Raw genomic sequence first — 115343 nt, 5'->3', positions numbered from 1 at the left:
ACATTTCCTTCCATGTCAAATAAAGGTCCACCTGAATTTCCTGAATTTATTGATGCATCTGTTTGAATAAAATCTTCATATCTTGATAACCCAATAGATCTGTTCCTTGCTGAAATAATTCCAGCAGTTACTGTCCCACCAAGACCAAATGGATTTCCAATTGCTAAAACCCAATCACCAATTCTTGCTTTATCAGAGTCTCCAAAGCCAACTGGTTTAAATTTATCTTCTGTATCTAATTGTAACACTGCTATATCCATCAAAGGATCGGCACCAAGCACCTTTGCTTTATATTCTTGGTCTCCGTTTACTCTAACAATAATATCATCAGCATCCTGAATTACGTGATTATTTGTAACCACTACTCCCTTTTCATCAATAATAAATCCAGAGCCTAATGCTGCTGATTTTCTCTCTTTAGGAGTTCCAAATTCTTTAAACATGTCTTCAAATGGAGATCCTGGAGGGAATTGAAATGGAAAAGAGTTATTATTTGTAACCACAGTAGTTGATGTAGAAATATTTACCACAGAAGGCATTAATTTTTCTGCAAGATCTGCAAATGATGCTGGGACAGGCCTAGAGTTTGATTGTAGTGAAAAACTTAGAGAAAATATAATTGTTAAAACAATAAATTTTAATTTTTTCATATTAACTTTTAATAAAATAAATAATCACAAAACCTATAACTGCAAAAATAAGTCCTCCTGATCTTAGTTGACTATCTTTAACAAGTTCAATTTTCTTTAGCATACTTTTCATTTTTGCTGGAAATAAGGCATATAAAATTCCCTCTATAAATAAAAAAAGACCAAAAGCTATGACTAGCTCATTCATCTAAAAATTATTGTTTAATATCGGGAGTTGTATTTCCAAAAAATTTAAAAAATTCACTATCTGGAGACAAGATCATTGAGGTTTCACCTGCAGTAAAAGCCTTGCTATAAGATTGCATTGATCTGTAAAAAGAAAAGAATTCAGGGTCTTGTCCAAAAGCATCTGCAAAGATTTTATTTCTTTCGCCATCACCTTCTCCTTTCATAATTTCAGATTGTTTTTGAGCATCTGCTAATATCACGGTTACTTCTTTGTCAGCAGTCGAAGTAATTGTTACTGCCATCTCAGCACCTTTTGCTCTAAATTCCTTTGCTTCTCTTTCCCTCTCAGTCTGCATTCTTCTATAAATTGCATCACTATTTGCCGTAGGAAGATCAGCTCTTTTTATTCTTACATCTACAATATTTATTCCAAAATTTTGCGCTTCGTTATTAACTCCATCTTTAATCAAAGACATTTGTTTTGATCTATCTTGTGATAGCAAAGTTTGTAATTCTTCTTGACCCAAAACATTTCTAATTCTTGAGTTTATAATCGTAGATAATCTTGATCTTGCAACCCTTTCGTCTCCAACAGAAATATAAAATTTCAAAGGATCAACTATTTGAAATCTCGCAAAAGCATCAACAATCAATCTTTTTTGGTCAGATGCAATTACTTCCTCTGGTGGAGTATCTAAATTTAAAATCCTTTTATCTAAATAAACAACGTTTTGAATAAATGGTATCTTAAAGTTCAAGCCTGGTTTCATTATAATTCTTTTTGGATCACCAAATTGAAGAATTATCGCTTGATTTACTTCTTTAACTATAATTACTGATAGGAATGCTACAACACCAATTAAAACTAATATTCCAGCTACTATTTTTCCAGCTTTCATTTAATTTGTCTCTTTCTTTTTAAGCTCTGGTAATGGTAGATATGGCACAACACCTGAACCAGATTCTTTATCTATAATGATTTTGTTTATATCTGCTAAAACCGTTTCCATTGTCTCTAAAAACATTCTTTCTTGTGTAACTTGTTTTGCTTTAGCATACTCATTGTAAATTGCTAAAAATCTACTAGCTTCACCTTCAGCTTTGGCAACAACTTCTTTTTTATAAGCTTCTGCAGCTTGTAAAATTTTCTGCGCTTCCCCCCTTGCTCTTGGGATCACATCGTTTGCATAAGCTTCAGCTTCGTTTTTAGATCTTTCCATATCTGCTCTTGCAGCCTGAACATCTCTAAATGCATCAATTACTTGATCAGGTGGATCAGCTTTTTGCGTTTGTACCTGAGTAATTTGTACTCCACTTTCATAATCATCTAAAATACTTTGAATAATTTCTTGAGTTTCAATCTCAATACTTGATCTACCTTCTGTTAATATTGGTTGAATATCACTTTTAGCAATTACTTCTCTCATTGCAGTTTCTGCAGCTGCTTTAACCGTTCCTACAGGATCCTGAATTTTAAATAAAAAATTTCCAGCATCTTTAATAACCCAAAATACTGAAAAATCGATGTTTACAATGTTTTCATCACCAGTAAGCATTAAACTTTCTTGAGGAACATCTGCAACTCCTCCACCTGTAGAAAAACCACTATCTCTCTCAGACCTAAATCCAATATCGATTCTATTTACTTTAGTTACTTTTGGAGTTTGAACAGTCTCAACTGGAAAAGGAATATGATAGTTCAATCCAGGTTGAGTAGTTTTAACAAATTTTCCAAATCTAAGAACAACCCCTTGTTCATCAGGTAATACTCTATAAAGCCCACTTGCAAGCCATACAAAGGCTAAGACTAATAAAATTAATCCAATAGACTTTCCACCTGAAGATTTTCCGCCAGGTAAAAACTTTCTTATTTTATCTTGAAACTCTCTTATGATTTCATCTACGTTTGGTGGTGTTGGTCCTCTTCCTGAACCATTGCCTCCGCTACCACCTCCTGGAGGTGTTCCCCATGGGCTTCCGCCTCTGCCTCTAAAATCGTCTGACATATGTCAAAGTATATAGTGTCTTTATGGCAAAAAACAAGTAAGGATAGTTTTATGTCAGATAAAAAGACAGAACTAAGTGACGCAATGAAAAAGAAGGTGGAGCCTAGAGTTTTTACAAAAAATCCAATTCTAGGAACTAAGTTTACTATTGCAATCTCGAGTGCAAAAGGTGGTGTAGGTAAATCTACATTTGCAACGAATCTAGCCTTGGCTTTAAAAAAAGTTGGATGCAAAGTTGGATTGTTAGATGCTGATATTTATGGCCCTTCAATTCCAAAAATGTTTAATATTAATGAAAAGCCAAAAAGTGATGGTCAAAAATTAGACCCCATAACAAAATATGACATTCAATGTATGTCAATTGGATTTTTGGCAGATCAGCAAACTCCGATGATTTGGCGTGGTCCAATGGTGACGAGTGCAATTAAAACTTTTACTCAGAAGGTTAATTGGAAAGATTTAGATTTTATAATTGTTGACATGCCTCCTGGAACTGGTGACACTCAATTAACTTTTTCACAAGAAATTAAAATGGATGGTGCAATTATAGTATCAACTCCACAAGAAGTTGCTCTTTTAGATGTAAAAAGAGGAATTAAAATGTTTGATAAACTTGGAGTTAAAATTTTAGGTTTAGTTGATAACATGAGTTTTTTTGTTGGAGATGATGGAAAGAAGTACAAAATTTTTGGAGAAGGCGGAGTAAAAAAAACAGCAGAAGAATTTCAAAAAGATTTTTTAGGAGAAATACCAATAAATCCCGAAGTTGGAAATTCTGGTGATCAAGGAAAACCAATAGTGGAGTCAAACCCAGACCATGAGATTTCAAAAATATATCTAGATTTTGCTGAGAAGATTAAATCAACTTATCTTTAAGATCAAAAGCAACCATTAATTCATTCCATTCTCTTTTAGATAGACCAGAGCTTTCAACATCTACATTTTCACCTTTAATAAGTTTTTGAATTATAACTTTTCCCTTAGCAGAAACCTCTGTTCCTCCTACTCTGTAATCCATAAATGCATCATAAGTTATCGGTACCCATTTTTTAACTGTATCCAACATTATGTCTGCATAAACTCTAATTTCATACTGAGCGTGACTATCAGCTCTTAACCTTAAAAAGTTCATTAAATTTAATAAATCAGTTTTCCAATACCACTGGGTATAAGTATTTAATGTTAGGTTCATTCTTGCAAGTTCTCTTGCTAATCCTTTTTTATTATCGTCAATTGTTGAACCATCATATCTTTCATTAAGCATTGTTTCATAATTGTCATAAGTTCTCTCTGCATCACTTTTCAAAAGTTCTAAAACTTCTTCTGCTTGTTTTCCTTCAAGGACATCTCCTCTTCCTTGTCGGTTGCTAGTAGATTGCGCTGCTAAATTTTCTTTAGTAGGTAAATAAAATTCTTTATCTAAAATTGAATATCTTGCGGAGTATTCATTTACATTGGCAGTTCTATGTCTGATCCACTGCCTTGCAATAAATATTGGAAGTTTAATATGATATTTTATTTCACACATTTCAAATGGCGTGCTGTGCCAATGTCTCATCAAGTATTTTATTAAACCTTTATCTGTTGAAACTTGCTTTGTCCCTTTTCCATAAGATACTCTTGCTGACTGAACTATAGACGTGTCATCACCCATATAATCAACTACTCTTACAAATCCATGATCTAATGCTGGCAGCGCTTCATAGAGTATTTTTTCAAGCTCTGGAGCGGTAACTCTTTTAGTTTGATTGCTTTGGGATTGCTGGTTTTTTATTTCTTCTGATTGTTCTTTTGTTAATTTCATGATTGTTATTGAATCTATTGTAATTACTTTTATATTATTAATGTTGGATTTCCAACTACGACGATAAACGAATTTCGTAATAACCATTGCGGACGTGGGGGCAGTACCCACCACCTCCACCATTACAACTTACGGGGGTGAACTAGAATCGACGGGTGACTAAAGGCTATTCTTTCGTTCGGGATTGTTCCACCGTAACGGGCTAATTTATAATTGCTAACGAAAGTTACGCACTTGCTGCATAATTAACTTAGTTAATTAAGCACGGGGTCCGGGGCACCTGGCAACAGAACGCCCCCTACTTTAAATTGATGATAAATTAATTTTTTTTGAGTATTTTTTTTTAGGTGAATTTTTTATTACTGCTTGTCCACAACGCATAACACCTCTCTTTTTATCAAATGTCATTTTTGGCTCTCCATATAAAGTCCAACCATTTGACAATGCCTCAGTAACACGGTGACAAAATTTTGATGTATCATCATCTGTAATAAATCTGTATCCCTTCATAAAACTCTCTCTATTTTTCTTTTAATTCGGCTTGTGCAGCAGCCAATCTTGCTACAGGAACTCTGTATGGAGAACAAGAAACGTAATTTAATCCAGCTTTTGAGCAAAATAAAATACTGTTAGGATCACCACCGTGTTCTCCACAAATTCCAAGTTTAATATTTTTATTTTGACTTTTTCCCTTTTCAACGGCTATTTTGATTAAATCTCCAACTCCATCATCTATCGAAATAAACGGATCAATTGAAAAAATTTTATTATCTAAATAATCATTTAAAAATTTTCCACTATCATCTCTGCTTATTCCAAATGTAGTTTGAGTTAAATCATTAGTACCAAAGCTAAAAAATTCAGCATGTTTTGCAATATCTTTGGCTTTTATAGCCGCTCTAGGAAGCTCAATCATCGTACCTACCATAAACTCAATTTTTAATTTATGCTCTTTTTGAACTTCACTTGCAATTCTAATTACTAAATCTTTCATAATTTTTATTTCTGCTTCAGTAGATACTAATGGGACCATAATTTCTGGAAAAGCAGATCTAATTTTTTCTTTTTTGAGCTCTGCTAGAGCTTCAAATATTGCTCTACATTGCATTTCATATATTTCAGGAAAAGATATTCCAAGTCTACATCCCCTATGACCCAACATGGGATTTTGTTCATGCAATTCATCAATTCTAGATTCTACTTCTTTTACTGGAAGTTTAACAATATTTGCAACTTCATTAATTTCTTTATCTGTTCGAGGCAAAAACTCGTGAAGAGGTGGATCTAACAATCTTACTGTAACTGGCAATCCACTCATAATTTTAAATATTTCTATAAAATCTTTTTTTTGATGAGGTAAAAGTTTTTTTAATGCAATTGATCTATCTTCTTTAGTCTTTGATAAAATCATTTCCCTTACTGATAAAATTCTTTCTTCATCAAAAAACATGTGTTCTGTTCTGCAAAGACCAATTCCTTCAGCTCCAAAATCTTTTGCTGTTTTGGTATCCTTAGGTGTTTCAGAATTTGTTCTAATATTTAATTTTCTAAAACTATCTGCCCAAGTCATTATCTTGGAAAAATCTCCAGATATCTCTGGCTTAACTGTTGCCACACTTCCTGATATAATTCTACCGGTTGATCCATCTATGGTAATGACGTCCCCTTCTTTAATTTCCATTGAAGATGTTTTAAATGTCTTCATCTCATAATTTATATCAATTTCACTTGAACCAGATACGCATGGTCTTCCCATGCCTCTTGCAACTACTGCAGCATGACTCGTCATTCCTCCTCTGGCCGTCAAAATTCCTTTTGCAGCATGCATTCCCTGTATATCTTCAGGTGATGTTTCTACTCTTACTAAGATAGTGTCTTGCATCATCGAATTTAATCTTTCGGCTTCTTCTGAGGTAAAAACCACTTTCCCACTTGCTGCTCCTGGAGATGCAGGCAAACCATTTGCTATTACATTGATTGTACTCTTTTCATCAAGCGTAGGGTGCAAAAGTGTGTCTAAAGAATTTGGATCAATTCTTAATACTGCTTCTTTTTTTGATATTAATTTTTCCCTAACCATATCTACTGCAATCTTTACCGCAGATTTAGCAGTTCTTTTTCCCGATCTAGTTTGAAGCATCCACAGTTTATTGTTCTCAACCGTAAATTCTACATCTTGCATATCTTTGTAATGTTTTTCCAATTTTTTTAAAATTTTTTTTAATTCATTGAAAACTTTTGGCAAAGACTCTTCCATTGATGGTTCTTCAACTTTAGCATTTTTTCTTGCCTTCTTAGTTATATATTGAGGTGTTCTTGTACCAGCAACAACGTCCTCACCTTGTGCATTAATTAAGTACTCACCATATATTTCATTTGATCCATCTGATGGATTTCTTGTAAATACAACACCAGTAGCACAATCATCACCCATATTACCAAAAACCATTGATTGAACGTTGACTGCTGTCCCCCATTCTGCTGGTATTTGATTTAATTTTCTATAGACTTTTGCTCTATTACTTTCCCATGATAAAAATACAGCACTAATTGCTCCAAATAATTGTTGAAATACATCTTGAGGAAATTCTTTTTTCGTTTTTTCTTTTACTGTTCTTTTAAAATCTTCAATTAAACCATCCCAATCATTTTCATCTAAGTCCGTGTCTAACAAAACACCTTTTGTTAATTTATAATTTTCAATTAATTCTTCAAAATGATAGCTCTCTACACCCATCACAACGTTTCCATACATTTGAATAAATCTTCTGTAACTGTCTTTGGCAAATCGCCCATTGGAAGTTTTCAAAGCTAACGCCTTTACTGTTTTATCGTTTAAACCTAAATTGAGAATTGTATCCATCATTCCTGGCATAGATACTCTAGCACCCGATCTAACCGATAATAACAAAGGATTTTTTAGGTCTCCAAATTTTTTAGAAACATCTTTTTCAATAATTTTTAATTCTTTTTTAATTTGAGAAATTAAATTGTTATTTAATTTTTTTTTATCTTTATAAAAAATCTCACAGACTTTAGTAGATATTGTAAAACCAGGAGGAACTGGCAACCCCATCCTCCCCATTTCAGAAAGGTTAGCACCTTTCCCGCCTAAAAAATTTTTTGGATTTTTAATACTTTTAGATTGTTTCGAATTAAAGTTTAATATGAGTTTCTTCATTAGCTCGACTCGATTAAAGAAAAATTAACATAATTGTCGAATGTTTTACACATCATTTGAATTAGTTCTAGCCTATTTTTCCTAATTACCAGATCATCCTCATTTACAATTACATTATCAAAAAAATCAAATACCTCTCTTTTTATACTTGCTAAATTGTCCAATGTTTGAACAAAATTTTCATCATTATTAAGACTTGAAAAATATTTCCTCAATTCATTAATTTTTTTAAATAGATTTTTTTCAAGTTCAGTTTTAAAAATACCAGGGTCAGTTGTATTAGATAATTCAATTTTATCTTTTTTTAATTCACTTTCTAGAATATTTGATGCTCTTTTATAGCTTGAAATAATATCTATTCCGTTTTGTTTATTTATTATTTTATTTAAATTTTTTGCTTTATTAAAAATAATTACAGATTGATCTAAGTTAGCAGAACTTATTGAAGCTTGTATTATATCGTTTCGAATATTTTCCCCCTTCATATAATATTTTAATCTCTCTAATATAAAATCTTGTAATTCTTTTTGTAAAGATTTATTCTCAAATTCAAATCCTTGATCCTGATACAAACTTGAAGAATAATTTATTAAATCTCTAATTTTAAAATTTTTTTTATTTTCAATAATAATTCTAATAATCCCTGATGCTAATCTTCTTAAGGCAAAAGGATCCTTGGAACTTGTTGGTTTTTGGTTTACACCAAAAAATCCAACTAAAGTATCAATCTTGTCAGCTAAGGATAAAGCAATGCTATAAGGTTTTTTTGGAATTTTTGTTCCAGATCCAACGGGTAAATATTGCTCACTAACAGCAAGTGATATTTCTTTATCAAAACCTTGCTCATTTGCAAAATAACCTCCCATAATTCCTTGAAGTTCTGGAAATTCACCAACCAATTCAGATAACAAGTCTACTTTGCTTATAGATGCTGATAATTCTACTTTTTCTTTGCTAATTAATAACTCGTCAGAAATGTTAGCACCAAGCTTTCTCATTCTTTGAGCTTTATCAAAATAATTTCCGAGACCTTTGAAATAATTCATTAATTTTAAATCAGAAATTTTTTTGACCATGTTTTGAGCTTTATCTTTCTGCCAGAAAAATTCTGCATCACTTAATCTTGCTTCAACTACTCTTTCATTTCCTAGTTTAATTAATCCTTTTTTATCTTTATTGTTTGCTACTACCAAAAATTGATTTGTAATGTTTCCTTTTTTATCAAAAGTAGGAAAATACTTTTGGTGATATTGCATGGTTAGTATTAAAATCTCTTTGGGTATATTTAAAAATTTTTTATCAAATTCACAAACAATTACGTTAGGTTGGTCAGTTAAATCGACTACTTCCTGAAGAAGCTTGGGATTGCTGTCAATATTTATATTTCTTTTTTTTAAAATAATATCGAATTTTTTTTCTATTAAATCTTTTCTCTCAGCGTGATCGATAAGTATATCCATTTTTTTAAAAAAATCTTTATATGTTTTAAAGTCTGAAAATAGTTTTTTCTTTTCTTCAAATTCTTTATCTATAAATGTCGAGTTAGATGAAATGAAATGATGAAATTTAAAATTTAGTTTTTTTTTATCAAAGATGGATAAGATAGATTTTAACGGCCTACCCCATAATAGTTCATAATTTGACCATTTCATTGATTTTTTCCATTGAATTTTATTCAGTATTTGAGGTATGGCTCCTTCTAATAAAGTATGAGTATCTAATTTTTTTGATATAGTTTTGTAAAAATAGAACTCACCTTTATCTGTTTTTTTTATAAACAATTCTTTTTTTGAAACAGCATTTGATCTCGCAAATCCCTCCAGCGCAGCATCCGGAGACTTTGTACTCGGACCTTTTATTTCCTCAGATTTTAAAACTATCTTCTTTTCAACCCCCTCAAACAAAATTAACAACCTATTGGGTGTTGAGTAAGACGAACTTTTTTTAAATTTAATAGATTTTTCTAAAAAAAATTCATTAAAACTTTTTAGTAAATTTTCTCTTAAATTTTTTTGTAAATTTGAAGGTATTTCCTCGCTAAACAATTCTAAGAAAAATTCAGACATTATTTTTGACTATCTAACCAAATACTAGCAGCTGCTTTTGTAATATCTCTTATTCTTGCAATATATCCTGCTCTTTGAGCAACGCTAATTGCTCCACGTGCATCTAATATATTAAACACATGACTTGCTTTTAAACATTGATCGTAAGCTGGTAGTGAAATTTTTTTTTCAACTAATGACTTTGCTTCCAACTCGTGCATATCAAACATTTTAAAAAGTGACTCTACATTTGCATGTTCAAAATTATATGCCGAAAATTCTCTCTCAGCTTGATGAAATACTTCTTTATATTTTACACCATCATCATTCCATAACAGATCGTAGACATTTTTTTGCTGCTGAATAAACATGCATATTCTTTCTAATCCATATGTAATTTCTACAGAAACAGGTTTGCACTCAAATCCTGCCATCTGTTGAAAATAAGTAAATTGAGTAATTTCCATACCATCACACCATACTTCCCAACCAAGACCAGCAGCACCCAATGTTGGACTTTCCCAGTCGTCTTCTACAAATCTAATATCATGATCTGAATGATCAATTCCTATAGATGATAAACTATTGAGGTAAAGTTTTTTAATATTTTCAGGCGAAGGTTTTATAAGAACTTGAAATTGATAATAATGCTGAAGTCTATTTGGATTATCTCCATACCTTCCATCTGTGGGTCTTCTTGATGGCTGCACATATGCTGTCTTCCAAGGTTTAGCCCCTAATGACCTCAATGTCGTTGCTGGATGAAATGTGCCTGCTCCTACTTCCATGTCATAAGGTTGGAGAACTACACATCCTTTTTTACTCCAAAACTTTTGAAGATTTAAAATTGTATCTTGAAATGTAAGAATTTTCTCTTTTGATTTAGAAACCATATCTTTGCCAGATTGATCTTTCATCTAAAATATTTGCAAATTGGTCAATATGATTTGAAGATGAAAGTTTTTGACTTAACCACCCTTTTGTTTTTTCAAATTTTTTAATTACAACATCTTCACCATACTTTTCTTTTAAGATTTCATGTGCATCTCCTATGCCATCTATTAATCCTAATTTCATAGCTCTTGAACCTGACCAAAATTCACCAGAAAATAATTCTACTTCTGTTTTATTTAATTTTGCTCCACGACTTTTTTCAACAACATTTATGAAATCTTGGTGTAAATCTAATTGAATATTTTTAAGTCTTTGAATATCTTCTTCCTTTTCTTCCATAAATGGATCTAGTGTGCTCTTGTTCTTTCCAGCTGTATGAACCCTTCTCTCAACACCTATTTTCTTAATTAGTTCAGTAAAACCAAATGATGAATATATAACCCCTATAGACCCAATAATTGAACTTGAATTTGCATAAATTTCATCTCCAGCACATGAGATAAGATATCCCCCAGATGCAGCAACATCTTCTGCAAAAAAAATAACTTTCTTATTACTTTTTTTAGCTTGCTGACGAATAAAACTATAAATTAAATGTGACTGTACAGGTGAACCTCCTGGAGAATTGATTGATATTGCTACTGCAGCAGCTTTTTTTAGTGAAAAAGCTTTTTTAATAATTTCTTCCTGTCCTGCAAAATCAATACCTTGCTTAAATTTACCAGCATTACCAATGACACCATTTAATTTAATATGTGAAACAATTTTTTTCTTTTTTAAAAAGGAGAACATATTTATCTCTTACAGAATATTTAGTTGATTATAAAGACTACTTATAATTGAAGAAATAGGTGCGTCAAATGATAAGTAATAAATATAGCTTATTTATATTAATTTAAAATTAATATGGGAACTGTAGTACAGCTTAAAAACCAGATAAATAATTCATATTTCCAATTGAAGGATTCTGTTGAAGAAAAACTAGCTTTGACTGAAGAAAGAATAAAATCCAAATTGACTAGTGATGTTCAATTAGTTCAAAAAATGACTAATTATCATATAGAGACTGGTGGCAAAAGACTAAGGGCTTTATTAACATTAGGAAGTGCTAAGTTATGTGGTTACTCAAAAGGTTCAAGAGATGTAAATTTAGCAGCTTGTGTAGAACTTATTCACAGTGCAACTTTGATGCATGATGATGTTATCGATGAAGGTGAGATTAGAAGAGGTAAAGAAACTTTAAATAAAATTTGGAGCAATCATTCCTCGGTTTTAATTGGAGATTATCTCTTAAGTAGATGTTTTGAGATGATGGTTGAAGATGGAAACTTAGAGGTATTAAAATTATTATCATCAACTTCATCTAAAATTGCCCAGGGAGAAGTATTACAACTACAACATAATAATGAAGTTGATATGCTTGAAGAAACATATCTAAAAATTATTTCTGCCAAAACTGCAGAACTATTTGCTGCTTCAACAAAAGTAGGTGCAATTTTAGCTGAAGTAGAAAATAAAGAAAAGGATGCGCTAGAATTTTATGGAAGGAATTTAGGGTTAACTTTTCAAATTGCAGATGACACATTAGATTATAATTCTGAATTAAAGTTATTTGGAAAAAAAATAGGAAAAGATTTTTTTGAAGGAAAAGTGACTTTACCGATAATCTTGCTTTACCAAAAATTAGAAAACAATGAAAAAAATAAGCTAAAAGAAGTATTTAATAAAAAAGAGAGAACAAAAGAAGATTTTAATAATATTATATCTTTGATTAATAAATATAAGATTATAAATGAGTGCTACCAAAAAGCTCAGCACTATATTAATTTAGCATCAAATTCTTTAAGTGTGTTCAGGGATACTAAAGAAAAAGAAATTCTTAAAAAACTTACATCTTTCAGTTTAGCGAGAAATTTTTAAGGACTTAATAAAGCTTTATTCCATAATCCATTCTGGCTTTTTGTATAGAGTAATCTTTCATGAATTCTATTTTCTCCATCTAGCCAAAACTCTATATTTTGTGGATTTAAATTCCACCCAGACCAGTGTTTTGGTCTAGGAACTTTTGTTTCATCAGAATATTTATTTTTATATACCTTAATTGAATTTATCAATTCATCTCTATTTTTTAATTCTTGGCTCTGATTTGATGCCCATGCACCAATTCTACTTTCATATGCTCTGGAAGAATAATATTCATCTGCAACATCATCAGAAACTAATGATACAGTCCCAGTAATTCTGACTTGTCTTAAAAGACTTTTCCAATGAAAACACATTGAAGCGTTAGGATTTTCCTTTAGTTCATTACCTTTTCGACTATTTAAATTAGTGTAGAAAACAAATCCATCTTTATTAAAATCCTTAAGGAGCACCATTCTGACTGATGGAACATTATTTTTACTTGAAGTTGCTAGCGCAACTGCATTTGGATCATTTGGTTCAGTCTGTTTGGCTTTTTCCATCCATATTTCAAATAACTTAATTGGGTCATCTAAATTTAAAAAGCAGCTGTTTATACCAAGTTGGTTTTTTTCATTCATAATTTAAACAAAATAATCTATATAATATAAATAATGTCATTTAACACTTTTGGAAAGCTATTTCGTTTCACAACTTGGGGTGAATCTCACGGTCCTGCTATTGGTTGTATAATTGACGGTTGTCCTCCAAACATAAATCTAGATGAAAAAGATATTCAATTAGAATTAGATAAAAGAAAACCTGGACAATCAAAATTTACCACACAAAGAAAAGAAGACGATAAAGTCCAAATACTTTCAGGTGTATTTGAAGGAAAAACTACTGGCACACCAATTTCTTTAATTATTTATAATAAAGACATGAGATCTAAAGATTATGGAAATATAAAAGATAAATTCAGACCAGGGCATGCGGACTTTACCTATTTCAAAAAATACGGAATTAGAGATTACAGAGGTGGAGGAAGATCTTCAGCTAGAGAGACAGCTTCAAGAGTTGCGGCTGGTGCTATAGCTAAACTAGTACTTCAAAAAAAATTAGGAAAAAAATTTAAAGTTATAGGTGCTGTAACTCAATTAGGAATCTTAGGATGTGATACGTCACAGTGGAATGATAAAATTATTTCAAAAAATCCATTCTTTTGTCCAGATAAGTCTATGATTAAGTTATGGGAAAAATATTTACTTGGTGTAAGAAAATCAGGGTCATCATGTGGTGCTGTAATAGAGGTTAGAGCAAGAGGTATTCCTGCAGGTCTTGGTGCGCCTATTTATTCAAAATTAGATTCTGACATTGCATCAGCGTTTATGAGCATTAACGCAGTTAAAGGAGTAAATGTTGGTGCTGGAATGAATTCTGCACAACTAAGTGGCGAGCAAAACTCTGACGAAATATCATTAAAAAATAAAAAATTAAAATTTAACTCTAATAATGCAGGCGGGATCTTAGGCGGAATTTCTTCAGGGCAAGAAATAATAGCATCATTTGCAGTTAAACCTACATCTTCAATTTTAACTACAAGAAAAACTATTAATAAATTCGGAAAAAATACCACAATATCAGTTAAAGGGAGACATGACCCTTGCGTAGGAATAAGAGCTGTTCCAGTTGGAGAAGCTATGATGAATTGTGTTTTATTAGACCACTACCTAATGAATCAGGCTCAGTGCAGATAAATAATTAGTTTTTTACTACTCTAATTGAATCCTTATTAAATAAAACTTCTAAAACTTTTTTTGTAATTTGTGGACTATTAAGTCCAGCAATATCATACATATTTTTTGGATTATCTTGCTCTATGAATTCATCTGGAAGAGTCATGGATCTAAATTTTAACCCTTTATCAAATATCCCTTTTTCAGCTAATAAATTTTTAACATGGGAACCAAATCCTCCTATAGAACCTTCCTCAATTGTAATCATTAATTCATGTTCTCTTGCAGATTTTAAAATTAAGTCTTCATCTAAAGGTTTTGCAAATCTGGCATCTATAATTGTTGTTGAAATACCCTTTGCTTTCAATTCTTCTGCAGCTACTTTACATTCTTCAAGTCTAGTTCCTAAGCTCAACAAACAAACTTGAGTTCCTTGCTGAATAATTTTTCCTTTACCTATCTCTATTTTTTCCTCTATTGAAGGAAGTTCAACTCCAATACCTGTTCCTCTTGGATATCTTATTGCACAGGGTTTATCATTAATATCAACCGAAGTATTAATCATTTTTATTAACTCAGCTTCATCACTAGCTGCCATCACGATAAAATTTGGTAAAGTTGACAAATAAGTAATATCAAAAGACCCTGCATGCGTTGATCCATCTGCGCCAACTAATCCAGCTCTATCAATTGCAAATCTTACAGGTAGACTCTGTATTGCTACATCATGCACTACTTGATCGTAAGCTCTCTGAAGAAAGGTAGAATAGATAGCGGCATAGGGTTTATACCCTTCTGTTGCAAGACCCGCAGCAAAAGTAACTGCATGCTGTTCAGCTATACCAACGTCAAACATTCTTTTTGGAAATTCCTTGCCAAAGATATCCATACCGGTTCCACCTGGCATTGCTGCAGTTATTCCAACAATCTTACTGTCTTTTTTTGCATGCTTAACAAGTGTATTTGCAAAAACTTTTGTATATGAAGGTAAATTAGAACCACTTTTTTGTTGCTCTCCAGTTTCAACATTAAATTTTGATACTCCATGATAGTGATCGCTAGCTTTTTCAGCATAAGAATATCCTTTTCCTTTTTGAGTTTTAATATGTATCATAATTGGACCCTCATGCTTTGAGTCTCTAGCATTTCTTAAAATAGGGACAAGTGTGGAAAGATCATGTCCATCTATTGGTCCTGCATAATAAAAACCAAGTGAGCTAAATAGTGTTCCACCGGTGACAGCAGAACGAAAAAAATCTTCTGCCTTACCAGCTTTAGCACTGAATCTTTTTGAAAAAGCTGAGGTGATTAATTTTAAAGTTTCTCTTAAGCTAAAATAGATTTTTCCAGTAAATAACTTTGCTAAATATGTTCTCATTGCTCCTACTGGTTTTGCTATAGACATGTCATTATCATTTAATATAACGATCATTTTAGTTTTTGATGCGCCAGCATTATTCATAGCTTCATATGCCATACCAGCACTAATTGCGCCATCTCCAATAACTGCTATTACATTCGAAGATTTATTTTCTAATTTATTTGCTTCAGCCATGCCAAGTGCAGATGATATAGATGTGGAACTATGAGCTGCACCAAATGGGTCATACTCACTCTCAGATCTTTTAGTAAAACCTGATAAACCGTTGCCTTGTCTTAAGGTTGTAATTTTTTGTTTTCTTCCTGTTAAAATTTTATGTGGGTATGCTTGGTGTCCTACATCCCAAATTAATCTATCATTAGGTGTGTCAAAAACATAGTGCAGAGCTACAGTCAGCTCAACAACCCCTAGACCTGCACCTAAATGTCCACCAGTTTTAGATACTGCACTGATCATCTCTTCTCTAACTTCATCAGCCACTTGTTGTAAATCATTTTCAGAAACTTTTCTTAAATCGGATGGAAAGTTAATATTATCTAAAAACTTGTAATTATTTTTCATTTATTTCTATTCAATATAAATTCTAATGTATCGTTTAAATTTTCTGATTTTGAACCATAAATTTTTAAATTTCTATTAATATCTGAAATAATCTTACCACAATATTTGATTGAAGCATCATAACCTAGTAAACTTATAAGCGTAGCTTTGCCTTTTTTTTGATCTTTTTTTGTTCTCTTCCCAGCAATTTTAGAATTACCTTTAAAATCTATTAAATCATCTGCTATTTGAAAAAGAAGACCAATATCAGAACCAAGACTCTCAAAAAATTTTATTTCCTTTAGACTTTTCTCCTTAATGATTGCTGGTACTGCACAACAAAAACTAAAAAGTTTTCCTGTTTTTTTAATTTCCATTTCTATAATTTGTTTTTCTGAAACTTTCTTTTTTTCAAAATCTAAATCTAAATATTGACCACCCGCTATACCCAAATGTCCTGAACACATAGAAAGTTTATCTACTAATTTAACTTTAATTTTGTCCCTCAACTTTATCTTGGAACTAGTTAAAATTTCAAAAGCCATTGTTAATAATGAATTTCCAGCGAGGACAGCTGTCGACTCACCAAATTTAATATGAGTTGATGGTTTACCTCTTCTCATATTATCATTATCCATGCATGGTAAATCATCATGAATAAGAGAATAAGCATGAATACATTCTACAGCAGCGCCTATAGCAATTAATGTGTGATAGTTAATTGAGAATAACGATCCAATATCAATTAATATTTTAGATCTAATTTTTTTTCCTCCAGGAAATAATCCATACTTCATTGCATAAATTAATTTGGAATTTTCTTGTTCCTGAATATATTTTTTCAAGAATAAATTGGTATCTTTTGCAATTTTATTAAGTTGATTTTTCACTTTCTCTTAATGATATCCTTAATTTTTTTATTTGTATTTTCACTAATAGATCTTAAATTTTTTTGAAATTTTTTTTCAATTAAATTATTTAATTTTAGTAACTCTTGATAGCTTTCTACAGAATTGTCTAGGTCATCTTTTTCTTCTAAAGACTTTATCATTTGATTTGCTTCATCTGTTAACTCTTCAAGCGTTCTATTATCATAATCGAGTGGTAAATTTTTATCTTTCATATATTAATCATTACTATTACATGAAAAATATTCAATCAAACATCAAAAAAGCGAAAAATTACTTAGATAAAAGTCATTGTGTAGCTGTTCCAACAGAAACTGTTTACGGACTCGCAGGCAACGCATACTCAGACACAGCTGTTAAAAAAATTTTTAAACTAAAAAGAAGACCTACTAACAATCCACTAATTGTTCACTACTATAATTTAAAAAAAATTTCAGAAGACTGTGAGATAAATGATAGTTTTATTAAACTTTATAAAAAATTTTCTCCAGGACCAATAACATATATATTGAAGCTCAAAAAAAATTCTAAAATATCAAAGTTTGTAACCAATAATAAAAAAACAGTTGCTATAAGATTTCCAAAACATCCTCTATTTAGAAAATTACTCAAAAATTTAAAATATCCAATTGCAGCACCAAGTGCTAATATTTCTTCAAGATTAAGTGCAGTAAAAGCAGCAGACGTCAAAGATGAATTTGGCAACAAAATAAAATTTATTTTGAATGGTGGTGTTTGTAAAATTGGTGTCGAGTCTACAATATTAAATATAACAAATAAACCTAGATTACTAAGATATGGAGGATTGAGTGTTTCAAAGATTAAAAAAACTTTGAATCAAAAAATAATAATTAATATAAATTCAAAAGATAAAATTTCTCCTGGTCTATTTCCTTTACACTATTCTCCAGGATTACCTTTAAGAATGAACGCAAAAAAAAACAAAAAAAATGAAGCTTTTGTACTCTTAAAAAAAAGAGAAAATATATCTAAAGATATTTATTATTTAAGCAAAACAAATAACTTAAATGAAGCTGCCAGAAACCTGTATAGTGTTTTGAGAAAAATAAAAAAAGATAAATATAAATCAATAGCTGTAGAAAAAATACCAAATGAAGGAATTGGAAAAACAATAAATGACAGACTCAAGAGAGCATCAAACTTCAAATGAAAAACTCAATAGAAGTCATAAATCTATCAAAATCATATAAGATTAAAAAAGCAGTTAATAATATAAATTTTAAAATTAATGAAAATGAAATAGTAGGACTGTTAGGTCCAAATGGTTGTGGAAAAACAACAACAATTGGAATGATACTAGGATTATTAAAACCCACAAGTGGCCAAGTCTTAATTAACGGTAAAAATATTGAAAATAATAAAATTTCAATTCTACACAAAATGAATTTTATTTCTCCCTACATTGAATTGCCTAAAAAATTAACAGTAAACCAAAATTTAATTGTGTATGGAAAACTATATAATATTCAAAATTTGAATGAGAGAATTAATTTTCTCTCAGAAAAATTAAGATTGGGAGATCTTTTAGATAAAATTACAGGAGAGCTATCATCAGGACAAAAAAATAGGGTAAGTCTTGCGAAAGCATTAATTAATGATCCTACTGTGCTCTTGTTAGATGAGCCAACAGCTGCTCTAGACCCCGAAACAGCAGATTTTATTAGAACCTTTTTGGAAAAGTATAAAGAAGAAAAAAAAATATCTGTTTTGCTGGCTTCTCATAACATGGATGAAGTAAAAAGATTATGTAATTCTGTTATGATGATGAAGGATGGTACTATCGTCGACAGTGGTACCCCAGAAGATTTAATAAAAAAATATGGACAAAAAAACTTGGAAGAAGTTTTTTTAGAAATTGTTAGGAAAGATAAATGAATATTACAAGAATATATGGATTATTTTTAAGGCATTTTTATTTAATTACTAGGTCGTTCCCGAGAATACTTGATTTAATATATTGGCCCTCTATCCAGATAACTCTTTGGGGTTTCATTTCCAATTTTTTTGCAGCACACAGTTCATACTATAGTGGAGCTGTTGGAGTTATATTGTCTTGTGCAATTCTTTATGATTTTCTTTTTAGAACAAGCATTGGTTTTAATATGTTATTTTTAGAAGAAATTTGGAGTAGGAATTTTACTAATTTATTTATTGCCCCAATGAAAATTAGTGAAATAATTACTGCACTTGTAATCACCGCTTTAATAAGAGCTTTAATCGGATTAATTCCAGCGATACTTTTAACCTCACCATTATTTGGCATATCTATATTAAACTTGGGATTACCATTAGCTTTTCTTTTTTTAAGTTTGTATATTTTTGGAATTACTTTGGGGCTTTTTGTTTCAGCTGGGTTGCTAAGATTTGGGCCATCTTTTGAGAATATTGCATGGTCGACAATGTTTTTATTGGCACCTTTTGGCTGTATCTATTATCCAGTTGAAATTTTACCTGAAATATTTCAATCAATAGCATACGCATTGCCGTTGGTTTATATATTTGAAGAAACCAGAAATATCTTAGTCAATGGAATTGTTAGCTATGAAAACATTCGTATCGCACTTTCACTAAATGCATTTTATTTCACAGTTGCTATAGCAACTTTTTATTTTTCGTTTGATAAAGCTAGGGAAAAAGGGACATTAATTAATATTGGAGAATAAATGGTGCGCCTGCAAGGAGTCGAACCCTGAACCTCCAGAGCCGAAATCTGGCGCTCTATCCAGTTGAGCTACAAGCGCATTTAGTATTAATATTATACTTTATGGAAAAAAGCATTAATTTTATAGTTGAAGAAGAAGAAAAGAATTTAAGAGTAGATGTATTAATTAACAAAAGAGACGAAATTATTAGTAGAACCAGAGTTAAAAATTTAATTTTAAAAGAAAAATTAAAACTAAATAATGAAATAATTAAAAGTCCATCTAAAAAAGTTTCGATTGGTGATGTTGTAAATCTTACGATTCCAGAACCAGAGATTGCATCTCTAAAGCCTTATGATTTTAAATTGAATATCGTTTATGAAGATTCTGATTTATTAGTAATCGATAAACCTTCAGGAATTATAATGCATCCTGGAGCAGGCAATTATGACAAAACAATTGTAAATGCATTGATGCATTATAATAAAGAATCTTTATCAACTATTGGGGATGAATTAAGACCTGGAATTGTCCATAGAATTGATAAAAATACTTCAGGTTTAGTTGTTGTGGCAAAAAATAATGAGACCCATGAAAATTTATCAAAACAATTCAGTAAGCACACAATTATTAGAGAATACCAACTTTTAATATGGGGAAAGCTAAGACCATCTTTTGGTAGGATAGAAACATTTATTACTCGTAGTTCAAAAAATAGACAACTTATGGAAGTGAGCAGTTCAAAGGGTAAGAAAGCTGTAACGAACTATAAAACAATTGAAATATTCGAAAATAAAAAAATACCAACGTTAAGTTTAGTCGAATGCAAATTAGAAACTGGTAGAACTCATCAAATCAGAGTGCACATGAATTATAAAGGAAATAGTTTAGTTGGTGATGATAAATACAAAAAAAAATATAAAAAATTAAAAAATGTTGATTTTGACATTCAAAATTCAATTACAAATTTAAACAGACAATTTCTACACGCAAAGACTTTAGGCTTTGTTCATCCTAGAACTCAGAAAGAACTGATTTTTACCTCAATTTTGCCTCAAGAACTAAATAATATTTTAAAAATGCTTAGAAACACTGAAGAATAAATTATTGAAAATTAAGTATAATTAACTAAATAAACTCTGCTATGAGCACAACTATGAGCAACAATCTTCCTACACTTTCCAATGAGGGTGGTCTTTCTGCTTATTTAGAACAGATTAAAAAATTCCCAATGTTGGCTGCAGAAGAAGAATATATGTTAGCCAAAAATTGGAAAACAACTGGAAATATTAAAGCTGCTGAAAAATTAGTAACTAGTCACTTAAGATTAGTTGCAAAAATTGCTATGGGATACAAAGGCTATGGTCTGCCAATTAATGAAATGATTTCAGAAGGAAATGTTGGTTTGATGCAGGCTGTTAAAAAATTTGAACCTGAAAAAGGTTTTAGATTAGCAACTTATGCTATGTGGTGGATTAAAGCATCCATCCAAGAATATATTTTAAGATCTTGGAGTCTTGTAAAAATTGGAACAACAACTGCTCAAAAAAAATTATTTTTCAACTTAAAAAAAATTAAAAACCAAATATCTCCTGAAACTGAAGGTGATTTAAGGGATGAACACGTAAACCATATTGCCAACAAACTTGATGTGAGTAAAGAAGAAGTTGTTTCAATGAACAGAAGACTTTCTGGAAAAGAGTTTTCATTGAATGCTCAAGTTGGAGAGGATGGTGATGAATGGCAAGACTGGTTAGTAGATAAAGAGCTTGATCATGATTTAAAATTTGCTCAACATGAGGAAATGGAGCAAAGAAAAGACTTATTAAAAGATTCTATTACAGTGCTTAATGATAGAGAAAGAGAGATATTGTATTCAAGAAGACTTAATGATGATCCAACTACCCTGGAAGATTTAAGTAAAAAATATAAAATTAGTAGAGAAAGAGTTAGACAAATAGAAAATAAAGCATTTGAAAAACTTCAAAAACAAATGCTACTTCTTGCTAAATCTAAAAATTTATTACCTGCAAATTAAGCTTCAAAAGGATTTTCAATTAAAATAGTATCATCTCTTTCAGGACTAGTAGAGACGCTTGATATTTTTGCACCTATAAAATCTTCTACTGCAAAAATATATTTTTTTGCATTATCAGGTAATGAGTCCATATTTTTAATTCCACTAGTAGATACTTTCCAGCCTGGAAAAGATTTGTAAATTGGTTTTATTTTAATTTGATCCTCTACAGCAGCAGGCAAATAATCTAATTTTTCTCCATCTAGTTCATAAGCAATGCATATTTTAATTTCATCTAATTCATCAAGAACGTCCAATTTTGTTAAAGCTATACCATCTATACCTGAAACTTTAATTGTTTGTCTTACTAGAACACCATCAAACCACCCACATCTCCTTTTTCTACTTGTAACAGTTCCAAATTCTTTTCCACGTGTGCCCAAAAGTTCACCTACTTCATCAGTTAGTTCTGTTGGAAAAGGCCCTTCCCCTACTCTTGTTGTATAAGCTTTTGTAATTCCTAAAACATAGTTTATTGAATTAGGACCACAGCCTGTTCCAGTAGCTGCGCTCGAAGCAACTGTATTAGATGAAGTTACAAAAGGATAAGTTCCATGATCTACATCAAGTAAAATACCTTGGGCACCTTCAAATAAAATTTTCTTTTTTTGCTTTTTAAATTGATCAATTTTAAGCCATACAGGCTGTGAAAATTTTAATATTTTAGGAGCAATTTTGAGTAAATCAAATTTAAGTTGATCTTTTTCAAAAATTTTTTTTCCAAGTCCTTTTCTGATTGCATTATGATGTATCAATACAGAATCTAATCTTTGATCTAAATTTTTTTCTGATCTTAAATCCATAACCCTTATTGATCTTCTTCCTACTTTATCCTCATAAGCAGGACCAATTCCTCTTCTGGTAGTTCCTATTTTACTTTTTCCTGCCGTATCTTCTCTAATTTCATCCATTTCTCTATGGAATGGCAAAATCAGATTTGCAGATTCTGATATTATGAAGTTATCTACATCTACTTCTACACCTTTAGATTTAATCTCTTCAATTTCTTCCAATAAGGCCCAAGGATCTACAACAACACCATTACCAATTATTGATATTTTACCTTTTCTAACAATGCCAGATGGAAGTAATCTTAGCTTATAAGTAACGCCATCAATAACAAGAGTGTGGCCCGCATTATGACCACCTTGAAATCTAATAACTACATCTGCCTGTTCAGATAACCAATCAACAATCTTACCTTTTCCTTCATCACCCCATTGAGATCCAACAACAACTATGTTTTTCATTAATTAAATTTTTTATTTACTTTTATAGAAGTGAGATGGTTAATTGGACCATGACCTCTTCCATAATTTGGGTTTGTTTTAATAGCTGAATTTACATACTTAATTCCAAGCTCACAAGATTTCTTTGCTGGTTTTCCACACGATACAAATGTAGTGACTGCACTTGATAAAGTACAACCTGTACCATGAGTATTATTTGTTTTATAACGCTTACTATTAAAAATCTTAATATCTTTTTTATTAACAAAAACATCCTTAACTATTTTATTTTTTGAATGTCCACCTTTAATAAGAACATTTTTAGCTCCAAATTCCATAAGCTTATTTGCAGCGTAAATCATATCTTCAACAGATATGATTTTTGTTTCAGTCAAAATTTCAGCTTCAGGAATATTAGGGGTAACTAGTGAAACTTTTTTTATTAATTCCGATTTTAATAACTTAATTGCTTTATTATCTATTAATTTGGCACCACCTTTTGCAACCATGACAGGGTCTAAAATAATACTTTTAACTTTAATTAAATTTAATGCTTTAATTACCATCTTGATAACATTAGATGAGTGTAACATTCCTATTTTGATTGCATCAGGCTTAATATCTTTTGAAGTAAAAACTATTTGATTGAAAATTTCTTTTGGATTGATGCCTACTATTGATTTCACACCTGTAGTATTTTGAATTGTAACTGCAGTTATAGCTGTCATCGCATAAGAACCTAGAGCTGTAACAGTTTTAATATCAGCTTGTATACCAGCCCCACCAGATGAATCTGAACCCGCAATAATTAAAATTTTCGAATTTGGTTTCAATTTATTTTATTTTTTTGGATATCATGTTTACACATCTGGATAAAAGTATTTTATTATCACTTTCTGCCATCACTCTAATTTTAGCTTCTGTTCCCGATTTTCTAACTAAAACTCTTCCCTTACCATGAATTAATTTTTCTGCGAGTTTTATAACTTTTTTTATTTCAGGTTTATTAATAATATTTTTATCTTTAACAGTTATATTTTCTAATAATTGAGGAGTTTTCTTAAAACTCTGAAAAAATTCACTCGTTTTTTTACCTTTTCTCAGAGCAAAAAGAACTTCTAAAGCTACAAGCAACCCGTCTCCAGTTGTTGCAAATTTACCTAAAATAATATGTCCTGATTGTTCACCACCTAAATTAAATTTATATTTTTGCATTTTTTCTTTAACATATCTATCGCCTACATTAGCTCTTAAAAATTTTATTCTTTTAGATTTTAAATATTTTTCCAATCCATAATTCGACATTAGAGTTCCAACAACACCACCTTTTAACATTTTTTTATTTTTCCATCTTGCAGCTAAAGCAGCTATTATTTGATCACCATCTACAATGTTACCTTTTTCATCGCACATTATAATTCTATCAGCATCTCCATCTAAAGAAATGCCAATATGAGCTTTATATTTTTTTACAGCTGTTCTAATTTTTCTTGGAAAAGTTGAGCCACAATCTTTATTAATGTTTAAACCATTTGGGTTTACACCTATTGCTATAACTTTAGCGCCTAATGATTTTAATAACTCAGGCCCTGCTTTATAACCAGCACCATTGGCACAATCTATAACAATTCTTAATCCTCTTAAATTGAACTCTTTTGTGAAATTTTTTTTTAATATTTTAATATATTGTTTAGTACCTGTTTCTAATCTTTTAACTCTTCCTAACTTTTCAGGACTGGAAAGGTTATTTGATATTTTTTTATCTATAAGAGCTTCTATTTTTTTTTCTATTTTATCTGATAATTTCATTCCATCAGGACCAAATAATTTTAATCCATTGTCATAATGAGGATTATGAGAAGCTGTAATCATAATACCCATATTAGCCTTCATTTCTTTTGTAAGCATAGCTAATCCATTGGTTGGTAAAGGACCCAATGTGTAAACATGCATGCCTGCAGAAGCCAAACCAGAAACAAGCGCAGGTTCAAGTGTATATCCTGACAATCTTGTATCTTTTGCTATTATTGCTGTTTGTTTTTTTTTCTTTTGGGATTTAAAATATGTACCACTAGCTAGTCCAAACTTGAAAAACATATCTCCATTAATATTTTTACTATTAATAGCTCCTCTTATTCCATCTGTTCCAAAATATTTTTTTGCCATTATTTATTTGTTATCTCTTTAAAAACTTTAATTGCTTGCATAACTTCATTAACATCATGAATTCTTAAAATCTGAACTCCTTGTGTCATCAAATATAATGATGACGATATTGTTCCTCCAATTCTAGTAAAGCTATCATTTTTTTTGGAAATATCTCTAATAAATCTTTTTCTAGAATTTCCTACAAGTATAGGAAATCCTAATGAATGAAAAATAGAAACACTTCTGATTAAATTCATATTATGTTTCAGTTTTTTTCCAAACCCGATTCCAGGGTCTAAAATTATATTGTTATGTTTAATACCTTTAGACCTTAGAAGTTTTATTTTCTCCTCAAAAAAATCATAAATATCTAGTAATTCATTATTATATTTTGGATTTTTTTGCATATTTTCTGGTGTTCCAAGCGTGTGCTGAATGACAAAAGGAACTTTATTTTTTTTTAATACGTTTATTGTTTCTGTATCAAAACTTAAGCCTGAAACATCATTAATTAGTTTTACACCTAATTTAATTCCATTTTTCATTATATCAGATTTTCTAGTATCCAAAGAAATCGGAATTTTTTTTACAATAGATTTTAAGATTTCATTAATTCTTTTCCATTCATCTTCTTTATTTACTATCTTTGAACCTGGTCTTGTTGACTCTCCTCCAACATCGATTAAATCAGCGCCATCGTTATATAGTTTAAAAGCATGACTTATTCCTCTTTGTTTTGTATTAAATTTTCCTCCATCAGAAAAACTATCTGGGGTAAGATTTAAGACACCTAGTATATTTGGAACTTTTTTAAATTCTAAGTTAGAAAAATTTTTTTTTTTAGTTTTAATTTTTTTTAAATCTAAATTAACTTTTTTCTTTAAATCATTTGGTAAATATTTTATTTGATTAATTGAAATTTTTTTCTTTGATTTTCTAGTTATTATTTCAATATGATCAAACGATATTTCCTTAATTTGATGTAATGGTATGGCTTTTTTTTTACTTACTAAAATTTTTGATTGATTACCATAATAGAAATTACACGCTCTTGTGTAATATCTTTGCATTATAAATTAATGAACAATTTTTGGTTTTAGACCCATGGCTCCTAAAGCCGAGTCATGATCATCTTTTGAGTCTTGATTTTCTAAAATTTTATCTTTTGGATATAAGTTTTTGTTAATTATGTTCTCAATCTCTTCACCTGTTAAGGTTTCGTAAGTAATTAATGCTTTAGCAATTTTATGTAGATCGTCAATTTTCTCAGTCAAAATTTTCTTTGCTTGATTATATCCTTCGTCGACTAGTTTCCTAATTTCCTTATCAATTTTTTGAGCAACTTCTTCAGAAACTGATTGTGTTTGAGTAACAGATCTACCTAAGAAAACTTCCTCTTGATTTTCTCCATACTCAACTGGACCCATTTCCTCACTCATACCATATTTAGTTACCATCGCTCTTGCAAGTTGAGTAGCTTGATTAATATCTGAACCACTTCCTCCACCTGCTCCTGTAGAAATGTTATCTTTTCCAAAAATTAATTCTTCTGCAACTCTTCCTCCAAAACAAACTGCTAGTCTAGCTTTTAAATATTTGATTGAATATCCATGTTTATCTCTTTCTGGTAAATTCATAACCATTCCCAAAGCTCTTCCTCTTGGAATGATAGTGGCTTTGTGAATTGGATCATAACTAGGCATATTAAACGAGACTAAAGCATGGCCACCTTCGTGATATGCGGTAAGTTTTTTTTCATCCTCAGTCATTACCATTGATCTTCTTTCAGCACCCATTAATACTTTATCTTTTGCCTCTTCAAATTCTAATAAAGTTACAATTCTTTTATTTTTTCTAGCTGCTAATAAAGCAGCTTCATTGACTAAGTTAGCTAAATCTGCTCCTGAAAAACCGGGGGTCCCTCTTGCAATAGTTCTTAAATTTACATCGGGTGCCATCTTAATTTTTTTCACATGGACTTTTAAAATTTTTTCTCTTCCAATAATATCTGGGTTTGAAACAACTACTTGTCTGTCAAATCTTCCAGGTCTTAATAGTGCTGGATCAAGAACATCAGGTCTATTTGTTGCTGCAATTATTATAACTCCCTCATTAGTATCAAACCCATCCATCTCTACTAATAATTGGTTTAAAGTTTGCTCTCTTTCATCATTTCCACCACCTAAACCTGCACCTCTACTTCTTCCAACTGCATCTATTTCATCAATGAATATTATGCACGGAGAATTTTTTTTACCTTGTTCAAACATATCTCTTACTCTTGATGCTCCAACACCAACAAACATTTCAACAAAATCTGAACCAGAGATAGTAAAGAAAGGAACTCCTGCTTCACCTGCAATAGCTCTTGCTAACAAAGTTTTTCCCGTTCCTGGAGGTCCAACCAATAAAGCACCTCTAGGTATCTTTCCACCAAGTCTACTAAATTTTTTAGGGTCTTTTAAAAATTCTACAATTTCTTCTACTTCTTCTTTTGCCTCTTCTACTCCAGCAACATCATTAAATGTTACTTTGCCTTTAAGTTCATTCATCATTTTAGCTTTTGACTTGCCAAATCCCATTGCTCCACCTTTTCCACCTTGCATCTGTCGCATAAAAAATATCCAAACAGCAATTAATAAAAGCATTGGGAACCAAGAAAGTAGTACGCCAAATAAAGATGGCATTTTTTCTTCTAACGGAGCTGCTGAAATACTTACTCCTTTGTCTGATAATTTTTCAATTAAATTTGGATCGTTTGGAGCATAAGTTGAAAATGAATTTCCATTTGAGTAAACACCCTTGATGTTGTTTCCCTGTATCTCAACTTTTAAAACTTCTCCATTTTCAACTGAAGTTAAAAAATCTGAAAAAATTATTTGATTTCCTCCTCTAATATTTGATTGAGGATTTTTAAACATGTTATAAAGACCAATAGTTAAAAAAACTATTATTCCCCACATAGCCAGATTTTTAAAATTCATGGTGTAAAGATAAGAATTATTGCAAATTAAACAAGTGACAAAATAACTATAAATTTAGTGATATTAACGCTCTTTATATACAATTACAGTTTTCTTGATTTTTTTTATTACACAATTCCCAAGTGTAGACTTAAAAGTAATTTTACTCTGTAGATTTTCTAAAATATTAGTAATTTTTTTACCTCTGGGCGGAAAATACTTTTTCCCAACTAACTGTAAGATCTTTGAAAATGACCTGAACAAAACTTCTTGAGGAAAGTTAAAAAATTCTTCTTTTAATACAACTTTATTTTGAGAAATAATCGAATTTTCTTTTAAATTTTTTTCACAAAAAAACTGGATTGATTGGTCGACACTTTTTAAATTACTAATTGATAATTTAAATTTACTTTTATCCAAACCTTCACTTTCAAGATTTTTAATTAAATTTCTTACTCTCACTCTTGTAAAAATTTCATCTTCATTTGAAGGGTCTTCTACATATTTATTAAACACCTTTTTTGAGATGTAGATTAAATCTTTTTTTTCAACGTTTATTAAAGGTCTTAAGATATTTGCGTTATTAATTAAAGTCGTTTTGTCTAAAGATACGATACCCTTTAAACCACTACCTCTTAAAAGCCTAATTAAAAAATTTTCATAAACATCATCTTCATGGTGACCAAATAAAATATGATTAATTTTAAATTTTTTTGATTGGTTAATTAAGAGATTATATCTTTTTTTTCTTGCAAGAGATTGGATATTATTTTTGGGTTTTTTCCCATTCCATTTTAAAATATCTAAATCTATAGAAAAATCCTTCAAAAGATTTTTTACAAATAAAGCTTCTACCGATGAATTATTTCTCAATTTATGGTCAACTAGAAAATATTTGATTTTTAAAGATTTTTTAATTGAATAAATTTTTGAAAAAAAAGCTAAAGCAAGGCTATCGGGGCCACCTGATACAGCAACTGTAAAATCGTTATTTAACTTTAAATTATTTTCAAATTTATTATAGATTTTATAAATTCTTTTATCTCTTAGCTTATTAAGAAGTTGTTTATGAATCTTGCTTGACGCATTCAAATTTTTTAGACTCATATTTTGCTTTTTGTATTACAGACTGATTTGCGTTTGGATACTGCAACTCTACACCATTAATCATCTTACAGCCTTGATCTTTTTCACCAATTTGAACCATTGAAACTCCAAGTTTTAATAAATTTATTGGAGCTTTCTTTCCTTTAGGATATTTTTGATATCCTTCGAGATAAGCTGAAGCAGCATCAGTATAAAGTTGTCTTATTCTGAAAGTTTCTGCATACCAATATTGAGCACTACCTGCTAATTCATCTTCAGGATTTGATAACACAAATTCTCTAAAAGCTCTTTCTGCTGTACTGTAATCTCCAACTTTTAAGAAACTTGTTGCAAATTCATATTGTTCTTTTGGAGTTAAATCTATTGGTAAAATTTTATCTTCAGCTTGAAAAGTTTCTTCTACAATAGAAGCTGTAGTATCAACCGATTGAATCTGTTGATTCTCCTCTGAAGTTTCCATATCTTTATAAGAAATTGTACCTAAGTCCTGAGGCTGCGAGCTTCCAGGAAGAATTTGCTTCTCAATTTTAGGCGCAGAACTGAGTTGTTGACTGCTATCAATTACATTAACAGAACTTAAATCATTTTCTATATCTTGAAACCTTATCTGATTATCAGACTGTAGCTTGGATACTCTGTTTGAAAGTTTATCAAGCTTAAAATTAATTTCCTCAAATTTATTAGTAAGTTCTCTAAACTGCTCCTCTACCTCTGATAACTTTAACAAATGTCTAGTTAAGACATCCTCAGAATTATTATCAAGACTTGATACTGATTGATTATTTGTTGTACTTTCTATTTCTATTGATCCTGAGTAAACGGCTCTTTCAAGAGTTTTTAAATCTTTTTTAATTAAATCTAAAATTTCATAAATATTATGGTTATCTGAGTAAGCAATTCCCGAAAAAAAGAAATTTAATATTATTATTAAATTAAATAATGTTGATCTAAAAAGTGATCTCATTAAATTTTTATATGATTATAAAAAGGCAAAAAAAAGACCCTAAAAGTTTTTAATTTTAGGGTCTTTTTTAAAAATTCTTTAGTTTGCTTTAACAGTAACTGATCTTCTGTTTTTAGACCATGCTAAAGGATTTGATCCTGAGTCAACAGGTCTTTCTTTACCATAACTGATTACAGTAATTCTGTCTGATGAAACACCATAAGTCATTAGATAATCTTTTGCAGCGTTAGCTCTTCTTTCTCCAAGTGCTAAGTTATATTCTCTTGTTCCTCTTTCATCTGCATGACCTTCTAAAACTACAGTGATGTTAGAATTTTCTCTTAACCAAGCAGCTTGAGCTCTTAAAGTTTCTCTTGAAGCTGTAGTTAATATAGATTCGTTGGTTGCAAAGAACACTCTATCAGCAACACCATCTGCTAAATATTTTACGCTATCTGTTCCAACGTAAACGTCTCCTTGCATTTGACCTGCAATTTTTTCAATTTTAGTTACTTCTTCTTTAGTTTCTTCTTTTGGCGCCTCTACAGCTACCTCTTTTTTTGTTGCACACGCTGTTAAGATTATTCCAGCTGAAATAACTAATAACGTGTTTTTGAAAATTTTGTTTAATCTCATTAATTTGCTCCTTGCTGCTTTTTCAAATACTATTTTTTTCACAACTAATTAGATGTTTCAACCCTAAAAATCAAGAAATTTCATCGTATTTAAAGATAAAATGATATTAATTACTTAATAAAGCCGACCAAGATGGGTCGGATGCGTCCGTCTCAGTTGTTATCAATCTTTCATTATACCCAGTTAAATCAATAGACCATAATTTAGCGGAAAAACCTTCGCCTTTAGAATTAGTTTTAGTCTCTCTATAAAATATCAAAACTCTTCCATTGGGTGACCAAGATGGGGCCTCTTGATAATAGTTTTCTGTTAACAATCTTTCACCAGTTCCATCTGTTCGCATCACTCCAATATAAAACTTTCCTTTATGTAATTTTGTAAATGCTATTAAATCACCCCTAGGAGACCAAACTGGTGTTCCATACAAACCATTACCAAAAGAAATTCTTTTCACATCACTTCCGTCATTTTTCATTACATAAATTTGTTGGTAACCACTTCTGTCAGAGTTGAAAGTTATATATTTTCCGTCTGGAGAATAAGAAGGTGATGTATCAATTGAAGGATGATTGGTTATTCTCTCTACCAATCGAGTTTCTAAATTCATCGTATAAATATCTGATTTTCCATCTTTTGCGAAACTCATGATTATTTTTTTACCATCAGGTGAAAATCTAGGAGCAAATGTCATTCCAGGAAAATCTCCAACAACTTCTTGTGTTCCTGTTTCAATATCTAAAAGATAAACCCGTGGCATATTTTTAAAATAAGATAAATAAGTAACCATTTGACTTGCAGGGTTAAATCGTGGAGTAAGCACAAGCTCATTTCCTAAAGTTAAAAATTTATTATTAGCACCATCTTGATCCATTATGGCTAATTTTTTTATTCTTTGCGTTTTTGGCCCTTCTTCAGCTACATAAATTATTCTTGTATCAAAATACCCTTTTTCTCCGGTTAATCTTTCATACACTTTATCTGATATTATATGCCCAACTCTTCTCCAATTTGTTGGTACAGTTGTAAATGCTAAAGCCATCATCTCTTTTGCAGCAAGCACATCCCAAAGTCTAAACTCAACTCTTAATTTATCATTAATAAAATTTACTTTACCCGTAATAAGAGCTTGAGCTTTAATTAAATTCCAATCCTCAAATCTTGGCTTTAAATTTGCTATATCTGGGGCTTGTAAAAATGCTTTTTTATCTAAAGGATTAAATAAACCTGAAGTTCTTAAATTATTTTCAACAATTAATGATATTTCAGATCCAATGTTCTCTTTATCTAAAATTTGCTCAAAATTCTTTCTAGATGTTTCATCTATTGACAATGGTGAGACTGCTAGTGGAAGAGGGTTTAAGTTTCCCCTTGTAATATCAACTTCAATTAACGCTAAAGCTTTTATTGGAAAAAAAACAAAAATGAGAATTATAAATTTTTTAATCATAAATTCTTTATACTAACCTCCTATCATCTCTCTTGCATCAAAATTTAATTGTAATTCTTTCCATCTCTCATAACCAGAAGCTGGAACTCTCAAAGGTTGACATAATCTTACTGCTCTTAAGGCACTTTCTGCTAAGACTTTATAAAAACCTTGTCCAGGTTTATTCATTCTAGCATGATCTAATATCTCAGTTTTTGTTACTGAACCATCTGGTTTAAGTTTTAATTTTATTCTGACTAGTAAATTTTCGTCATATGGCAAACCTAAAGGTATGCTCCAACAACCAAATATTTGGGCCTTTAATGCATCTTCCTCACTTAAAGTTAGTTGAGAGTTTTCAATGTTTCTTACTTGATCTTGAGTAACATCATTATTGGTTTTCACTTTTTCCGCTGTTTCTTCTTTTGATTTATCTATTAATGCTGCAATGTTGTTTGGATCAAATAAATCTTTTTTTTCAAACTCAGATACTTGCTTTACTTCATTATCTACCTTTTCAGGATTTTGTTTTTTTTCCTCTTTAGTCTTTAACTTTTTAACCTCTTTATCTGGCAAAGGGACAGCTTCCGGATTTTGTTTTTCTATCGTTTTGTTTTTTTTCTCTGAGACAACAGTCTTTGTTTTGGTTTTTTTTACTTTTTTAGGTGGAGCTTGTTCTGAAACAAGTTTTTTTTCTTTTTCTTTTACTTTTTCAATAATTTTTTTTGCTTTAGGCGCGAAAGGAATATTTGTTTCTTCTGTTATTTGAATTAATTCAACAGAAACCATGGGTGGAAGGTCTATTGGTTTTTTTGATAGAAAAGGCAAACTTAAGGCTGTAAGGACAACTAAAGATATGTGTAAAGCTGAGGATATAGCTATACTACTACTCTTCACCGTAACTACCTTTGTTTAAGAGGCTCAGAGATTAAAGCAACTTTTGTAAAACCAGATCCAGATAATAAACCCATTATCTCTAAAACTCTTCCATAGTTTATTGTTTTATCACCTCGTACATAAATTCTTGTGTCAGTTCTATTTTTTGAAACAGCTAAAACTTTAGCGATTATATTGTCATACTCTACTTTTGATTCTTGGATAAAAATTTCACCTTTAGCATTAATAGATAATGTTAAAGGTTCTGTTTCCTCAGGCAAAGAGTCTGCCGAACTTTCAGGTAGATCAACTTGAACACCAACTGTTAAAAGTGGTGCAGTGACCATGAATATAATTAATAGAACCAACATCACATCAACAAAAGGAGTAACGTTAATCTCACTCATTGGTTCTTTTGATGAGCGATTTAGTTTAAAGGCCATTTAAATTATTGTTAAAAATCTTTTAGAAAAATTCTCTAATTTTTCTGAGTATTTTTTTGCGTCTGTATTAAATTTATTGTAAGCAACTACTGCAGGTATAGCTGCTAAGAGTCCTAATGCAGTTGCAAATAATGCTTCGGCTATACCAGGTGCAACTATTGCAAGACTAGTATTTCTTGAAATAGCAATTGACTGAAAAGAATTCATAATGCCCCAAACTGTTCCGAACAATCCAATAAATGGTGCAGTTGAACCAACAGTTGCTAAAAAAGTAAATCCTTTTTCAATCTTTGACATTTCTTTTTCTATTCCACCTTCAAGGAAGGCTGTCATTCTTTCACCCAAATTTGTTTTGGATTTTTTCTTTAGCAAGTTTTCCATGGCATTTTGAAACACCAAAGACATTGGGTCATCTAAATTATTTGGTAAACTATTATAAAAATTTTCAGCAGATTTAGAGTTCCAAAATTTTTCTTCAAATTCCTCAGAAGATTTATTTATTTTTTTAAAAAGTCTGTATTTTTCTATAATCACGGCCCATGAGTATACAGAGCAAAGTATAAGGCTAATCATTACTGCTTTAACAATTATATCTGCTTTTAAAAATAAGCTAAAAAGTGAAAAATCAGTATTTGTTCCTAAGTCTAATGCATTTGTGGCTATATCTGCTTCCATAATCACTCATCACACTTAATTGTGTCATGAATTTGGCTATATAAATTTAAAGATTATTCATTTTTGTATGTTTCATGAAAATAACTGGCTATCAGAATTGCATCAGCTTTATTAGAGTCTTTTTTTTTAGATAAATTTGACGAAAAATAAGGAAATATTTCAATAGCTCTTGTCCTGCTAGCATCCTTTTCTGAATTAATTAAGTTAAAATATTTTTTCCATTTTGCTGGTCTTACAAAATAAATTGGCAACTGCATTGCACTGCAAATACCTTTTAAAATTCCAAAAGATTGACCAAAATTAAACATACTAGTTACACCTTGACCTGGCATAGCTGAAACTTGTTCTATAACAACTTTAATATTTTTTTTTTCATATGTTTTTATTCTAAAAGAAATTTCATTATATATTTGAGATCCATTAACCTGCTTTTTATTTTTTTTCCCTTCAGTCATTGTTGGCATCTCAAGCACATCTTTAATTATTCCATCCTCTAAAAAACATATAGATCCTGATATTCCTGGATCAATTCCTATTATTAACATTAAATATTTCCCAAATTTACGTTTGAAAAAACGTTCTGAACATCATCATCATCTTCTAGATTTTCTAAAAACTCAATCACACTCTCTTTTTCATCATTTTGAATATCAACACTATTGATTGGCACCCACTCAATCTCTGTGGAAATAAAATTTGCAATTGTATTTTCTAAATTTTTTTTAACATTATAAATTTCATTTGAAACACATTGAACTTCATGAAATTCCTTGTGAGAAATACATTCCTCTGCACCAGCTTCTATAGCCAATTCAAAAATTTTGTCTTCTGATATTTCATTTTTATCAATCTTTATTATCCCAAGTTGTTTAAAGTTATGAGATGCTGATCCTTGCGTACCTAAACTTCCACCAGATTTTTGAAAAATGGTTCTCACATTGGAAGCTGTTCTATTTTTATTATCAGTTAAAGTTTCAACAATTACAGCAATTTTGTTTGGTCCAAATCCTTCATATCTCAAATTTTCAAAATTTGCACCAGATGCAGCAGAAGATTTATCTATTGCTCTTTCTATATTATCTTTTGGCATATTTGCTGATCTAGCAGCCTGTACTGCTGATCTTAATCTTGGGTTCATTGCAGGATCTTTGTCTCCGAGCTTTGCAGCAACAGTAATTTCTTTAGACAACTTTGAAAAAATTTTTGAACGTTGCTTATCAGCTTTTCCTTTTTTATGTTTAATACCCGCCCAATGAGAATGACCTGCCATATCTAAATTAAAAATTTTTTAATTTTTCTCCAAATATATAACTATTAATATCTTTAGCTAAACCAGTATTTATATCACAATCAACAATAACACCAGACAAAGTCCCTTCTCCAACTGCAGGAAAATGTTTGACTGAATCTTTTTTAAGAAATCTATTTAATGAATTTTCTTTATCCATTCCAATTACAGAATCGTAATCTCCACACATCCCAGCATCTGTTTGGTATCCAGTGCCATTGTTTAGTATTCTGGCATCATTCGTTGGTACATGTGTGTGAGTTCCAACAACTAAAGTTGCATGACCATCAAAAAAATGGCCTATAGCATTTTTCTCACTGGTAATTTCACCATGAAAATCAACCACTAATAAATCGTAGTCATCTTTAAATTTATATTCACTTAAAAATTTTTTCGAAGTTTCAAAAACATCATCACACTTTTTCATAAAAACATTACCCATGAGGTTAAGTACCCCAACTCTTATATTTTTATCTGTTTTGAAAATTTGAAAACCTCGACCAGGGGCAGGCTCAAAAAGATTTTTAGGACGTAACAATCTCTCTTCTTTTTCTATATACTTCATGATTTCTTTTTGATCCCAAACATGATTGCCAGTTGTGATTACGTTAACACCGCAGTTATAAAAATCTCTGCAAATTTCTTCTGTCAAACCAACTCCTTGGGCTGCAGCATTTTCACCATTAGCTATAACAAAATCAATTTTTTTTGATTTAATTTCACTAAGTAAGCTACTAGTAAGTTTAGAACATCCTGAAATACCTACAACATCACCTAAAAATAAAATTCTCAAAATATTAAACCTCTTTCAGTGATTATTAAATCAAGCTTCTTATCATAATTGTTAACTGGTACCTCTTTTAATTCTTGGAAAGAAAAAGAAAATCCTATTTTAAAGACCTTTTTTTTATTTTCAATTTTTTCAATATAACGATCATAAAAACCACCGCCATAACCCAATCGATTAAATTGCTTATCAAAAGCTAATAGTGGAACTAGTAATATATCTGGATAAACTTTCTTTTGAGATAATGGTTCAATTATCCCGTATTTATTTATCTTTAATGGATTATCTTTGGACCATTCATAAAAGTCCATTTGGTTATTTTTCTTGATGATTGGTAATGAGGTAATTTTTTTATTTTTACTAAATAAATTTAAAACTTCTAAATCATCTATTTCATGATTGCATGGATAATATCCTCCAACAATTTTTGTTTTAAGCTCATTATCCCTTAGAAATTTTATTAATTTTAAAGAATTGATTTTCAAATTTTCATTAAAATTTTTTTTTCTAAGTGATGTTATCTTTCTTCTTAATTTAGATTTATTCACAAATTTATTGAGATAAATTTTCTTGTTTTGCTTTTTCAACAAAACTTGAAATTTTCTCTGCAGCAGTATCAATTAAATCTTCATATTTTTTTTGATTAGTTTCAATCTCGATTTTTAATTTGTCATGATTTAAATTTAACTCTTTTATTTCTTCTTCTTTTTTATCCTTATATTCATAAATTAGAGTTTTTAATTCTTTAAATTTATTTGATAAATCTTTTAATTCTTTTTTCTTTTGTTCAACTTTCTTTTTTGTTTCGTAGTATTCATCCATTATTTTAACTGCTGTAATTAATAAGAGTTTATTCTCTCCTAAGTTACCAAGATCGTTTTTTAAATGATTAAATTTTTGGTTTATTTGTATTAACAATTCTTCTAGATGTTCCTCTTGTCCGTCATCACAAGATAATAAAAACTCTTTATTATTAAATTTAATACTTACATTTGCCATTTATCAATCTCTTCTAACAAAGTATCGGTTTCTTGATTTAATTCATCGATTTTCTCAGAAAACTCTATTTGTTTTCTTTCTTCAACCTTTTCTTTACTTCTAAGCTCATCTAATCTTTTTGACAAAATTTCGTTTTGATCTGATAGTTCTTTATATTTTTTTTCTAGCTCATTTTTTTCAATCTCTAATTGATTTTTTTGCATGTTAAGATTTTCAATATTATCTTTCAAATCTGGATTAGTTAGATCTAAATTTTTTAATTCTTCTAAAGCTAGATGAAGTTTTTTTTCTTTTTCGTTTATAGAATTCATATATATATAATTATAATATTAAATAGAATCTTCTTAGTCTAGTCAGGATAATTTTGAGTAAAATACATAACGATTTAGCGAATTGTATCAGATTTTTATCTATTGATGCAGTCCAAAAAGCTAATTCTGGTCACCCTGGGATGCCAATGGGTATGGCAGATGTTGCGACTGTACTTTTTAGGTATTTTTTAAAATTCAATCCTCAAAATCCAAATTGGACAAATAGAGATAGATTTGTTTTATCAGCCGGGCATGGCTCAATGCTTCTTTATTCTTTATTATACCTAACTGGTTATAAAAGTATTTCTTTAAATTCGATAAAAAAGTTTAGACAACTAAACTCTATTTGTGCGGGCCATCCAGAGTATCATCCAAAAACTGGAATTGAAACAACTACTGGTCCTCTTGGACAAGGAATAGCAAATGCAGTTGGATTTGCAATAGCTGAGGAAGTGCTCAAAAAAAAATTAGGTAAAAATCTAATTAATCACAAAACTTATGTTCTAGCTGGTGATGGTTGCTTAATGGAAGGTATTAGTCACGAAGCAATGAGTTTAGCTGGTCACTTAAAATTAAAAAATTTAGTAATGCTTTTCGATAATAATAATATTTCAATAGATGGTCCAACAAGTCTTGCTGTATCAGACAATTTTAAAAAAAGATTTGAAAGCTATGGATGGGATTACATACTAGTTGATGGTCACAATGAAAATCAAATTTATAGAGCTTTAAAAAGAGTTCAAAATGCAAAAAAACCAACAGTAATTTCTTGTAAAACAAAAATTGGATATGGTTCTCCAAATAAATCTGGTAAGTCGTCTTCACATGGTAGTCCTTTAGGATTAGATGAAATTAAACTAGTAAGAAAAGTACTTAAATGGAAATATAAACCTTTTGAAATTCCAAATAAGTTATTGAACCAATGGAGAGCCATAGGAAGAAAGGGTCAGTTAATTGAAAAAAAATGGAACAAATTAACTAAAAAACAAAGTCAGCAATTCAGTCTGATCAAAAAAGATAGCTTTAAAAATGTTTTAAATTCAGAAAAGAAACTTGCAATCAAAGAACCTAAAAGCTTAGCAACAAGAAAATGTTCTGAGCTAACTTTAAGTGCATTAACCGATTCAAATAACAATCTTATTGGTGGTTCTGCAGATTTAGCTGGATCAAATAATACAAAAACAAAAAAACATAAAATTATTACACCAGGAAATTTTGATGGAAATTATATTCACTATGGTGTCAGGGAACATGCGATGAGTGGGATAATGAATGGAATCGCACTCCATAGTAATTTTATTCCTTATGGTGGAACTTTTTTAATATTTTCTGATTACTGTAAACCATCAATAAGATTATCAGCTCTAATGCAACAAAGAGTTATTTATGTAATGACACATGATTCAATTGGCTTAGGTGAAGATGGGCCAACACATCAACCCATTGAGCAATTATCTGGTTTAAGATCAATTCCGAACCTAAATGTATTCAGACCTGCTGACAGAATTGAAACAATTGAATGCTGGGAGCATGCATTAAAAACTGCAAAAACTCCAAGTGTCTTGTCTTTAACAAGACAAAATTTAAATCCAATCAGAAAAAAGTATTCCTCAAATAATAAATGTTCACTTGGCGCTTATGAAGTGCTTAGAACAAATAAGAAAATTAAATTAACAATTTTAGCAAGTGGTTCAGAGGTAAATCTTGCAATCGAAACGAGTCATAAACTTGCTAAAGATAAAATTTATTCTAAGGTTATTTCGGTACCTTGTATGGAGCTTTTTGACAAGCAAAGTAAAACTTATAGAAATAAAATACTAAATGAAACCAAAAATAAAATCTCTATAGAAGCTGGCTCTAGTGATTGCTGGAAAAAGTATGTTGGAGAAAATGGAAAAAATTTTGGAATTAATGAATTTGGTAAAAGTGCACCGTTTAAAGAAATATATGAATATTTTGGGCTAACAAAAGAAAATATAACTAACAAATCAAAAAATTTAATTAAAAATTAATTATGACAATTAAAGTTGGAATTAATGGAATGGGTAGAATTGGTCGAATGGTAGTTAGATCAATTATAGAAAGCCAAGATAAAAAAATAAAATTACAACATATAAACAATCGATCAAATTCTGAGACTACTTGTACATTAACAAAATACGACTCAATTCATGGTAAATTTGATGCTGATTTAGATTTTGATGAAAATCACTTAATAATAAATAATGAAAAAATTACATTTTCACAGGAGTCTATTATTGAAAACATAGACTGGAAAAAATTTGATGTTGATTATGTTTTTGAGTGTACAGGAAAATTTAATTCTAAAGAAAAACTTTTAGCTCATATTAAAAATGGAGCAAAAAAAGTAATAGTATCTGCGCCATGTAAAAACGCAGATAAAACTATTGTATTTGGTGTAAATGAAAAAGATATAACCAGTAAGGACCAAATAATCTCAGCCGCATCATGCACCACAAACTGTTTGGCTCCAGTTGCACATACACTAAATGAAAATTTTGAAATTGAAAAAGGGTTCATGACCACTATCCATGCATTTACAAGTGATCAAAGAATTCTAGATAATTCTCATAAAGACCCAAGAAGAGCGAGATCGGCAAGTCAATCAATTGTCCCAACATCTACTGGTGCATCAAAAGCAATTGGCGAAATAATTCCTAGCTTGAAAGGTAAATTAGAGGGAGTTGCAATGAGAGTACCTACCCCAAATGTTTCACTTGTAGAATTAGTTTTCTGTACAAAAAAAAATATCAACAAAGAAAATATAAATAAATCATTTGAATTAGCATCAAAAAATAATCTTAAAAATGTATTAGAAATCACTCATGAAAAGTTAGTATCAATAGATTTTAATCATAACCCTGCATCTGCGATTGTTGATGGATCTCTTACCAATGTTGTTGGAGACAATATGGGCAAAATTTCAGCCTGGTATGATAATGAATGGGGTTTTTCAAATCGTATGTGTGATATTGCAGAATTTATTCATCAAAATTTTTAATGCAAAGTGTTTCCAAACTAACCAACCTACAAGGTAAAAAAGTTATTTTAAGATTGGATTTAAATGTCCCTCTTAATAATGGTGAGATAACTGATACAACGAGAATTGACAAAGTTCTTTCAACAATCGAATTTTTATTAGAGCAAAATTCAAAAATAATTATCTTATCTCACGTTGGTCGACCCAAAGGAAAAATAATTAAAGATCTTTCGTTAAAACCAATTCAAAAAGATATAGAAAAAAAATTAAATGAAAAAATAAAACTTGTTGAAAAAAATATTTATGAGATAAAAAAAGATATGCTTGATAATTTTAATGAAAAAATTTTATTAATTGAAAATATTAGATTTTATCCAGATGAGGAAAAAAATAATACTAATTTTGCAAAACATTTAGCAAGCTTAGGTGATATTTATGTAAATGATGCTTTTTCATGTTCACATAGAGCGCACGCATCTGTCTGTGAAATTTCAAAATTTTTACCATCTTTTTCAGGGTTGCAATTAGATTTAGAGATTAATGCACTAAAAAAAATTACATCTAGCATAACTAAACCTGTTACTTGCATAATAGGAGGATCTAAAATTTCTACTAAAATTAATATTATAAAAAACTTAATTTCAAAATTTGACAATATAATAATTGTAGGCGCAATGGCGAATAACTTAATTGAACACGATGGATACAATATTGGAAAATCTCTTAAAGAAGAAAATGTTAATTCTATAGTTAATGACATACTCTCATATTCAAAAGAAAAAAAATGTAATATAATTTTTCCAGAAGATGTAATAGTGGCAAATGATTTAAATGGTCAGCCTAAAATTAAAGAATTGAATCAAATTAAATTAGATGAAATGATTTTAGATATAGGTCCAAAAACTGTTGAAAGTATATGTAATATTATTGATAATACTAACACAATATTATGGAACGGTCCTGCTGGATATTTTGAAAATCCTAATTTTGCTAATGGAAGTGCTGCAATTGCAAAAAAAATAGTTGAAAAAAATAAAAAAGATAAAATTTACTCTGTTGTAGGTGGTGGAGATACCGTTTCATTAATTAATTCATTAAATGCTGTTAAAGACTTTAATTTCGTTTCAACTGCAGGTGGAGCATTTTTGGAATATCTTGAAGGAAAAGAACTTCCTGGTATAAGCGCTTTGAATTGATATGTCAGAACTAAATAAAATAGCTCTTAAAATACTTTCAAATGGCAAAGGAATACTTGCGGCAGATGAAAGCAACGGAACTATGACGAAAAGACTTGAGGCTGTTAATGTTGAATCTTCGCCAATAAACAGACTCGCTTTTAGAGAAACTCTTTTTACTTCAGAAAGTATGAAAGATTGTATCGGTGGTGTCATACTATACGATGAGACAATAAACCAAACTTCAAATTTAGGTAAATCGATTCCTGAATTAATCTCTGCTAGTGGAGCAGTACCTGGAATTAAAGTAGATACAGGTGCAAAAAATTTAGCAAACTCTCCAGAGGAAAAAATTACAGAAGGGCTAGACGGGCTAAGAGAAAGATTAAAAAAATACTATGAGCTTGGTGCAAGATTTACAAAATGGAGAGGTGTTTATTCGATAAGCAATAACTATCCTAGCAAACTTGCAATTCATTCTAATGCTCATGCACTTGCAAGATACGCTGCATTAGTTCAAGAAAGTGGGATGGTTCCTATAGTAGAACCAGAGGTTTTGATGGATGGTGATCATTCAGCAGATGAGTGTTTGGAAAAAACTTCAGAAGTTATAAAAAAGTGCTTTGAAGAATTAATTTTGCATAAAATTGATTTATCAGGGATTATATTAAAACCAAATATGATTTTGGCCGGCAGTAATTCAAAAGACAAAATCTCTAATGAAGAAGTTTCAAATAAAACACTTAAATGTCTTAAAAATTCAGTGCCAACGGAAGTCCCTGGAATAGCTTTCTTGTCAGGAGGTCAATCTGAAATAGAAGCAACAGAAAATCTAAATTCAATTAGCAAAAATAATAGTACAAATTTTATAATGACCTATTCATATGGTAGAGCTTTACAACAAAGTGCTCTTAAATTTTGGTCTAAAGATATAACTAAAATCACCGAAACGCAGAATGTATTTAACCATAGAGCAAGAATGTGTACCTTAGCTGCTCAAGGCAAATGGGCAAGCGATCTTGAGAATAAATAAAAAAAAATTTATTTATCTTATCTCTCCAAATAAAATTAAGAAGGATTTTTATCAAAATCTAAACAAAGTATTAAAATCAGATAAAATTAGTTTTTTTCAAATGAGATTTAAAAAATACTCTTTTGAGAAAAAAATTTTGATAGGAAAAAAAATTAGACAACTATGTAAAAATAATAGAGTAAAATTTATTGTAAATGATGACCCAATTCTTGCAAAAAAATTAAACGCTGATGGATGTCATTTGGGGCAAAAAGATATGATTATTAAAGAGGCCAAAAAAATAATTGGAAATAAAATTATTGGAATAACATGTCACAACTCAATTAAACTTGCAAAAGAGGCAATTAAAAATGAAGTTAATTACATTGCGTTAGGTGCTTTTTTTCCAACAAAAACAAAAAAAACTAAATACAATGCTAATATAGAAACTTTGAATAAAGTAAAGAAATTAACAAATATTCCCATCGTAGCTATTGGTGGAATAACAAATGAGAACTATAAAAATCTTTTATTGAACAATGCAAATTTTTTGGCTATCTCAGGTTACATTTGGAATAATAAAAAATACAAACCTACAGAAGCTATAGAAAGTTTAATATGAAAATAAATGCAAGTGAAATTAGAGTTGGAATGCTCTTAGAATACAAAAATGATCTTTGGCAAGTTCTAAAAACACAACACGTAAAACCTGGAAAAGGTGGTGCATTTGCACAAGTAGAAATGAAAAGTGTTGGCAAAAATACGAAACTAAATGAAAGATTTAGATCTAGCGAAACTGTAGAGAAAGCATCACTCGATGAAAATAAATATAATTATCTATATGAAGATGATGCAAATTATTTTTTTATGGAACCAAAAACTTTTGAACAAATTGAAATTAAAAAAGAAATTATTGGGGAGCAGGGTAAATTATTAACTGAAAATCTTGAAGTATCTGTAAGTTTTTATAACGAGAATCCAATTTCAGTTGATTTACCAAATCAAGTACAATGTAAAATAGCAATTACTGATGCAGCATTAAAGGGTCAAACAGTATCTTCCTCTTACAAACCAGCAACTCTAGATAATGGACTAAATATTCAAGTTCCACCGTTTATAGAAGCAGGTGATGATGTCATTGTTGATACTCGAAATTTAGAGTACGTAAAAAAAATTTGAAATGATATCCATATCTTCAAATCTTAACTTGATGATTAAGGCTGCTGAAAAAGCATCTAAATCTGTGATAAGAGATTTTGGTGAAGTGGAAAAATTACAAGTTTCTAAAAAGGGCCCTTATGATTTTGTTACAAAAACAGATAAAAATGTAGAAAAAATTTTAATTGAAGAATTGTCTAAATTAAAAAAAAACTATTCATTTATTACAGAAGAAACTGGCAAAATAAATAATAAAGACAAAGAAAATTTTTGGATTATAGATCCAATAGATGGGACTACTAATTTTCTTCATGGAATTCCTCATTTTGCTATTTGTATTGCACATATGTCAAATAACGAAATTATAAGTGGATTAATTTTTGACCCAATAAAAGATGAGATGTTTTTTTCTGAAAAAAATAAGGGAGCTTACTTAAACAATCAAAGGCTAAGAGTATCAAAAAAAAATTCTACCGAAGATTGCTTGTTCTCAAGTAACCATGAAGGAGTAAAATTTAGTGATCTTAATATGAGATATAGTGGGTGTGCAGCGCTGGATCTTGCTTATGTAGCCTCAGGAAGACTTGATGGTTTTTTTCATAATAAAATTAATATTTGGGATGTGGCAGCGGGTGCTTTAATGGTTGAAGAAGCTGGTGGAATAGTTAATGAAATTAACAATTTTGATATAAAAAATATTGATATTAGAGCTTCAAGTAGTGCAATTAATGATAAAATGCTTGAAAAATTAGTTAACTTTTAATTGTTTTAAAAAATTCTTTTGCTATAAGTCTCCGCATGAAAAAAAATATTCATCCAAACTATCATACAATTAAAGTAGAGATGACTGATGGTACACAATTTGAAACAAAATCAACTTGGGGAGCGGAAGGGGATCTACTTAAACTTGAAATTGACCCAAAATCACATGCAGCGTGGACAGGTGGAAAACAAAAATTAATGGATAAAGGTCGAATAAGTAAATTTAATAAAAAATTTCAGAATTTTAAATCAGAAAAGAAAAATTAAATGTCAAATGCACCTCTAATGCCTATGGCTACAGCTGTATGGTTAGTAGAAAATACAACTCTAACATTTAAACAAATTGCAGATTTTTGCAAACTACACGAAGTAGAAATACAAGGTATAGCAGATGGAGAGGTTGCGAAAGGAATTAAAGCTTATAACCCAATTATTTCAGGACAACTTTCAAGAGAGGAAATAGAATTATCATCTAAAGATGAGAGTAGACCATTACAAATCAAAAGTAGTGATATTGAGATTTCAAATGATGAAAAGAAAGTAAAAAAATATATTCCTCTTTCAAAAAGACAAGACAAGCCAGATTCTGCTTTGTGGCTTATCAGACAACATAATCTTTTAAAGGATTCACAAATAGCTAAATTGGTTGGGATTACAAAAAATTCTGTAACTTCTATAAGAAATAAAAGTTACTGGAATTACAATAATCTTAACCCAAAAGATCCTGTAGCGTTAAATTTATTTTCTCAAAAAGATCTGATAGACGCAATAGAAAAAGCTGAAAGAAGAATTAAAAGAGAGAAAAAAGTAAAAGAGAAACAAATTAAAGTTAATCAAACAAGCATATAATGAACAAAACTAATAGACATAAATTAATAAAAGTGATAACAAACCACTTTTTTGGAGGTAGTTATTAAAATAGAAGTTAAAGATAATAATGTTGAACAAGCATTAAGAGTATTAAAAAGAAAACTGCAAAGAGACGGTTTCTTTAAAGTAATTAAATTAAAAAATACATACGAAAAACCATCTGAAAAGAAAAAAAGAATTCTTCAAGAAAACATTAAAAGAGTTAAAAAGTTAAATAAACTCAAAAATAGAATTTAAATATATCGCGGGGTGGAGCAGTCTGGTAGCTCGTCAGGCTCATAACCTGAAGGTCGGCGGTTCAAATCCGTCCCCCGCAACCAATTAAATTTTAACACCTTAAAATAACTTTTAAAAAATTAGGATTATAAATTCTTTGTAATATCTTCAGTCATTTTTTTTGCATCTGCAAATAACATCAATGTATTTTCTTTATAAAATAAATCATTATCAATTCCTGCATATCCAGGGGATAAACTTCTTTTAACAAATAATACTGATTTACATTTTTCTACATCTAAAACTGGCATTCCATAAATTGGACTTTGTGGATCTGTTTTTGCTACAGGATTAGTAACGTCATTTGCACCAATTACAAATGCAACATCTGCATTTGCAAAATCGTTATTAATCTCCTCTAATTCAAATACTTCATCATATGGCACATTTGCTTCTGCCAACAATACATTCATATGTCCAGGCATTCGTCCTGCAACTGGATGAATAGCGTATGAAACCTTAATATCATTTTTCTTTAACGTATCTACCATTTCTCTTAAAGCGTGCTGTGCTTGTGCTACTGCCATACCATATCCTGGAACAATTATAACTGAAGAAGCATTTTTCATTAAAAAAGCTGCATCATCTGCATTACCACTTTTTACTGGTCTTTGTTCTTTACTTTGACCTCCAGTTGCTTGATCGGCAGCACCAAAGCCACCCAATATAACATTAAAAAATGATCTGTTCATTCCCTTACACATTATGTACGAAAGGATAGCCCCTGATGATCCTACTAAAGCACCAGTAATAATGAGTGCTGTGTTTTCCAAAGTAAATCCAATTCCTGCTGCAGCCCAACCAGAGTAAGAATTCAACATCGAGATTACAACCGGCATATCTGCGCCACCTATAGGAATAATTATTAAAAACCCTATTAAAAAAGAAACTGCAATTAATATCCAAAATAAATTAGATGATTGCGTTGAACAAAGATAAATTGTTAATATTACGATCAATATTAACAATAACGCATTAAACAAGTGCTGACCTTTAAAAGTTATAGGTGCACCTGACATTATTCCTTGTAATTTTAAAAAAGCTATAACAGAACCAGAAAAAGTGATCGCACCAACAGCTGCTCCTATTGCCATTTCGATTAAACTTGCAAGCTTAATATTTCCTGGGGTACCTAAATTGAATGCAGCCGGATTTATAAATGCAGAGATTGCAACAAATACTGCAGCTAAACCAACTAAACTATGAAAGCCAGCTACTAATTCTGGCATTGCAGTCATCGGTATACGGTATGCTATAAATGCTCCAATACTTCCACCGATAGCTAAAAATATTAGAACATATATAAATCCAGAGCTAAAATTACCAACTGATAGAAACGTAACTGTTACAGCGATAACCATTCCGATTATTCCAAATAAATTTCCTTGTCTTGAAGTTTCAGGAGAGGACAGCCCTCTTAAAGCTAATATAAACAATACACCAGATATCAAATACAAAATTGCAGATAAATTTGAAGACATTTATTATTTATCCTTTTTCTTTTTTTTATACATAGCAAGCATTCTTTGGGTGACTAAAAACCCACCAAAAATATTAACAGCTGCTAAAATAATCGCTAAAAATCCATAAATACTAGACGATGAAAACACCACTCCATCACTTCCAGATAAAGCTGCAATGATTGCACCAACGATGATTACTGAAGAGATTGCATTAGTTACTGACATCAATGGTGTATGTAATGAAGGGGTTACACTCCACACCACATAATATCCAACAAATATTGATAATATAAATATACTTAATCTAAATATAAAAGGATCTATTTCCATATTACTATCTAATAAGTGTTTTCTCTATTATTTCATCCTCTAAATTAATATTTAATTTCTTATTTTCTTTATCATATAAATTAGAGATAAAATTAAATACATTTTTAGCATACAAATTAGAAGCTGATACAGGCAATTTATTTAATATATTTGCCTCCCCTAAAATTTTTACACCATCTTTTTCGACAATTTTATCAACTTCAGTAAAAACTGTATTTCCTCCTTGAACGGCTGCTAAATCATAAATAACTGAACCTGGTTGTAAATTTTTGAACATGTCCTCTTTAATAATTTTTGGAGCTTCTCTTCCTGGAATTAAAGCAGTACAGATTATTATATCAATTTTTTTTAATGTTTCTGAGAGTAATTCTTCTTGTTTTTTTTTAAATTCATCTGAAGCTTCTTTGGCATATCCGCCTTCAGTTTCTAAATTCTCAGATCCTTCAACAGTTAAAAATTTACCTCCTAAACTTTCAACTTGTTCTTTAGATGCCATTCTTACATCAGTTGCAAATACTACTGCTCCCATTCTTTTAGCAGTAGCAATAGCTTGCAGTCCAGCAACACCTGCTCCAACTACTAATACTTTTGCTGCCGGAATTGTTCCAGCCGCAGTCATCATCATTGGTATTGCTCTCTCATAAACTTGGAAAGCTTCAACTACTGCTTTGTAACCAGCTAAGTTAGCTTGTGATGAAAGAATATCCATTGATTGTGCTCTTGTTATTCTTGGCAACAACTCTAATGAAAAACAATTTATTTTCTTAGACTTTAAATTTTCTAATTTTTCTCTATTTAAAAAAGAATTTAACGAACCAATCAAAGTTTGATTTTCTTTTAATAATAATAGTTTCTGCTCATCTAGTAATCCTAATTGAATAACAATCTCAGAGTTTTTAATTATTTCATCTTTATTATCTAAAAAATTAACTCCTAAATTTTTATAGTCTACATCACTAAAACCTAAGTGTGTCCCATAATTATTCTGTAAAGTTAAATTAAATCCTAAACCAATATATTTTTTTGCAATTTCAGGAGTAATAGCTATTCGCTTCTCGACATTATGGTTTTCAGAAATTGAAGCTAAGTTCATAAAAAAAATATAAATGTTATAAAAGAAATATTGCCATTAAAACTAAAACAGAAATTACTGCTACAGTACCCCATAGGACAAACTTAGTAAAACTGTTCCAAGTATTTTTATGGTTTTCATTATCCATAAAATTATTTCTGTCTTGCTTTAAATTTTGGGTTTGTTTTATTTATAACGTAAACTCTTCCTCTTCTTCTTACTAATTTAGAGTTTAAATCTCTTTTTTTTATTGATTTTAATGAGCTTTTTATTTTCATAATTAATTTGGTTTAATAAAGTAACTTATGTAATCTTTCAATTGTATTTTTCCAAATTTTTGAATTATTTTGTTTTTTGATGATATTTTGGTCAAAGCAGATGCATATCTTTCTCCCAACCTTGGTTTTAATAACTTGATTCTTGTATTGAATAATCTTGCCACTTCCAAAATTGAGTAGGATTTTTTATTACTAATACTGTAATACATACATTTATTTGACTTAAAAGCCTCATAACATATCTCAACAGTGTCATATATGTGTGTAAATCTTCTTGTTTGTGTTCCTGGTTTAACAACTGTGAGTGGTTTATTTTTTAAAAACTGATCTTCAAAAATTCCAATTACAGTTGCCATGTCACCTTTTTTTATCTGTCTTGGACCATATACATTATAAAAAAAAATAACTTCAAATCTAAAGTTAAACCATTTTTTCAAATTTTCTAATAATTCTAAATTTTTGGATTTTGTAAAAGCATAAGGTGATAAATTTTTATCATTTCCTTTGTTTCCTAAGCTTGCAGAAGTTGCTGAATATATAAGTTTTATTTTATTATCTAAACAAAATTTAAATACTGCTTTTGAACCAATTGAATTTGATTGATAACACTCATCAAATTTTTTGAAACTTTGAAAAATTCTTGAAAACTCTCCAAAATGAAAAATTGAATTAATTTTATGTTTGTGTTTTTTTAATAACTTTTTAATATTGGATGTATCACCTATTAAATATTTTACTCTTGTATCGTTTATATGATTTTTTTTTGAGCCTGAAGAATAATTATCAATACTAATTATTCTATATTTGGTTTTTTTTAATAAAAACTCTACAAGATTTGACCCTACAAATCCTGCCCCGCCAGTTACTACAATGAAGTTTTTCATTTGGTTATGCCTGGCAACGTCCTACTCTTCCATATCTTAAGATAAAGTACCATCGGCGCAGAAAGGCTTGACTTCCGAGTTCGGAATGGGATCGGGTATAACCCTTTCGCAAAAATCACCAGGCACAGCCTTTATATCTATTTTGCTTTAATAGTCAAAAAATTAATCAAAAAAATTATACCAAATAATACAGTAAATTGCACGGAATGCATCTTTCCAGGTAATTTTCTTACCCTCACTGTAAGTTCTTCCAAAATATTTAACACCTATTTCATAAATTCTAATATTTTTTTGCTTTGCGATTTTTGCTGTCAACTCTGGCTCTATCCCAAATCTATTTTCTTTTAAGTGAATTTTTTTGATTACTTCTGATTTGAAAATTTTATACCCATTTTCCATATCTGTTAAATTTAAATTTGAAAACATATTTGATAATGTAGTTAAAATTAAATTTGCGACTCTATGCCAAAAATAAAGTACTCTTTTTTCTCCAGACCCAACAAATCGTGAGCCAAAAACTACATCTGCTCTGTTTTCAATAATTGGTTTTAATAATGTTTCATATTCACTTGGATCATATTCTAAATCAGCATCTTGAAATAAGATTATGTCTCCAGTTGCTTTTTCAATACCTTTTCTTAAACTATACCCTTTTCCATAATTTTGATCGTTTAATATTATTATGTTAATTAAATAAGCAAGCTCATTATTCAATTTTTCTCTAGTGCCGTCATTTGAAAAATCATCAATAACAATTACCTCTATATCTAAACCTTTATAATTCCTTACTTTTTGAAGTATTTCTTGAATAGTTCTTATTTCGTTAAAACATGGTATTAAAACAGACAACTTTAAAGACATTGAGCAGTTATTTTAAATTAGATCTAGAAAATCTTGAAATATTTGTCCCACTACTAATCTCATCATATATCCAAGCATAAGTTTTTTCTAAACCTGATTTTAATTTAATGCTTGGTGACCAATTCAATTTATTTTTAATAAAATCATTGTCACTTGATCTTCCTCTAACTCCCTTTGGTTTACTTAAATCATAATTTTTTTTAACTTTATAATCAGCAATATCCTCAATTATATTTATTAACTGATTAATTGATACTTGCTCATCACTACCAACATTGAAAACATCGTCAAAATCACTCTCAAACACTTTTAATGTTCCCTCAATACAATCATCAATGTATAAAAAACTTCTAGTTTGTTCCCCGTCTCCCCAAACTTCTATTGAATTCTCTTTATTTAATTTTGCATTAATTATTTTTCTACAAATTGCTGCTGGTGCTTTTTCTCTTCCACCATCATAAGTACCTAGGGGTCCGTAAATATTGTGGTATCTTACAACTCTAGTATCTAGTTTAAAATCTTCAGTAAAATGCCTGCACATTCTCTCACTAAAAAGTTTTTCCCATCCATAACCATCCTCTGGTTCTGCTGGGTAAGCATCAGATTCTTTAAGACCGTCAACAAAGGTTTTTTTTTGTTTTTGCCCATTATAAACACATGCGCTTGAAGAGAAAAAATATTTTTTATTACTGTTTTCTTTACAAGCTCGCAACAAATTTGTGTTAATTAATACAGAAAGCATGCACTCAGCTTTATTGTTTTCAATGAATCCCATTCCACCCATATTGCATGCCATATTAAAAACATAATCAATATTTTTTGTAACCTTTAAACAATTTTCATATTCTTTTAAATCTAAAGAAAAATTTTTTGTGTCATCAAACAATTGAAACCAATATTCCAAAGGTTTTACATCTGCACATATTAAATTAACATTACCATTTTTTCTAAAATGGTTTACAAGATGGCCACCAATAAATCCACCAGCTCCACATATAAGTATATTTTTAGACATTTAAGCATTAATAATGAATATCATTAAAATTGCAAATTAAATTCACTAATATAAATTAATCAGAAGATGAATTATAAGATGATCGATTTAAGCAAATTCAAAAAATCTAATTTATATAAAGAAAAAAATATTATTGTTAATTCCGTATGGTTCATATTAAATAATTTTTTTCTTAACAGTTCTATACCAAGTTCTAAATTACGAGTTTTCTTATTAAAGTTATTTGGATCGGAAATTGGAAAAAATGTTTATTTGAAACCTAAAGTAAATATAAAATTTCCATGGAAACTAAAAATTGATGACAATTCATGGATTGGTGAGAATGTTTGGATAGACAATATTAGCGACGTAAAAATTGGTAAGAATTGCTGTATATCTCAAGGCGTATATTTTTGTACAGGTAATCATGATTTTAAGAAGGAAAGTTTTGATCTAATTAGTGAAAATATTGTAATAGGTGACTCAGTTTGGATTGGTGCAAAGTCAATTATTGGTCCAGGTAGTATTGTTAAGTCTGGAAAATTTTTAAAGCTTGGAACGAATTATAATAAAAATGACAATTAATTTAAATAATTTTTAATAAGATAAAATAACATCTTCAATCCATGTTTTAAGTTTATTTTTTTACCTTCATTGTAAGATCTTCCTTTGTATGAGATTGGAACTTCATAGATTTTAACACCAAGTTTTCTAACTTCAAATATTATTTCATTACAAAAGCTAAATCCATTCTCTTTTAAAATTATTTTTTTTGCCAAATCGTAAGTAAATAATTTATAACAACTTTGAGGATCAGTGATTTTTTGTTTTACTATTTTAGATGTTACAAATGAAAAAAACTTATTTATGATTACAAGTAAATCTGAAATAAAACCATTTGGTCTTTCATAAATTTTATTACTTAAAACTCTAGACCCAATAACAAATTTTGATTTATACAATTTAACAGATCTTATAAGTTTATAATAATCTTCAGGATTATATTCTAAATCTGCATCCTGAATTACAATCAATTCTCCTTTTACTTCTTCAATTCCTCGTCTGATTGCATAGCCTTTTCCAAAATTTTTTTTTAAATTAATAATTTTAATAATTTTTTTTTTTCTAAATTTCAGTAATTTTTGTTTTGTTTCATCGGTAGATCCATCGTTTACAATTATAATTTCTTTATTAATATTTAATGAAATTATTTTATTTAAAATTATATCAATTGTTTTTTTTTCATTGTAAACAGGTATTATTACAGATAATAAATTTTTTTGTTGTGGAAATTTTAATTTCATCTTTTATTAATTGTCTTTCATTATTTGGTATTGGAAAAATTTTTTTCTATTCTTTTGATAGAAAACTATATTTCAAAGAATTTCCATTTATTATTGTTTTAGGTTTATTAGTATCTTCATTTATATCAATATTTTTAAATTTTTTCTTTCCCATTGACTATTTTATTACCTCAATATTTGTGATAATTTCATCAATAATTGGATTCTTTTATATATTTAGAGATAAAAGTGTTCAAAATTTTTTATACATCTGTTTAATTTCATTAATAGTTTTTATTTTACTTTTTAAAAGTACAAATGTCGTTGATTTTGGATTATATCATGCACCATATATTGGGATAATTAATTCAGAGAAAATTGTAATTGGACTTGCAAATATTCACTTTAGATTTGGGTACTCTTCAATCATTCAAAATGCAATGGCAATCTACAATTTACCATTATATTTTCCAAAAAATTATTTAACTTTAACTCCAATATTTTTTACAAGTATATTTTTATATTATTTTTTTTATTTACTGAAACATACAAATTTCAAAGAGTATACATTTGTATACTTATTTAATTTTTTTATTTTTATTTTCATTTGCATAAAAGTTTACAGATATAATGATTTTGGAAATGATATGATGAGTAATCTTATTGTATTTTTTGTTTGGTCAAATGTTTTGGAGTTTATTTTTTATAAAAATAAAGAAAATTTTAGTTTTGAATATAATATAATAATTATTTTACTTGTTATATGTTCAATGTTAGCAACATTCAATAAGCTTCAGTTTGTATTGTCTTTGCTACCAATAATTATTTTATTTATTAATAATTTTAAATATTTTAAAATTGAAAAAAAACTTTTTTATTATGCTGCAATTATATTCATCATTTCAATATCAATTTTTTCTCGAAATTTTCTAATATCAGGTTGTTTACAATATCCTGTTACAATCACTTGTTCAGAACAAGTTGCTTGGAGTACTAAAAACACAAAAAGTATTACCGACACATATTATAATTATCAGAAAGGTCAGGCTTGGGCGAAAGATTGGCCCAATAGAGTCAAAAGAACCGATGTAAACCAAATATATACCTACGAAGAGTATAATAAAATAAACAACTGGTTGCCTGTATGGATCAATAATCATTTTATGAGAATAGTAGAAAAAAATTATATATATATCTTTATATTAATATTTTTACTTCTTTATTTAAATAAAAATAAAAAAATTTTGTTTAATAATAAATTTAAATGGACAGAAAAAAGTCTATTAATGATTTCTATTTTTTGTACTTTAATTTGGTTTCTTCAATTTCCAGTTTTTAGATATGGCTATAGTTTCATAATAATTTCAATTTTACTTCCTTTTTTATTAAATTTAAAAAATTATAGTTTTGAAGAAAAAATTTTTAATAATTTAAAAGTGCTAGTAATATTATTTTCTTCAATATTTTTGTTGTTAAACTTAAACAAAATATATAAAAATTTTGATAATCCTAATTGGCCAAATGTGTTTCAAGCCGCTGTAAATGACGATTATATTCTCACAGTTAATAATAAAAAAATTAAGGTAACTACTGAAGATGTTTGTTTTTATGAAAAAATAATTTGTACAAATTTTATTCCTCCAGAAAATCTTAAGGTTACATATTTTAAAAATTACACAATTATAAATTCAAATTTTCAATATCATGGAGCTTGGTAGATAAAATGTGTGGAATTGCTGGATACACTGGAAAAAATTTTCAGAGTTTAATTCACAAATTACTTAATAGTATTTTATACAGGGGGCCAGATGAGAACGGCTACTTAATTTTAGATAATGAAATCAATCTTTGTCACAGTAGACTATCGATTATCGATATAGAATCTGGGCAACAACCAATGAAAGCATACAATGCTTCTTTAATATTTAATGGTGAAATTTATAATTATTTGGAGTTAAAATTAAATTTACAGCAAAAAGGTTATAAATTTAAGACTCAGAGTGATACTGAAGTAATTCTGTCATTATACGATTATTACGGAGAAAAATTTGTAAGCAAATTAAATGGTATGTTCTCAATAGCCATTTATGATTTTAAACAAAAAAAACTCTTACTATGTAATGACCCGTTTGGAATAAAACCTCTATATTATAGTATTTTTAATAATGAAATTTGCTTTAGCTCCTCTGCAAAATCTATCACTCTTCATCCTAAATTTGAAAAAAAATTAAATACTAAAGCTTTAGCTGAAACAGTTCAGTTTAGGTATTCTATAAGTGGTGAAGTTTTATTTAAAGGAATTAAAAAACTAAATAGAGGAGAAATACTAATTTGGGATAATGTAAAAAAATCAGAAAAAAGATATTTTTACGAATTAGAGAATAAAAAATATAATAGTGTTATAAATTCTAAAGAATGGATAGAAGAATGTTATGATATTTTTAATGATTCAATTAAAATAAATTTAAGAGCAGATGTGCCTATAGGTATTTTTTTATCTTCTGGTGTAGACTCTGCTGGTATATTACACTTCGCAAAACAAAATGGATACGAAAATATAGAAGGTTATTCATTTTCAACAAAACAAGAAAATGACGAAACAGACAAAATTAAAAAACTTTCAAAAAAATATAATGTTAATACTAATTTTATATCTTTAGATGATAAATTTTTTTTTAATGATTTGGATAATATCGTTAGTAAGTTTGACTTCCCAATTGCAGACTCTCTTATTTTTCCCATTAATGAATTATGCAAAATAGCCTCAAAAAATCACAAAGTAATATTAACTGGAGAAGGTGCTGATGAAATGTTTGGTGGATATTTTTATTTAAATTCCATAAAAAAATTAAAAACATTAAACAATATTAAACTAAGAGGAATAATATCTAGAGTAATCAAATATCTACCTATAAATATCTTAAATTATTTTTTCAATTATGATGAAAACTTAGGAGAATTAGGAAAAGAAAGAACGATAAATTTAATTGAAAATTTTAATGATTTTAGAAAAACTTATGTAAACTCAACTGCTTTACTAAATAATTTTGAAATGAACAAATTTACAAATTTGAAGGATACATTTAAAGATGAGATTGAAAGTTTAGAATTTAAATATTTACAAAAAAAAATGATAAATACCTGGTTACCAAATCAAATTTGCACTAAATCAGATCAATTAAGTATGGCACATGGCCTAGAAACAAGAGTGCCGTTTTTAGATAAAAGAATCTTAAATTTAATTTTAAATATTCCAGAAAACCTACTAACAAACAACAACTCATCCAAAATTATTTATAGAGATGTATTAAAAAAATCAGATTTTAAAGATCATATAAATCCAAAGAAAGCTTTTTATGTCTCCATAAATAAAAAATACAAAGATAGCTTATCAAATCTTGCAAAAAAATATTTAGATAAAAAATATCATGAAAAATATGGTTTTTTTAATGAAGAATTCATAAAACACTGTAAATTTAATTTAGAAAAAGGAGAGTTTCTATCAATTAAAAGAATTATAATGATATCTATTGTTCATAATTGGATGGACCAAAACTTTAATTGAACTTAAGTTCATTTGTAATTTCGAATGCATCTTTCTGAATTGATTTAATATTTAATTTAATTATATCTTCAGAAAAATCCTCTTCACTAAATATATCAGCACTAGCGACATGTCTAAGATTTTGTTTTGGATTAATTTTTAATTTATATCCTCTAAAGCCTTTAAAATAATCCCTAACAATTAAAGTATTTTTTATCATTATTTTTCTTTTGAAAAAATGCTTTTTTGAAATTTTGTTAAATATCATAAAGTTTTTTAAAAATTTGATAATTTTTTTTCCAAATAAAAATGAAAATATTCTTAAAATAAAATGTTTTATAGGAGTGGAAACAACAAAATTTGTTTTTATAAAATATCCTTCACAAGATATTAAATCGTCCTTAATTTCAAATTTCCAATTTTTGTTTTGAAAATTGTTTGTTAAAATTTTTTTATTTTTTAATGCTCTAAATCCATTTTGAATTAATATTTTTTTATTTTTATGATCATGTATTCTAATTATACCGCCTTTTTTAAGACCAATAAACACAGTGACGTCAAACTTTTTAAGATATTTTTTTAATAATCCTGCGCTAGCGAATTCTACACATTCAGTGAAATTATGTTGTGAAAAAATATTAGCTTCTTTAAGATATGGTAAACTTTTTAAAATGCTGGCAAATATATAATGACTATGATATCGATCATCATTTCCTTTTATAAAATGTAGCCTTGAGTTCATTTTATTGAATAATAAATATAATATTGATCCACATTTTGAATTTCTTTTTAAATTTTTGACTAGACCAAATGGGAGAAAATATTCAGTGTTTCTACTATTGATTGTAAATGGTAATTCACCGTTTTTGTCTATAATTTTATAAACAAAATCAATTATTTTATCTATTGATGATTTAATTCTATTCTCTTTAACGTTTTCATAAATATCGGATAATGCTTCTAAAGTAACACTTAAATATCCTAAATCAAATCCATCATATTCATTAAACCAACCCTCAAAATTATTTTGTAAGTTTAAAAGATTTTTTATATGAAAACTTAGATTTATTTTGGTTTTTGAGTCTGGGTAAAATTTTAAAAATTTATTAAGTCCTGATATGCCTACTGCATATTGGTTTGAAGCATTAAATTCTGTTAATGTTGATAAATATAAGTTTATTTTTTTATATGTGCTACTAATTTCATCTGAATCTAAGAATTCTGGAAATTCACTGAAAGTATCCCCTAAAAGATTTGATATGAAAGCTAAAGGTGGGTAGCCATCTTCATTTGGATAATATTCATTGAAAAATAATTTTTTTTTAAACGAGTTTATTGTATATTTGGTAGAGGCTAAAATAAGTTCTCTTAGTCTTAATTTATTGTAATCATTTGGAATATCGTCTCTGTACAACGAAATTAAAGTGTATAAACCTTGTTGTAAAATATCTGAATTAAAATCAGTTATTTTGTAATGCCAATAATTTCTATCAAATGATCCGTAAGTTGGGCTATCAATATCCCTATCCAGCCAACTTAGATTTCTCTTAAAATTATTTTCTGCATAATTTAAAAAATTATCATAAATTTTGTTCATATAATTTTAAACTCATTACTTCTCTTATTTTCTATTTTTATTAATTTTAAATTAGCTAAACCCTTCCTCTTTGTGGGTTTAGAAATATATTTCCATGAACTTCTTAAAACTTGAAATAAATAACCCATAATTTTTGAGCTGATTAATGATATTGCATATTTTGTATATGTTTTTGATGAAATATTTATTATTAGTCCAATCAAAATTTCTATTAAATTTCTAGTAAAAGATATTTTTAATGGTTTCAAATCATAAAGAGGAATTGGACCTTTTTTTTTTAACTTTTGTAGTCTTAAGTAAGATCCAACTTTTTTAAACTCAATCATATGTGAGTGCATTTTTATTACCTCTTTTAAATTTACACTTTTAACTTCAATTATCTTTGCAATACTTAATTTTTTTAAATAACTTTCAAATTTTTTTGATCTACATATAACTACAGAATATCCATGCCCCTTTTTTTCCAAATTTGGAGACCATGCATCCCCTACTGATATATCAGATAGCTCTCCAGTAAAATCCGGTGTTATTAAACAGCTTTTCGAAATAAAAAATGGTATTAAATAATTATAATAAAATTTTTTCAAATTCAAAACTTTATTATTTTTTAATATAATTCTCAGCATGCCTGGCCATTCACCATATCGCCAATTAATTTTTTTTATTTGGTTTATTCCATCAATATCATTTCCTCTTAAATAAAACTCAATCGAACCTGGATACATATTTGTTCCAGAATATATACTTATTAAATATTTTATATGCTTAAATTCCTTGGGATACTTAATTTTCAAAATACGTAATGATGCAACTTGTTCTGGTAATCCAACAAAACAATAAGAGTTTTTTTTTTTTAATTTTCTTAGCTTATGGAGAAGAGGGGTAGTTTGATAAATACTTTGCGATACATTAGTTATTCTACTTAAGTTTTTGGTAACCAAAATATCAAATTTTAAAATATTATTTTTTTTTTCATCTAAAATGCAAACATAATCAACCTCTTTAGTTTTAATCAAACTTGTTAGAAGCGATCTTACAATTCCTCCAGAACTTCCATTCTTTCTAATTAAATCTGAATTTGAACTACAAATTTTTAATGAATTATAATTTCCAATTAGTTTATTTTTTTTTCTTCCTTCTAAATGATGAGATAAACAATTATAGGGAATCCCTCTTCCTGGACAAGAAATAATTATTTTTTTTAAATCTGGTATGTCTTTGTTTGTAGGTTTTCTAGATAATTTTGGAACTGGACCGTTTGATGAGTTGACCATCTTAAAAAGATTCTTTGATAAACCTTGACACAAACCACAGTGAAAGCAATTTCCAGGATTAATAACTTCTTTAAATATTTTATTTACTAAATACTTATGTTCCACAAATTATTTATTTAAATTTTTTTTAATTTCTTCTAACATTTTTCTATTTGTTGATATTAAATCTGCAAATATTCCTGCTATTATTAATAATATTGCAATTGTAATTAAAATTGCTCCTAAAAATAACCTTGGAATTAACCCTAAGGAACGATCATTGAACCATTCGTAAATCCATTGAATTTCGAGAATTAACCCTGTTAATAAAAATGGTAAAGATAAAATTAAAAAAAATGTAAAAGGTTTATAGATCATAAAGACTCTTAAAATTACCAATGAAGATTTTATGATATATTCAAAATTAGATTTAAATAATCTTGAAGGTCGTTCAACTATATTTGAATCAATTGAAACTGATTTAATTTTAAAATTATTATAACTTGCTTGAAGTATTGTTTCATGCGTATAAGTGAAATTATTAAAAACATTTAATGATCTGGCTGCTTCTCTTGAAAATGCTCGAAACCCACTAGTTGCATCATCCACATTTGTTCCTGATATTAATGATATAACTTTACTACCTAACTTTTGAAAAAAAATCTTTGATTTTGAAAAACTTTTTATTTTTTTAAAATCCCTTGATCCAATAACAATGTCGGTTTCTTTATTCAAAATAGGATCAATTAAATTTTGAATGTTACCTGAATTGTACTGATTATCTGCATCAGTATTTACAATTATATCAGCCCCTAATTCTAAAGATCTGTTTATTCCATTTATGAAGGCATTGGATAAACCTCTTCTAACTGGTATATTCAAAATGTTTACTTTAAAACCTTCATATTTATTTATTTCTTTAAGAGTGTTGTCTTCGCTACCATCATTAATAATTAAAACTTCTATCTCATTTATTCCTTTGATCGAGTTAGGTAATCCATTTAATGTTTTAAGAATATCCTTCTCCTCATTAAAGCATGGAATTTGAATTATCAGTCTCATTTTTTATAATATGTTTTTTTTTTAAAATTTAATAAATCACTTTGATCCAACAAAATTACCAAGTCATAGTTATTTTTATTTTTTAAATAAAGAGAATTATTTATTTTATCTAAATTTGAAATTTCTATACTATCTACTATTGATTTTCTATAATCATTATTAAGATAATAATTTAAACGTATTGCATTATAGGCTGAATCCTCTGAAATAACTAAAGCACTATTAATTTTATTTTTAAAATTTTGAAATTCATTAATAGTTAAATATTTTGGTTCTAAATCTCGTCTAAATTTATACATAAAAACAATTGGTAAAAAAATGATGAGTAAGATAATTAAATTTGTGACTTTTCCAAAATTTAAAAATTTAATTCTTTCTAAAAAAAAGAAAAACATATAACAAAAAATAAAGAGTAAAATAATTGATGTTTGAAAATTATATCTCCAGAAACTTGTAGCATTATCTAAAATGCCTGAATTAAAATGAAATATATATGTAAATATCACAAACGATGTCCAAAACACGAAAAACATACTATAGATAGATATAAAAAAATTAATTTGTTTATCAGAATTGAAAATTCTATTTTTAAAAAAATTTAAAAAAATTACAAAAAAAGAAAAAAAGTAAAATAATTTTCTTTCATTGATTTGAAAAATAACACTGTTAAAAAAAGGTCCTATTAAATCTTTTCTTAAATAATCATAAACAATAAATTTCTCACTCATATTATTACTAAATAATAAATACTGCCAAGTAGTCCAACAAAATAATATTAGGGTTGATAAAATTAATAATGGTATAAAATATTTTTTAATATTAATTATTAAATTTTCATAAGATAAAATAATCACAAAGCTTAGCATTGAAAAAAATATTAAAATAATTCCAGTGTTTTTAAGTCCAACAACTAAACATCCTAAGAAAGATAGCTGTAAAAGAGTTTCTTTTTGTCGAGGTTTTAATTTGAACAAATATAGCAAGAAAACAAAATAAAAAATTGCAACACTTGAGTCAAAGTCAACATACGAAGTAAACACAAATTTATTCATATGCAGAGGATTAAAAAAAATTATTAGAACTAAGATAGTTTTAATAAATAAATCATTTTTAATTAAGTATTTTTTTTTTATTACAAAAAAAATTATTTCAAGAATAAAAATTAATTGTAATATTGAGAAAAGTGCTGAAATATTTTCTTGTATGTTTGAATTATAAATTGAAGAAAAGACTAGAACTATTGAGCTAGCAAATGGATAATTAGTTGCGTGACCTCTCAATAAAAACTCACTAGATAAATTTAATGCATTTGCTAAAGGCAACCAATGAGAAAATACATCCCAACCTAAGGCTTTTGAATTGAACAATATCAATATTAAAGGTAAAAGAGCTAAAAGTATTATTTTATTTTTAAATATTATAGAAATAATATAATTTAGTTTTAATAAGTATAACTCTTTATTTTTAATTAAAATGAATAGGCAGCCAATTATAATTAAATAATATATCTTGTTTACTTCAATAGAGAAAAAGACATAAAAAAAAACTGTAACAAAATATATAAAACCATATCCAGTAAAAAAGCTTACTGATAAAAAATTACTTTTAGGATTAATTTTAATTCCTATGATCAAAGAAATTGTTAAAAACTGTAATAAACCAAAAAAAGCTATTAATTCTGATATATTTGGAATAAACAATTTTATGTTTAAAAAGCTGTAAATTATAAAATCGATCATGAAAAAAAGCCAAAAAATAGATAATTGGGATAAATTTTTTCAAAAATATAACAAAAATAATATTGCACTATTTTTTTCCAATAAAGCTCGTTCAAATATAATTAAGTTATTAATAAAACTAATGTTTTATAAAAACAATAACAAAAAAGATAAGATATTAGACTTTGGAGTTTCAAGTAGTGAAAACTCTGACTCAAACCCTTTTGTTAAATATTTTATAAAAAAAAAATATAAATCTCTTCATGGGTGTGGTTTAGATGACGAATTAGAGGTGAAGAGCAAACTAAAAGGTTTAAAATATAAAAGAATTAAACCAAATACAAAATTGCCTTATAAAGACAACTACTTTTCAATCTCGATATCGCATGCAGTATTTGAGCATCTTGGTAATTTTGAAAAAAAAAAATTTTATTTATCTGAACTTTTAAGAATTAGTAAAAAAGTTTTTATAACTGTACCTAATAGATACTTTCCTATTGAACATCACAGCAATATTCCTTTGCTTGGCTACTTACCATCTAAATTGATATATAAAATTTTAGTATTTTTAAACTATAATATTTTTAAAAGTGAAAAAACACTGACATTTAATTCGGTCAATGATTTTAATTTAATTATTAAAAAGTTAAGAATCACTAATAATTTTAATTATTCAATAAACTATACAGGTTTATTAATGGGAAAGTTTTCTTCTCATTTTTATGTTTATATTGAAAAAAAAATTAAAAATTAATTTTTTTGTTTTTTAAAAACATAAAGGATAAAATTATCCAAAAAATAATAGAGTTGTAATTATTAAAAAAACTTCCACTTGTTGCAAAAGGGAAAATAAAAAAAATAAAAGAAAAAAAATAAGGAATATTATAGGTTGAATTATTTGTAAAATTCCAATTAAAATTTTTTAAAATAGTAAATAAAAAAATTAAATAGCCAAATAATCCTATTGCTCCTGTTTCTGATAAAATTTCTATTAAGAAATTATGTGGGTGTGATGTACATCTGTTGTCAATTGCTCTACCTTTACTAACTCCATATTTTTCGATTGTTTCTGGTTTTATATTACTACATTCAATTCTATATGTTTTTATTCCACTACCAAAAAATTTATATTTTTTAAAAATTTCGTAACCTGTTAAAAAATGCACTCCATGAATAGTATCAAAAATTACTTTATTTGATTTATTACTAACTCCAATTACAGAAAGAAATTGCTGATTATACCTATAAACAAGTTTATCTATCTTGCTAGTTTTAGAATCAAAGTTAACATCTTTTAAAAAAATCATGGTACTTACAATTACAAATAATGATAAATAAATACTCAGAGAAACAAAACTTTTATTGACAAAAAAAAACATAACAATAAATAAAATAAATAAAATTAGAGCCATTTTTTCACCAGATAGCAAAATTGCTATTAAAGAAAAAATAATTAAAAGGTTTGAAATTTTTATTTGATTTTTTTTGAAATAATAAAAAAGAAAAGCTACAGAAATTATTCCAAAGTTTTTTAAATAACTTCCTGATACCCATTCGTCTCCAAATGGTCCTTGATATCTTAGTCCATTCATTCCTGGTTCGTATCCAAAAATATCTTTTCCAAATATAAATTGTACAAAGATATCTGATACAACAAATACAACAGCCAATACTACTGATAAATTAAAAATTCTATAATCGTTGTCATTAAAAAATGTATTTACAAAATAAAAAAATAAAAAAAATCTAAAATAGAAAAGAGATTTTAAAATTGAGGTTTCAAATTCCTTTGAAAACAAAGAAGATATGATTATTGAAATAAAAAATATAAAAAAACCAAAGTTAAATTTATTGTTATAAAAATTAATTTTCTTTTTTTTTAAAACTACTGAAATATAATATAAACAACACAAAAAAATTGTTATTTCTGCTAGAAAAGGTCCTGAAATTAAAAAAAAAGGTATTAAAAATACAGAATATTTTATGTACTTTAATAAATCAAAATTTGAATTGATTTTATACATATGAATGTAGTTAATTATTTAATTTTTGTTCTGATTATATTTTTTTTTATATTTATTAATCAAATTACTAAATATATTAATTACTATGATTATCCTGACAATGCTAGAAAAATTCATAAATCACCAACGTCAAAGCTAGCAGGGTTTATTATCTTTTTCATCTGCTTGAACTTTTTTTTATTTGAAAATTTTAATGATAAGTGGTCTAATAAATTTACTTATCTAAGTATATTTACATTAATCTATGTTTTTTCTTTAAATGTTCTAGATGATTATAAAAATATATCACCTAACTTTCGCCTCATAAGTACCGCTGTTGTTTTATTTTTCTTGTTTACGATAAATAACGATTTTTCTATAGATAAACTTTATTTTAGTTTTGTTAATAAATCCGTAGATTTAAACCAGGGTAGTATATTTTTTAGTATACTGTGTGTTCTTTTATTATCTAATGCTATAAATTTAATTGATGGATATAATGGTATATCAATATCACATCTTATAATTTGGTATTTATTAATAATAAACCAAAATATTTTTGAAAATTCTTTTTACTTAATAGTTCTGGTAGTTTTATTTATTTTATTATTAGTCAACTTAAAAAATATATCTTTTATTGGAAATAGTGGGTCTGCTTGCATTGGTTTGTTTGTTTCAATACTAATCATAAATAGTTACCATGAAGGAACTATAAAATCTGTTGAAAACATTTTTTTAATTTTTTTAATTCCAGGAATTGATATGTTAAGACTTTTTGTAATTAGAATTGCATCTAAAAAAAATCCTTTTGATGCTGATAAGGAACATCTGCATCATTATATAATGAGAAACTTTAGACCTAATCATGTATTAATAGTATATATTTGTTTAAGTTTTTTTCCGGTTGTCTTAGGATATTTTATTGAGCTTAAATATCATTTATATTTAATATTTTTATGTATAATAATGTACTTTATTATTTTGAATTCTCTAAAAAATAAAAAAAACAATGTTTGATATTATCAAATTAAAGAAAAACTTAAATTTAAACAAATTTTTTAAAAAAAAAAATATATTAATATCAAGCATTGGAACAGTTAAAAAAAATACAGATAATAGTTTAGTTTTTGTGTCAAAAAAAAAATTTTCTTTAGATATAATTAAAAATCAAAAAGCTATTATTTTAACTAACATTGAAGATAAAAAAAAATCTAAAAATATAATCTTCTCTAAAAATCCAAGACTAATGTTTTGTAAAATTTTAAATTATATTTACAAAAATGATTTAATTGAAACTGCACCTATAATTGGAAAAATTTCAAATTCAGCTAAAATTGCAACTTCAGCAATTATAGGCAAAAATGTTATAATTGGTGCAAAAACAACTATTGAAAATAATGTAATTATTGAAAACAACACAATTATCGGAAAAAACTGTAGAATTAAGGAAGGATCGAAAATAGGTGTTGATGGATTTGCCTTTGAAAGAGATAAAAATAAAACTTATAATTTTCCATTCTTTGGAAACACTATTATTCAAGATAATGTTGAAGTTGGTGTGAACACTTCAATATCAAGAGCGAATTTTGGATCTACTATAATTGAAAAAAATACAAAGATAGATGCTTTTGTTCAAATAGCTCATAATGTTAGTATTGGAAAAAATTGTACTATAACAGCTTGTTGCCAAATAGGTGGTAGTTCTAAGATTGGTCATAATGTATGGCTATCTCCAGGTTCAAACATTATTAACAATGTAAATTTAGGTGATAATTGTTTTGTTGGCATAGGGTCAGTTGTTATAAAAAATGTAAATAAAAATACAAAAGTATTTGGTAATCCTGCCAGGAAAATATGAAACAATATTCTATTTCTAATAAATTTTTTAATGATGGCTTAATTATTGAGAAAAATAAAAATTCTGATGGTATCAAAAAGTTGTCTAAAAAGATAATTGCTGAAACTTTCTATAAATATGGATTTATATATTTTAAAAATTTCAAAATTAATAATACTGATTTTTTTAAATTTACTGATGCTTACACATTAAAATATGCAAATGACGCTGGACGAAGAAAAGTAAAGTTTAATAATAGCAAGATTATGAGTGTAGATTTAGGAAATGAAGAAATTCCACTTCACTCCGAAGCTAGTTTTTCACCTTCATGGCCAGAGATAATTTGGTTTTATTGCTCTATCCCTTCAATTAAAAGTGGTTTTACAACTGTAGTTGATGGAATTAAAGTTTATGACAATTTAAAACTATCTACAAAAAAATTTTTTTTAGCTAATCAAATAAAATATAAATTACTGATTCCATACAAAAAGACTGAAAACCAAAAAAAAGTAAAAATTAATATAAAAAAAAAAATTAAATTAAAACCGTGGCTTTTACCTTTTGTAGGTACCTCTGAAACCAAAATTAGTTTGAAAGACTCTTTCATAAAAACAAATTTTAGTAGATATGCTATTAATTCAAGTAGTAAATCTCAGAACCTAACATTTTGTAACCACTTACTTCCAGCTATTTATGGAGATGAACCTCAAATATTAGATTTCAAAATGAGTAATGGTAAATTAATTCCCAAAACAATTGTGGATGAAATTAAAAACCTTACAACTGAACTCACTTACAAAATTAAATGGAGAAAGGGTGATTTTTGTATGATTGACAATCGTAGATTTATGCATGGAAGAACAAAAATTTTTACACAGGAAAAAAGAGAAATGTGCGTTGTGCAAACTTTAATTTCGAAATTTTACTAAAAATTAATCTTCTATTTTCACTTTGTATTTAAGCAAAATTTCTTTTCCCTTACTATATGAGGAAAAATCTACAATATCGTCAGTTTCAAAACTTATTTTAAAACTTTCCTCAAGAGCAGCTATGAGTGTCATATGACCGATCGAATCCCACTCGTCAATTTCATTGTACTTTAGATCGTTTAATTTTTTTTCATCATTTAAAGAGAAAGTGTCAGTAAAAGATTGATTATATTTTTTTAAATTGCTCATAAGTGTTAATTATTTTTTCGAATATTTTATCGGAGCTTATACTGTACTTATTTTTTAAATAAAAGTAATTTCCACCTTTTTCATAATAGTCATTTATTCCTATGAATACCTGAGGTGGAGTATTTTTGAGTCTCGCAAGAAGTTCGGCTACTGCTGAGCCTAATCCTCCAATAATATTGTGCTCTTCAACAGTAACAACTAATTCATATTTTTTAGCAATTTCTATTATTTTTTTTTCATCGATTGGCTTTATTGTGTGCATATTTATGACAGATGTAGAGATTCCATCTTCGTTTAATTTCTTTGCTGCATCTAGACATTCTGATATTATTTGGCCATTAGAAATAATGCATACTTTGTTACCTTTTAGTAATTCAATAGATTTCCCGATTTCAAATTTATAATCATTATCATTTATTATTTTGTTATTAGAGCCACCTGTTAGACGGATATAAGTTGAATTCTTGCTTAAAAGAGACTCTTCAAGAGACTTGATTAATTCTCCACTATCAGATGGACAAATTATATTTATATTTGGTATTGATCTCAAAACCCCAACATCTTCAATCGAGGCATGAGTAAAACCTAATGGTCCAAGCACTAATCCACTTGCAAGACCAACCATAATTATTTTATTTTTCATATATCCTAAATTAACTTTAATTTGTTCTAAACACCTTAAAGTTTGAAAAGGTGAAAAAGTTGTTGTTATTACTTTGAAATCTAAATCTGACAATCCTGTTGCCACTCCAATTAAATTTTGCTCAGCTATACCAACATCTACATAATTGTTAGGAAATTTTTTTCTAAATCTATCTAGTCCTGCTGAAGTAGAAACATCAGCAGTACATATCATCAAGTTTTCATAAGACTTTAACAATTCAATACACGCGAGCCCAAAAGTTGCTCTAGTACCGATCTGAGAATAAAGTTTTATTTTGTTAGCATCAAGTTTAGTCATCAAGTTCTTCCAGAGCTAATTCATAATTTTTTTTTGTCAAAACAGAATGGTGCCAGTTATTATTATTTTCAAAAAATGAAATCCCTTTTCCTTTAACTGTTTCACATATAGCGATATTTGGTTTTTTATTTTCAACTTTGTCAGTTAAAAATTTATTAATTTGATTAACATCATGTCCATTTATATTGTTAGAATTCCATCCAAAAGTTTTCAGTTTTTCAGATAAATTATTATTTACTAAAATCTCTTCGTTAGATCCTGTTTGTTGGTATTTATTATTATCTACAAAAACGTATAAATTGTCTAAATTAAATTTGTTTGCACACATGAAACTTTCCCATACCGCTCCTTCATTGCATTCCCCATCACCTAATACAACATACACCTTGTTTTCTTTTTTTTGTCTCTTGTATCCAAGTGCTAAACCAACTCCAATAGATAATCCCATTCCAAGACTACCATTAGAAAACTCAATACCTTTATCTTTATTTTTTACTGGGTGACCAAGTAAGATAGATCCATTCTTTTCAAATGTTAATAATTCTTCATCAGAAATAAAACCTAGGTGATTAAGTATAGCGTAATATGTTAAGCATCCATGACCTTTGCTTAAAATAAATCTATCTTTGCCTATATTGAAGACCAACTGATATAAAGTCGAAACTATATCTACAGTGGATAAGGCACCTCCAATATGTGCACTTGACTCACCAGCAGAATAGGCCATTAACAAAATTTTCTTTCTAATTTTGTTAGATAAAAGCTCTACTTTTTCTTTTGATTGAGTATCAATCTGCATAAATACCGCCATCGATACTTATTATTTGTCCATTAATGTAATTTGAATCCTCGGAAGCTAAAAATAATATTAATTTAGATATATCTTCAAATGTACCCAATCTTTGAGATGCAATCCTTCTAATTACTTTATTAATATTTTCCTCTGTTGTGTTTTTTTTGAGCATCTCGCTGTCAATTAAACCTGGCGCTATACAATTTACTCTCACATTAAATCTAGAAAGTTCTTTAGATAAAGATTTCGTGATAGACTCAATCGCAGACTTTGATGAAGAATAAATACTTCTTCCAAAATTATTTTCTTTAGCAGATATAGATGAAATATTTAAGATATTTCCTTTTTTATATTTTATCATTTTTTTTACAACTATTTGGGTTACTAATATTGTAGAAATTACATTAACTTTAAATATATCTTCAACTTCTTTTATACTTGTCATAAGCATTAAAGAATTTTTTAATATACCGGCATTATTTATTAAAAGATCAACGTTATCTTTATAATTATTTAAAAATTGTGTAAGAGAACTTTCAGTATCACTATGGTTTAATAAATCAAAATTTAAATTATAAATTTTATTGTTATTTTTTTTTGAAACTTCGTCTATTATTTTCAAAAAAGATGGGCTTTTAGATCTTGTACAAGCGATAATATCGTAGCCATTTTCAGAAAGTATTTGCAATAATTTTAAACCTAAACCTCTATTAGATCCTGTAATCAAAGCTGTTTTGTTATTTTTTCTCAATCTAAAAATTCACTATTTCACAAAATCTTCACTTGGAAAAATTTCTTTAGCTTCAGCTGGTTTGAAAATAGTTTGACCTTGTTTCGTCATAAAATTTTTAATAAAATTTTTATCTTCACCGGCTAGACATAAATCACTGTGATTACGAAAATGTTTTATACTGAAACCAAAATCAACTATTTCTTTTAATGATTGTTTAAATATGTTACCAATTTTAATATGCACATATGGACATACCAAAACATCACCAATTGGCGTGACATAAAGTCGATTAACTGTCGTGCAGCCAAGAATTTTTTCATGATTTTTATCAAATGGATTCCAAATATTTCTAACTAAATTTTTATACTCTTTTCTAATTTTTTTTAAATACTCTCTATCTTTATCATCACATATTATATCTTCAGCTTGTTGCCACATTCCAGCTGGCACTGCAACATTTAACAAAGTTCTGTATTTTTGTTTTTTTGAATAATCTAATAACTGCTTTAAATGATCAGTATGAGCATTGTAGTGACCAACAGTAATATTTAAATATGGATCTATACCTGCCTCTTGGACATGTTTTAAACCTTCCATAGCTCTTCTCCATGAATCTTTTCTTCCTCTTATTTCGTCATGAATTTTTTCATCCATGCTATCTATACTAACTGAAACTCTACTAACATTTGCCTCTGCAAGTCTTTCAGCCATTTTTTTATCCAAGTAATATCCATTTGTTGTTAAGTATAAATAGAAGCGTTCAGGTTTAATTGCTTCTAAAACTTTAAACAACTTTTTAGGCTGTAGTAATAATTCACCACCTTGTAAATCAAATTCAAAATAACCTAACTCGTCAGCTTCATCAGCTAATTTAGCAATTGCATCATAATCTAAATACTCTTTCACATGATCTCCTTTTGGAGAATTAGTAAAACAATATTTACACCTTAAGTTACAAGCATTATTAAAATTGAGATCAATTCCTCTAGTTTTTGTACCTACTTTTCCATCATTTTTTTGAACGTAGTCATAAAAATCTTTTAATTTTTTAACCAATCTTGGTTTTTTTAATAATGCTGAATGAATAGGCATTAGTGCTATTTACATGTTAATTTATTAAGTTCAATGTTAATTTTTATACTAAATTATGTCTTCTTGCAAAACCATTAAAAAATCACCTGCACAGCAAATCTCATCATTAACAAACCCTTTAGCTGAAAATTTTGCTAAAGATCTTTTAAATGATAGAAGCTCTGTTTTAACCACCAAAGTTTGATTTGGCACAATTTTTTTTTTAAATTTTAAGTTATTTGAATTTACTACCAGAAGCGTCTTATTATTGTAATTAGGTTTACTCAATATCAAAATTGATGAAATTTGTGTCATTGCCTCTGTTTGAAAAACAGCTGGTACGTTAGGGTCTCCAGGCCAATGGTGTTGGAAAATCCAAAAATCTTCACTAAAAAATTTTTTTCCTTTTGCTTTATTTTCCTCTATTATTTCAACTTCATCCATCATCAAAAATTCGTTGGTATTTTTTTGAATATTCAACAAATCAATTTTTTTATAAATTTTACTCATTATTAATAATCCTGCTTAAACTTCTTACAATATCATATCCATCCCACAATAATGTTATTGAATTCGATTTTCCGATCTCAACAACTCTATCAATACCAGCTAATTTCTTAGAAATAATTTTATTAATTATAAAATCTTTATTTAAACCATGAAGAGATAAAGTTTGATATTTTTTACTAACTATTTTTAAAAATGACATATCGTCAGTTTTGTATTCAAAAAACTGTCCAAATTTACCTCTTAAATTGTCAATATTTGTTTGTAATTTTTTGATTTCTAGTCTTGAAATATGATTTCCATTTAACTTTAAAGAGGTAAAATTTTCTAATTTTATCAAATTGTTTATCTTGGATTCGTACTTTTTAAAAGCATTCCCAATATCTATTTTGTAATTTTTACTACAATGATTTTGTAAAATTTTCCAAAATTTTTCTATTTTGTTTTTTTTTGTTTTGTACCAAACTATTAAATGTGGACTTGAACATGCATTTTGATCCATTAAAAAAGCATCATTATAAAATTTTTCTGCAAGAGTTTCCAAATCTGTATCTTTGTCAATTTTTATCAATGAAAACGAATATCTGTCAGAAAAAAAAAGATCTATGTTTTTTATTGGAGTTTTATAACTTTTAAAATATTCGACTGTTTGATCTCCACCCCAAATTAATCGACAATCTGAATTTAAAGACAAATATTTGTTTATATTTTCATTGTTAGGATAATTTATAAAATAATTACTTTTTTTTAAGTTCAAATATTTTTTTTTTGAAAGAATTTTATTAATTAATTTTACTATTTTAGAATTAAATTCTTTATTATTTGAAGGTACTTTTATAATATTTGAATTTCCTGATAATAATCCAAATACCCAAGAATAAAGAAATCCAGTAATTACGTTGGCTGGAGGAACATGGAAAGCCAAACCTCTTCCAATTCTTACTTCATTTTTTAAAAAGTTTAAATTTTTCTCAATTTTTTCTAAGTTTGCTTTTCTTATCCAAAAAGCAAATGCAATAATTTCTGGATATTTGAGATTTTCTTTATTTTTTATTAAAGAACTAGATAATTCATTAAGAAATTTAATTATATTTTTATCGAATGGTTTATATATTTTTAAATTTTTCAGATTAAGATTATCCAGATTTTCAATTTTGTTTATTTTAATCATTATAATATCAAATGTTACTGCATCCCCGAATTTCTGAATTTTTTACTCTGCCAAGAATTTGGAATTGTTTTAAATTTTTTGGATTACAATGTCTGCATTTTTTAAATACAAATTGACCAACATCCTCCGTTAAAATATTATGACCAGGATAACTTGTTGGTAAAAGTGAAATTAATTGAACCAAACCAGGTTTATTAAAATTAATTTTTAAATTTTCATCTCTGATAAGTATGTCAGAAAAGATTGATGGAAAAAAAGAATTACATTCACTGCATTCTAAAAAAATTGAACCTGTTTGTTCAATCATTCCATAATAATTAATTATATTTTTTATTTTAAATTTTTTATAAATTTTATTTTTGAAAGTTTGATTATCTATTTTCAAATGTTCAAGTTTTTTCCAACCTCCCCCATGAATTATAGTTACATTAGATAAATTAATTTTATGAATTATTTTCGATTCACATAAATAAAATTTTTGCCAAATATCACCAGTAAAACCAAAAATATATTTCTTTTTAGATGGATGATTAATAAAATTTTTTAAAGTCTTATCATCTAAAGCACCCTGATCATTTAATCCAAAAAAAAATTCACTACCAAGAACAGAGAAGCCTTTTATTGCAGCTAATTTTGCATTTAATTCCTCTGATTTTTCTTTTGATTTCTTAGACAAGACTAGCATTGGACATTTTGTAGATCCGAAATAATCAGTTAAAATTTTATTCAATACTCTTATTTGATTTATTGAGTTTTTTTTATCTAAAAAAATTTTGGAAACTTTTTTTCCAGTTGTACCAGATGAAGTAGCTATAGTATCAATATCTGATAATTTTGAAGTATGAATATCAAAATTTTTGAAAACTGTTACAGGAAGAAATGGTAATTCATCAATTTTATATTTTTTACTTAATTTAAAATTCAACCTTCTTACTATTTCTTTATATAACTTATTGTTTTTATAATGATATTCTGTCAAAGCATTAATGCTATTTTTAAATTCTGTTAATTTTTGCTTTCTATTTAAATCGAAAGGTCTGAGCTTTAAATATTTATCTAATATGTTTTTGTACTCTTTATTTTGAATTTTCATCTAATTTTTTGTAATTTATTTTATTAGAGCTAGTTAAACTAAGGTTTGTAAATTTTTTAAATTTAACTAAAGTTTTGTTTATTTTATACTCCTTTACTATACTTGAAAATATTTGATTTTTAATTTTATCTTGATTTGAAATAATTATTAACTCATTATCATTTCCTGTACAAAAAATTAAATTATAATTTAACAATTTCCTAAGATTTATTTCAAGTTCGTCAAGATTAATTCTATGTCCTAATAATTTTAAAAATCTTTTTTTTCTTCCAACGATAAAATAAAAACCATCGTTATCTTTATAACCAATATCACCAGTATTTAATTTTTCTTTATTTAAATTACCTCTACTTAAATCTTTATATGATTTTGCATATCCTAATGAAACATTTTTTCCTTTAAAAATAATTTCACCAATTTTATTTTTATCTGGATTATTAATTTCCATCTTTGTACCAGGTATAGGAATTCCAATACTTCCAATTTTTTTTTGACAAAATTTCCATGGCAAATAGGACATTCTAGATGTTGCTTCAGTTGCTCCATACATAATAATTAATTTAATTTTTTTTCTTTTTAAAATTTTATAAAAATACTTTTGATTTTCATTACTTAATTTTCCACCAGCTTGAGTAATGTATTTTAAAGATGGAAAACTGTAATTTTCAAAATGAATTTTTTTTAATAATTCATAAGTATATGGCACTCCCCCAAAAGTAGTAGCTTTCGTTTTTTTTAATAATTCCCAAAACTCTCTCTGAATAATACTATAATTGTTTAACACTATCGAAGAACCCTTAAGCAGATGTGTATTTAATAAAGAAAATCCATAAGTATAGTCTGGTGGTAAAGTTGTAATCAATTTATCATCTCTGTTTATTTTTAAAAACTTAACTATTGATTTAGTATTATATTCAAGATTTTTATAAGAAATTCTCACATATTTTGAACTACCGGTAGAACCTGAAGTTGTTAGTAAAAAAAATAATTCATTATTAATGTTTAAATTAGTTTTTTTTTTATTTTCATAACAGTAATAATTTTTAAAATTTAAAGTTTGATTATAATTTTTAAATTCGATATTTTTTTTAGTAACAATGGTATTTGGATTATATGATTTAATAAGTTCATGTAAATTTTCAGTCTTTATATTGGCATTAATTAGTGCGATAGTGTTTTGAGATTTAAGAAGTGATATATAGAATAAAATAGACTCATAGCTATTTTCTATCAATAAAAAAACTAATTTTTTAAATTTATAACTGTTATTAATTTCATTTATATTTATAAGGTCTTCTCTTATAGTTCTCTTAGAAATTAAATTTCCAAATTTATCAATGAGATTGATTTTTGAAATGTCATTAACTATCATTTTACAAATAATATATATATTTAAATTATAAAAAAACATTTATTAAAATATTAATGAAAAAAAGACGAGTTTTAATTATTCATCACAGAAGCCAATATGGCGGTGCGCCAAGGAGTTTAATAGAAAATTTAAATTATTTTAAAAAAGATAGAAATTTAAAAATTGATATAATTTGCCCAAAAGGAGAGGTATTTTATAAAATAGAGAAACTTGGATTTAATATAATACCAACACAAGGTGTCCCAATCTTTGATAATTCTAATTTTGGTTATTATAAAAAATTAAGATGGTTGATACTTATACGTGAAATTTATTTTCTAATTTGTTTTTTATTTACTTTTAGAAACATAAAAGGGAATTACGATATAATTCATTTAAATGAAATCTTATGCTTTCCAATTATTCCATATCTGAAAAAAAAATTTTCTTGTAAAATTATCACACATCAAAGAACTAAATTATCAACTAAAAATAGTTTAAGAATTAAATGGATGAATAGTATTTTAAAAAAAAATGTTTTTAAAATTATTTGTATAGATAAGGATTGCCAACTAAGTTTGCATTCAAGCCTTAAAAATAAAAGTGTAATAATTTTAAATTGCATTAGTAAAATAAATGAAAAAAAGAATAGAAGTAAAAATAGATTTAAAAAAGATATAATTACTTTTGGTTTTGTAGGTCAATTAAACGAGTCAAAAGGAATAAAAAAACTAATTAAAGCTTTTAAATTATTAAGTGAAAATAAAAATATTGAATTAAAAATTTATTCTCCATTTCCAGTATTTAACTTAAAGAATTTAATTCTTAATTACTTAAATATTAGAAAAGATTTTTATTTATTTTATAAAAGAGAAAATTTAGTTAAATATAAAAATATCAAATTCATGGGATATATTAAAAGTTTAGAAAAGGTTTATAAAAACATAGATGTTCTAGTATTTCCTAACGAAGATTACGCAATAGGAAGACCTGTATTTGAAGCAGGTTATTATGGAATTCCATCACTTGTAGCTCACAAACACAAAAAATCAGAATATCTAATAAATGGAAAAACAGGTTATATTATAAATCCAAATACACCTGAAAATTTATTAAAAAATATAAAAAAAATTAACAATAAAAAAACAATAAATAAATTTGGAGCACAAGCTTTAAAGCTAAGTAAGCAAAATTTTTCAGTATCGAAAAATTCAAAAAAAATTGTCAATCTATATTTTTCATGAAAAAAATTTCAATAATAACTGTTGTTAAGAATGGAATGCCTGACCTCAAAAATGCTATCAAAAGCTTTGATGATCAAAATTATGACAATAAAGAACATGTTATTATTTATTCTAAATCTAATGATAACACAGAAGAATATTTAAAAAGTCTCAATTCTTCCTCTAGGATAATTTTAGAGGATAATAATACTGGAAATAAATTTGATGCAATTAATATTGGAATGAATAATGCCAATGGAGATTTGATAGGGATACTACACGCTGATGATGAATTTTATGATGAAAATATACTCAAAGACGTTGAGCAAAAATTTAGGGAAAATATAAATTTCTTATATGGCAACATTTTAATCGTTTCTAAAAATAATAAAATAATAAGAAAATGGATATCTAAAAAATTTAATATAAAAAAAATTGAGTTCGGGTGGATGCCTCCACATACCTCAACTTTTATTGAAAAAAAGTTTTCTTCTGAAATAGGTATTTATTCTAACTTATACAAAATTTCTTCAGATTATGATTATATGTTGAGATGTTTAAAAAATAATAGACTAAAAATAGGATATTTAAATCAATATATAACTAAAATGAAGTTTGGAGGAGACAGCACAAGATTGACTAGTTTATTAAAAAAAATGATTGAAGATTTTAAAATACAAAAGAAAAATAATTTAAAATTTCCTATAATCTCATTAATATTCAAAAATTTAAGAAAAGTTACGCAATTTACAAATTGATACTGCAATCTTTGTTTGTAATATCTAGATCAAAAATTTCTCTTTGAATAAATTTATCTTTTGCTAAAAAATTTCTTCTTGCAATTTTAAATGATTTAGTAATTAAATTTTTCTTACAATTATTAAATTTATTATAAACATTGTTATTGTCTACAAGCAAAGAAATTTTATTTATCCTATTTTTTTTTAAAAAATTTAATAATTTCGAATTAAGTTCTTTTTCAGGTGTATAAAAAGCAAACTCAATTGAAAAATGATTATTTTCCAAAAAATACTTTGATCTGATATCAGATAAATAATTTTCGTTTTTTACAACTTCTCTGATCCATTTGGCCTCTTTATACTGATATGCTTTATCTAATAAATATACTTTATTTTTTTCTTCATTAATTAAGCTTGGAAAGTTTTGTAAAGATATAAAAATTAAAAATATATAAATAAATATTGTTTGACAAATTAAGGCAAAAGACAAAATTTTTTTTAATTTGAAGTCACAAAAAATAAAACTAAAAATTATAAGAAAGTAACTTAAATAAATATATCTAGTACTGTATTGTCCTATAAAAAAATAAATTAGAATAATTATTAATGATAAGAATAATAATTCAGATATGTTTTTTTTATTAAATTTTAAAAAGAATAGAAAAAAAATACTTACACCAAAAGAAGTGGTGATTGCTCCAAAGTTTAGTGGAATAAAAATATTTGCAACTTGATTAAATCCTGAATATCCGAATTCACTAAAATTTCTCAACATATTTGAAAAATTTATTACAGTGTCATTGGGTGATTTAGATAAAAAACTTTCAAAAAATGGAGACATCGGATTTCCATAAAAATAATAATTTTTTATTAAAATTGGACTCCAAAATAAAAAGATAAAAAAGGAAAATATTTTAATTAATTTAATTTTATTAAAATTTTTAAGAAAAAAAATATATATGAATATTAAGAAAACTATTGGGATAAATGAAAATTTAAGCGATGAAACATATGCCATCAAAATTGGTATAAAACTTTTATTAGCTTTAAGATTTAGTAGTAAAATACATGTAATTAAAATTATAAAACCAAAAAACTGAGGTTTTTGGTTTGAAATAAAGTAAACTAAAATTGGAGATCCCAAAAAACTGTATAAGAAAAAATTAAAATTAGTTTCAATTTTATAATTTTCGTAAATAATTTTAGTAATTATAAATACTAAAAAAACTTTTAAAAAAGAAAGCCATTTTCCTCCAAAAAGTAAAATAGAAAAAATATTTAATGTTTCTCCGTAAGAAGCTAATCTAAAATGTAGCCAATTTTCTAATGATTGGTTTTTTTGATTTTCTATCCAAAACTTTGCAACACCCAGATGATAATCAAGTGAGTCAGGATCACTGGCAGGCAACAAACTAATTATAAAAAAGGGAATAAATAATAGAAAAATTTTGTTTTTAACGATGCTATTTAAACTAAGTTTCTTTATATCTGATATAAAGAAAAAAGTATATGTAAGAGAAATTAAGGAAATAATATAAATTAAGTAATTGGTATAAAGATTAAGAGTTATTAGTAAAAAAATAATATAAGTAACACAAATAATGATTAGTAAAAAAATTAATATTACATTTTCATTTTTTTCATTTTGAAAATGATATAATGATAACTTTCTTGAAATAAAATATAAATTTAAAGTAAAATAAATTATAAAAATATTTTCAATTAATAAAATCATAATAATGAAATTTATAGATATTAATACAGAATATAAAAAATTCCAAAGAGATATAGACCAATCAATTAGTCGAGTGCTAAAAAAATCAAATTTTATTTTAGGATCAGAGGTTAAACAATTAGAGAATAAATTAAAAAACTTTACAGGTTCTAAATATTGTATAACAACATCAAGCGGAACAGATGGTTTATTACTTGCGTTAAAATCTTTAAATCTAAAACAAAACGATGAAATTATTATCCCAGATTTTGCATATGTATCCCCAGCAGAGGTTGCAGCTGTATTGAATTTAAAAATAAAATTTGTTGACGTAGATTATGAAACTTTCTTAATTGATCCGAAAAAATTAAAAAAAAAAATCACAAACAAAACAAAAGTTATTGTTGTGGTATCTTTATTTGGACAGTGTCCAAATTTTACAGAAATTATAAAAATAATTAAAAATAAAAATATAATTTTAATCGAAGATGCAGCTCAAAGTTTTGGTGCTAAGTATAAAAATAAAAATTCATGTAATATTGCGGATATCTCTGTAACAAGTTTTTTTCCTACTAAAACTCTAGGATGTTTTGGGGATGGTGGTGCAGTTTTTACAAATAATAAAAATATTTTTAAAAAGATAACTTATTTAAGAAATCATGGTCAGACGAATAAAAAATATATTCATAATTACGTTGGTTTCAACGCAAGACTAGATACAATACAAGCTGCTGTTTTACTCATCAAATTAAATAAAATAAAAAAATTACTTAAATTGAGAACTTCAAAAGCAAATAATTATTATTCTAAACTTAAAAATAATAAAAAAATTATTTTACCAAAAATCAAAGAAAACAATTTTTCTAGTTTTGCTCAATTTACAATTAAAACAAAATTTAGAAATCGATTAATAGAAATTTTCAAAAAAAATAAAATTCCATTTTCTATTTATTATCCTAAAATACTATCTGAACAAAAAGCATATAAACAAAAAAGTAAAAACAAAATTAGTAAGATTTTATCAAGAGAAGCTATAAGTATCCCCTTTAGTCCATGGATTGCAATTAAGGATCAAAATAAAGTTATTGATGCAATAAATAAGTTATAATTTTTTTTTTCCTTTTTTATCAACTAAGCCTTTTACTCTAGCTGGATTTCCATAAACAAGGTTATATTTTTTTACATTTTTAGTCACAACTGACCCTGCCCCAATAAAACAAAAATCATCTAATTTAATCCCACAAACAATTGTAGAATTTGCACCTATTGAAACACCTTTTTTAACAACAGTTTTAATATATTTTTTTTTTTGATTAATATGGGATCTTGGATTTTTAACATTTGTAAATGTAGTGCTAGGTCCAATAAATACCCCATCTTCAAGTATCACCCCATCAAATATAGACACATGATTTTGAATTTTACAATTATTTCCTATTTTAACATTATTTCCAATAAAACATCCTTGACCTATTGTAGAGTTTTTTCCAATCTTTGAATTTTTCGATACATGAGACCAGTGCCATATTTTTGTACCTTTGCCTATTTTAACCCCTTCATCTATGATTGAGGTGTTGTGAACAAAAAATTCTTTCATTTAAATTTTGTTAAATAAATTTTTTTATATAACTATTAATATTTTTAATATTACCATGTTTATTTGATTTTCTGATCTTATAAACAAGTTCTACTGCTTTAGTTGCATCATCGACACTAAATCCTTTATTTTTAAAGATTTGATTATAACTCTCAGTGTGCAATTGATCAAATCCTTCGGTAAAGTCAACATCTTCACCATTTGCAATCAATTTCCTGAAAGATTTTTTATTTTTAGAAATTTTATTTAAATCTTTTTTATCAATTGACAAATACCATTTTACAGTAGCTCTCTTAAGTTTCATTATACCATATGATTTTTTATCATCTCTATATAAAATTTTGAAACTTTGACAATCTCCATATATCCACAGCAACATATCAAAAAAATGAATACCTATATTACTTTCTATACCTCCCGATTTTTCATCTTTTCCCTTCCAAGATTGATGATACCATTGACCTCTTGGAGTAATGTAAATTAATTCAACAATATTATTTGTTTTCTTAGCTTGTTTTTTTAAAAGCTTAATTTTGGGATGCAATCTGAGCTGTAAAATAGGAAAACATTTTTTCTTTGATGTTTTTTCTATTTTTTTAATTAATTTTATATTTTCAGGATTTAAACTTAAGGGTTTTTCACAAATTACATTAAGATTGGTTTTTAATCCTAGCCTGATTTGACTTTCGTGCAAGTAATTAGGTGTGCATATTACTATATAATCTATTTTTGATTTTAAGTTTAAATTGCTTTTTTCAATAAATCTTACAATTTTAGTTTCATCAGTAAAAAACTTTGAATTAGGAAAATATGAATCAAGAATTCCAACAGAATCGGTCACATCATATGATGCAACTAAATCATTATTAGTATCTTTAATTGCTTTAAAATGTTTTGGCGCAACGTATCCCCCTGCTCCAAATAAAACAAATTTTTTTTTCATTATATTCTTATAATATTATTTGAAACTTCAAATCTTCCTCGTGAATCTAATAATATTTTACTATTTTTTTTAATTAAATTATAATTAAATTTTGAATGATCAGTAATCAATACAACACAATCAAAACTATTTAAAACTTTTTTTGAAAGTTTAACAGAATATAATTTTTTTTTACCGACAGATAACCTGTTAATGAATGGGTCAGAGAAACTTATCTTATATTTTTTCTGTTTTGAAAGTAATTCTATTAATTTGAGTGCAGCAGATTCTCTTATATCATCAACATTTGGCTTATATGTTACCCCTAAAATTAGAATTTTGGATTTATTTTTTTTTATTTTTTTCAATATTATTGAACTAATTTCCAGAGGAATTTTAGAATTTACTTCTTTAGTTAGTTCAATAAACTTTGCTTTTACTCCCAGTTTTTTTGCTGCATACGAAAGATAAATTGGATCAATAGGTAAGCAATGACCGCCCAATCCAGGACCTGGATAGAAAGGTTGAAAACCAAATGGTTTTGTTTTAGCAATATTTATTACATCATAAATATCAATATCTAGTTTATTAGTAATTTTTTTTATTTCATTAACTAATGTAACGTTTACAGCCCGATAGACATTTTCTAGCAACTTTGCAGTTTCTGCTACTTTTATTGAATTTGATTTAATGACCCTTGGAATAATTATTTTATAAATCTGTTCAACTAAATTTAGACATTCTTTAGTATATCCTGAGACAACTTTTGGTATTTTTGTTAAGGAAAATTTTTTATTCCCTGGGTCTTCTCTTTCTGGAGAAAAGCCAAGAAAAAAATTCTTCCCTAACTTAAACCTCTTTAAATTTAGATTTTTATAAAGAAAATCCTCTGTAGTGCCAGGGTACGAAGTGCTTTCTAGAATTAGAATTTGACCTTTACGAATCTTGTTTTTTGACTCATCGCATGCTTCTTTTAAATAACTTAAATCTGGTCTATTATTTTTTAAAGGTGTAGGTAAACAAAAAATAACAACATCTGAACTTTTTATTGAATTATAATTATTTGAAAAAAAAGAATTTTTTTTTATTTTTTTAATATCATTATCTGAAATATAATTTATATAAGATTTACCTTTTTTGATAAAAGAAATTTTTTTAATATCATTATCTATTCCATAAATTTGATTTTTAGTTTTTGAAAAATGTATCAGAAGATTTAACCCAACATAACCTAAACCAACTACTGAAATTTTTAATTTATTTAGTTTTATTCTCTTTAAATTTATATTATAAAAATTATTCATAAACTTTAAACTGACTACACCATAAAGAAAAAGAATACATCTTAAATATATTATCTACTTTCTGAATTTTGTTATTTTTAAAATTATGTAAAATTTTTAAAAAAAATTTTTTATCTATTATTGAATTTGGCTCGAAAGAATCTACGTCTGAGATTATTTCATCAATATTTGTTTTTAACAATAAACTATCATCCGTTGAGAAACCTACTTTATCAGTTCTATTTAAAACTTTTTCTGGTATCTCTTTAGCAAAAGCTTGTTTTAAAAGTTTTTTAAAAACCAAAGAATTAGATATACGTTGGTTATTATCCATAGATATATACTTATCTAAAATAAAATTATCTAAAAAGGGTACTCTAGCTTCAATACTATGATACATAGAATTTGCATCTAAAGAACTTAGAAGTGGTTCAATACCTTTTGTTAAAAAATATAATATTTCATTTTTAAAATAATTTTTTTGTGTAATGTTTTTTTCATTCAGAAAGGAATTAAGATACCTATCATAATCCTCTTTATTATAAATAAGCGTATTTTTTATTTCATTTTTTTCGGTAAATTTTAAGAAAAATTTATATAAATCTGGTCTTAGAGATCTTGATAAAAAGTTTAAATAAAATGTATTTTTTATATTTTTATTTTTTAATGAACTAAGAAAATTTTGAAATAAATAAGATAAATTAAAACTTTTTAAATTTGCGTGCATTAATGCAGAACCAAATCCATGATATCCTCCAAATACCTCATCTGCACCCTGGCCATCATAACAAACACGTATTCCATCATCATTTATTCTTTCATAAACTAAATTTTGAGCAACATTACTAAAACCATATGCTGGAAAAGATAAAGCAAAATTTGTTTTTTTTAAGGATTTTAAAATATCACTATTTTCAATTTTAATTTCAGTTTTTTTTAAATTAAGTTTTTTTGCCATTAAATCCGAGTACTGCTTTTCGTTTATGTTCTGATTCTGACTAAAAGTGAATGAATATGAGTTTATGTCTCTGTTTGGATAAATTTTTCTGAGCAAAAGTGCTATTATTGATGAGTCTAAGCCTCCTGAAAGGGTGCATGCAATATTCCTGTTATTAATTCCTTGTTTTTCAATTGTTGTGAATAAATCTTTAAATAAATCTTCACTACTAAAAATTTGTGTATCCGTATTCTTTTCTACATTCCAATAACTTTTTTTTTTTTCTATAATGAAATTTTTTAAATCAAATATTATATACTTTCCTCCTTCTAATTTTTTTATGTTTTGAAAAAATGTATCTTCGTTTTTAAAACTTGAAATATTATTTAAAAATAGAACTGAAAGATTTTTATTAATTTTTTTATCTAGTTCGTTAAAACAAAGAATATTTTTTACATCACTTGAAAAACAAAAAATATTATTAGAATAATAATAAAATAAGGGCTTCACACCCAATCTATCTCTAGCTAACAAAATCTTTTTTTTATTTAAATCATAAAAACTAATTGAAAAAATACCATTTAGCTCATTTAAAATATTTTCTCCTTTTAGTTTTAATAGATTCAATAAAACTTCAGTGTCAGATTTAGTGCTGTGCTCAATTTTTTTTAGGTATTTATTTTTAAGTTCTTGAAAATTATAAATCTCTCCATTAAAAGACAAAATATAACCTTTACATTTTGACACAAATGGTAAATTAGATTTACTATCATTATCAATAATATTAAGTCTTGAAGCTATAATAAGGTTATTTATATTTTTTATATTTTCATTCTGTATTAAAGAATCGTCTAAATATAAAGCAGTTTGGGAATCTGGTCCTCTTCTTGCTAAATTTTTTTTGACAAATTCTACTGATTTTTCTAAATCATAAATAAAATTTTTTCTTTTGTGAATTGAAAAAAAACCACACATTGTTATTTAAATAATTTTATCCCTAGAATATTTTTAATTTTAAATAGAAGGGTGAAATATTTAATATCAGATCCAAAATCACTATGATCTTTAGTTTTTTCAGATACAAATTTATCCATTTCATTTACTGAGAAACCTAGTTTTTCACAAACAAACTTTTTTTCATTTTGTAATTCAATGGTTTCCAAATTTTTTTGCAATAATTGTTCTCCTGCTTCTTTAGTAATTTCTTCATTTCTAATTAAAGCTGATAGATGGGCTATTCTTTTATCAATTTTAAATCTTTTCGGTAAATAGTATGATTGATAAAATTTAGTGAAAACAGACTCATCATGCTTATTTTCATAATCTAAAAAACCTAGCTTGCTTTTCAAAAGTTCAATTGACTTATATTTCTCATAATGAATTTCGTTTAAAACTTTTATAAATTTTATATTGGAAAAAAATAGTGTTCTTAAATATTTGAAATAGCTTATGATTGGAAACTTACTTAATTTAATGTTTTCGTAACTTTTGTTAATACTTTCAATATTTTTTTTATCGATTTTTTGCCATGTCCAAGATGATGGCATGCCATTTTCTGTTGAATAATTTTCACCAGATAGAACAAATTTAATATTTTCTTCTTTAGCAATTTTTATGAGTGTAGCACCAATTGCATGGTCGGTTAACATTTCAACATCAATCACTCCTGATTTTATAAATGATCTTTGCAAACTCTTAAATTCTTCCCAATCAATGACATAAGTTTTAAGTGGAAAACCAGTATATTTTGATAATTTAAATATATTTTTAATCGCAGTAACAGAATTCCAGCCATTATCAAAATGTACAAGTAAAGTTCTTAAGTTCATTTTTTTTGCTAGATAAACAAGATATGAACTATCAATACCTCCACTAACACCTATTAAACAGTTATATTTTTCATTTTTTGTTTGAGACCTAATTTCTCTAGAGATTTCTTTTAATTTGCTCTTTGTGTATTTTTCAGATTTATCAAAAAAATATCTATACTTTTTAAATTCAATACAAAAATTACATAAACCTTCTTTATTAAAAGAAATTTCTTTAATATTACTATTCATCAAACATGCAATACACTTTTTCATGCTTCTAAAATTTTTGTATATTCATTTCCATCTGGATAATTTATTAAAACACCAGAATCCAAAGATTGATATATAAATAAACTACCTGCTGCTAATGATGTTGCTCCTGTTAAAATTGTTTCATATAAATCATCATAAGATGAAGCTCCACCACAAAAGGTAATTTGTGAATTTGTTAATTTTAGGATTTCTCCAATTGTTTCTCTGTCAAATCCTGACATTAATCCATCTTTATCAACAAAGTTAATTAAATATTCTCCAACACCACACTTGTTTAATTCTTTAATTTTATCATTTAATTTTTCTTTCTTTGTTATTTTGCTTATATAATCAAAACAAAAAATATCACTACCTATTTTCTTTATGTCAATTGAAACAATTATGGTGCTACTTCCAAAGGTAGAAACTGCTTTTTCAATAAATTCATGATCGTCACTTTTATAATTTATTGATATCTTTTCACATCCAATTTTAATCAATTCATTTATATCATTTAAATTCTTGATACCTCCTCCATAACTAACTGGCATAAATGCCTCTGAAATAATACTTTCAATAAAGTTAAATTCTATGTTCTTATTTTTTTTTGTTTTCTCTATATCTATTATCATTATCTCTGAACAATTCATTTCATTGAATAGTTTGATGGTATTTTTGGGATCACCAATATACTTAGGTTCTGAAAATTTTTTTGTTTTAACAAGTTTGTTCTCCTCTAATAAAAGTAAAGGAATTATTCTATTTAAACTCATAACTTTGAAAAATTTTCTAAAATATCTTTACCATCATTTTGACTTTTTTCTGGATGAAATTGTACACCATACAAATTATTTTCATTTATAATGCTTGGAAAATCTATACCATATCTAGTTACTGCGATTATATTTTTTTCTTTTACCTCAGCAAAATACGAATGAACAAAATAAAATTTTTTTTTTTCTCCTTTTATTAAATTATTTTTCTTTAAAACATTTGCATAATTTAGTCCCATATGAGGAATTCTTATGTTTAAGTTTTTATCAAATTTTTTAATTTTACCATCTATTAAACCTAATCCCTTTGAATTACCTTCCTCACTGCTATGAAGTAACAACTGCATACCCAAACAAATTCCAAGAAATGGTTTTTTTTTATCTTTAATTTCATAAATTAAACTATTTTTTAAATTTGTTTCTTCTAGTTTATTCATAAAATTATCAAAAGCCCCAACACCAGGTAAAATAATCTTAGAGGATTTTTTAAGATCTTCTTCTTTATCAGATATTTTATTATTTATATTTAAATAATCTAAAGCTTTTTTAATTGAAGTTATATTTCCTGTCTTTACATCAAATATAACTATCATTTTTCTAATTCAAAAATTCCATTATTCATTTTATAAATTTTGTCACATACACTTAAAGTATCTCTATTATGAGAAATAATAACTATAAATCGATTTTTCTTAATTTTAAGAATTGTATTTCTAAAAAGTTGCTCATTTTTTTCATCTAAAGAGCTTGTCGGTTCATCAAATATTAATATTGGGGTATCTTTAAATAAGGCTCTAGCAATTCCAATTCTTTGTTTCTCACCACCGCTGATTTTACCAGCTGAATATCCTAATTGGCGGTCAAAACCTTGATTAGTTGTAGCAAGGTTATTTATGTTTGATAGATTTACAACTTCAAACAATTTTTTTTTCTGAGGTTTATTATTATATCTATCAAAATTGAACACTATATTTTCTTTTAAAGTTCCATCAAATATAAAGATGTTTTGTGATAAATAACTAATCATCTTAAACCAATTAGAATTTTCAAATATTTCTGTCTTTTTCCCGTCTATTTCTATTGTGCCACTATCGATTTGAATTAATCCAGTAAAGATATCTATAAAAGTGCTTTTTCCAGATCCTGACTCTCCAAATATTCCAACAATTTCATTTCTCTTAATTTCTATATCTGCATTTTGCAAAATTTGATTTTCTGGATATTTAAAACAAATCTTTTTAAAATAGATCTTATCTTTTAAGCTAATTGGGGATAGTTCTTGGATGTTTGAATTTTTACTATTTTTTATTGTATCATACAAATCTTTATAAATTAAATCTATTGAGTTCTGGTTAGATCTTATGGTAGCAATTGAAAAATAAATTAGCTGTAAAGATGGCATTATTTTAAAACCAGCAAATGCATACATTGATAATAAAGGTAATACTAAAGCAAAATCTCTATCTTTTAATATAAATAAAAATGCAATTGAAAAAATAACAATTAAAAAAATTGAAATTGTTTCAAAAATAAATCTTGGGAATTGTGCAAGAATTTGAGACAAACTTTGAGAATAGGCATATTTGTCAGAATATTTAAGATATAAATTTTTAAAAATTTTTTCAGAAAGAGAAATTTTTACCTCTTTAATACCTCTAAACGTTTCATCTGCAATATTATATTTATTTTTTTCATACAAACTTAAATCCTCATTTATTTCAGCTAACTTTCTTTTAACTATCAAATACAAAGTAAAATATCCTAGAATTAAAAAACCAAAAATTCCTAATGTGACTAAAAAATTTATGAAAAATAAAGATATACAAATAGAAAATAATATTACTGATTTTGAAATTAAAGTTGTAAATGGACCAACAACTCCATCCGCACATCGTCTAGATTCAAAAATTATATTTTTTACAAAAAAAGAATGATTTGAATTTTTATGGCTTAAATAATCTTTATTCATATAATAATTGAATAATTGTTGAGAAAAGTAACTACCTGTGAATTGACCAAATTTATGAGACTGCCATGACATAAAAATTAAAAGCAAGTTACTAAAGAAAACTAAAATACACAAAAAAGCACCAAATAAAGCTACAAAATAGTTAAAATCCATATTTAAATAATCATAAATAAAGCTCAAAAAAGAATTTTCATAAATTATTTTAGGATTTGTTAATAATGAGATGAAAGGACCTATTGAATATACTGAAACAACTTCAAAAAAACTTCCAATAACAGCAAAAAAGATAATTAAATAAAATCTCTTTTTTCTTTTGTGATCTAATAAATCTGTAATTTTTAAAAAAGACTTAAACATATCTTTTTTTGTTATAAGCTATCCCAAAAATCATCCAAGAAATTATTGAGCTCGCCCAGTGATTTCCTAGTAAAAAATCATCAAATATATGATAGGGCAGTAATATAATTACAAATAAAAACCACTTAAAATCGTTAAATTTTATCAAATTTTTGCATGTCTGAAAAAAAAATAAAGAAATTATAATTAAACCAATAATAGTTGTTCTCATAAGAACTATATGGAAACTGTTATGTGGGTTAACAAATAATTCCATATTATGTTTAATTATCCCAATGTCGGTTATAAAATATTGGGATAAATCATTAAAGTTTTTGAAAAAAGGTAAAAAATTATTACCAATTATTAAATTAATTACTTCATAATTGTAGCTTAATCTATAAAGAACAGAATTTAGTAAATTAAAAAGATATGTTTCAAAATTTAAAGTTTTAGCTAATGAAAAAATAACATTATCACAACTACTTTCAATATTTTTTATATCTATGCACGAATTTAGTATATCTTCTAAATAATTGTATGGATATTTAATAAAATTGAATAAATTTAAATGCTCTAATATAAAGCTTAGAGTGTGAGTAAAAAATAACACATAAAAAACTAATCCAATAAAAAAACTTACTAATAAAAAATTAATATTTTTTTTACTAATAAAATGTTCAAAGAAAACATAAAACATTAACAAGATTACACCCAGTCTACTACTAATCAAATATAAAATAAAAATAGTAATTATAAAAAAAATTATTTTAAAATAACTTTTTTTGAGATTTATAAATAAATAAATATACATAGTAAGAAAAATCAAAGAAACGCTATTGTTTTTAACGGAAAAAAAACTAATTACAGTTTCTTGTCTGCCACCAATATTTAAAAGATATAAAATAAATATAGCTGAGATTATAATTGTAATAACTAATGCCTTTTTAATACTTTCATTCAAAAAGTGATTAATTCTTATTTCAGAAAAAAATAAGAAAGTAAAAAAACAAACTAAACAAATTATAATTTTCCTAAAATATTCAAAATTAAATGATAAATAAAAAGAAATTAAATAATTTAAAAAAATTAGGATAAAAAAAAGAAAAATTAGTAAATTTTCTTTAATTAAAAATTTTTTATAATTTACAAAAATATTAAAAAGAAAAAAAGAAAATAAACCGAAATATAATGATATAGATATTAATTTAATTAGTTTAATATAATTTTGTATTTCAATTTGATAGGAGAAGATTGTATAATTTCCTAATGGTATGATATTAACCTTATCATATATATTAAAATTACCACCATTTTGAAAAATAATAATTAAAAAAAAACTTGTTAATAAAAAAGTAGAATATTTAATAAATAATTTCTGGAACATATTTATCATAATTTGATAAATTTCTTTTCCATTTTGAAAATATTTTCAGGTTTAAGAAATTTAGAGTTTTTAATTGCAGAACGGGAAATTTTATTTATCAAATTTTTATTCTGATTTAATTGAATTAAAATTTTTCTAAATTGTTTAAAATCATTAATTAAAAAACCATTTGTTTTATTTGAAATAAATTCAGGAATTGCAGTATTATTTGAGGAAATACAAACCATCCCTGAACACAAAGCTTCGCTGAGAGTTACACTTTGTGCATCCATTCGTGTTAAATAAAAAAATATCGAATTATCTTTGTGAAATTTAAATATATTTTTTGGACTATAAAATTGATTTTTCACTTTTACATTTTTAAATTTCAAAATATTTAAATTTTTATCTAAAATTTTTCCCTTTCCAACTATAGTAAAATTATATTTTTTAAAAATTTTATATTTTGAAAGTTTTAGTAAATAATTAACGGTAATATCTCCGGCATATTTTTTTGAAGCAAAATTCTTTATAATTAGTATGTTTTTTTGTGATTTTTCATCTCTTTTTGTTTTGTCAAAAAAAATATGATCTATAGGATTGGGTATTATTGCGTATCTGTGTTTTTTCAAATTTATACCTAGATCTTCAGTAAAAACTTCTTTCATCCATTTTGATACGAAAATTAACTTTATATTTTTATTACTTGTTAAATATATTTTTAAATTTCTTAATTGTATTAAATTGTAAACTATATGCTTTAAAAACCAAAAGGGCTTATTAAAAATATCAAATAAATACCATTTCCATTTTTGGGCTTCAATACCGTGTATCCAAATGAAGATTTTTTTTTTATGTTTATTAATTATTTTAATAAATTGAAATGTTACAAAATGAATAAATATTTTATCATACTGATGAATATTTTTGTTTAAAAAAAAATCTAATTCTGAATAGTTTTCAAAGGACCTCACTTTGAATTTTGAATTTTTTCTAATAATTCTTTTTTTTTTTTGAATAGTAACAACTTCTACATTTATATTATTTTTAATATATTGATTAATTCTTGTGGAAATAAAAGTTTGATTATGACCACTATTTAATGAATAATTTGGAGTAAACAACAATATTTTTTTCATTAAGTGATTATTATTTTAAATTGATATTTAATTATTAATTTTACTTTGTCACTTTTAATAAAGTAAGAAGCTTCTTTATTTTAAAAACTTTAGATAAAACCTTTAAATCATTAGTTTTTACAATATCTCCACAACTAAGTACTGCTTTATTATTATTATCTACAATTTCACCATCTAAAATTGCAAATATAGTATCATTTTTACATTTATTGATTTTTTTAAAATTTTTATGATTTTCAATTAATAGTTTTACTCCATAAATTGAATAAGTAATTTTTTTTTCTGAAGGTGGAATTTTAAATTTTAAAAATTTTGAATTGATTTTTTTTGTATACTTTGCTCCTTCATAAGATTTTTGTTGTCTTCCATAATCATCTTGAAATCTAACTAAATCTTTTTTATCTACTGGAGTTTCAAATTCTAGCGCAATAATTCCTTCTTTAGAAAGGGATTCTATCTGATGAAAAAGACCTCTGGCTATCATTCTTTTAGAGGGCGCTGCTTTAATTTCAGATCTCTTTTTCCATAAACCTAATTGAAATAAGGCTTTACCCTTAATCATTATAAATCCACTCTTTTTATTTGGATGACAATGTAGTGAAGTTTTTTTTTTATAATTTATATTTAATAAAGTTACTGAAAGTTTGTTTTTATTTCTATAAACCACATATTCATAACCCCAGGGTTTTACAACTAAATTTTCATCATAAAGTTTATCAATTTTTTTAGTCATTTTTTTTATAAAATTTTTCAATTGAGTTTATTATGTAATTTAGTTGTTTTCTTTTTAAATATTGATGTACTGGTAAGGTCAACAATGACTTTGCTTGATACTCAGCAATAGGAAAATCACCTCTTTTGTATCCACTTTTAATTGCAGGTTTTTGTAAATGTAAAGGAACTGGATAATGTATTTTTACTTCAATACCTTTTTTAATCAAAAAATTTTTTAATTTATCACGATTTTTAAACAACGCCATATATAGAGCAAAAGTTTCTTTATTTTGATTATTTCGTGGTGGCAAAATTACATTTGGATAGAGTTTTTCTAATTTCTCATCCAAAATTTTAGAATTATAATTTCTAATTTTAATTACCTTTTCTAATTTTTTTAAACCTTCTATTGCTACAATTGCTTGAAGTGGCTGTAATCTAATATTAACCCCCCAGAAGTCTAATTTATCTCTGTTCAACATTCCATGATTTCTATATTTTTTTGCCCATTTGTATATCTGATAATCATTAGTGACTATGGCGCCACCATCTCCCATAACATTCAATGATTTAAGTGGATGCATACTAAATGCATTTACAATACCAAATGTTCCTGGGCTTTTTTTGCCTATCTTTGCTCCTATACCCATGCATGCATCTTCAACCACTTTTATTTTCTTTGAATTAGCAATTCTCATGATTTGTCTCATATCAGGTGAAGCTCCTCCCCAATGAACAGGCATAATTACCTTTGTTTTCTTTGTTATTTTTTTTTTTAAATCATTAATATTCATTTGAAAATTTTCATCACAATCCACAAATATAGGCTTTGCTCCACAAGCAATAATTGCACCTGCGCTCGCATAAAAAGAATTGCAAACTGTAATTACCTCATCTCCTTTTTTTACGTTAATACTTTTTAGTGACAAAATTAATGCATCTGTTCCATTATTTGTTGAAATACAATATTTTGAACCAATGTAATTTTTAAATTTTTCTTCAAACCTATCTACGTAAGATCCCAATGTAAAGTCAGTAGATTTTATTAATTTACTCCATTCTGAAAAAATTTTTTTTGTATTTTTAAACTCTTGCTTAAGATAGTTGTATTCAACTCGCATAATTTTTTCTTTTATAAAAATTGTTTATCTTATTTGAAACATACTGAATTTCTTTTTCAGTAATATATTGATTGTGTGGTAAAGCTAAAATTTTTTTGCATAATTTTTCAGCAACTGGAAAATCACCTTTTTTATAACCAAATTTTTTCATAGGCTTATGCAAATGAACTGGGGTACCATAATATATTAATGATTGAATACCATTTTTTTCTAAATATTTTTTTAATAAATCTCTATCTTCACATAAAACATTAAAAATTACATGAGAACTTATATTATGTTTTTTTTCATCAATAATTTTTATTTTCGGCGTTTTAATATATTTTTTATAAAGAAAAATATTTTTTTTTCTTAAATTAATTAATTTCTTAAGTTTTTTTAATCTAAAATTTAATACTTCAGCATTTATAGAATCTAATCTTGAATTTAGTCCAAATGTATCTATTCTATCTCTACCAACTAGTCCGTGATTTTTATATAGAGTTATTTTCTTAAATATTTTTTTATCATTTGTAATCACAAAACCTGAATCACCTAAAGCATTTAAATTTTTTAGTGGATGACATGAAAAAGCTGCAACTTTACTAAATGTACCTGCATGTTTTTTATTAAAATATGAGCCCATTGCTTGTGCTGCATCTTCTATAACAATTAGATTTTCCTCATTTGCAATTCTATTTATTTCTTTCATATTACACATTCTACCTGTCCAATGAACAGGCATAATTACTTTTGTTTTTTTTGTTATTTTTTGTTTAATTAATTCTGGATTAATATTTAAATCTTCATCAACATCTACTAAAACAGGCACAGCTCCCAAATGCACAATCGAACCTATTGTAGCTATAAATGTTTTGGGAGTTGTAATAACTTCGTCACCTTTTCTAACTCCACATGCCCACATGGCCATCATTAATGCATCTGTTCCAGAATTTAAGCTCACACAATATTTTGCGCCAGTATATTTGCAAATATTTTTTTCAAATTTTTGGACCTCTTTAGTCATCACTAAATTGCCCTTTTTAAGAACTTTATCTATAATTTTTAATAAATCTTCTCTTTCATCTTTATACCTTTTCTTTAAATCAATAATATCTATCTTCATTTATTTATAATATTTACTCAAATTATGGTTTTTAAACTTTAAATTGACGAACTTTCTTAAAACCTTATTCCAAAAAAAAATAAATAAAATCTTAAAAAGATTCAATTTCTTTTTAAATGTAATATCACAAATTAAAACAAATATATTTAGAAATGGATTGGTATATTTATATAATGGTGTCATTTTTTTTGGTTTATCAGGAACTATATTTTCTTCTTCACTATACCAATGATTAATTCTTTCATCGTACTTAGATATTTTTTGACTAAGCAAATATTCATCATCAATTAAATTTTTATCCTCCTCAAAAAAATCATCTATCACGGGCATTCCAATCATAATTCTTTTACCTTTGTAGAAATCTTGTCCTCCAGGGATACTTTTTACATTTTTTTCACAATCCATTACTACATGATCAGAATAGACTAATAAATCGTGACGAATTATTGGATATATAAATTTTGATAAAAACGCCTGGTCATTAATGTAAGAATTTTTAGTTCTTGCTTCTTTTTTAATCCATCTATTAAAATTTTTTTTTATTTTTAAATTAGGTTTTTTACCACCCCATATACCAGCCATTATAGGCCAATCACTTCCTAGATTTTCTCTCGCAACATGAAACTTAAAATCACTTTTTAACCAATCATCAATCAATCTTTTATCACGATCCCAAATTCTAGTATCAACATCTCTAATAATTACAGCATCATGATTTTCTTCCATTGGTAGCATTCGCCACAACATAGGATCATATTTATACTTTCTATCTTTGATAATTACTTCTGTATTTGAATTCTTACATAAATCTATAAATTTTTTATCAACGTTGCTACAAAAATATATTCTTATTTTCCAATCAGGTAATAATTTTTTTGCAATCTCAATATTGTGCAATAATCCAGATTTATAAATTTTTTGATTACCAAATAAACTATAACTAACTAATTTCATTGTTAAATAAGTTTTTATTTTTACTATACCACAAAGGACATATTGATGAGTTTGAATTTCTGCCTTCAACAACAAAACTCTTTTTTGAGATATCAATACCTGAATAATTTTTATTTTCCAAATATTCTCTAACCATATTTTCTATATCTCTTGAATTAGCATTGATTAAATTAATTTTTTCTTTTTGTAATTTTTCAATTTCTTCAGATAAAAGAATTTTTTTTGGGATGTTATTAAAATTTATTATTCGATCATTTGAACTATATAATTTAGGAATAAAGGTACAATTCAAGTACCTAGGAATTCTACCTGCTGGAAAATTATTTGTAATAAAAATTTTTTTTTTAAATAAAGCTGCAAAAGCATCAATTCCACTATTTCCCGAAATAATAAACTCACACTCTTTAAAGAGAAAAGTTTCTATGACATCTAACTTAGAATTATTTTTTTCTTGTTGATATAATTCAATATAATTATTATTAGAAAAATCAAAATTCTTTATAAATTTTCTTCCCATTCTAATTACAATATAATTTTTTTTTAATAGCATTCTGATTAACTTATTATAATCTTCAAAATTAAAATTTCTTGGATTTTCCAATTGCTCTTCATAAAAACCAGAGTCTCTAGATGAAATGCAAACAAATTTTTTATTTATATTCTTTTTCTTTTTCCATTCAGAGAAAAAAGTTTTATCTTTTTCCTCAAATTCAAAATCTGGTACCATATGATAAAAATTTTCATCAAAATTGTACTTACTGCCGTAAAGTTCTTTTGAGTTATCGTGATGCAGCCATTCAATATTGCATATTAATTTGTTAAAGAAATTAAATTTTTTTTTAAATTTATTTAATATTTTGTAAGTTAATTTTAGAAGTATAGAATTATTAAAAAAGACTTTTTGAGATTTAAATTTATTAGTTAAAATTTTATAGACAAAATAATTTGATATTTCTTTCTTTGGAGTAGCAATTACTAAAGTATCTTTAGAATTTTTATTATTTAAAAAAAAATTAAGAGTATTTAAAATTAAATGTCCTAATGATCCTCTTAAACTTCCTAACCTAATCATTTAAATTCCTTATTATAATGTTTGTAACTGTATCTGTTTTAAATTTTAAAATTTTTTCAATTTTATTATTTTGTACTCTAGATATTTTTTTATTGCCTAAATTTATAATTCTTGAATGAGATTTGGTTTGATTTATAATTAACCTTAATATTTTCCTAAGCTTTATTGGATTACTTGCAAAAAAATTATAAGTACCCGAAATAAATTTATTGCTTAATATATAAATAATAAAATTTGAAATTTCTTTAGTATCAATTAATGCATTGAATTGTTTATTTAAGTTAAAAACACTTATCTCTTTATTTGTTCTAATAATATTTAAAATTAATGATAGCCAAGGTCTATCTTTTCTCTTATTAATAGTCAAAACACCGGGCATTCTTAAATTTATCACATCCAAGTCGCTAAACTGAAATAATTTCTCTCCAATAAATTTTGTAACTGCAAGTAAATTATTGGAAATATGTTCTTCTTCTTCTGTCACTATTTTATTTAAAGATAGATCATAGATGCTAACGGTTGACAAATTAATAATTTTGATTTTTTTTTTTTCAGCAAATTTTATAATATTGAAAATAGATAAAATATTTGATTTGAAATAATCATCAAATTCATTTTTTTTTGAAAACTCGTGCGTAGCTATACAATTTATTATTAAATCAATTTTTTTTTTTATATAAATTTTCTTTGAGAAGTCTATTTTGAGGAAAACTATATTTTTTTTTTTCTTTGCTGACTTTCTTGTTCCAACTATTACTTTGTGTTTTCTTGAGAGAAAATTAGCTAAATCAGAACCAATTTCTCCATTTCCACCAGCTAATAGTATATTCATTTATTTACTAGGTGAACTGGTGTGCCTATCTTTTACTAAATCACTTTCAGGGCTATAAAGACCACACCACCATCGACCTCTAAAATTTGGATCAGTTTTTTTATTAGTTTTTTTTACTGGATGTACTGCATGCTTTAAAGTAGCATAGAATATTCCAACATCACCAACTTCAATTTTATGCTCAACATCTACTTTTTTATTTCCTTGGTAAAAACATGTTCCCCCGCCTAGATAATCTACCCCTTTTTTACTCATATAAACACTTATTATTAACCTTTGATTTTTAGGATCATGAAAATGAGGTTCAATATATCCTGTTTTTTCTGGATACCTAACAATTTGGATCCTATCTATAACTCCATCAGTCGGCATATTATTTACGTAAGAGTCTTTTTGTAGACCTCCCAGAACTTTAATGTTTGCCCATACCATGTCAAATGTTTTCCAAATTTCTTTATTATTTTCGTTCCATCTAAAGAAATAGTAAGAATCTCTAACTGCTGATACAGAATATTTTTTTGCAATACTTTCATCTTGTCTTCTCCAAAAATTAGGGCATTTTTTGTCCATCTTAAAAAAACTTGATTTAGTTTTATTTGAAATGGAAACTAATTCTTTTTTAATTTTTTCTATTTGTTTTTTGCCTATAGCATTTTTAATTATTAAAGCCTCTCCTCCGTAGAGCCTATTTATTAAATTTTTTAATTTTTGTTTTTCTTCATTTCTATTTTTAAGAATCTTAAATAATTTTTTAAATTCAATTGTTTTAACTAATTTAACATTTCGTGGAGGTCTTTCCTTTTCTAATTTTTCCCAATGATTTTTTATATAATTACTCATTTTTTAAATTTAAAGTATCTGCATTTGTAAAAAAAAAATCACCTGTATATTTACAGTGACTCAAAATTTCCAACCATTCATTCTTTTTCAAAAAAATAGTACCTAATAAAGACCATTTTTTGAATAATTGATAATCTTCTTCATTTTCATAAGATGCTAAATTTATAAAGCTTTTGCCCTTTCCAACTCTTTGAATCTCATTTATACAAGAAATAGCATCCTTTATAGATAAAGCATAAACAACGCCAATTGCCAAAATAAAATCAAAACTTTTATTTTCAAAATTTAAATTATAATAATTTTCTACCTTTAATAAGTTTGGTTTTATACTTTTTAATGAATTGTCAATCGCATAATTAGATGTTTCTATTCCAATGCATCTAATATCTGGTAATAAATTTTTTATATCATGTAATAAAAAACCTTTTTCTGAATTAATATGAAGAATTTTAGAATTATTACTTAGATTATATTCGCTAATAATTTTTTTTGCTACACTTACCCATCTACCATCATATTTGTATCCACCGTAACCATTATCTCGGTCTCCATCAAAGAAATCCTTATCTCTTTCAGTTGCTATAATTCTATTTTTAATTGTTCTGCTTTTATCAGAAACTATTCTAGGGGAACTCAATTTTGGGTATTCATCTAAAAGATTGAACTCTCTCATTATTAGCTATTATTTAAAAGCTTTAAAGCAGCTTTCATCCATGGACCCATATCTTTATAATGTGCGGTTGTAACTATATTTTTGTCAATTACTGCTGGCTTATCAACATATTTGCCTCCAGCATTCTCAATATCATCAATCATACTATAATAACCAGATATATTTCTATTTTTTACTACTTTTGCTGAAATCAGCAATTGTGTACCGCTGCAAATACAAGCAATAGTTTTTCCAGTATTATTAAACTCTTTTATAAAATTTACGATTTTTTTATCTTGTCTAATTTTTTCCATACATTTTACTCCGCCTGGAATTACAAGAATATCATAATCTTTAATATTTACATTTTGAATTTTTTTTACAGGATGATTTTTATTTGGTGGAATTGCAGTTCCAAAGTATCCCTTAACTGCAGTTCCCTCGAAAAGACAAACATCTAAATCAATACCTTCCTCTAATAATCGATAAAATGGGTAAATGAACTCATGATCTTGAACCAAGCTTCCAGATATTATAATGCCTCTTTTATTTTTTTTCATTTTCATTTCTCCATTTTTCAATTTCTGATCTTTTTAAGAATGGATACATATCCTCAAAAACTGTTGGTATTGATTTTCCTTTTTTATTTTTTCTATTTATAGCTTTTGGCATTTGTTCTTCATTTGGATCCATAATTACTTCACATATTAAAGGTTTTTTTAAATTTATAATTTTTTTTAATTTATTGCCCATCGACATATGATTTTTGATTTTATAATACTTAATTTTGTGAGAGCTGGCTATGCTTTCATAATCTGGAAAAGATAATCCGCTAGATTTTGTTGATCCCATCAATCTGCCATTAAATCCTAATTGCTGAGTTTGTTTGATGGTTAAATATCCACCATTATTAAAAATAAAAATCTTAACAGGAATATTATTATGCATAATTGTTGCCAGTTCTTGTATATTCATTTGAAAACCTCCTTCTCCAGTTAGACAAATTACCTCTGAAAAATTTTCTCCATCTGATGCCGCACCTATAGCGGCTGGAAGACCCCATCCCATTGGAGCATGACCAGAATTTGTAAAAAAGATTTGTTTTTTTTTATTTTTAAAAGCTTGGTGAGTGGTAGTAAAAGAAAATCCCATGTCTGTTACTATTATTTTTTTTTCTCCTAAGTAATTACTTAGAGTATCAACAAATACATACGAATTAACATAATTTTTTAAATTATAAAATTTTTTTTGAACAATTGGATATTTGTTTTTCAAATCATTACAAAACTGAGTCCAGTTTTTTAAGTTGTTTACTTTTTTTAAATAGAAGTTAAGTTTTTCTAAAAAATACTTTGCATCACTACATATTTTATAGTCTATATTTATATCGTTTTTATTTAATTCAAACTTATCTATATCTACCATAATTTTAGTTTTCGCATTTCTTGCAAAATCTTTTGGGTTATAACCAGTTACCATGAATGGCAATCTTGTTCCTATTGACAAATAAAAGTCGCATGATTGAACTATAAAATTTGCATATCTGCTTCCAAATGCACCTGGTTTTCCCATATTTAAATCGTGGTTATAATTAATTAAATCGTCAGCACTCCAGGTTTGAAGAAACGGAATTCGAAATTTGTTAATCAAGTTCAAAAATTCTCTAGAGCTTTTTGATAATTTTACTCCATGACCAACATGAATAACAGGTTTTTTTGCTTTTGATAAAATATCTGCAATTTTTTTAATTTTTTTATTTAAAGTTAATTTATTTTTTATTTTTAAAGAATTTTTGTAACCAACAAGTTTAGTTTCATCAATTTTAAAATTTTGAATATCTGCAGGAATATCAATCCAAACTGGTCCGGGCCTTCCACTTAATGACTCATGGTAGCCCTTCTCTAAATGATACTTAATGGAGTAAGGGTTATTAATCATCACAGAGTGTTTAGTGATCGGTTTTACAAGACTAATTATATCTATCTCCTGAACACCAATTTGTCTTTTACTAGTATTTTTAATTGTTTGATTTAAAAAAACTTGACCCGATAAAAATAACACTGGAACCGAGTCTATCCAAGCTGATGAAACACCCGTAATAGCATTCGTTCCACCCGGCCCAGTTGTAACTAAAGCACAACCTAAAGTATTCTTTGCTCTTGCATAACCCTCCGCAGAAAAAGATGCCGCTTGTTCATGATGACAACAAATATATTTTATTTTTTTCGATCTATGCAATGCATCACAAAGACTAATAGACCCTCCACCAGAAACTGTAAAAATATTCTTTATTTTTTTTCTCTCAAGAAATTTTATTACGTAATCAGATACTGAAATTTTAGCCATTATTTAAAGTATTTATTATATTTTATATTAACTAGTTTAATTTCCTTAAAAATTTTTTTTATCTTAGTAGCATTAAAAAGTCTATACCCATTATGTGGCATAGGAATTGTTCTCTTAATTTTTATAATTTTTGAATTTGAGTTAGAATTCTTAATTGATAATTTTGCAATTTGCAAAAAACTAATCTTTGTCCCCGTAACGATATTTAAAATACCAACAATATTTTTTGAAATTGATCCAAATATCACTTTTGCTACATCATTTATATGGACATGGTCTCTAAGTTCTTCTCCATTTCCAAAAATTTTTATTGGAAAATTTTTTTTTGCTAACCTCAAAAAGCTATTAGGTCCATATCCATTATGAGGATCATTAACTCCATAAACTAAAGTTGGCCTTAATATGCATAAATTATTAGGTTTAATTGATGTTAACATTTTCTCCCTCATTAAATGCATAATACCATGAAAATTTTTAGGACTTGTATTTGACTTTTCACTAATTTTATTCATGCTATCCGAATAAACAGCATCTGAACTGAGATATATTACTTTGCGGACTTTTTTTTTTAATAATGCATTTATGATATTTCTCATAATTTGCAGATTATATTCTAGCATCCTAATATTTTTACATGGTGCTTTTGCTGCGATAATGATCACACAATCCATTTTTTTTAAAATTTTAACTAATACCGAAGTACTTGATTTTTTAGCTAAATCTAATTTTTTCCTTTTTAATGCTAAATATTTTATCTTTTTTTTTTTTAATATTTCTTCTAAAGCATTTGAAATAAAACCACCTGAGCCTAGAATTACTACTCTATTAAATTGTCTCATATTTTAAATTTTTGACCCATGCTTATAATTGAAGTTTTCTTGTTTAAGTATCTTCTACTTATTAAATTATAAACATCTATTATGAGATTTCCTTTAAATTTAAAAATTTTTTTTTGATTTTTTTTATTTTTAATAAAATCCCAAGGCGTTAATATAATCAGTATTTCTGAAAATTTTAAAAAATTTTCAAATTCAGTATCTACAATTATATTTTTTTGTTCGAAAAATATCCTATTAACAGGATCAAAGATCCTGAAACTATTTTTTTTTAAATTTTTAATTATATGCAATAAGGGAGAATTTTTTAAAGTAGAAATATTTTCTTTATATGTAGAACCAAATATGCCAATTGAGGTTTTTTTGCTTATTTTTTTTTGTTTTATTATATTTACAATCCAATCCATTCTTTTGCTTGAAAGTGACCTAATATTAGAAATATAATTATTTTTACATTTGAATTTTTTAAAAATCTTTTGAGAAGTTACTAGATCTCTTTGTAAATTCCCGCTCAGAATTCCTAACCCAGGTTTCAAATACGCATATGATCCAATTCTTTTATCTTTTTTTAATACTTCTTGAATTAAGCTCCAATTTGCTCCTGATTTTTCACATAACTCAGCAAGACTATTAGCAAAAGTTATTGAAGAAGATAAATATAAATTTATTGAAATTTTAGACAATTCAGAACTTTTGTAATCCATATATTTTATGTTTTTTGAAAATTTCCCAATATATTTCTCTAAAATTTTTTTTGAATTGGATTTATTGGTTTTATTTTTTCCTATTATGATCTGTTCAGGATTTATTGCTCTATTTATAGCATTACCAAAAATTAGTGTCTCTACTTGATAAAACAAATAATCCCTATCCCATTTAATTTTTTCTGTAAAACCTGGATAAACTTGGCACAATATAACAACTAATGTTTTTTTATTAAGTTTTTTTAGTGTCTTTTTAATTAATTTTTCTACAAACAAAAAATCACTTTTATTTTGCGCATCAGTTGGAGTGTCATGTGAAATATAAACTAGCTTACAATTTTTTAAAAGATTAATATCATTAGTAATTTGAATTCTACTTTGATTTTTTTTTAAGAATTTTTGTAAATTAGGCTCGAAAAAATTTACTTCTAATTTTTTTAATAATTTTATCTTTTGAATATCACTATCATATAAAACTACATTAAACTTTTTTTCTGCAGCAGCAATTGCAGAACATATTCCAAGATGAGAAGCTCCTACAAACCCTACTTTAAACATTTATTTTTAATTTTTTCTTTACTTTATTGAATATATTATTCATCCAAATATCTCGTTTTATAAAATTGACTTTATTTTTTTTTATTAGTCTTTCAAAATACTTGTGTTCTTTTCTCCATGTGGGGTCATCCATTTTAATTTTATATTTTTTTTCTTTGGGCAAACCTGAGGGGAATACTTTTTTTCTTATAATTAATGTTGTTTCATCCCATTTACACAATGAGGAAATATGTATAGATCCTTTTTGACCCAAAATATCACACGAAAAATGATTTCTCCACATACAAAGTGTCATCTCTAAGTCAAATAAAATTTTTTTTTGTTTAAAAATTAATTTTGCATAATCAGGTGATCTATTTTCAAACCTGCAACAATTGATATAATCAATATTTTCGTCATTAATATTAAACCAATAATTACATAAATCTAATAAATGCGATCCAAGATCACTAATTACACCCAACCCTTTATCTCTCCATAAACTATTTTTCACTAAAGTTGACGTTCCATTTCCATAAAATAATTTACAAGAATATATTTTTCCAATTTGATTTTTATTTAAAATCTTTTTTACTTTTTCAAAATGAGGTTCAAATCTATGATTATAAGCAACGTAATTAATTAATTTTTTAGATCTAGCGATTCGTGAGTAGAATTCTATTTTTTTTGATTTAATTAATGGGAATGGTTTTTCTACAAGAAAATGTTTTGAATTTAATAAACAATACCGAATAATTTTTTCTTTATCTTTATCAGGCACACAAATAAATACTTTGCTATATTTGTTTTTAGGTACATCATTAATATATTTGTAATGAGAATTTTTATTGAAAGGGTCTACGATAATTGTTTTTTCTTTATTTAGAAATTTAAGTCTTTTTTTTCCTTGAACTCCAAAGCCAACAATTACATCATTTTTCATTACTGATTTATATAATTTAATTTTTTTTCTATTTTATTCATTTGTTCAATTACTTCTTTTCTACTTATTGGTTGATTTCCATCATACTCACATGCCTTGGCTGCAGCCAAAGAGCCAATAATACCTGCTTGAACAAGTGAATTTGATAGTTTGAGAGCTATTGAGGAATAGGCTAACAAAGCATCTCCAGAACCTACTGCATCAATGACATTTTGTGCAAAAGAATCTATGGAGAAATAATTATTTTTTTTATTTTTTGATGAACAAAAAATTCCTTTATCTCCTAATGTTAAAATTAAATTTTTATATTTAGAATTTTTTTGTAAAAGAGATGAAAGTGATCCAATTGGTGAATCTTGATCTGCTAAAGCAAATCTAGCTTCTCGCTCATTTGGGGTTATAAGGTCAAAATTCTTAAACTGTAAAATATTTCCCCACCTACTAGCTACTTGACTGTCTGCAACTTTGAAAGTTTTTTTAGGAATTGCTTTTATTATTTTTGGAATACTGCTTAAATTAAATATACCATGTCTAAAATCACTTAAAATTACTATATCAGCTTTTGTATTTTTAATTGAGTTACATAATTTACTTAAAATGTTTTCGTTAATAGGAGTATTATCTAATGTGTCTACTTTTAAAAGTTTATAATTTCCAGTTGTAAAACTATTTTTATTGGTTGTTGGTCTAAATAAATCAACAATAGGCCTTACTTTAACTTTAATTTTTTTTAACTCTTTTGTAGCAAAACGTCCTAATCGATCATTACCTAAAACTGTGGAAAAAGTAACTTCTGCTCCAGATTTTTTTAAGTGAGTGGCCACGATTGCAGCTCCCCCAATAAAATTTTCTTCTTTTTGTTTTAATAAGCTAAAAGTTGGTGTTTTAGTTTGACCACCAATAAAAGTAGTTCTGGTATAAGTATCAATTATTGTATCACCTATTACATGGACTTTTAGTTTTGAAAAGTTATTTAATGTTTCTTTTAGATCTTCAAAATTAATTTTATGTTTATCTAAAAGCATAAGTAACTTTTCAAAATGTAGTTCTGGAAGAGATGATTGTAGAAATTTTGAAGATGAATAAACAAAATCTCCTGGTGAAAAAAACATTTTCCCCCCATAAGACTCCACTACTTTTATTTCATCTTTTGTAGCTTTAGGTAATCCTTTAGAAAAATACTCAAATCCTTTTGCATAAAAATCTGGCTTAATATACTTTAAAATATTGTCAGCTTTTTCATGTCTATCTATGACAACATAATCTACCATTTCAAAAGCTGATAGGTTTAATGCTCTTAAATTTTCTGGAACATGAGGGCGATAATTTCCTTTTTTTATAAACCTATCTGCAGTAAGACTAACTATTAAAATATCCCCTTTTGTTTTTGCGTGTGCCAAATGTCTTAAATGGCCAGGATGAACAACATCAAATACACCATGACATAGAACAGTTTTTTTATTTTTTTTTTTATCTAAAATTTTTTTTAAATCTTTTAAATCTCTTATTTTATAATTATATTTTTTAAAATAATCTAAGGACATATTTCAATATCAATACTTTAGTAACTATTTCAGTTTATTAAACCAAACTTTTGTAGCAAGTTTTATCTTTTTTTTATCCCATAAAACAGAGTCTTCCCATAAATTGATATTTCTAATCATTATCTCAACTCCTTGTTTAATTGAAACTTTTGGCTTCCAATTTGTAAAAGATTTAATTTTTCGAATATTTGAGTGTGTAATTTCTGGTTCGCCAGGTCTTTTTTTTATAAATATTTTTTTACCTCCAATTAATTTTGCAATTAAATTGACACTTACTGGTTTTCCATATCCAGCGTTAAAAATCTCTCCAGAATTTTTAATGTTTGCAACAGCATAAAATGCCTGAACAAGGTCCTTTACATAAATAAAGTCTCGTTTTTGTTTGCCATCCCCAACAATTGTAAGCGGTTTATTTGATAATTTCTGTTTAAGTAAAATAGGAAACATTGCTCCATATTCATTATTAAATCCTATTCTTTCACCATATGCATTGAATATTCTTACAGAATTTATTGGCAAATCATAAATTTTATGCCAGCTTAATGCTAACTGTTCACCTAAATATTTACTAAGAGCATATGGATGTAAATTAGAAATTTTTTTATTTTCATCTGTTGGAGTTTTGGCTTTACCATAACAAGACGAAGATGCTGCATAAACAAATTTTTTAAAATTTAAATTTTTTGATGCCTCTAAAATTTTTAATGTTCCATTTAAGTTTACATTTATATATTTTTCAGGATTTGTTATAGATGGTATAATTGCATCCTTTCCAGCAAAATGGAAAATAAAACATATTTTTTTGAAATTAATATCTTTGCTTGTGATATTTAATATATTTTTTTTAATTAATATAGCATCCTTGTTTCTAATATGATGATGTATATTTTTTTTTTTTCCTTTTGATAAGTCGTCAATTACTAAAACTTTATGTTTTTTTTTAATTAAAAGATCAACCATGTGGCTTCCGATAAAACCAGCCCCACCGGTTACTATGCTAACTTTTTTATTTAACATTATTTTGCATCAATGTTTTGACATTATGGTAGATTACATTGGATAGCGGGTCTTGAAATAAATTCTTTTTAAAACATCTTGTTATTTCATGAACTGCATTTTCGATTGAATACTTTGGTTTAAAATTAAGTATTTCATATATCTTGTCAGAATTAATATGATAAGATCGGTTATCGTTACTTTCAGTTCTTTCTATTTCAATATTTTTAAATTGAAAATTTGTTTCTAATTCTTTTTTTACCAATTTAGCAATATTCATTATTGAAAGGTTTTGAAAGCCAACATTAAATATTTCTTTTTGTATTTTTTTTTTATCAGCATTTATTAATATTTGGACAAAGTCGCTATAGTCTTGTATGTGTAAATTAGGTCTTAATTGATCTCCGCCAAAAACCTTAATTTTATTGTTAACGATTGCATGACATGTTAAAATATTTACGCTCAGATCAAATCTCATTCTAGGACTATAGCCACATACTGTAGCGGGTCTAAATATTACTGCGTCAAACTCACTATCGGCATATTTCATTAATATTGGCTCACATAAACCTTTATATTTATTGTAGGCAGTTAGTGGCAATAATGGATGATCTTCTTTAACATCCTTCTTTTCTGATACCCCATACACAGAACTTGAAGATGCATATATAAATCTTTTAATATTATTACTCTTAGCTGTTTTTACCATTGGCTCAAAACAGTCAAAATTTACAGTCTTAGATAAATTTTCATCTAATACGAAACTTGCATCATTTGAAATACAAGCTAAATGTATAAACACATCATTACCACTTGAAACTTTCTTTAAATGACTAGTATCCCTGATATCTCCCTTTATTACTTTTAAATTATTATTATTTTTAGGTAAAAAATTTTCAGTATAATGCATTGCATCATAAACAGTAACTTTGTACTCTTTTTGAAGTAAATCCTTCACGAGTCTACAACCCACATACCCAGCTCCACCAGTGATAAATATTTTCTTAAACATTAGCTTATAAAGAGTATCCAGACTTTCTAGCATCCTCAAAAAACATCTGAACTGTTTCTTGGGAATATTTTTCCAAGTTTTTATTAAAATTTTTTGTTTTATTCAAAATTGAAGGTGGGACGGTGATTATATGACATTTGACTTCTTCTGCTTCTATAAGATTGTAAACCTCTCTAACACTTGCCCATAAAATTTTAATATTCTTTTTTTTTGAAGATAAAGATATATGTTTTTTCATTTCAGTTTTAGCATTAATGCCCGAGTCAGCAATTCTTCCCGCAAATATAGAAAAAATGATTTCAGTTTTCCCATTCAATTTTTCAATCAAAGATTTAGTTTGTTTTAAGGTAAATATTGCTGTCACATTTATTTTAATACCTTGTTTGTTTAGTTTTGAGATTAAGTCTACATTAGACTCATTCTTTGTGTTAATTATTGGTATCTTTACAAAGACATTTTTTCCAAGCTTAGAAATGATTAGTGCTTGCTTTTCAATCTCATTTATATCATCAGCAAAAATTTCAAATGAAACAGGTTTAGTTTTAACAATCTTAAGAACTTTTTTTGAAAAATTTAAGTAATTTTTAACACCTGAAGCCCTCATTAATGAAGGATTGGTTGTGAAACCTTTGACTAATTTATTTTTTGATAACTTTTTAAAATCCTTTAAATCTGCTCCATCAGCAAAAATACTTAAATTAAAATTTTTAAGATTTATCATTTAGTATCACTCTTGCAGCTTCAGAAAATGATTTTACTTTTCTAAAGTATTTGTTAGGTTTTTTTTCTTTATATTTTCTATCGATAAATAAAGTTTTAATTCCAAACTTATTTCCAGGCATTATATCACTCCATCTATCTCCAATTAAATAACTTTTTTTTGGTTCAATATTAAATTCTTTGATTGCTCTTAATATCATTCCGGGATTTGGTTTCTTGTAATAAGATTTTTTCGAAATAGCTGAGCAAAAATAGAGTTCATCATAATTTATTATTTTTTTAAGTTTATGATGCATTTTTTTTAGTTCTGTAAGTTTAATTTTTTTTCTACCAATATCAGGTTGATTAGTAACAACTATTAATAAAAATGAAAGTTTTAATTTTTGACAATAAAATTTTAATTTAGGATACAATTTAAAGTCTTTATACTTTAATGGCGCATAAGATTTATTTTTTTTAATAATTGGTATATTTAAAACACCATCACGATCTAAAAATACAGCTCTTCTCTTTTTTAATGACAATTAAAATCACCATTTAGTTTTGTTTTTTTTTAAATATGAAGATGAGACCAAATAATGCCAAACTACTGCTTGTAGAGCCTCCGAAATAGGTGTTACTAATTTTTTTTCTTTAACCGGAATAACTACTACATTGTCTCCAATTTTTTTTGTATAGCCTCCATCTCTACTCACGATTCCAAATATTTTTGCTCTCTTAAACTTTGCATACTTAACAGCGTTTACGATATTAACACTAACTTTTCTTTCAATATTACCTCCACCAACTGATAATACAAATATTGCATCTTTTTTATTTAAATTTGAAATCTTTAACCATTCAGAAAAAGAACTATCCCAACCTTCGTCATTTATTCTTGCAGTTAACTCAGATGCATTATCTGTAATACTATAACATTCAACATTGCATAATTTTCTAAAATCATTAACTGCATGAGTAGCATTTCCTGCGCTCCCACCAACGCCAACAAAAAAAATTCTACCTTTGTTTAACCTAATTTTTGCAATTGATTTTGCCAAATTATTTATATCATCTTTATTAAAGTTTTTTATTGAATTAATTGTTTCTTGAAAATAATTATTAAAAAAATTTTGCATGAGAAGTTCTTTTGTATTAGCATATTTGATTATATACAAATAAAAAATAGTAATGGAAAAAAACAAATTACTTAAAGTTATAAATGAAATATCACCAATTTTTCCATTTAAAAACTACTTAAATGATAACGGCATTATAAGACCTAAATATTTTTATATATATAAGTTAATAAAAAATAAATTTTCTGGAAGTGAAACTATACTAGATTTTGGATCAGGACTTAATGATCTGTCTGCTATTTTAAAAAAACTTAATTTTAATATAGAGGCATATGATGATTGTAATGATGATTGGTATAAAATTGACAAAAATTTAGAAAAATTAAGAACTTTTAGCAACCAAATTAATCTCAAATTTTATGAAAATATTCAAGAATTATTCAAGTCCAAAAAAAAATATGAGATTATTTTGCTGCTAGATGTATTAGAACATGTTCCTACACCAAAAAAATTTATTTATGATGTAATAAATTTTCTAGAACAAAATTCTTATATTATAATCACTGTTCCGAATTCTGTTAGTTTGAGAAAAAGAATTTCAGTCTTCTTTGGAAAGACAAATTACGCTTCTTACAGTGAATATTTTGAAGAGGAGCCATTCAGAGGACATTGGCGAGAATACAGCTTAGATGATATCTTGTATCTAGCCAAAAAAATTAACTTCGAAATCAAACATCTAGAAGGAATTAATGCAATTGTTCCAAGAAATAAATTTTTATTTTTTATATATATTAAATTTAAATTTTTATATAATTACTTAATAAAAATCTTTCCATCACTTTCAGATACAATTTGTGTAATCTTAAAAAAAAATTAAAGATTTTTTTTGTACCATTTTACTGTTTTTCTTAAGCCATGCTCTAATGGTACCATTGAAATATATCCAAGTAATTTATTTCTTTTACTAATATTTCCTTTTCTTAATTTGATTTTATCCCATTTTCTAAATTTATTGGTAATTTTAATTTGTGAGCTTGAATTTGTAAGTTTAATTATTTTTTTTGCTAAATCATATAACTTTGTTTGTTTTCCTGTACATGAATTTATAATTTCAAGCTTTTTTGATTTTAAGTTTAAAGTTTTAAATATCAATCTTGATGCATCTTCCACATAAGTAAAATCTCTAACTTCTGTACCGTCACCAGTTATTTTTAAAGTTTTGCCTTTCAGAGCTAAATCAATAAAATTAGGTATTACATTTCTATATTTATGAGCTTTTTCTCCTGGGCCATAAGTGTTAAAAATTCTAACAATATTTATTGGCAATTTGTGATAATAAGAATAAAATTCAGCATATAGTTCAGCAGAATATTTAGAAATTGCGTAAGGTGTTTCTATAGGTCTCAAAGACATACTTTCAAATAAATTTTTTTTACTTGGATAAACACAGGAAGAAGAAAGATAAATAATTTTTTTTAGTTCTAATTTATTAATATTCTCAAATATATTAATTGTACCCTGAATATTTGATTTCATGTCTCTAATTGGATTTTCAACAGAGTTTTGATTTGCAAAATTTGCAGCTGCGTGGATTAAGTATTTATAATGCCTTTTTTTTAAAAAACTTGATATTTTTTTGTTATCACTAATATCAAATTTAAAAATTTTAACTTTTTTTTTATTAAATAAATAGCTCTTGTTAGAATTAATTGAAGATAAATTATCTATTATATGAACATTAAAATTTTTCTTTACAAAAAAATTTACTAAATTTTGCCCAATAAAACCTAAACCTCCAGTGATTAAAATTGTCTTTTTTATTTTCACAATATGTTTATATAAGTTAGCTCTGATGTATAAAAAACCATATTTTTCAATTAAAGAATATAAAAAACTTATACATTTTTTTAAAAAACTTGAATACAAATTTGTATTTTTTTCAGAAAGCATAAAAAAAAATAAAAATATTATATTGAGACATGATGTTGATATTGACATTTCAAAAGCCTATGAGATGGCAGTTATTGAAAAATCTTTAAAAATTAAAAGTACTTATTTTTTTTTAACAACTTCCAAATTATATAATTGCTTAGAAAAATCTAATCGAGATATGATTAAAAAAATTAGTGATTTGGGTCATCAAATTGGACTACACTTTGATTTATCGAATTTAAAAAAAAATTCGTTTAAAAAAAATGAGAAAAAATTTGATTTAGAAAAAAGAATTTTAGAAAATTGCATTGGTAGAGAAATAAAAACTATTTCATTTCATAAACCTGGTATTAATGGAATTCCCAAAGGAATTTATTATAATGAAATGATTAATGTCTATAGTTCAATATTTATAAAAAAAATTTTGTACTATTCAGATTCTAAAGGGGACTGGCGTTTTGGGATTCCCACTAAAGATAAAAATATTTTAGATAATAAAAAAAGTATTCAACTACTAATACACCCGGTATGGTGGATATCCAAAAAAAAATATACTAGTTTAAATAACTCATTATTACTTAAGAGTTCATTAAAAAATAATTATTCAGATAAATTCAATTACTTACAGTCATATAAAAAATTTAATTAAATGAAAAAAATATGCTTCGTTATGGGAACAAGACCAGAAATAATTAAATTAGCACCTATAATTAAATATTGTGAATTGAAAAAGAAAAATTTTTTTATAATTTTTACTTGTCAACATTATGATCAAAATATGTCTGACAAATTTTTTAAAGAATTAAAAATAAAAAAACCAAAATATAAAATTTCAATCCAAAAAAAAAGGAAATCAAATTATGTAAATCTATTATCTGATCAGATAAAGAAAATACTTGTTTTTGAAAATCCTTATATAGTTGTCGTTCAAGGTGATACTAATTCATCATTAGCAGGTGCAATTGCAACAACAAAAATAAATTCCAAAAATAAAAAAATTTATTTAGCTCATGTAGAGGCAGGATTAAGAAGTTACGATTATAGAATGCCAGAAGAGTTTAATAGACAGGTTATTGATAATTTATCTGATATTTTATTCCCACCTACCCATATTCAAAAAAGAATTCTCATTAAAGAAGGTTTTAGTAAAAAAAAAATATTTGTTACAGGAAGCACGATAAGCGACTCGCTAAATATGATAAAATTCAAAACAAAAATTAAAAAAAATTTTATTTTACTTACTTTGCATAGACACGAATTATTAATTGATAGAAAAGCAACTACAAATTTATTTAAAATGTTGGACAAGATAGCAAATGAAACCTACAAAAAAATTTGGTTTTTTTGTCACCCAAGAACTTTAAATATTCTAAAAAAATACAAAATTTCACTAAACAACAACTTTAAATTAAATGGACCAGTAAACTATAAAAATTTTTTAAAATATCTGTATAATTGTAGTTTCATAATGTCAGATTCTGGTGGTATTCAAGAAGAGGCTTGTATTTTAAAAAAAAATTTAATAACTCTTCGATTGAATACAGAGAGACCAGAGACAATAAAAATTGGATCTAATTATTTATCTATGGAATTTGAAAAAATTATAAAAAGAATAAGGAAAATTAACAACCATAAACCAAAATGGAAATCACCTTATGGAAAAAATGTTTCGAAAAAAATTATGAAAGAAATTCTAAATGAAAAAAATTTTGTTCCTAATTAATGATAATATTTCTTCTAATGCAAGATCTTTATATGAAATTTATTCTTTAGCAAAATCAGGGCACCAAATTGTTATTTTTTGTGACAAGTTTCAACCAAAAATTAAATTTCTTAAACAAAAAAATATAAAAATCATTGTAAAAAAAAGTCACAACTCATTTATTAACAAATTCTTATGGTATTTATTTCTAATTGACTATGACTGGTTAAATTTTTTAAAACAAAAACAAATTAACAGAGAATACGATATAATTCATATTCAAAACAATTATCTTTTCAAAACAGTTTATAAATTAATAAATAAAAAAAAAATTGTTTTAGATATTCATGATAGTTTACCAGAGTCATTTATATCTTGGAATAATGACAAAAACCCTTTTTTGAGATTATTTTATATATTATTTGCAAATCTAAAAAGATTAAGAAACTATGAAAGATGGTCTATAGAAAAATCTCTTTTAACACTTGTAACAACGCTAGAAAGTAAAAAAAAAATATTAAGTTTTTATTCTAACTCATATAACAAAAAAACATATGTTGTAGAAAATTTGGAAACTTTATTTTTTCAAAAAAAATTTAAATCAAAATTAAAAAAATCATCTAATCGAAGGATAATATATTTTGGAGGATTTGCTCCTCACAGAGGATTGGAAACTGTTATTGAATGCTCAAAATTGCCAATTATGCAAAAAATTGAGTTTTTATTAATAGGTGCTCTAAATAATAATTATTCAAAAAAAATAGAAAAAAATAAATCAAAAAATTTAAAAATTTTGAAACGAATTGATTTAAAAAAACTAAAAAAATTTACCAACATAAATACCATTGGAATTGTTCCGCATACAAAAAATATGCATACAAACACAACGATACCTTACAAACTCAGTCAATATATGAGTTTGGGCATCCCACAAATTGTATCTAATTGTAAGCCATTGACAAGGACTCTAAAAAAATCGAAATCTGGATTAATTTTTAAATCAGGAGATGCAAATGATTTAAAAAAGAGAATTTTAAAAATGAATCAAACAAATTTATTTAAATTTAGATTTAATTCTTTAAAATATTTTAAGAAACATAATTGGGATAAATCAGAACATTTTAAAATTCAAAATATTTATGAGAAGTTATAAAAAAACCTTATCAGTAATTGGTTTAGGTTATATCGGTTTACCATTTTTATTAAGCTTAACAAGAACCAATTTTAAACTCTATGGCATTGATAATAATAAAGGAAAAATAGAAACTCTTAAAAACAGAAAATTTTTTAGTGAAGAAGCAAACATAACTAAATTATACAAAAGAACTTTAAGAGATAGAATTACTTACTCAACAGATATTATAAAAAGCGAAGTTTATATTCTATGTCTTCCTACTCCTATAAACAAAAAAAAAGTTTGTGATACAAAGATTTTGGACAGTGTTTTAAATAAATTAACTCCTATTTTAAAAGAGAAAGATTTGATTATAATTGAGTCGACTGTTCCAATTGGTTACACAAACAATATTTTAAAAAAAATTAAAGGTAAGTTATCGAAAGTTCGAAATATATCTGTTGCGTATGTGTGTGAAAAAGCTATGCCTGGCAATACACTATATGAAATGACAAACAATGACAGAATAATTGGATGTGCTAACAAAGATAGAATTAAATTAAAAAAAATTTATAAAACTTTTGTTAAAGGAAGAATTTATTTTACAGATTTTAAAATAGCAGAGGCAGTAAAGTTAGTAGAAAATACTTACAGGGATTTCAATATAGGGTTAGCTCATTATTTAAAAAACATACTAAATAAAAAAAATTTAGATCACGAAAAAGTTTTTCAATTGAGCAATAAACATCCTAGAGTAAATATACTAAAAACATCTATAGGTGTTGGTGGACATTGCTTACCTGTAGATCCGTATTTTTTAGACAACAAAAAAAATGGACTCATTAATAAAATAAGGTTGATAAATGATAATCAAACCAAAATATGTTTAAAAAAATTAAAACTTAAACTTAATGCATACAAAAATAATAAAATTTGCTTTTGGGGACTAGGTTATAAAACGAATTCACTTGACCTAAGAAATTCTCCAGCATTGAAAATCTACAATTCTTTTAAAGGTAGTAAATATTTTGCTTCTGAAATAAAAAACGACTTAAAAGTAAAAAATTTTTTAAGCTATAAAGAAGCGATAAACAAGATTAAACATCATGTACTATTGAATGTTAGTAATAAAAACGAAAAGAAATATTTTAAAAATAAAATAATTATTAGAATTTAAATTAATATCTTACTAAATCAAAAATTTTTTTCAGTGCATAAATCAAGCCAATTGAGCTATTAGTACTGGTCAGCTGCACGCATTACTGCGCTTCCACATCCAGCCTATCAACGTGGTGGTCTACCACGGCTCTATAGGAAGAACTAGTTTTGAGGTGAGTTTCCCGCTTAGATGCTTTCAGCAGTTATCTCGTCCATACTTAGCTACCCGGCACTGCAGCTGGCGCTACAACCGGTCCACCAGTGGTATGTTCAACCCGGTCCTCTCGTACTAGGGTCAACTCCTCTCAATTC

At 26.7% G+C, this 115343-nt stretch carries 119 protein-coding genes, 2 tRNA genes, 2 rRNA genes and 1 other RNA gene (2 of these 124 cut by a window edge); 35 read left to right on the top strand and 89 right to left on the bottom strand.

Annotation, left to right across the window (positions count from 1 at the left end):
• The 4 genes in view from VP90_RS06505 to hflK are tightly spaced (at most 7 nt apart) and all read right to left on the bottom strand, a layout consistent with a single transcriptional unit that may run on beyond the window.
• A protein-coding gene (locus VP90_RS06505) for a Do family serine endopeptidase (RefSeq protein WP_262590312.1) crosses the window boundary here: on the bottom strand, nucleotides 1–650 show its 5' portion. 766 nt of this gene lie to the left of the window's left edge; only the first 650 of its 1416 coding nucleotides appear in the window; its start codon is at nucleotides 648–650; the stop codon falls past the left edge of the window.
• A gap of 1 nt (nucleotide 651) precedes the next feature.
• Nucleotides 652–837, bottom strand: a complete 186-nt coding sequence (locus tag VP90_RS06500; RefSeq protein WP_262590311.1) for a DUF2065 domain-containing protein — start codon at nucleotides 835–837, stop codon at nucleotides 652–654.
• Between the two features lie 7 nt (nucleotides 838–844).
• Nucleotides 845–1717 carry a protease modulator HflC gene (gene hflC, locus VP90_RS06495; protein ID WP_262590310.1) on the bottom strand — a complete coding sequence of 291 codons (873 nt, stop codon included), beginning with the start codon at nucleotides 1715–1717 and terminating at the stop codon, nucleotides 845–847.
• Nucleotides 1718–2824: an FtsH protease activity modulator HflK gene (gene hflK / locus VP90_RS06490; RefSeq protein ID WP_262590309.1), complete on the bottom strand. Its 1107-nt coding sequence runs from the start codon at nucleotides 2822–2824 to the stop codon at nucleotides 1718–1720.
• On the opposite strand from hflK, the gene VP90_RS06485 reads away from it, so the two are divergent.
• Nucleotides 2825–3700 carry an Mrp/NBP35 family ATP-binding protein gene (locus VP90_RS06485; protein ID WP_262590308.1) on the top strand — a complete coding sequence of 292 codons (876 nt, stop codon included), beginning with the start codon at nucleotides 2825–2827 and terminating at the stop codon, nucleotides 3698–3700. It begins immediately after the preceding gene.
• Here VP90_RS06485 and thyX read toward each other — a convergent pair.
• Nucleotides 3681–4628: an FAD-dependent thymidylate synthase gene (gene thyX / locus VP90_RS06480; RefSeq protein ID WP_262590307.1), complete on the bottom strand. Its 948-nt coding sequence runs from the start codon at nucleotides 4626–4628 to the stop codon at nucleotides 3681–3683. The genes VP90_RS06485 and thyX overlap by 20 nt on opposite strands.
• A gap of 4 nt (nucleotides 4629–4632) precedes the next feature.
• Here thyX and ssrA point away from each other — a divergent pair.
• Nucleotides 4633–4931: a transfer-messenger RNA gene (gene ssrA, locus VP90_RS06475) on the top strand.
• Here the strand turns inward: ssrA and VP90_RS06470 are convergent.
• Genes VP90_RS06470 through VP90_RS06450 form a run of 5 tightly spaced genes read right to left on the bottom strand, consistent with a single transcriptional unit; the run spans nucleotide 4932 to nucleotide 11540 of the window.
• A complete protein-coding gene (locus VP90_RS06470) occupies nucleotides 4932–5138 on the bottom strand; it encodes a DUF1737 domain-containing protein (protein ID WP_075506272.1) in 207 nt (68 codons plus the stop codon). It abuts the tmRNA gene before it with no gap.
• 10 nt (nucleotides 5139–5148) lie between these two features.
• Nucleotides 5149–7809, bottom strand: coding sequence for a pyruvate, phosphate dikinase (gene ppdK / locus VP90_RS06465; RefSeq protein WP_262590305.1), 2661 nt, complete (start codon nucleotides 7807–7809; stop codon nucleotides 5149–5151).
• Nucleotides 7809–9875: a glycine--tRNA ligase subunit beta gene (gene glyS / locus VP90_RS06460; protein ID WP_262590304.1), complete on the bottom strand. Its 2067-nt coding sequence runs from the start codon at nucleotides 9873–9875 to the stop codon at nucleotides 7809–7811. The genes ppdK and glyS overlap by 1 nt, the downstream gene beginning before the upstream one ends.
• Complete coding sequence (locus VP90_RS06455) at nucleotides 9875–10771, bottom strand: glycine--tRNA ligase subunit alpha (protein ID WP_262590303.1); 897 nt, start codon at nucleotides 10769–10771, stop codon at nucleotides 9875–9877. The genes glyS and VP90_RS06455 overlap by 1 nt, the downstream gene beginning before the upstream one ends.
• The gene (locus VP90_RS06450; RefSeq protein WP_262590302.1) at nucleotides 10737–11540 is read right to left on the bottom strand and encodes a S49 family peptidase; all 804 of its coding nucleotides are present in this window, start codon (nucleotides 11538–11540) and stop codon (nucleotides 10737–10739) included. Before VP90_RS06450 ends, VP90_RS06455 begins: the two co-directional genes overlap by 35 nt.
• A gap of 114 nt (nucleotides 11541–11654) precedes the next feature.
• Between VP90_RS06450 and VP90_RS06445 the strand changes: the two genes are divergently transcribed.
• A complete protein-coding gene (locus tag VP90_RS06445; RefSeq protein ID WP_262590301.1) occupies nucleotides 11655–12668 on the top strand; it encodes a polyprenyl synthetase family protein in 1014 nt (337 codons plus the stop codon).
• Here VP90_RS06445 and pdxH read toward each other — a convergent pair.
• Nucleotides 12665–13291 (bottom strand): pyridoxamine 5'-phosphate oxidase, encoded by a 627-nt coding sequence (gene pdxH / locus VP90_RS06440; protein ID WP_262590300.1) that lies wholly within the window; start codon nucleotides 13289–13291, stop codon nucleotides 12665–12667. The two genes, VP90_RS06445 and pdxH, sit on opposite strands and share 4 nt — an antisense overlap.
• Nucleotides 13292–13324: 33 nt before the next feature.
• Here pdxH and aroC point away from each other — a divergent pair, with 33 nt between their 5' ends.
• The gene (gene aroC, locus VP90_RS06435) at nucleotides 13325–14407 is read left to right on the top strand and encodes a chorismate synthase (RefSeq protein ID WP_262590299.1); all 1083 of its coding nucleotides are present in this window, start codon (nucleotides 13325–13327) and stop codon (nucleotides 14405–14407) included.
• Between the two features lie 4 nt (nucleotides 14408–14411).
• On the opposite strand, the gene dxs is transcribed toward aroC, so the two are convergent.
• Genes dxs through VP90_RS06420 form a run of 3 tightly spaced genes read right to left on the bottom strand, consistent with a single transcriptional unit; the run spans nucleotide 14412 to nucleotide 17430 of the window.
• Nucleotides 14412–16328 carry a 1-deoxy-D-xylulose-5-phosphate synthase gene (dxs, locus tag VP90_RS06430; protein WP_262590298.1) on the bottom strand — a complete coding sequence of 639 codons (1917 nt, stop codon included), beginning with the start codon at nucleotides 16326–16328 and terminating at the stop codon, nucleotides 14412–14414.
• Nucleotides 16325–17197 carry a polyprenyl synthetase family protein gene (locus tag VP90_RS06425; RefSeq protein WP_262590297.1) on the bottom strand — a complete coding sequence of 291 codons (873 nt, stop codon included), beginning with the start codon at nucleotides 17195–17197 and terminating at the stop codon, nucleotides 16325–16327. Before VP90_RS06425 ends, dxs begins: the two co-directional genes overlap by 4 nt.
• A complete protein-coding gene (locus tag VP90_RS06420; RefSeq protein WP_262590296.1) occupies nucleotides 17194–17430 on the bottom strand; it encodes an exonuclease VII small subunit in 237 nt (78 codons plus the stop codon). The genes VP90_RS06425 and VP90_RS06420 overlap by 4 nt, the downstream gene beginning before the upstream one ends.
• A gap of 20 nt (nucleotides 17431–17450) precedes the next feature.
• Between VP90_RS06420 and VP90_RS06415 the strand changes: the two genes are divergently transcribed.
• Genes VP90_RS06415 through VP90_RS06405 form a run of 3 tightly spaced genes read left to right on the top strand, consistent with a single transcriptional unit; the run spans nucleotide 17451 to nucleotide 19899 of the window.
• Nucleotides 17451–18386: an L-threonylcarbamoyladenylate synthase gene (locus VP90_RS06415; RefSeq protein ID WP_262590295.1), complete on the top strand. Its 936-nt coding sequence runs from the start codon at nucleotides 17451–17453 to the stop codon at nucleotides 18384–18386.
• The gene (locus tag VP90_RS06410; protein ID WP_262590294.1) at nucleotides 18383–19111 is read left to right on the top strand and encodes an ABC transporter ATP-binding protein; all 729 of its coding nucleotides are present in this window, start codon (nucleotides 18383–18385) and stop codon (nucleotides 19109–19111) included. The genes VP90_RS06415 and VP90_RS06410 overlap by 4 nt, the downstream gene beginning before the upstream one ends.
• Nucleotides 19108–19899: an ABC transporter permease gene (locus VP90_RS06405; protein ID WP_262590293.1), complete on the top strand. Its 792-nt coding sequence runs from the start codon at nucleotides 19108–19110 to the stop codon at nucleotides 19897–19899. Before VP90_RS06410 ends, VP90_RS06405 begins: the two co-directional genes overlap by 4 nt.
• A 1-nt stretch (nucleotide 19900) precedes the next feature.
• Here the strand turns inward: VP90_RS06405 and VP90_RS06400 are convergent.
• Nucleotides 19901–19977 (bottom strand) — tRNA-Arg (locus VP90_RS06400).
• 23 nt (nucleotides 19978–20000) lie between these two features.
• Here VP90_RS06400 and VP90_RS06395 point away from each other — a divergent pair.
• Together VP90_RS06395 and rpoH are read left to right on the top strand one after the other, a co-directional pair.
• Entirely contained in the window at nucleotides 20001–20981 is a 981-nt protein-coding gene (locus VP90_RS06395; protein WP_262590292.1) for an RluA family pseudouridine synthase, read from the top strand.
• Nucleotides 20982–21022: 41 nt separating this feature from the next.
• Nucleotides 21023–21916, top strand: a complete 894-nt coding sequence (gene rpoH, locus VP90_RS06390) for an RNA polymerase sigma factor RpoH (RefSeq protein ID WP_425321971.1) — start codon at nucleotides 21023–21025, stop codon at nucleotides 21914–21916.
• On the opposite strand, the gene VP90_RS06385 is transcribed toward rpoH, so the two are convergent.
• From VP90_RS06385 to VP90_RS06300, 18 genes are all read right to left on the bottom strand, one after another.
• Nucleotides 21913–23205, bottom strand: a complete 1293-nt coding sequence (locus VP90_RS06385; protein ID WP_262590291.1) for an adenylosuccinate synthase — start codon at nucleotides 23203–23205, stop codon at nucleotides 21913–21915. The genes rpoH and VP90_RS06385 overlap by 4 nt on opposite strands.
• Entirely contained in the window at nucleotides 23205–24017 is an 813-nt protein-coding gene (gene thiD, locus VP90_RS06380) for a bifunctional hydroxymethylpyrimidine kinase/phosphomethylpyrimidine kinase (RefSeq protein WP_262590290.1), read from the bottom strand. Before thiD ends, VP90_RS06385 begins: the two co-directional genes overlap by 1 nt.
• Before the next feature lies 1 nt (nucleotide 24018).
• On the bottom strand, nucleotides 24019–25350 hold the full coding sequence (glmM, locus tag VP90_RS06375) for a phosphoglucosamine mutase (RefSeq protein WP_262590288.1): 1332 nt from the start codon (nucleotides 25348–25350) through the stop codon (nucleotides 24019–24021).
• Nucleotides 25350–26402 carry a dihydropteroate synthase gene (gene folP / locus VP90_RS06370; RefSeq protein ID WP_262590287.1) on the bottom strand — a complete coding sequence of 351 codons (1053 nt, stop codon included), beginning with the start codon at nucleotides 26400–26402 and terminating at the stop codon, nucleotides 25350–25352. Before folP ends, glmM begins: the two co-directional genes overlap by 1 nt.
• Nucleotides 26403–26408: 6 nt before the next feature.
• Nucleotides 26409–28316, bottom strand: coding sequence for an ATP-dependent zinc metalloprotease FtsH (gene ftsH / locus VP90_RS06365; protein ID WP_262590286.1), 1908 nt, complete (start codon nucleotides 28314–28316; stop codon nucleotides 26409–26411).
• 63 nt (nucleotides 28317–28379) lie between these two features.
• Complete coding sequence (gene tilS / locus VP90_RS06360; RefSeq protein ID WP_262590285.1) at nucleotides 28380–29402, bottom strand: tRNA lysidine(34) synthetase TilS; 1023 nt, start codon at nucleotides 29400–29402, stop codon at nucleotides 28380–28382.
• Nucleotides 29362–30366 carry a tol-pal system protein YbgF gene (gene ybgF, locus VP90_RS06355; RefSeq protein WP_262590284.1) on the bottom strand — a complete coding sequence of 335 codons (1005 nt, stop codon included), beginning with the start codon at nucleotides 30364–30366 and terminating at the stop codon, nucleotides 29362–29364. The genes tilS and ybgF overlap by 41 nt, the downstream gene beginning before the upstream one ends.
• A gap of 78 nt (nucleotides 30367–30444) precedes the next feature.
• A complete protein-coding gene (gene pal / locus VP90_RS06350) occupies nucleotides 30445–30981 on the bottom strand; it encodes a peptidoglycan-associated lipoprotein Pal (RefSeq protein WP_425321981.1) in 537 nt (178 codons plus the stop codon).
• A gap of 106 nt (nucleotides 30982–31087) precedes the next feature.
• Nucleotides 31088–32428, bottom strand: coding sequence for a Tol-Pal system beta propeller repeat protein TolB (tolB, locus tag VP90_RS06345; RefSeq protein ID WP_262590282.1), 1341 nt, complete (start codon nucleotides 32426–32428; stop codon nucleotides 31088–31090).
• Nucleotides 32429–32440: 12 nt separating this feature from the next.
• Nucleotides 32441–33304 carry an energy transducer TonB gene (locus tag VP90_RS06340; protein WP_262590281.1) on the bottom strand — a complete coding sequence of 288 codons (864 nt, stop codon included), beginning with the start codon at nucleotides 33302–33304 and terminating at the stop codon, nucleotides 32441–32443.
• 5 nt (nucleotides 33305–33309) lie between these two features.
• Nucleotides 33310–33726 carry a protein TolR gene (gene tolR, locus VP90_RS06335; protein ID WP_075506058.1) on the bottom strand — a complete coding sequence of 139 codons (417 nt, stop codon included), beginning with the start codon at nucleotides 33724–33726 and terminating at the stop codon, nucleotides 33310–33312.
• On the bottom strand, nucleotides 33727–34401 hold the full coding sequence (gene tolQ / locus VP90_RS06330; protein WP_262590280.1) for a protein TolQ: 675 nt from the start codon (nucleotides 34399–34401) through the stop codon (nucleotides 33727–33729).
• A 53-nt stretch (nucleotides 34402–34454) separates the two neighbouring features.
• Nucleotides 34455–34946 carry a crossover junction endodeoxyribonuclease gene (locus VP90_RS06325; RefSeq protein ID WP_262590278.1) on the bottom strand — a complete coding sequence of 164 codons (492 nt, stop codon included), beginning with the start codon at nucleotides 34944–34946 and terminating at the stop codon, nucleotides 34455–34457.
• Nucleotides 34946–35671 (bottom strand): YebC/PmpR family DNA-binding transcriptional regulator, encoded by a 726-nt coding sequence (locus VP90_RS06320; protein WP_262590277.1) that lies wholly within the window; start codon nucleotides 35669–35671, stop codon nucleotides 34946–34948. The genes VP90_RS06325 and VP90_RS06320 overlap by 1 nt, the downstream gene beginning before the upstream one ends.
• A gap of 7 nt (nucleotides 35672–35678) precedes the next feature.
• Nucleotides 35679–36482, bottom strand: coding sequence for a TIGR00282 family metallophosphoesterase (locus VP90_RS06315; protein ID WP_262590276.1), 804 nt, complete (start codon nucleotides 36480–36482; stop codon nucleotides 35679–35681).
• A complete protein-coding gene (locus tag VP90_RS06310) occupies nucleotides 36479–37024 on the bottom strand; it encodes a 5-formyltetrahydrofolate cyclo-ligase (RefSeq protein ID WP_262590275.1) in 546 nt (181 codons plus the stop codon). Before VP90_RS06310 ends, VP90_RS06315 begins: the two co-directional genes overlap by 4 nt.
• Before the next feature lie 4 nt (nucleotides 37025–37028).
• Nucleotides 37029–37475, bottom strand: a complete 447-nt coding sequence (locus VP90_RS06305) for a cell division protein ZapA (RefSeq protein ID WP_262590274.1) — start codon at nucleotides 37473–37475, stop codon at nucleotides 37029–37031.
• Nucleotides 37463–37786: a 5-formyltetrahydrofolate cyclo-ligase gene (locus VP90_RS06300; protein ID WP_262590273.1), complete on the bottom strand. Its 324-nt coding sequence runs from the start codon at nucleotides 37784–37786 to the stop codon at nucleotides 37463–37465. The genes VP90_RS06305 and VP90_RS06300 overlap by 13 nt, the downstream gene beginning before the upstream one ends.
• A gap of 53 nt (nucleotides 37787–37839) precedes the next feature.
• Here VP90_RS06300 and tkt point away from each other — a divergent pair, with 53 nt between their 5' ends.
• The 11 genes from tkt to VP90_RS06245 all read left to right on the top strand — a co-directional run bounded on the left by tkt (nucleotide 37840) and on the right by VP90_RS06245 (nucleotide 46084).
• A complete protein-coding gene (gene tkt / locus VP90_RS06295) occupies nucleotides 37840–39798 on the top strand; it encodes a transketolase (RefSeq protein ID WP_262590272.1) in 1959 nt (652 codons plus the stop codon).
• A gap of 2 nt (nucleotides 39799–39800) precedes the next feature.
• The gene (gene gap, locus VP90_RS06290; protein WP_262590271.1) at nucleotides 39801–40808 is read left to right on the top strand and encodes a type I glyceraldehyde-3-phosphate dehydrogenase; all 1008 of its coding nucleotides are present in this window, start codon (nucleotides 39801–39803) and stop codon (nucleotides 40806–40808) included.
• Nucleotides 40808–41983, top strand: a complete 1176-nt coding sequence (locus VP90_RS06285; protein ID WP_262590270.1) for a phosphoglycerate kinase — start codon at nucleotides 40808–40810, stop codon at nucleotides 41981–41983. Before gap ends, VP90_RS06285 begins: the two co-directional genes overlap by 1 nt.
• 1 nt (nucleotide 41984) lies before the next feature.
• Complete coding sequence (locus VP90_RS06280) at nucleotides 41985–42995, top strand: class I fructose-bisphosphate aldolase (RefSeq protein WP_262590269.1); 1011 nt, start codon at nucleotides 41985–41987, stop codon at nucleotides 42993–42995.
• Nucleotides 42982–43596, top strand: coding sequence for a thiamine phosphate synthase (gene thiE / locus VP90_RS06275; protein ID WP_262590268.1), 615 nt, complete (start codon nucleotides 42982–42984; stop codon nucleotides 43594–43596). Before VP90_RS06280 ends, thiE begins: the two co-directional genes overlap by 14 nt.
• Nucleotides 43593–44153, top strand: a complete 561-nt coding sequence (gene efp, locus VP90_RS06270; protein ID WP_262590267.1) for an elongation factor P — start codon at nucleotides 43593–43595, stop codon at nucleotides 44151–44153. The genes thiE and efp overlap by 4 nt, the downstream gene beginning before the upstream one ends.
• Before the next feature lies 1 nt (nucleotide 44154).
• Nucleotides 44155–44895 (top strand): inositol monophosphatase family protein, encoded by a 741-nt coding sequence (locus tag VP90_RS06265; RefSeq protein WP_262590266.1) that lies wholly within the window; start codon nucleotides 44155–44157, stop codon nucleotides 44893–44895.
• A 35-nt stretch (nucleotides 44896–44930) separates the two neighbouring features.
• Nucleotides 44931–45161 carry a 50S ribosomal protein L31 gene (gene rpmE / locus VP90_RS06260; protein ID WP_075506043.1) on the top strand — a complete coding sequence of 77 codons (231 nt, stop codon included), beginning with the start codon at nucleotides 44931–44933 and terminating at the stop codon, nucleotides 45159–45161.
• Nucleotides 45162–45743 carry a cell cycle transcriptional regulator TrcR gene (locus VP90_RS06255; protein ID WP_262590265.1) on the top strand — a complete coding sequence of 194 codons (582 nt, stop codon included), beginning with the start codon at nucleotides 45162–45164 and terminating at the stop codon, nucleotides 45741–45743.
• A gap of 63 nt (nucleotides 45744–45806) precedes the next feature.
• A complete protein-coding gene (gene rpsU / locus VP90_RS06250; protein WP_075484443.1) occupies nucleotides 45807–46001 on the top strand; it encodes a 30S ribosomal protein S21 in 195 nt (64 codons plus the stop codon).
• Between the two features lie 6 nt (nucleotides 46002–46007).
• Nucleotides 46008–46084 (top strand) — tRNA-Met (locus VP90_RS06245).
• Nucleotides 46085–46126: 42 nt separating this feature from the next.
• Here VP90_RS06245 and VP90_RS06240 read toward each other — a convergent pair.
• The 9 genes from VP90_RS06240 to VP90_RS06200 all read right to left on the bottom strand — a co-directional run bounded on the left by VP90_RS06240 (nucleotide 46127) and on the right by VP90_RS06200 (nucleotide 51943).
• Entirely contained in the window at nucleotides 46127–47521 is a 1395-nt protein-coding gene (locus VP90_RS06240) for an NAD(P)(+) transhydrogenase (Re/Si-specific) subunit beta (protein ID WP_262590264.1), read from the bottom strand.
• 3 nt (nucleotides 47522–47524) lie between these two features.
• Nucleotides 47525–47833, bottom strand: coding sequence for a proton-translocating transhydrogenase family protein (locus VP90_RS06235; protein ID WP_262590263.1), 309 nt, complete (start codon nucleotides 47831–47833; stop codon nucleotides 47525–47527).
• Nucleotides 47834–47837: 4 nt separating this feature from the next.
• Nucleotides 47838–48926: an NAD(P) transhydrogenase subunit alpha gene (locus tag VP90_RS06230; RefSeq protein WP_262590262.1), complete on the bottom strand. Its 1089-nt coding sequence runs from the start codon at nucleotides 48924–48926 to the stop codon at nucleotides 47838–47840.
• 16 nt (nucleotides 48927–48942) lie between these two features.
• Entirely contained in the window at nucleotides 48943–49053 is a 111-nt protein-coding gene (locus VP90_RS06225; RefSeq protein ID WP_262590261.1) for an aa3-type cytochrome c oxidase subunit IV, read from the bottom strand.
• A gap of 4 nt (nucleotides 49054–49057) precedes the next feature.
• Nucleotides 49058–49183 carry a type B 50S ribosomal protein L36 gene (ykgO, locus tag VP90_RS06220; protein WP_008545413.1) on the bottom strand — a complete coding sequence of 42 codons (126 nt, stop codon included), beginning with the start codon at nucleotides 49181–49183 and terminating at the stop codon, nucleotides 49058–49060.
• A 2-nt stretch (nucleotides 49184–49185) separates the two neighbouring features.
• On the bottom strand, nucleotides 49186–50067 hold the full coding sequence (locus VP90_RS06215) for an NAD-dependent epimerase/dehydratase family protein (RefSeq protein ID WP_262590260.1): 882 nt from the start codon (nucleotides 50065–50067) through the stop codon (nucleotides 49186–49188).
• 8 nt (nucleotides 50068–50075) lie between these two features.
• Nucleotides 50076–50190, bottom strand: a 5S ribosomal RNA gene (rrf, locus tag VP90_RS06210).
• A gap of 39 nt (nucleotides 50191–50229) precedes the next feature.
• Nucleotides 50230–50928, bottom strand: a complete 699-nt coding sequence (locus VP90_RS06205; RefSeq protein ID WP_262590259.1) for a glycosyltransferase family 2 protein — start codon at nucleotides 50926–50928, stop codon at nucleotides 50230–50232.
• 7 nt (nucleotides 50929–50935) lie between these two features.
• On the bottom strand, nucleotides 50936–51943 hold the full coding sequence (locus tag VP90_RS06200; RefSeq protein ID WP_262590258.1) for an NAD-dependent epimerase/dehydratase family protein: 1008 nt from the start codon (nucleotides 51941–51943) through the stop codon (nucleotides 50936–50938).
• Nucleotides 51944–52021: 78 nt separating this feature from the next.
• Between VP90_RS06200 and VP90_RS06195 the strand changes: the two genes are divergently transcribed.
• On the top strand, nucleotides 52022–52507 hold the full coding sequence (locus VP90_RS06195; protein ID WP_262590257.1) for a hypothetical protein: 486 nt from the start codon (nucleotides 52022–52024) through the stop codon (nucleotides 52505–52507).
• Here the strand turns inward: VP90_RS06195 and VP90_RS06190 are convergent.
• Nucleotides 52504–53226, bottom strand: a complete 723-nt coding sequence (locus VP90_RS06190) for a glycosyltransferase family 2 protein (protein WP_262590256.1) — start codon at nucleotides 53224–53226, stop codon at nucleotides 52504–52506. The two genes, VP90_RS06195 and VP90_RS06190, sit on opposite strands and share 4 nt — an antisense overlap.
• Here VP90_RS06190 and VP90_RS06185 point away from each other — a divergent pair.
• Nucleotides 53208–54923, top strand: coding sequence for an LIC_10190 family membrane protein (locus VP90_RS06185; protein WP_262590255.1), 1716 nt, complete (start codon nucleotides 53208–53210; stop codon nucleotides 54921–54923). The two genes, VP90_RS06190 and VP90_RS06185, sit on opposite strands and share 19 nt — an antisense overlap.
• 5 nt (nucleotides 54924–54928) lie before the next feature.
• The gene (asnB, locus tag VP90_RS06180; RefSeq protein WP_262590254.1) at nucleotides 54929–56770 is read left to right on the top strand and encodes an asparagine synthase (glutamine-hydrolyzing); all 1842 of its coding nucleotides are present in this window, start codon (nucleotides 54929–54931) and stop codon (nucleotides 56768–56770) included.
• Here asnB (VP90_RS06180) and VP90_RS06175 read toward each other — a convergent pair.
• From VP90_RS06175 to VP90_RS06160, 4 genes are read right to left on the bottom strand one after another with little or no spacing between them, the layout of a single operon-like run.
• Entirely contained in the window at nucleotides 56763–58346 is a 1584-nt protein-coding gene (locus VP90_RS06175; RefSeq protein WP_262590253.1) for a hypothetical protein, read from the bottom strand. The genes asnB (VP90_RS06180) and VP90_RS06175 overlap by 8 nt on opposite strands.
• A complete protein-coding gene (locus VP90_RS06170; protein WP_262590252.1) occupies nucleotides 58343–59725 on the bottom strand; it encodes a Coenzyme F420 hydrogenase/dehydrogenase, beta subunit C-terminal domain in 1383 nt (460 codons plus the stop codon). Before VP90_RS06170 ends, VP90_RS06175 begins: the two co-directional genes overlap by 4 nt.
• Nucleotides 59726–59728: 3 nt before the next feature.
• Nucleotides 59729–60661, bottom strand: a complete 933-nt coding sequence (locus VP90_RS06165) for a glycosyltransferase family 2 protein (protein ID WP_262590251.1) — start codon at nucleotides 60659–60661, stop codon at nucleotides 59729–59731.
• The gene (locus tag VP90_RS06160; protein WP_262590250.1) at nucleotides 60658–62400 is read right to left on the bottom strand and encodes a hypothetical protein; all 1743 of its coding nucleotides are present in this window, start codon (nucleotides 62398–62400) and stop codon (nucleotides 60658–60660) included. The genes VP90_RS06165 and VP90_RS06160 overlap by 4 nt, the downstream gene beginning before the upstream one ends.
• Here VP90_RS06160 and VP90_RS06155 point away from each other — a divergent pair.
• Nucleotides 62399–63133 carry a class I SAM-dependent methyltransferase gene (locus VP90_RS06155; RefSeq protein WP_262590249.1) on the top strand — a complete coding sequence of 245 codons (735 nt, stop codon included), beginning with the start codon at nucleotides 62399–62401 and terminating at the stop codon, nucleotides 63131–63133. The genes VP90_RS06160 and VP90_RS06155 overlap by 2 nt on opposite strands.
• Here the strand turns inward: VP90_RS06155 and VP90_RS06150 are convergent.
• Complete coding sequence (locus VP90_RS06150; RefSeq protein WP_262590248.1) at nucleotides 63123–64403, bottom strand: O-antigen ligase family protein; 1281 nt, start codon at nucleotides 64401–64403, stop codon at nucleotides 63123–63125. The two genes, VP90_RS06155 and VP90_RS06150, sit on opposite strands and share 11 nt — an antisense overlap.
• On the opposite strand from VP90_RS06150, the gene VP90_RS06145 reads away from it, so the two are divergent.
• The 3 genes from VP90_RS06145 to VP90_RS06135 are packed head-to-tail and all read left to right on the top strand — an operon-like array spanning nucleotide 64404 to nucleotide 67148.
• Nucleotides 64404–65399, top strand: coding sequence for a hypothetical protein (locus VP90_RS06145; RefSeq protein WP_262590247.1), 996 nt, complete (start codon nucleotides 64404–64406; stop codon nucleotides 65397–65399).
• Complete coding sequence (locus VP90_RS06140; RefSeq protein ID WP_262590246.1) at nucleotides 65392–66240, top strand: hypothetical protein; 849 nt, start codon at nucleotides 65392–65394, stop codon at nucleotides 66238–66240. Before VP90_RS06145 ends, VP90_RS06140 begins: the two co-directional genes overlap by 8 nt.
• Entirely contained in the window at nucleotides 66237–67148 is a 912-nt protein-coding gene (locus tag VP90_RS06135) for a TauD/TfdA family dioxygenase (protein ID WP_262590245.1), read from the top strand. The genes VP90_RS06140 and VP90_RS06135 overlap by 4 nt, the downstream gene beginning before the upstream one ends.
• Before the next feature lie 3 nt (nucleotides 67149–67151).
• Here VP90_RS06135 and VP90_RS06130 read toward each other — a convergent pair whose 3' ends face one another.
• The 9 genes from VP90_RS06130 to VP90_RS06090 are packed head-to-tail and all read right to left on the bottom strand — an operon-like array spanning nucleotide 67152 to nucleotide 75098.
• Nucleotides 67152–67397: an acyl carrier protein gene (locus tag VP90_RS06130; RefSeq protein ID WP_262590244.1), complete on the bottom strand. Its 246-nt coding sequence runs from the start codon at nucleotides 67395–67397 to the stop codon at nucleotides 67152–67154.
• A complete protein-coding gene (locus VP90_RS06125) occupies nucleotides 67375–68358 on the bottom strand; it encodes a transketolase family protein (protein WP_262590243.1) in 984 nt (327 codons plus the stop codon). The genes VP90_RS06130 and VP90_RS06125 overlap by 23 nt, the downstream gene beginning before the upstream one ends.
• Nucleotides 68351–69157: a transketolase gene (locus VP90_RS06120; RefSeq protein WP_262590242.1), complete on the bottom strand. Its 807-nt coding sequence runs from the start codon at nucleotides 69155–69157 to the stop codon at nucleotides 68351–68353. The genes VP90_RS06125 and VP90_RS06120 overlap by 8 nt, the downstream gene beginning before the upstream one ends.
• Nucleotides 69147–69902, bottom strand: coding sequence for an SDR family NAD(P)-dependent oxidoreductase (locus tag VP90_RS06115; RefSeq protein ID WP_262590241.1), 756 nt, complete (start codon nucleotides 69900–69902; stop codon nucleotides 69147–69149). The genes VP90_RS06120 and VP90_RS06115 overlap by 11 nt, the downstream gene beginning before the upstream one ends.
• 12 nt (nucleotides 69903–69914) lie before the next feature.
• Nucleotides 69915–70976: a radical SAM/SPASM domain-containing protein gene (locus VP90_RS06110; RefSeq protein WP_262590240.1), complete on the bottom strand. Its 1062-nt coding sequence runs from the start codon at nucleotides 70974–70976 to the stop codon at nucleotides 69915–69917.
• Between the two features lie 48 nt (nucleotides 70977–71024).
• Nucleotides 71025–71465 (bottom strand): 3-hydroxyacyl-ACP dehydratase FabZ family protein, encoded by a 441-nt coding sequence (locus VP90_RS06105; protein ID WP_262590239.1) that lies wholly within the window; start codon nucleotides 71463–71465, stop codon nucleotides 71025–71027.
• Nucleotides 71458–72633 carry an acyl-CoA reductase gene (locus VP90_RS06100; protein WP_262590238.1) on the bottom strand — a complete coding sequence of 392 codons (1176 nt, stop codon included), beginning with the start codon at nucleotides 72631–72633 and terminating at the stop codon, nucleotides 71458–71460. Before VP90_RS06100 ends, VP90_RS06105 begins: the two co-directional genes overlap by 8 nt.
• A gap of 7 nt (nucleotides 72634–72640) precedes the next feature.
• Nucleotides 72641–73726, bottom strand: coding sequence for a hypothetical protein (locus tag VP90_RS06095; RefSeq protein ID WP_262590237.1), 1086 nt, complete (start codon nucleotides 73724–73726; stop codon nucleotides 72641–72643).
• Nucleotides 73710–75098, bottom strand: a complete 1389-nt coding sequence (locus VP90_RS06090) for an AMP-binding protein (RefSeq protein ID WP_262590235.1) — start codon at nucleotides 75096–75098, stop codon at nucleotides 73710–73712. The genes VP90_RS06095 and VP90_RS06090 overlap by 17 nt, the downstream gene beginning before the upstream one ends.
• Nucleotides 75099–75151: 53 nt before the next feature.
• Here VP90_RS06090 and VP90_RS06085 point away from each other — a divergent pair, with 53 nt between their 5' ends.
• A complete protein-coding gene (locus VP90_RS06085; RefSeq protein ID WP_262590234.1) occupies nucleotides 75152–76321 on the top strand; it encodes a glycosyltransferase family 4 protein in 1170 nt (389 codons plus the stop codon).
• On the top strand, nucleotides 76318–77058 hold the full coding sequence (locus tag VP90_RS06080; protein ID WP_262590233.1) for a glycosyltransferase: 741 nt from the start codon (nucleotides 76318–76320) through the stop codon (nucleotides 77056–77058). Before VP90_RS06085 ends, VP90_RS06080 begins: the two co-directional genes overlap by 4 nt.
• Here the strand turns inward: VP90_RS06080 and VP90_RS06075 are convergent.
• Nucleotides 77048–78775, bottom strand: a complete 1728-nt coding sequence (locus VP90_RS06075) for a DUF1420 domain-containing protein (RefSeq protein WP_262590231.1) — start codon at nucleotides 78773–78775, stop codon at nucleotides 77048–77050. The two genes, VP90_RS06080 and VP90_RS06075, sit on opposite strands and share 11 nt — an antisense overlap.
• 4 nt (nucleotides 78776–78779) lie before the next feature.
• Here VP90_RS06075 and VP90_RS06070 point away from each other — a divergent pair, with 4 nt between their 5' ends.
• The gene (locus VP90_RS06070; RefSeq protein ID WP_262590229.1) at nucleotides 78780–79862 is read left to right on the top strand and encodes a DegT/DnrJ/EryC1/StrS family aminotransferase; all 1083 of its coding nucleotides are present in this window, start codon (nucleotides 78780–78782) and stop codon (nucleotides 79860–79862) included.
• On the opposite strand, the gene VP90_RS06065 is transcribed toward VP90_RS06070, so the two are convergent.
• The 29 genes from VP90_RS06065 to VP90_RS05925 form a co-directional block, all read right to left on the bottom strand.
• On the bottom strand, nucleotides 79857–80351 hold the full coding sequence (locus VP90_RS06065) for an acyltransferase (protein WP_262590228.1): 495 nt from the start codon (nucleotides 80349–80351) through the stop codon (nucleotides 79857–79859). The genes VP90_RS06070 and VP90_RS06065 overlap by 6 nt on opposite strands.
• Nucleotides 80352–80361: 10 nt before the next feature.
• Nucleotides 80362–81294 carry a Gfo/Idh/MocA family protein gene (locus tag VP90_RS06060; RefSeq protein ID WP_262590226.1) on the bottom strand — a complete coding sequence of 311 codons (933 nt, stop codon included), beginning with the start codon at nucleotides 81292–81294 and terminating at the stop codon, nucleotides 80362–80364.
• Nucleotides 81294–82577: a nucleotide sugar dehydrogenase gene (locus VP90_RS06055; RefSeq protein ID WP_262590225.1), complete on the bottom strand. Its 1284-nt coding sequence runs from the start codon at nucleotides 82575–82577 to the stop codon at nucleotides 81294–81296. Before VP90_RS06055 ends, VP90_RS06060 begins: the two co-directional genes overlap by 1 nt.
• Nucleotides 82570–84468 (bottom strand): asparagine synthase (glutamine-hydrolyzing), encoded by a 1899-nt coding sequence (asnB, locus tag VP90_RS06050; protein WP_262590224.1) that lies wholly within the window; start codon nucleotides 84466–84468, stop codon nucleotides 82570–82572. The genes VP90_RS06055 and asnB (VP90_RS06050) overlap by 8 nt, the downstream gene beginning before the upstream one ends.
• Nucleotides 84469–84470: 2 nt before the next feature.
• The gene (locus tag VP90_RS06045; RefSeq protein WP_262590223.1) at nucleotides 84471–85577 is read right to left on the bottom strand and encodes an N-acetyl sugar amidotransferase; all 1107 of its coding nucleotides are present in this window, start codon (nucleotides 85575–85577) and stop codon (nucleotides 84471–84473) included.
• The gene (locus VP90_RS06040; protein WP_262590222.1) at nucleotides 85574–86329 is read right to left on the bottom strand and encodes a HisA/HisF-related TIM barrel protein; all 756 of its coding nucleotides are present in this window, start codon (nucleotides 86327–86329) and stop codon (nucleotides 85574–85576) included. The genes VP90_RS06045 and VP90_RS06040 overlap by 4 nt, the downstream gene beginning before the upstream one ends.
• Nucleotides 86326–86922 carry an imidazole glycerol phosphate synthase subunit HisH gene (gene hisH / locus VP90_RS06035; RefSeq protein ID WP_262590221.1) on the bottom strand — a complete coding sequence of 199 codons (597 nt, stop codon included), beginning with the start codon at nucleotides 86920–86922 and terminating at the stop codon, nucleotides 86326–86328. The genes VP90_RS06040 and hisH overlap by 4 nt, the downstream gene beginning before the upstream one ends.
• Nucleotides 86919–88655, bottom strand: a complete 1737-nt coding sequence (locus tag VP90_RS06030) for an ATP-binding cassette domain-containing protein (RefSeq protein WP_262590220.1) — start codon at nucleotides 88653–88655, stop codon at nucleotides 86919–86921. The genes hisH and VP90_RS06030 overlap by 4 nt, the downstream gene beginning before the upstream one ends.
• A complete protein-coding gene (locus tag VP90_RS06025) occupies nucleotides 88648–89334 on the bottom strand; it encodes a hypothetical protein (protein ID WP_262590219.1) in 687 nt (228 codons plus the stop codon). The genes VP90_RS06030 and VP90_RS06025 overlap by 8 nt, the downstream gene beginning before the upstream one ends.
• A 692-nt stretch (nucleotides 89335–90026) precedes the next feature.
• Nucleotides 90027–91139: a glycosyltransferase gene (locus VP90_RS06020; RefSeq protein ID WP_262590218.1), complete on the bottom strand. Its 1113-nt coding sequence runs from the start codon at nucleotides 91137–91139 to the stop codon at nucleotides 90027–90029.
• Nucleotides 91140–91179: 40 nt separating this feature from the next.
• Nucleotides 91180–91872, bottom strand: coding sequence for a cupin domain-containing protein (locus VP90_RS06015; protein WP_262590217.1), 693 nt, complete (start codon nucleotides 91870–91872; stop codon nucleotides 91180–91182).
• Nucleotides 91865–92974: a DegT/DnrJ/EryC1/StrS family aminotransferase gene (locus VP90_RS06010; RefSeq protein WP_262590216.1), complete on the bottom strand. Its 1110-nt coding sequence runs from the start codon at nucleotides 92972–92974 to the stop codon at nucleotides 91865–91867. The genes VP90_RS06015 and VP90_RS06010 overlap by 8 nt, the downstream gene beginning before the upstream one ends.
• Nucleotides 92964–94079 carry a DegT/DnrJ/EryC1/StrS family aminotransferase gene (locus tag VP90_RS06005; protein ID WP_262590215.1) on the bottom strand — a complete coding sequence of 372 codons (1116 nt, stop codon included), beginning with the start codon at nucleotides 94077–94079 and terminating at the stop codon, nucleotides 92964–92966. The genes VP90_RS06010 and VP90_RS06005 overlap by 11 nt, the downstream gene beginning before the upstream one ends.
• On the bottom strand, nucleotides 94080–95033 hold the full coding sequence (locus VP90_RS06000; protein WP_262590213.1) for a hypothetical protein: 954 nt from the start codon (nucleotides 95031–95033) through the stop codon (nucleotides 94080–94082). It lies immediately after the preceding gene.
• On the bottom strand, nucleotides 95020–96105 hold the full coding sequence (locus VP90_RS05995) for a TIGR04372 family glycosyltransferase (RefSeq protein ID WP_262590212.1): 1086 nt from the start codon (nucleotides 96103–96105) through the stop codon (nucleotides 95020–95022). Before VP90_RS05995 ends, VP90_RS06000 begins: the two co-directional genes overlap by 14 nt.
• On the bottom strand, nucleotides 96098–96937 hold the full coding sequence (locus VP90_RS05990) for an NAD-dependent epimerase/dehydratase family protein (RefSeq protein ID WP_262590211.1): 840 nt from the start codon (nucleotides 96935–96937) through the stop codon (nucleotides 96098–96100). Before VP90_RS05990 ends, VP90_RS05995 begins: the two co-directional genes overlap by 8 nt.
• Complete coding sequence (locus tag VP90_RS05985) at nucleotides 96938–97777, bottom strand: hypothetical protein (protein WP_262590210.1); 840 nt, start codon at nucleotides 97775–97777, stop codon at nucleotides 96938–96940.
• Nucleotides 97770–98450 carry a class I SAM-dependent methyltransferase gene (locus VP90_RS05980; protein ID WP_262590209.1) on the bottom strand — a complete coding sequence of 227 codons (681 nt, stop codon included), beginning with the start codon at nucleotides 98448–98450 and terminating at the stop codon, nucleotides 97770–97772. The genes VP90_RS05985 and VP90_RS05980 overlap by 8 nt, the downstream gene beginning before the upstream one ends.
• 2 nt (nucleotides 98451–98452) lie before the next feature.
• A complete protein-coding gene (locus VP90_RS05975) occupies nucleotides 98453–98989 on the bottom strand; it encodes a DJ-1/PfpI family protein (protein ID WP_262590208.1) in 537 nt (178 codons plus the stop codon).
• Nucleotides 98976–100775 carry a thiamine pyrophosphate-binding protein gene (locus VP90_RS05970; RefSeq protein WP_262590207.1) on the bottom strand — a complete coding sequence of 600 codons (1800 nt, stop codon included), beginning with the start codon at nucleotides 100773–100775 and terminating at the stop codon, nucleotides 98976–98978. The genes VP90_RS05975 and VP90_RS05970 overlap by 14 nt, the downstream gene beginning before the upstream one ends.
• Nucleotides 100775–101614, bottom strand: a complete 840-nt coding sequence (locus VP90_RS05965) for an NAD-dependent epimerase/dehydratase family protein (protein WP_262590206.1) — start codon at nucleotides 101612–101614, stop codon at nucleotides 100775–100777. Before VP90_RS05965 ends, VP90_RS05970 begins: the two co-directional genes overlap by 1 nt.
• Entirely contained in the window at nucleotides 101611–102873 is a 1263-nt protein-coding gene (locus VP90_RS05960; RefSeq protein WP_262590205.1) for a nucleotide sugar dehydrogenase, read from the bottom strand. Before VP90_RS05960 ends, VP90_RS05965 begins: the two co-directional genes overlap by 4 nt.
• Nucleotides 102866–103795 carry a Gfo/Idh/MocA family protein gene (locus VP90_RS05955; protein ID WP_262590204.1) on the bottom strand — a complete coding sequence of 310 codons (930 nt, stop codon included), beginning with the start codon at nucleotides 103793–103795 and terminating at the stop codon, nucleotides 102866–102868. The genes VP90_RS05960 and VP90_RS05955 overlap by 8 nt, the downstream gene beginning before the upstream one ends.
• Nucleotides 103795–105339, bottom strand: coding sequence for a PfkB family carbohydrate kinase (locus tag VP90_RS05950; RefSeq protein ID WP_262590203.1), 1545 nt, complete (start codon nucleotides 105337–105339; stop codon nucleotides 103795–103797). The genes VP90_RS05955 and VP90_RS05950 overlap by 1 nt, the downstream gene beginning before the upstream one ends.
• Nucleotides 105340–105363: 24 nt before the next feature.
• Entirely contained in the window at nucleotides 105364–106356 is a 993-nt protein-coding gene (locus VP90_RS05945) for an NAD-dependent epimerase/dehydratase family protein (RefSeq protein ID WP_262590202.1), read from the bottom strand.
• On the bottom strand, nucleotides 106346–107347 hold the full coding sequence (locus tag VP90_RS05940; protein ID WP_262590201.1) for an SDR family oxidoreductase: 1002 nt from the start codon (nucleotides 107345–107347) through the stop codon (nucleotides 106346–106348). Before VP90_RS05940 ends, VP90_RS05945 begins: the two co-directional genes overlap by 11 nt.
• 4 nt (nucleotides 107348–107351) lie before the next feature.
• Nucleotides 107352–108068, bottom strand: coding sequence for a transaldolase family protein (locus tag VP90_RS05935; RefSeq protein ID WP_262590200.1), 717 nt, complete (start codon nucleotides 108066–108068; stop codon nucleotides 107352–107354).
• The gene (locus tag VP90_RS05930; protein ID WP_262590199.1) at nucleotides 108055–108591 is read right to left on the bottom strand and encodes an HAD-IIIA family hydrolase; all 537 of its coding nucleotides are present in this window, start codon (nucleotides 108589–108591) and stop codon (nucleotides 108055–108057) included. Before VP90_RS05930 ends, VP90_RS05935 begins: the two co-directional genes overlap by 14 nt.
• A 6-nt stretch (nucleotides 108592–108597) precedes the next feature.
• A complete protein-coding gene (locus VP90_RS05925) occupies nucleotides 108598–109185 on the bottom strand; it encodes an SIS domain-containing protein (protein WP_262590198.1) in 588 nt (195 codons plus the stop codon).
• A 52-nt stretch (nucleotides 109186–109237) separates the two neighbouring features.
• Here VP90_RS05925 and VP90_RS05920 point away from each other — a divergent pair, with 52 nt between their 5' ends.
• On the top strand, nucleotides 109238–110002 hold the full coding sequence (locus VP90_RS05920) for a class I SAM-dependent methyltransferase (protein ID WP_262590197.1): 765 nt from the start codon (nucleotides 109238–109240) through the stop codon (nucleotides 110000–110002).
• Here VP90_RS05920 and VP90_RS05915 read toward each other — a convergent pair.
• The gene (locus tag VP90_RS05915; RefSeq protein ID WP_262590196.1) at nucleotides 109999–110952 is read right to left on the bottom strand and encodes an NAD-dependent epimerase/dehydratase family protein; all 954 of its coding nucleotides are present in this window, start codon (nucleotides 110950–110952) and stop codon (nucleotides 109999–110001) included. The two genes, VP90_RS05920 and VP90_RS05915, sit on opposite strands and share 4 nt — an antisense overlap.
• Before the next feature lie 25 nt (nucleotides 110953–110977).
• Between VP90_RS05915 and VP90_RS05910 the strand changes: the two genes are divergently transcribed.
• Genes VP90_RS05910 through VP90_RS05895 form a run of 4 tightly spaced genes read left to right on the top strand, consistent with a single transcriptional unit; the run spans nucleotide 110978 to nucleotide 115050 of the window.
• Complete coding sequence (locus VP90_RS05910; protein WP_262590195.1) at nucleotides 110978–111706, top strand: hypothetical protein; 729 nt, start codon at nucleotides 110978–110980, stop codon at nucleotides 111704–111706.
• On the top strand, nucleotides 111707–112780 hold the full coding sequence (gene wecB / locus VP90_RS05905; RefSeq protein WP_262590194.1) for a non-hydrolyzing UDP-N-acetylglucosamine 2-epimerase: 1074 nt from the start codon (nucleotides 111707–111709) through the stop codon (nucleotides 112778–112780).
• Entirely contained in the window at nucleotides 112755–113912 is a 1158-nt protein-coding gene (locus VP90_RS05900) for a glycosyltransferase (RefSeq protein WP_262590193.1), read from the top strand. Before wecB ends, VP90_RS05900 begins: the two co-directional genes overlap by 26 nt.
• Entirely contained in the window at nucleotides 113899–115050 is a 1152-nt protein-coding gene (locus tag VP90_RS05895) for a nucleotide sugar dehydrogenase (protein ID WP_262590192.1), read from the top strand. The genes VP90_RS05900 and VP90_RS05895 overlap by 14 nt, the downstream gene beginning before the upstream one ends.
• A gap of 38 nt (nucleotides 115051–115088) precedes the next feature.
• Here VP90_RS05895 and VP90_RS05890 read toward each other — a convergent pair.
• Nucleotides 115089–115343: ribosomal RNA gene (locus VP90_RS05890) — 23S ribosomal RNA — on the bottom strand; it runs 2498 nt beyond the window's last position.

The organism is Candidatus Pelagibacter ubique HIMB140 (assembly GCF_025558165.1).
Taxonomy (GTDB): Bacteria; Pseudomonadota; Alphaproteobacteria; order Pelagibacterales; family Pelagibacteraceae; genus Pelagibacter; species Pelagibacter ubique_T.
This window is presented reverse-complemented; position numbering and strand designations above follow the sequence as displayed.

What these genes read in the sequence shown, in the direction of transcription:
- VP90_RS06040 (WP_262590222.1), bottom strand. Translation starts at nt 86,329, where the DNA reads ATGAGTTTAAATAGAATAATTCCTTTACTTTTATTAGAGGAGAACAAA.
- VP90_RS06395 (WP_262590292.1), top strand. Translation starts at nt 20,001, where the DNA reads ATGGAAAAAAGCATTAATTTTATAGTTGAAGAAGAAGAAAAGAATTTA.
- VP90_RS06075 (WP_262590231.1), bottom strand. Translation starts at nt 78,775, where the DNA reads ATGATTTTATTAATTGAAAATATTTTTATAATTTATTTTACTTTAAAT.
- VP90_RS06140 (WP_262590246.1), top strand. Translation starts at nt 65,392, where the DNA reads ATGTTTGATATTATCAAATTAAAGAAAAACTTAAATTTAAACAAATTT.
- VP90_RS06205 (WP_262590259.1), bottom strand. Translation starts at nt 50,928, where the DNA reads ATGTCTTTAAAGTTGTCTGTTTTAATACCATGTTTTAACGAAATAAGA.
- VP90_RS06320 (WP_262590277.1), bottom strand. Translation starts at nt 35,671, where the DNA reads ATGGCAGGTCATTCTCATTGGGCGGGTATTAAACATAAAAAAGGAAAA.
- VP90_RS06110 (WP_262590240.1), bottom strand. Translation starts at nt 70,976, where the DNA reads ATGCCTATTCATTCAGCATTATTAAAAAAACCAAGATTGGTTAAAAAA.
- VP90_RS06070 (WP_262590229.1), top strand. Translation starts at nt 78,780, where the DNA reads ATGAAATTTATAGATATTAATACAGAATATAAAAAATTCCAAAGAGAT.
- VP90_RS06470 (WP_075506272.1), bottom strand. Translation starts at nt 5,138, where the DNA reads ATGAAGGGATACAGATTTATTACAGATGATGATACATCAAAATTTTGT.
- VP90_RS06410 (WP_262590294.1), top strand. Translation starts at nt 18,383, where the DNA reads ATGAAAAACTCAATAGAAGTCATAAATCTATCAAAATCATATAAGATT.
- hflK (WP_262590309.1), bottom strand. Translation starts at nt 2,824, where the DNA reads ATGTCAGACGATTTTAGAGGCAGAGGCGGAAGCCCATGGGGAACACCT.
- VP90_RS06195 (WP_262590257.1), top strand. Translation starts at nt 52,022, where the DNA reads ATGATCGATTTAAGCAAATTCAAAAAATCTAATTTATATAAAGAAAAA.
- VP90_RS05955 (WP_262590204.1), bottom strand. Translation starts at nt 103,795, where the DNA reads ATGAAAAATGATGTAATTGTTGGCTTTGGAGTTCAAGGAAAAAAAAGA.
- VP90_RS06055 (WP_262590225.1), bottom strand. Translation starts at nt 82,577, where the DNA reads ATGAATAATTTTTATAATATAAATTTAAAGAGAATAAAACTAAATAAA.
- VP90_RS06120 (WP_262590242.1), bottom strand. Translation starts at nt 69,157, where the DNA reads ATGCAGATTGATACTCAATCAAAAGAAAAAGTAGAGCTTTTATCTAAC.
- ftsH (WP_262590286.1), bottom strand. Translation starts at nt 28,316, where the DNA reads ATGAATTTTAAAAATCTGGCTATGTGGGGAATAATAGTTTTTTTAACT.
- glyS (WP_262590304.1), bottom strand. Translation starts at nt 9,875, where the DNA reads ATGTCTGAATTTTTCTTAGAATTGTTTAGCGAGGAAATACCTTCAAAT.
- VP90_RS06420 (WP_262590296.1), bottom strand. Translation starts at nt 17,430, where the DNA reads ATGAAAGATAAAAATTTACCACTCGATTATGATAATAGAACGCTTGAA.
- VP90_RS06200 (WP_262590258.1), bottom strand. Translation starts at nt 51,943, where the DNA reads ATGTCTAAAAATATACTTATATGTGGAGCTGGTGGATTTATTGGTGGC.
- ybgF (WP_262590284.1), bottom strand. Translation starts at nt 30,366, where the DNA reads ATGAGATCACTTTTTAGATCAACATTATTTAATTTAATAATAATATTA.
- VP90_RS06285 (WP_262590270.1), top strand. Translation starts at nt 40,808, where the DNA reads ATGCAAAGTGTTTCCAAACTAACCAACCTACAAGGTAAAAAAGTTATT.
- hisH (WP_262590221.1), bottom strand. Translation starts at nt 86,922, where the DNA reads ATGATAGTTATATTTGATGTAAAGACAGGAAATATAACTTCAATTAAA.
- ppdK (WP_262590305.1), bottom strand. Translation starts at nt 7,809, where the DNA reads ATGAAGAAACTCATATTAAACTTTAATTCGAAACAATCTAAAAGTATT.
- VP90_RS06485 (WP_262590308.1), top strand. Translation starts at nt 2,825, where the DNA reads ATGTCAAAGTATATAGTGTCTTTATGGCAAAAAACAAGTAAGGATAGT.
- aroC (WP_262590299.1), top strand. Translation starts at nt 13,325, where the DNA reads ATGTCATTTAACACTTTTGGAAAGCTATTTCGTTTCACAACTTGGGGT.
- wecB (WP_262590194.1), top strand. Translation starts at nt 111,707, where the DNA reads ATGAAAAAAATATGCTTCGTTATGGGAACAAGACCAGAAATAATTAAA.
- asnB (WP_262590254.1), top strand. Translation starts at nt 54,929, where the DNA reads ATGTGTGGAATTGCTGGATACACTGGAAAAAATTTTCAGAGTTTAATT.
- VP90_RS06175 (WP_262590253.1), bottom strand. Translation starts at nt 58,346, where the DNA reads ATGAACAAAATTTATGATAATTTTTTAAATTATGCAGAAAATAATTTT.
- thyX (WP_262590307.1), bottom strand. Translation starts at nt 4,628, where the DNA reads ATGAAATTAACAAAAGAACAATCAGAAGAAATAAAAAACCAGCAATCC.
- VP90_RS05920 (WP_262590197.1), top strand. Translation starts at nt 109,238, where the DNA reads ATGGAAAAAAACAAATTACTTAAAGTTATAAATGAAATATCACCAATT.
- VP90_RS05935 (WP_262590200.1), bottom strand. Translation starts at nt 108,068, where the DNA reads ATGATAAATCTTAAAAATTTTAATTTAAGTATTTTTGCTGATGGAGCA.
- VP90_RS06015 (WP_262590217.1), bottom strand. Translation starts at nt 91,872, where the DNA reads ATGACTAAAAAAATTGATAAACTTTATGATGAAAATTTAGTTGTAAAA.
- hflC (WP_262590310.1), bottom strand. Translation starts at nt 1,717, where the DNA reads ATGAAAGCTGGAAAAATAGTAGCTGGAATATTAGTTTTAATTGGTGTT.
- VP90_RS06085 (WP_262590234.1), top strand. Translation starts at nt 75,152, where the DNA reads ATGAAAAAAAGACGAGTTTTAATTATTCATCACAGAAGCCAATATGGC.
- tolQ (WP_262590280.1), bottom strand. Translation starts at nt 34,401, where the DNA reads ATGGAAGCAGATATAGCCACAAATGCATTAGACTTAGGAACAAATACT.
- VP90_RS06025 (WP_262590219.1), bottom strand. Translation starts at nt 89,334, where the DNA reads ATGTTTTATGTTTTCTTTGAACATTTTATTAGTAAAAAAAATATTAAT.
- tolB (WP_262590282.1), bottom strand. Translation starts at nt 32,428, where the DNA reads ATGATTAAAAAATTTATAATTCTCATTTTTGTTTTTTTTCCAATAAAA.
- VP90_RS06030 (WP_262590220.1), bottom strand. Translation starts at nt 88,655, where the DNA reads ATGTTTAAGTCTTTTTTAAAAATTACAGATTTATTAGATCACAAAAGA.
- VP90_RS06450 (WP_262590302.1), bottom strand. Translation starts at nt 11,540, where the DNA reads ATGTTCTCCTTTTTAAAAAAGAAAAAAATTGTTTCACATATTAAATTA.
- VP90_RS06385 (WP_262590291.1), bottom strand. Translation starts at nt 23,205, where the DNA reads ATGAAAAACATAGTTGTTGTTGGATCTCAATGGGGTGATGAAGGAAAA.
- VP90_RS05900 (WP_262590193.1), top strand. Translation starts at nt 112,755, where the DNA reads ATGAAAAAAATTTTGTTCCTAATTAATGATAATATTTCTTCTAATGCA.
- dxs (WP_262590298.1), bottom strand. Translation starts at nt 16,328, where the DNA reads ATGAAAAATAATTACAAGTTTTTAGATAATATTAACTTTCCATCCGAT.
- VP90_RS06135 (WP_262590245.1), top strand. Translation starts at nt 66,237, where the DNA reads ATGAAACAATATTCTATTTCTAATAAATTTTTTAATGATGGCTTAATT.
- VP90_RS06020 (WP_262590218.1), bottom strand. Translation starts at nt 91,139, where the DNA reads ATGAAAAAAATATTGTTGTTTACTCCAAATTATTCATTAAATAGTGGT.
- VP90_RS06045 (WP_262590223.1), bottom strand. Translation starts at nt 85,577, where the DNA reads ATGAAAAAGTGTATTGCATGTTTGATGAATAGTAATATTAAAGAAATT.
- VP90_RS06160 (WP_262590250.1), bottom strand. Translation starts at nt 62,400, where the DNA reads ATGATCGATTTTATAATTTACAGCTTTTTAAACATAAAATTGTTTATT.
- VP90_RS05965 (WP_262590206.1), bottom strand. Translation starts at nt 101,614, where the DNA reads ATGAGACAATTTAATAGAGTAGTAATTCTAGGCTCAGGTGGTTTTATT.
- VP90_RS05980 (WP_262590209.1), bottom strand. Translation starts at nt 98,450, where the DNA reads ATGAGAGAGTTCAATCTTTTAGATGAATACCCAAAATTGAGTTCCCCT.
- VP90_RS06095 (WP_262590237.1), bottom strand. Translation starts at nt 73,726, where the DNA reads ATGAAAATTCAAAATAAAGAGTACAAAAACATATTAGATAAATATTTA.
- VP90_RS05895 (WP_262590192.1), top strand. Translation starts at nt 113,899, where the DNA reads ATGAGAAGTTATAAAAAAACCTTATCAGTAATTGGTTTAGGTTATATC.
- glmM (WP_262590288.1), bottom strand. Translation starts at nt 25,350, where the DNA reads ATGGCAAAAAAATATTTTGGAACAGATGGAATAAGAGGAGCTATTAAT.
- VP90_RS06100 (WP_262590238.1), bottom strand. Translation starts at nt 72,633, where the DNA reads ATGATTAAAATAAACAAAATTGAAAATCTGGATAATCTTAATCTGAAA.
- VP90_RS06080 (WP_262590233.1), top strand. Translation starts at nt 76,318, where the DNA reads ATGAAAAAAATTTCAATAATAACTGTTGTTAAGAATGGAATGCCTGAC.
- tolR (WP_075506058.1), bottom strand. Translation starts at nt 33,726, where the DNA reads ATGGCCTTTAAACTAAATCGCTCATCAAAAGAACCAATGAGTGAGATT.
- gap (WP_262590271.1), top strand. Translation starts at nt 39,801, where the DNA reads ATGACAATTAAAGTTGGAATTAATGGAATGGGTAGAATTGGTCGAATG.
- VP90_RS06265 (WP_262590266.1), top strand. Translation starts at nt 44,155, where the DNA reads ATGATATCCATATCTTCAAATCTTAACTTGATGATTAAGGCTGCTGAA.
- VP90_RS06325 (WP_262590278.1), bottom strand. Translation starts at nt 34,946, where the DNA reads ATGTTAATAATAGGAATTGATCCAGGAATATCAGGATCTATATGTTTT.
- rpoH (WP_425321971.1), top strand. Translation starts at nt 21,023, where the DNA reads ATGAGCACAACTATGAGCAACAATCTTCCTACACTTTCCAATGAGGGT.
- VP90_RS06000 (WP_262590213.1), bottom strand. Translation starts at nt 95,033, where the DNA reads ATGAAATTAGTTAGTTATAGTTTATTTGGTAATCAAAAAATTTATAAA.
- VP90_RS06235 (WP_262590263.1), bottom strand. Translation starts at nt 47,833, where the DNA reads ATGGAAATAGATCCTTTTATATTTAGATTAAGTATATTTATATTATCA.
- tilS (WP_262590285.1), bottom strand. Translation starts at nt 29,402, where the DNA reads ATGAGTCTAAAAAATTTGAATGCGTCAAGCAAGATTCATAAACAACTT.
- VP90_RS06155 (WP_262590249.1), top strand. Translation starts at nt 62,399, where the DNA reads ATGAAAAAAAGCCAAAAAATAGATAATTGGGATAAATTTTTTCAAAAA.
- VP90_RS06230 (WP_262590262.1), bottom strand. Translation starts at nt 48,926, where the DNA reads ATGAACTTAGCTTCAATTTCTGAAAACCATAATGTCGAGAAGCGAATA.
- VP90_RS06300 (WP_262590273.1), bottom strand. Translation starts at nt 37,786, where the DNA reads ATGAATTCTATAAACGAAAAAGAAAAAAAACTTCATCTAGCTTTAGAA.
- VP90_RS06240 (WP_262590264.1), bottom strand. Translation starts at nt 47,521, where the DNA reads ATGTCTTCAAATTTATCTGCAATTTTGTATTTGATATCTGGTGTATTG.
- VP90_RS05975 (WP_262590208.1), bottom strand. Translation starts at nt 98,989, where the DNA reads ATGAAAAAAAATAAAAGAGGCATTATAATATCTGGAAGCTTGGTTCAA.
- VP90_RS05945 (WP_262590202.1), bottom strand. Translation starts at nt 106,356, where the DNA reads ATGTTAAATAAAAAAGTTAGCATAGTAACCGGTGGGGCTGGTTTTATC.
- VP90_RS06445 (WP_262590301.1), top strand. Translation starts at nt 11,655, where the DNA reads ATGGGAACTGTAGTACAGCTTAAAAACCAGATAAATAATTCATATTTC.
- VP90_RS06415 (WP_262590295.1), top strand. Translation starts at nt 17,451, where the DNA reads ATGAAAAATATTCAATCAAACATCAAAAAAGCGAAAAATTACTTAGAT.
- ykgO (WP_008545413.1), bottom strand. Translation starts at nt 49,183, where the DNA reads ATGAAAATAAAAAGCTCATTAAAATCAATAAAAAAAAGAGATTTAAAC.
- VP90_RS05970 (WP_262590207.1), bottom strand. Translation starts at nt 100,775, where the DNA reads ATGGCTAAAATTTCAGTATCTGATTACGTAATAAAATTTCTTGAGAGA.
- VP90_RS06215 (WP_262590260.1), bottom strand. Translation starts at nt 50,067, where the DNA reads ATGAAAAACTTCATTGTAGTAACTGGCGGGGCAGGATTTGTAGGGTCA.
- VP90_RS06125 (WP_262590243.1), bottom strand. Translation starts at nt 68,358, where the DNA reads ATGACTAAACTTGATGCTAACAAAATAAAACTTTATTCTCAGATCGGT.
- VP90_RS05950 (WP_262590203.1), bottom strand. Translation starts at nt 105,339, where the DNA reads ATGTCCTTAGATTATTTTAAAAAATATAATTATAAAATAAGAGATTTA.
- VP90_RS06455 (WP_262590303.1), bottom strand. Translation starts at nt 10,771, where the DNA reads ATGAAAGATCAATCTGGCAAAGATATGGTTTCTAAATCAAAAGAGAAA.
- VP90_RS05910 (WP_262590195.1), top strand. Translation starts at nt 110,978, where the DNA reads ATGTATAAAAAACCATATTTTTCAATTAAAGAATATAAAAAACTTATA.
- VP90_RS05925 (WP_262590198.1), bottom strand. Translation starts at nt 109,185, where the DNA reads ATGCAAAATTTTTTTAATAATTATTTTCAAGAAACAATTAATTCAATA.
- pdxH (WP_262590300.1), bottom strand. Translation starts at nt 13,291, where the DNA reads ATGAATGAAAAAAACCAACTTGGTATAAACAGCTGCTTTTTAAATTTA.
- VP90_RS05985 (WP_262590210.1), bottom strand. Translation starts at nt 97,777, where the DNA reads ATGAGTAATTATATAAAAAATCATTGGGAAAAATTAGAAAAGGAAAGA.
- VP90_RS06090 (WP_262590235.1), bottom strand. Translation starts at nt 75,098, where the DNA reads ATGATAGTTAATGACATTTCAAAAATCAATCTCATTGATAAATTTGGA.
- VP90_RS06305 (WP_262590274.1), bottom strand. Translation starts at nt 37,475, where the DNA reads ATGGCAAATGTAAGTATTAAATTTAATAATAAAGAGTTTTTATTATCT.
- VP90_RS06280 (WP_262590269.1), top strand. Translation starts at nt 41,985, where the DNA reads ATGTCAGAACTAAATAAAATAGCTCTTAAAATACTTTCAAATGGCAAA.
- pal (WP_425321981.1), bottom strand. Translation starts at nt 30,981, where the DNA reads ATGAGATTAAACAAAATTTTCAAAAACACGTTATTAGTTATTTCAGCT.
- rpmE (WP_075506043.1), top strand. Translation starts at nt 44,931, where the DNA reads ATGAAAAAAAATATTCATCCAAACTATCATACAATTAAAGTAGAGATG.
- VP90_RS05995 (WP_262590212.1), bottom strand. Translation starts at nt 96,105, where the DNA reads ATGATTAGGTTAGGAAGTTTAAGAGGATCATTAGGACATTTAATTTTA.
- VP90_RS06010 (WP_262590216.1), bottom strand. Translation starts at nt 92,974, where the DNA reads ATGCGAGTTGAATACAACTATCTTAAGCAAGAGTTTAAAAATACAAAA.
- VP90_RS06060 (WP_262590226.1), bottom strand. Translation starts at nt 81,294, where the DNA reads ATGAAAAAAAAATTTGTTTTATTTGGAGCAGGGGGATACGTTGCGCCA.
- VP90_RS06105 (WP_262590239.1), bottom strand. Translation starts at nt 71,465, where the DNA reads ATGAGTAAAATTTATAAAAAAATTGATTTGTTGAATATTCAAAAAAAT.
- VP90_RS06405 (WP_262590293.1), top strand. Translation starts at nt 19,108, where the DNA reads ATGAATATTACAAGAATATATGGATTATTTTTAAGGCATTTTTATTTA.
- VP90_RS06145 (WP_262590247.1), top strand. Translation starts at nt 64,404, where the DNA reads ATGAATGTAGTTAATTATTTAATTTTTGTTCTGATTATATTTTTTTTT.
- VP90_RS06225 (WP_262590261.1), bottom strand. Translation starts at nt 49,053, where the DNA reads ATGGATAATGAAAACCATAAAAATACTTGGAACAGTTTTACTAAGTTT.
- VP90_RS05960 (WP_262590205.1), bottom strand. Translation starts at nt 102,873, where the DNA reads ATGTTTAAAGTAGGGTTTGTAGGAGCTTCTCATCTTGGAATATGTTCT.
- VP90_RS06255 (WP_262590265.1), top strand. Translation starts at nt 45,162, where the DNA reads ATGTCAAATGCACCTCTAATGCCTATGGCTACAGCTGTATGGTTAGTA.
- VP90_RS06165 (WP_262590251.1), bottom strand. Translation starts at nt 60,661, where the DNA reads ATGAGACTGATAATTCAAATTCCATGCTTTAATGAGGAGAAGGATATT.
- asnB (WP_262590224.1), bottom strand. Translation starts at nt 84,468, where the DNA reads ATGTGTGGTTTTTTTTCAATTCACAAAAGAAAAAATTTTATTTATGAT.
- VP90_RS05990 (WP_262590211.1), bottom strand. Translation starts at nt 96,937, where the DNA reads ATGAATATACTATTAGCTGGTGGAAATGGAGAAATTGGTTCTGATTTA.
- efp (WP_262590267.1), top strand. Translation starts at nt 43,593, where the DNA reads ATGAAAATAAATGCAAGTGAAATTAGAGTTGGAATGCTCTTAGAATAC.
- VP90_RS06190 (WP_262590256.1), bottom strand. Translation starts at nt 53,226, where the DNA reads ATGAAATTAAAATTTCCACAACAAAAAAATTTATTATCTGTAATAATA.
- VP90_RS05940 (WP_262590201.1), bottom strand. Translation starts at nt 107,347, where the DNA reads ATGTTTAAGAAAATATTTATCACTGGTGGAGCTGGGTATGTGGGTTGT.
- VP90_RS06150 (WP_262590248.1), bottom strand. Translation starts at nt 64,403, where the DNA reads ATGTATAAAATCAATTCAAATTTTGATTTATTAAAGTACATAAAATAT.
- VP90_RS06500 (WP_262590311.1), bottom strand. Translation starts at nt 837, where the DNA reads ATGAATGAGCTAGTCATAGCTTTTGGTCTTTTTTTATTTATAGAGGGA.
- folP (WP_262590287.1), bottom strand. Translation starts at nt 26,402, where the DNA reads ATGCAAAGATATTACACAAGAGCGTGTAATTTCTATTATGGTAATCAA.
- VP90_RS06130 (WP_262590244.1), bottom strand. Translation starts at nt 67,397, where the DNA reads ATGAGCAATTTAAAAAAATATAATCAATCTTTTACTGACACTTTCTCT.
- VP90_RS06005 (WP_262590215.1), bottom strand. Translation starts at nt 94,079, where the DNA reads ATGAAGATAGATATTATTGATTTAAAGAAAAGGTATAAAGATGAAAGA.
- VP90_RS06065 (WP_262590228.1), bottom strand. Translation starts at nt 80,351, where the DNA reads ATGAAAGAATTTTTTGTTCACAACACCTCAATCATAGATGAAGGGGTT.